Annotated in this window: 96 protein-coding genes, 1 tRNA gene, 1 pseudogene and 1 riboswitch (1 of these 99 only partly in view); of the genes and pseudogenes, 59 read left to right on the forward strand and 39 right to left on the reverse strand. The window is 60.3% G+C overall.

Going from position 1 to position 115343, the window contains the following annotated elements; genetic code table 11:
* Positions 1–521: 521 nt before the first annotated feature.
* Positions 522–830 (reverse strand): hypothetical protein, encoded by a 309-nt coding sequence (locus FH08_RS0140550; RefSeq protein WP_031363829.1) that lies wholly within the window; start codon positions 828–830, stop codon positions 522–524.
* A 292-nt stretch (positions 831–1122) separates the two neighbouring features.
* Between FH08_RS0140550 and FH08_RS0140555 the strand changes: the two genes are divergently transcribed.
* Both FH08_RS0140555 and FH08_RS48995 read left to right on the forward strand, forming a co-directional pair.
* Positions 1123–1620, forward strand: coding sequence for a hypothetical protein (locus tag FH08_RS0140555; RefSeq protein WP_031363830.1), 498 nt, complete (start codon positions 1123–1125; stop codon positions 1618–1620).
* A gap of 178 nt (positions 1621–1798) precedes the next feature.
* Positions 1799–4375, forward strand: a complete 2577-nt coding sequence (locus FH08_RS48995; RefSeq protein ID WP_081889749.1) for a mechanosensitive ion channel family protein — start codon at positions 1799–1801, stop codon at positions 4373–4375.
* A 64-nt stretch (positions 4376–4439) separates the two neighbouring features.
* Here FH08_RS48995 and FH08_RS0140565 read toward each other — a convergent pair whose 3' ends face one another.
* Positions 4440–4982 carry a cysteine dioxygenase family protein gene (locus FH08_RS0140565; protein ID WP_031363832.1) on the reverse strand — a complete coding sequence of 181 codons (543 nt, stop codon included), beginning with the start codon at positions 4980–4982 and terminating at the stop codon, positions 4440–4442.
* A 144-nt stretch (positions 4983–5126) separates the two neighbouring features.
* Between FH08_RS0140565 and FH08_RS0140570 the strand changes: the two genes are divergently transcribed.
* Together FH08_RS0140570 and FH08_RS0140575 are read left to right on the forward strand one after the other, a co-directional pair.
* A complete protein-coding gene (locus FH08_RS0140570; RefSeq protein ID WP_031363833.1) occupies positions 5127–5609 on the forward strand; it encodes an Lrp/AsnC family transcriptional regulator in 483 nt (160 codons plus the stop codon).
* A gap of 135 nt (positions 5610–5744) precedes the next feature.
* Positions 5745–5951, forward strand: a complete 207-nt coding sequence (locus FH08_RS0140575) for a hypothetical protein (RefSeq protein WP_031363834.1) — start codon at positions 5745–5747, stop codon at positions 5949–5951.
* A 60-nt stretch (positions 5952–6011) separates the two neighbouring features.
* Here FH08_RS0140575 and FH08_RS0140580 read toward each other — a convergent pair whose 3' ends face one another.
* Entirely contained in the window at positions 6012–8735 is a 2724-nt protein-coding gene (locus FH08_RS0140580) for an FUSC family protein (RefSeq protein ID WP_031363835.1), read from the reverse strand.
* 266 nt (positions 8736–9001) lie between these two features.
* On the opposite strand from FH08_RS0140580, the gene recC reads away from it, so the two are divergent.
* From recC to arfB, 4 genes are read left to right on the forward strand one after another with little or no spacing between them, the layout of a single operon-like run.
* On the forward strand, positions 9002–12382 hold the full coding sequence (recC, locus tag FH08_RS0140585) for an exodeoxyribonuclease V subunit gamma (RefSeq protein ID WP_031363836.1): 3381 nt from the start codon (positions 9002–9004) through the stop codon (positions 12380–12382).
* Positions 12379–16074: an exodeoxyribonuclease V subunit beta gene (gene recB / locus FH08_RS0140590; RefSeq protein ID WP_031363837.1), complete on the forward strand. Its 3696-nt coding sequence runs from the start codon at positions 12379–12381 to the stop codon at positions 16072–16074. The genes recC and recB overlap by 4 nt, the downstream gene beginning before the upstream one ends.
* Positions 16071–18122 carry an AAA family ATPase gene (locus tag FH08_RS0140595; RefSeq protein WP_031363838.1) on the forward strand — a complete coding sequence of 684 codons (2052 nt, stop codon included), beginning with the start codon at positions 16071–16073 and terminating at the stop codon, positions 18120–18122. The genes recB and FH08_RS0140595 overlap by 4 nt, the downstream gene beginning before the upstream one ends.
* Positions 18119–18532, forward strand: coding sequence for an alternative ribosome rescue aminoacyl-tRNA hydrolase ArfB (arfB, locus tag FH08_RS0140600; RefSeq protein ID WP_235210661.1), 414 nt, complete (start codon positions 18119–18121; stop codon positions 18530–18532). Before FH08_RS0140595 ends, arfB begins: the two co-directional genes overlap by 4 nt.
* Before the next feature lie 296 nt (positions 18533–18828).
* On the opposite strand, the gene FH08_RS0140610 is transcribed toward arfB, so the two are convergent.
* The 4 genes from FH08_RS0140610 to thiC all read right to left on the reverse strand — a co-directional run bounded on the left by FH08_RS0140610 (position 18829) and on the right by thiC (position 24273).
* Entirely contained in the window at positions 18829–20427 is a 1599-nt protein-coding gene (locus FH08_RS0140610; RefSeq protein WP_031363841.1) for an L-lactate permease, read from the reverse strand.
* Between the two features lie 618 nt (positions 20428–21045).
* Complete coding sequence (locus FH08_RS0140620) at positions 21046–21483, reverse strand: hypothetical protein (protein WP_051888917.1); 438 nt, start codon at positions 21481–21483, stop codon at positions 21046–21048.
* Between the two features lie 253 nt (positions 21484–21736).
* Complete coding sequence (locus FH08_RS0140625) at positions 21737–21949, reverse strand: glycine zipper 2TM domain-containing protein (RefSeq protein ID WP_031363843.1); 213 nt, start codon at positions 21947–21949, stop codon at positions 21737–21739.
* A 392-nt stretch (positions 21950–22341) separates the two neighbouring features.
* Positions 22342–24273 (reverse strand): phosphomethylpyrimidine synthase ThiC, encoded by a 1932-nt coding sequence (gene thiC / locus FH08_RS0140630; RefSeq protein ID WP_031363844.1) that lies wholly within the window; start codon positions 24271–24273, stop codon positions 22342–22344.
* Between the two features lie 266 nt (positions 24274–24539).
* Positions 24540–24668: riboswitch (TPP riboswitch) on the reverse strand.
* 386 nt (positions 24669–25054) lie between these two features.
* On the opposite strand from thiC, the gene FH08_RS0140635 reads away from it, so the two are divergent.
* Positions 25055–26173 carry an EamA family transporter gene (locus tag FH08_RS0140635; protein ID WP_081889751.1) on the forward strand — a complete coding sequence of 373 codons (1119 nt, stop codon included), beginning with the start codon at positions 25055–25057 and terminating at the stop codon, positions 26171–26173.
* A gap of 466 nt (positions 26174–26639) precedes the next feature.
* On the forward strand, positions 26640–28253 hold the full coding sequence (locus FH08_RS0140640) for a Fic family protein (protein WP_051888918.1): 1614 nt from the start codon (positions 26640–26642) through the stop codon (positions 28251–28253).
* A gap of 164 nt (positions 28254–28417) precedes the next feature.
* Here the strand turns inward: FH08_RS0140640 and FH08_RS0140645 are convergent, their stop codons facing one another.
* Together FH08_RS0140645 and FH08_RS0140650 are read right to left on the reverse strand one after the other, a co-directional pair.
* Positions 28418–28558 carry an entericidin A/B family lipoprotein gene (locus FH08_RS0140645; RefSeq protein WP_031363847.1) on the reverse strand — a complete coding sequence of 47 codons (141 nt, stop codon included), beginning with the start codon at positions 28556–28558 and terminating at the stop codon, positions 28418–28420.
* Positions 28559–28888: 330 nt separating this feature from the next.
* Positions 28889–30295, reverse strand: coding sequence for a sensor histidine kinase (locus tag FH08_RS0140650; RefSeq protein WP_081889752.1), 1407 nt, complete (start codon positions 30293–30295; stop codon positions 28889–28891).
* Positions 30296–30525: 230 nt separating this feature from the next.
* On the opposite strand from FH08_RS0140650, the gene FH08_RS50960 reads away from it, so the two are divergent.
* The 4 genes from FH08_RS50960 (at position 30526) to FH08_RS0140670 (ending at position 32668) form a co-directional block, all read left to right on the forward strand.
* Entirely contained in the window at positions 30526–30702 is a 177-nt protein-coding gene (locus tag FH08_RS50960) for a DUF1328 domain-containing protein (RefSeq protein ID WP_031363849.1), read from the forward strand.
* A 184-nt stretch (positions 30703–30886) separates the two neighbouring features.
* On the forward strand, positions 30887–31480 hold the full coding sequence (locus FH08_RS0140660) for a ferritin-like domain-containing protein (protein ID WP_031363850.1): 594 nt from the start codon (positions 30887–30889) through the stop codon (positions 31478–31480).
* Positions 31481–31596: 116 nt separating this feature from the next.
* Entirely contained in the window at positions 31597–32229 is a 633-nt protein-coding gene (locus FH08_RS0140665; protein WP_031363851.1) for a response regulator transcription factor, read from the forward strand.
* Positions 32230–32242: 13 nt separating this feature from the next.
* Entirely contained in the window at positions 32243–32668 is a 426-nt protein-coding gene (locus FH08_RS0140670) for a response regulator (RefSeq protein ID WP_235210662.1), read from the forward strand.
* A 26-nt stretch (positions 32669–32694) separates the two neighbouring features.
* On the opposite strand, the gene FH08_RS0140675 is transcribed toward FH08_RS0140670, so the two are convergent.
* The 3 genes from FH08_RS0140675 to FH08_RS0140690 form a co-directional block, all read right to left on the reverse strand.
* A complete protein-coding gene (locus tag FH08_RS0140675; protein WP_031363853.1) occupies positions 32695–33921 on the reverse strand; it encodes an MFS transporter in 1227 nt (408 codons plus the stop codon).
* Between the two features lie 204 nt (positions 33922–34125).
* Complete coding sequence (locus tag FH08_RS0140680; RefSeq protein WP_031363854.1) at positions 34126–34497, reverse strand: hypothetical protein; 372 nt, start codon at positions 34495–34497, stop codon at positions 34126–34128.
* Between the two features lie 288 nt (positions 34498–34785).
* Positions 34786–34870, reverse strand: a tRNA-Leu gene (locus FH08_RS0140690).
* Positions 34871–35163: 293 nt separating this feature from the next.
* Here FH08_RS0140690 and FH08_RS54090 point away from each other — a divergent pair.
* From FH08_RS54090 to FH08_RS0140705, 3 genes are all read left to right on the forward strand, one after another.
* A complete protein-coding gene (locus FH08_RS54090; protein WP_268810843.1) occupies positions 35164–35286 on the forward strand; it encodes a hypothetical protein in 123 nt (40 codons plus the stop codon).
* Positions 35287–35474: 188 nt separating this feature from the next.
* Positions 35475–36056, forward strand: coding sequence for a TMEM175 family protein (locus tag FH08_RS0140700; RefSeq protein WP_031363855.1), 582 nt, complete (start codon positions 35475–35477; stop codon positions 36054–36056).
* A 59-nt stretch (positions 36057–36115) separates the two neighbouring features.
* A complete protein-coding gene (locus FH08_RS0140705; protein WP_031363856.1) occupies positions 36116–36580 on the forward strand; it encodes a metallophosphoesterase family protein in 465 nt (154 codons plus the stop codon).
* Positions 36581–36714: 134 nt separating this feature from the next.
* Here FH08_RS0140705 and proP read toward each other — a convergent pair whose 3' ends face one another.
* Positions 36715–38181 carry a glycine betaine/L-proline transporter ProP gene (proP, locus tag FH08_RS0140710; RefSeq protein WP_031363857.1) on the reverse strand — a complete coding sequence of 489 codons (1467 nt, stop codon included), beginning with the start codon at positions 38179–38181 and terminating at the stop codon, positions 36715–36717.
* On the opposite strand from proP, the gene FH08_RS52780 reads away from it, so the two are divergent.
* Positions 38180–38326: a hypothetical protein gene (locus FH08_RS52780; protein ID WP_160172550.1), complete on the forward strand. Its 147-nt coding sequence runs from the start codon at positions 38180–38182 to the stop codon at positions 38324–38326. The genes proP and FH08_RS52780 overlap by 2 nt on opposite strands.
* A gap of 484 nt (positions 38327–38810) precedes the next feature.
* Here FH08_RS52780 and FH08_RS0140725 read toward each other — a convergent pair whose 3' ends face one another.
* From FH08_RS0140725 to FH08_RS50970, 3 genes are all read right to left on the reverse strand, one after another.
* Positions 38811–39086: an oxidative damage protection protein gene (locus tag FH08_RS0140725; protein WP_031363859.1), complete on the reverse strand. Its 276-nt coding sequence runs from the start codon at positions 39084–39086 to the stop codon at positions 38811–38813.
* Between the two features lie 91 nt (positions 39087–39177).
* A complete protein-coding gene (argA, locus tag FH08_RS0140730; RefSeq protein ID WP_031363860.1) occupies positions 39178–40548 on the reverse strand; it encodes an amino-acid N-acetyltransferase in 1371 nt (456 codons plus the stop codon).
* A gap of 357 nt (positions 40549–40905) precedes the next feature.
* On the reverse strand, positions 40906–41166 hold the full coding sequence (locus FH08_RS50970) for a hypothetical protein (protein WP_152603046.1): 261 nt from the start codon (positions 41164–41166) through the stop codon (positions 40906–40908).
* Between the two features lie 625 nt (positions 41167–41791).
* Here FH08_RS50970 and hrpA point away from each other — a divergent pair.
* The gene (gene hrpA, locus FH08_RS0140735) at positions 41792–45982 is read left to right on the forward strand and encodes an ATP-dependent RNA helicase HrpA (RefSeq protein WP_081889758.1); all 4191 of its coding nucleotides are present in this window, start codon (positions 41792–41794) and stop codon (positions 45980–45982) included.
* Between the two features lie 61 nt (positions 45983–46043).
* Here hrpA and FH08_RS49835 read toward each other — a convergent pair whose 3' ends face one another.
* Both FH08_RS49835 and FH08_RS0140745 read right to left on the reverse strand, forming a co-directional pair.
* Positions 46044–46592: an outer membrane protein assembly factor BamE gene (locus tag FH08_RS49835; RefSeq protein ID WP_160172551.1), complete on the reverse strand. Its 549-nt coding sequence runs from the start codon at positions 46590–46592 to the stop codon at positions 46044–46046.
* Positions 46593–46682: 90 nt separating this feature from the next.
* On the reverse strand, positions 46683–49319 hold the full coding sequence (locus FH08_RS0140745; protein WP_031363863.1) for a YadA-like family protein: 2637 nt from the start codon (positions 49317–49319) through the stop codon (positions 46683–46685).
* 618 nt (positions 49320–49937) lie between these two features.
* Here FH08_RS0140745 and FH08_RS0140755 point away from each other — a divergent pair.
* From FH08_RS0140755 to FH08_RS0140770, 4 genes are all read left to right on the forward strand, one after another.
* The gene (locus FH08_RS0140755; RefSeq protein WP_235210673.1) at positions 49938–50897 is read left to right on the forward strand and encodes a beta-propeller fold lactonase family protein; all 960 of its coding nucleotides are present in this window, start codon (positions 49938–49940) and stop codon (positions 50895–50897) included.
* Between the two features lie 102 nt (positions 50898–50999).
* On the forward strand, positions 51000–52025 hold the full coding sequence (locus tag FH08_RS0140760) for a sterol desaturase family protein (RefSeq protein WP_031363866.1): 1026 nt from the start codon (positions 51000–51002) through the stop codon (positions 52023–52025).
* Between the two features lie 166 nt (positions 52026–52191).
* The gene (locus tag FH08_RS0140765) at positions 52192–53049 is read left to right on the forward strand and encodes an EI24 domain-containing protein (protein WP_031363867.1); all 858 of its coding nucleotides are present in this window, start codon (positions 52192–52194) and stop codon (positions 53047–53049) included.
* A gap of 22 nt (positions 53050–53071) precedes the next feature.
* Positions 53072–53884: a competence/damage-inducible protein A gene (locus FH08_RS0140770; protein ID WP_031363868.1), complete on the forward strand. Its 813-nt coding sequence runs from the start codon at positions 53072–53074 to the stop codon at positions 53882–53884.
* Positions 53885–53907: 23 nt separating this feature from the next.
* Here FH08_RS0140770 and FH08_RS0140775 read toward each other — a convergent pair whose 3' ends face one another.
* On the reverse strand, positions 53908–54372 hold the full coding sequence (locus FH08_RS0140775) for a rhodanese-like domain-containing protein (protein WP_031363869.1): 465 nt from the start codon (positions 54370–54372) through the stop codon (positions 53908–53910).
* A gap of 364 nt (positions 54373–54736) precedes the next feature.
* Here FH08_RS0140775 and glnA point away from each other — a divergent pair, with 364 nt between their 5' ends.
* From glnA to ntrC, 3 genes are all read left to right on the forward strand, one after another.
* Entirely contained in the window at positions 54737–56152 is a 1416-nt protein-coding gene (gene glnA, locus FH08_RS0140780; RefSeq protein WP_031363870.1) for a type I glutamate--ammonia ligase, read from the forward strand.
* A 166-nt stretch (positions 56153–56318) separates the two neighbouring features.
* Positions 56319–57464, forward strand: coding sequence for a nitrogen regulation protein NR(II) (gene glnL, locus FH08_RS0140785; protein ID WP_031363871.1), 1146 nt, complete (start codon positions 56319–56321; stop codon positions 57462–57464).
* Between the two features lie 143 nt (positions 57465–57607).
* Positions 57608–59113, forward strand: a complete 1506-nt coding sequence (gene ntrC / locus FH08_RS0140790; RefSeq protein WP_031363872.1) for a nitrogen regulation protein NR(I) — start codon at positions 57608–57610, stop codon at positions 59111–59113.
* Positions 59114–59288: 175 nt separating this feature from the next.
* Here the strand turns inward: ntrC and xth are convergent, their stop codons facing one another.
* The 3 genes from xth to FH08_RS0140805 all read right to left on the reverse strand — a co-directional run bounded on the left by xth (position 59289) and on the right by FH08_RS0140805 (position 60834).
* Entirely contained in the window at positions 59289–60065 is a 777-nt protein-coding gene (xth, locus tag FH08_RS0140795; RefSeq protein ID WP_031363873.1) for an exodeoxyribonuclease III, read from the reverse strand.
* Positions 60066–60235: 170 nt separating this feature from the next.
* A complete protein-coding gene (locus tag FH08_RS0140800; RefSeq protein WP_031363874.1) occupies positions 60236–60529 on the reverse strand; it encodes an addiction module antidote protein in 294 nt (97 codons plus the stop codon).
* Positions 60526–60834: a type II toxin-antitoxin system RelE/ParE family toxin gene (locus tag FH08_RS0140805; RefSeq protein ID WP_031363875.1), complete on the reverse strand. Its 309-nt coding sequence runs from the start codon at positions 60832–60834 to the stop codon at positions 60526–60528. The genes FH08_RS0140800 and FH08_RS0140805 overlap by 4 nt, the downstream gene beginning before the upstream one ends.
* Positions 60835–61131: 297 nt before the next feature.
* On the opposite strand from FH08_RS0140805, the gene FH08_RS0140810 reads away from it, so the two are divergent.
* On the forward strand, positions 61132–62406 hold the full coding sequence (locus FH08_RS0140810) for an amidohydrolase family protein (RefSeq protein WP_031363876.1): 1275 nt from the start codon (positions 61132–61134) through the stop codon (positions 62404–62406).
* 99 nt (positions 62407–62505) lie between these two features.
* On the opposite strand, the gene FH08_RS0140815 is transcribed toward FH08_RS0140810, so the two are convergent.
* From FH08_RS0140815 to fixL, 4 genes are all read right to left on the reverse strand, one after another.
* Positions 62506–64638, reverse strand: a complete 2133-nt coding sequence (locus FH08_RS0140815; RefSeq protein ID WP_031363877.1) for a M3 family metallopeptidase — start codon at positions 64636–64638, stop codon at positions 62506–62508.
* 243 nt (positions 64639–64881) lie between these two features.
* Entirely contained in the window at positions 64882–65745 is an 864-nt protein-coding gene (gene folD, locus FH08_RS0140825; protein WP_031363878.1) for a bifunctional methylenetetrahydrofolate dehydrogenase/methenyltetrahydrofolate cyclohydrolase FolD, read from the reverse strand.
* Between the two features lie 296 nt (positions 65746–66041).
* A complete protein-coding gene (gene fixJ / locus FH08_RS0140830) occupies positions 66042–66689 on the reverse strand; it encodes an oxygen response regulator transcription factor FixJ (RefSeq protein ID WP_031363879.1) in 648 nt (215 codons plus the stop codon).
* On the reverse strand, positions 66686–69214 hold the full coding sequence (gene fixL, locus FH08_RS0140835; protein ID WP_031363880.1) for an oxygen sensor histidine kinase FixL: 2529 nt from the start codon (positions 69212–69214) through the stop codon (positions 66686–66688). The genes fixJ and fixL overlap by 4 nt, the downstream gene beginning before the upstream one ends.
* A gap of 310 nt (positions 69215–69524) precedes the next feature.
* Between fixL and aceE the strand changes: the two genes are divergently transcribed.
* The 4 genes and pseudogenes from aceE (at position 69525) to lpdA (ending at position 76306) form a co-directional block, all read left to right on the forward strand.
* Positions 69525–72224 (forward strand): pyruvate dehydrogenase (acetyl-transferring), homodimeric type, encoded by a 2700-nt coding sequence (gene aceE, locus FH08_RS0140840; protein ID WP_031363881.1) that lies wholly within the window; start codon positions 69525–69527, stop codon positions 72222–72224.
* 111 nt (positions 72225–72335) lie between these two features.
* Positions 72336–73985, forward strand: a complete 1650-nt coding sequence (gene aceF / locus FH08_RS0140845; protein WP_031363882.1) for a dihydrolipoyllysine-residue acetyltransferase — start codon at positions 72336–72338, stop codon at positions 73983–73985.
* Positions 73986–74209: 224 nt separating this feature from the next.
* Positions 74210–74419: pseudogene (locus tag FH08_RS54240) on the forward strand (biotin/lipoyl-containing protein); the annotation flags it as partial.
* A gap of 144 nt (positions 74420–74563) precedes the next feature.
* Positions 74564–76306 carry a dihydrolipoyl dehydrogenase gene (gene lpdA, locus FH08_RS0140850; RefSeq protein ID WP_031363883.1) on the forward strand — a complete coding sequence of 581 codons (1743 nt, stop codon included), beginning with the start codon at positions 74564–74566 and terminating at the stop codon, positions 76304–76306.
* 221 nt (positions 76307–76527) lie between these two features.
* Here lpdA and FH08_RS0140855 read toward each other — a convergent pair whose 3' ends face one another.
* Positions 76528–77100, reverse strand: a complete 573-nt coding sequence (locus FH08_RS0140855; RefSeq protein WP_031363884.1) for a phasin family protein — start codon at positions 77098–77100, stop codon at positions 76528–76530.
* Positions 77101–77418: 318 nt separating this feature from the next.
* Between FH08_RS0140855 and FH08_RS0140860 the strand changes: the two genes are divergently transcribed.
* Together FH08_RS0140860 and pbpG are read left to right on the forward strand one after the other, a co-directional pair.
* Complete coding sequence (locus FH08_RS0140860) at positions 77419–78378, forward strand: histone deacetylase (protein WP_031363885.1); 960 nt, start codon at positions 77419–77421, stop codon at positions 78376–78378.
* A gap of 454 nt (positions 78379–78832) precedes the next feature.
* Positions 78833–80023: a D-alanyl-D-alanine endopeptidase gene (pbpG, locus tag FH08_RS0140865; protein ID WP_031363886.1), complete on the forward strand. Its 1191-nt coding sequence runs from the start codon at positions 78833–78835 to the stop codon at positions 80021–80023.
* 121 nt (positions 80024–80144) lie between these two features.
* Here the strand turns inward: pbpG and FH08_RS0140870 are convergent, their stop codons facing one another.
* Together FH08_RS0140870 and FH08_RS0140875 are read right to left on the reverse strand one after the other, a co-directional pair.
* Positions 80145–80942, reverse strand: a complete 798-nt coding sequence (locus tag FH08_RS0140870; RefSeq protein ID WP_031363887.1) for an IclR family transcriptional regulator — start codon at positions 80940–80942, stop codon at positions 80145–80147.
* Between the two features lie 181 nt (positions 80943–81123).
* On the reverse strand, positions 81124–81717 hold the full coding sequence (locus FH08_RS0140875; protein WP_051888922.1) for a hypothetical protein: 594 nt from the start codon (positions 81715–81717) through the stop codon (positions 81124–81126).
* Between the two features lie 309 nt (positions 81718–82026).
* On the opposite strand from FH08_RS0140875, the gene FH08_RS0140880 reads away from it, so the two are divergent.
* The 10 genes from FH08_RS0140880 to iscX all read left to right on the forward strand — a co-directional run bounded on the left by FH08_RS0140880 (position 82027) and on the right by iscX (position 89066).
* Positions 82027–82269, forward strand: a complete 243-nt coding sequence (locus tag FH08_RS0140880) for a hypothetical protein (protein ID WP_075583449.1) — start codon at positions 82027–82029, stop codon at positions 82267–82269.
* A gap of 193 nt (positions 82270–82462) precedes the next feature.
* Positions 82463–82945 carry a low molecular weight protein-tyrosine-phosphatase gene (locus FH08_RS0140885; protein ID WP_031363890.1) on the forward strand — a complete coding sequence of 161 codons (483 nt, stop codon included), beginning with the start codon at positions 82463–82465 and terminating at the stop codon, positions 82943–82945.
* A 151-nt stretch (positions 82946–83096) separates the two neighbouring features.
* Positions 83097–83624: a Fe-S cluster assembly transcriptional regulator IscR gene (gene iscR, locus FH08_RS0140890; protein WP_031363891.1), complete on the forward strand. Its 528-nt coding sequence runs from the start codon at positions 83097–83099 to the stop codon at positions 83622–83624.
* Between the two features lie 76 nt (positions 83625–83700).
* Positions 83701–84924: an IscS subfamily cysteine desulfurase gene (locus FH08_RS0140895; RefSeq protein WP_031363892.1), complete on the forward strand. Its 1224-nt coding sequence runs from the start codon at positions 83701–83703 to the stop codon at positions 84922–84924.
* A gap of 80 nt (positions 84925–85004) precedes the next feature.
* Positions 85005–85433, forward strand: coding sequence for a Fe-S cluster assembly scaffold IscU (iscU, locus tag FH08_RS0140900; RefSeq protein WP_031363893.1), 429 nt, complete (start codon positions 85005–85007; stop codon positions 85431–85433).
* A 141-nt stretch (positions 85434–85574) separates the two neighbouring features.
* Positions 85575–85898, forward strand: a complete 324-nt coding sequence (gene iscA / locus FH08_RS0140905) for an iron-sulfur cluster assembly protein IscA (RefSeq protein WP_031363894.1) — start codon at positions 85575–85577, stop codon at positions 85896–85898.
* Between the two features lie 94 nt (positions 85899–85992).
* Complete coding sequence (gene hscB / locus FH08_RS0140910) at positions 85993–86517, forward strand: Fe-S protein assembly co-chaperone HscB (RefSeq protein ID WP_031363895.1); 525 nt, start codon at positions 85993–85995, stop codon at positions 86515–86517.
* 64 nt (positions 86518–86581) lie between these two features.
* Positions 86582–88447, forward strand: coding sequence for a Fe-S protein assembly chaperone HscA (gene hscA / locus FH08_RS0140915; protein ID WP_031363896.1), 1866 nt, complete (start codon positions 86582–86584; stop codon positions 88445–88447).
* A gap of 43 nt (positions 88448–88490) precedes the next feature.
* Entirely contained in the window at positions 88491–88832 is a 342-nt protein-coding gene (fdx, locus tag FH08_RS0140920) for an ISC system 2Fe-2S type ferredoxin (RefSeq protein ID WP_031363897.1), read from the forward strand.
* Positions 88833–88868: 36 nt separating this feature from the next.
* Positions 88869–89066 carry a Fe-S cluster assembly protein IscX gene (gene iscX, locus FH08_RS0140925; protein WP_031363898.1) on the forward strand — a complete coding sequence of 66 codons (198 nt, stop codon included), beginning with the start codon at positions 88869–88871 and terminating at the stop codon, positions 89064–89066.
* 108 nt (positions 89067–89174) lie between these two features.
* Here iscX and FH08_RS0140930 read toward each other — a convergent pair whose 3' ends face one another.
* The 7 genes from FH08_RS0140930 to FH08_RS0140965 form a co-directional block, all read right to left on the reverse strand.
* Complete coding sequence (locus FH08_RS0140930; RefSeq protein WP_031363899.1) at positions 89175–89936, reverse strand: glycine zipper 2TM domain-containing protein; 762 nt, start codon at positions 89934–89936, stop codon at positions 89175–89177.
* A 345-nt stretch (positions 89937–90281) separates the two neighbouring features.
* On the reverse strand, positions 90282–91808 hold the full coding sequence (gene lysS, locus FH08_RS0140935; RefSeq protein ID WP_031363900.1) for a lysine--tRNA ligase: 1527 nt from the start codon (positions 91806–91808) through the stop codon (positions 90282–90284).
* 257 nt (positions 91809–92065) lie between these two features.
* Positions 92066–93170 (reverse strand): peptide chain release factor 2 gene (gene prfB, locus FH08_RS0140945; RefSeq protein WP_152603047.1). Its coding sequence is split into 2 segments (ribosomal slippage): positions 92066–93088 and positions 93090–93170, totalling 1104 coding nucleotides; the frame shifts between segments, so codons are not numbered across the junction.
* Between the two features lie 105 nt (positions 93171–93275).
* Complete coding sequence (gene recJ, locus FH08_RS0140950) at positions 93276–94982, reverse strand: single-stranded-DNA-specific exonuclease RecJ (RefSeq protein ID WP_031363902.1); 1707 nt, start codon at positions 94980–94982, stop codon at positions 93276–93278.
* A gap of 64 nt (positions 94983–95046) precedes the next feature.
* Positions 95047–96156: a hypothetical protein gene (locus FH08_RS0140955; RefSeq protein ID WP_031363903.1), complete on the reverse strand. Its 1110-nt coding sequence runs from the start codon at positions 96154–96156 to the stop codon at positions 95047–95049.
* 303 nt (positions 96157–96459) lie between these two features.
* Positions 96460–96762: a HigA family addiction module antitoxin gene (locus FH08_RS0140960; protein ID WP_031363904.1), complete on the reverse strand. Its 303-nt coding sequence runs from the start codon at positions 96760–96762 to the stop codon at positions 96460–96462.
* A gap of 12 nt (positions 96763–96774) precedes the next feature.
* Positions 96775–97062 carry a type II toxin-antitoxin system RelE/ParE family toxin gene (locus FH08_RS0140965; RefSeq protein WP_035568578.1) on the reverse strand — a complete coding sequence of 96 codons (288 nt, stop codon included), beginning with the start codon at positions 97060–97062 and terminating at the stop codon, positions 96775–96777.
* A 463-nt stretch (positions 97063–97525) separates the two neighbouring features.
* On the opposite strand from FH08_RS0140965, the gene FH08_RS0140975 reads away from it, so the two are divergent.
* The 10 genes from FH08_RS0140975 to ftsB all read left to right on the forward strand — a co-directional run bounded on the left by FH08_RS0140975 (position 97526) and on the right by ftsB (position 108952).
* On the forward strand, positions 97526–98779 hold the full coding sequence (locus FH08_RS0140975; RefSeq protein ID WP_031363906.1) for a lipoprotein-releasing ABC transporter permease subunit: 1254 nt from the start codon (positions 97526–97528) through the stop codon (positions 98777–98779).
* Entirely contained in the window at positions 98772–99479 is a 708-nt protein-coding gene (lolD, locus tag FH08_RS0140980; RefSeq protein ID WP_031363907.1) for a lipoprotein-releasing ABC transporter ATP-binding protein LolD, read from the forward strand. The genes FH08_RS0140975 and lolD overlap by 8 nt, the downstream gene beginning before the upstream one ends.
* A gap of 46 nt (positions 99480–99525) precedes the next feature.
* Complete coding sequence (locus tag FH08_RS0140985; protein ID WP_031363908.1) at positions 99526–100314, forward strand: TatD family hydrolase; 789 nt, start codon at positions 99526–99528, stop codon at positions 100312–100314.
* Between the two features lie 92 nt (positions 100315–100406).
* Positions 100407–102971, forward strand: a complete 2565-nt coding sequence (locus FH08_RS0140990; RefSeq protein ID WP_031363909.1) for a DNA internalization-related competence protein ComEC/Rec2 — start codon at positions 100407–100409, stop codon at positions 102969–102971.
* 67 nt (positions 102972–103038) lie between these two features.
* The gene (locus FH08_RS0140995) at positions 103039–103884 is read left to right on the forward strand and encodes an alpha/beta fold hydrolase (RefSeq protein ID WP_031363910.1); all 846 of its coding nucleotides are present in this window, start codon (positions 103039–103041) and stop codon (positions 103882–103884) included.
* Between the two features lie 174 nt (positions 103885–104058).
* Positions 104059–105783, forward strand: a complete 1725-nt coding sequence (locus FH08_RS0141000) for a CTP synthase (protein WP_035568580.1) — start codon at positions 104059–104061, stop codon at positions 105781–105783.
* Positions 105780–106634, forward strand: a complete 855-nt coding sequence (gene kdsA, locus FH08_RS0141005) for a 3-deoxy-8-phosphooctulonate synthase (protein WP_031363912.1) — start codon at positions 105780–105782, stop codon at positions 106632–106634. Before FH08_RS0141000 ends, kdsA begins: the two co-directional genes overlap by 4 nt.
* A 222-nt stretch (positions 106635–106856) precedes the next feature.
* On the forward strand, positions 106857–107000 hold the full coding sequence (locus FH08_RS54540; protein ID WP_081889760.1) for a DUF1330 domain-containing protein: 144 nt from the start codon (positions 106857–106859) through the stop codon (positions 106998–107000).
* Positions 107001–107081: 81 nt separating this feature from the next.
* Positions 107082–108365, forward strand: a complete 1284-nt coding sequence (gene eno, locus FH08_RS0141010) for a phosphopyruvate hydratase (protein ID WP_031363913.1) — start codon at positions 107082–107084, stop codon at positions 108363–108365.
* 131 nt (positions 108366–108496) lie between these two features.
* Positions 108497–108952, forward strand: coding sequence for a cell division protein FtsB (ftsB, locus tag FH08_RS0141015; RefSeq protein WP_031363914.1), 456 nt, complete (start codon positions 108497–108499; stop codon positions 108950–108952).
* Between the two features lie 107 nt (positions 108953–109059).
* Here the strand turns inward: ftsB and FH08_RS0141020 are convergent, their stop codons facing one another.
* From FH08_RS0141020 to FH08_RS0141030, 3 genes are all read right to left on the reverse strand, one after another.
* The gene (locus tag FH08_RS0141020) at positions 109060–109416 is read right to left on the reverse strand and encodes a hypothetical protein (RefSeq protein WP_031363915.1); all 357 of its coding nucleotides are present in this window, start codon (positions 109414–109416) and stop codon (positions 109060–109062) included.
* Positions 109417–109538: 122 nt separating this feature from the next.
* On the reverse strand, positions 109539–110510 hold the full coding sequence (locus tag FH08_RS0141025; RefSeq protein WP_268810844.1) for an Hsp33 family molecular chaperone HslO: 972 nt from the start codon (positions 110508–110510) through the stop codon (positions 109539–109541).
* A 44-nt stretch (positions 110511–110554) separates the two neighbouring features.
* Complete coding sequence (locus FH08_RS0141030; RefSeq protein WP_031363917.1) at positions 110555–111079, reverse strand: gamma carbonic anhydrase family protein; 525 nt, start codon at positions 111077–111079, stop codon at positions 110555–110557.
* Between the two features lie 94 nt (positions 111080–111173).
* On the opposite strand from FH08_RS0141030, the gene FH08_RS52290 reads away from it, so the two are divergent.
* The 6 genes from FH08_RS52290 to FH08_RS0141055 form a co-directional block, all read left to right on the forward strand.
* Positions 111174–111428: a hypothetical protein gene (locus tag FH08_RS52290; RefSeq protein WP_152603048.1), complete on the forward strand. Its 255-nt coding sequence runs from the start codon at positions 111174–111176 to the stop codon at positions 111426–111428.
* A 35-nt stretch (positions 111429–111463) separates the two neighbouring features.
* A complete protein-coding gene (locus FH08_RS0141035) occupies positions 111464–112327 on the forward strand; it encodes a ferritin-like domain-containing protein (RefSeq protein WP_051888924.1) in 864 nt (287 codons plus the stop codon).
* Positions 112324–113229: an alpha/beta fold hydrolase gene (locus FH08_RS0141040; protein WP_031363919.1), complete on the forward strand. Its 906-nt coding sequence runs from the start codon at positions 112324–112326 to the stop codon at positions 113227–113229. Before FH08_RS0141035 ends, FH08_RS0141040 begins: the two co-directional genes overlap by 4 nt.
* Before the next feature lie 98 nt (positions 113230–113327).
* The gene (locus FH08_RS0141045) at positions 113328–114158 is read left to right on the forward strand and encodes a 3',5'-nucleoside bisphosphate phosphatase (protein WP_031363920.1); all 831 of its coding nucleotides are present in this window, start codon (positions 113328–113330) and stop codon (positions 114156–114158) included.
* A 306-nt stretch (positions 114159–114464) separates the two neighbouring features.
* Entirely contained in the window at positions 114465–115103 is a 639-nt protein-coding gene (locus FH08_RS0141050; protein ID WP_031363921.1) for an L-threonylcarbamoyladenylate synthase, read from the forward strand.
* A 161-nt stretch (positions 115104–115264) separates the two neighbouring features.
* Positions 115265–115343: the 5' end (the start) of a site-2 protease family protein gene (locus FH08_RS0141055; protein WP_031363922.1), read on the forward strand. It continues 587 nt past the right edge of the window; only the first 79 of its 666 coding nucleotides appear in the window; its start codon is at positions 115265–115267; its stop codon lies off the right edge, out of view.

The raw sequence follows: 115343 nt of genomic DNA on the forward strand, positions 1-115343 counted from the left end.
CTTGACTAGGTTTCGCATAACGTAAAAAATGGAACCCGATTTCGAAAGCATTGCGGAAGCGCTAGTTGCGCGCGTCGAATTGCGATCGATAACCAGCTCTCAGGTTCTAGCACGGCCCTCGGAATGGCTAGAACTTTTAAGGCGCTACGGCAACGTAGCGCCTTTTTTTTGCTCGTCAAAGGGACTCCCGCACATCTTCAGGATACCGGCGTGCTGATAGCGTATCTGCTTTCACGCGTGCAAAGGCGTTGTTGCGTCATGCCGACCTTGCCGCGGCGCAAGTAATGATGAACGTTGAGTGTGGTGCGGGCACGACTCAGAGGCTTGCGGAACTCCTTACGCTACCTTATCCCAGGTTTTTCAATTCATCCCTTCATGTTTAGTATTTTCGGGTGAACTAAAAGATTTTAATGCGCTCGCCAATAAGCCGATGCCCTTCCGAAACGAAAAGGCATCGTGAAAAAGCGCTGGGATGCGCCGGGCGGTCAACCCGGCGGAGGGCTACGCCCTTTTCAATACCTCTAGCGGTGTGCAGCAAACATCTTGCCGGGTTTCAGCAAGTGCCGTCCGCGCAGCGCCCAATAGATGCCCGCCAGACCCAACACGGTCGCGCTTCCGAACACGAGCACGGGAGAAACCTGCTGCGGCGCAGGATTGCTGGTAGCGATAATCATAGCGGCGACCAGAGCCACACCCGACTGCACAAAAGCGCGCATGGCCCGGCTGCGATGGTCGGAAAACCGCACTGATCGCGACATGGGCGTGCGCGTGAATGGCTCGAAAAGGATCAGGCCGGCGACGAGGGCAACTAGCAGGTTCATCAGGATCATGACAACACTTCAATATCGAATTCAGGGATGGCCGCACTATAAGAAGCGGCGTCGATGAAATGAATCAGAAGCGTCTTAAAGCGGCTTGAATTTCAACTGTTCGGGGACGGTGCAGAAGGTGTTATTGCGATTTGTCCGGGATACACCTGAAACCCGACCGAACGGCCAGCATCGCAGGGTAGAGAGGAAGAGGGTTGGCGCGGACGGTTATCATGGGCTTCGAGTGAGCCGTTGAAGCGGTAAATGTAACAACCGGGTGGCTGCAACTTGCTCGCCCAACAGGACAATGACGATGCAAAAGAACTCGATGAACCGGCTGGCCAGCGCCGTGGTTGCGCTTGGACTTCTCGCCGCGTGTGAGAAGCATGATGCGGCGGCGGGACAAGTCGCCGGCGCGCTGAACAATGTAGCCAGCCAGGCTGGCCAGAAATACGATCAGGCGGCGAGCTATGTCGACCAGCAGGTCGACTCGGTCAAGCAGTCCGCGCAGCAGAACCTGCAGTCGGCGGGCACCTTGCCGGATATGTCGGCGAGCGGCGTGGCCGCAGCGGCTCGGGCCAACTTGGCCGGCGCGGCGAGCGCGACAAACGCGGCGATCATCAACGCCGCAAGCGATACCGGCGCAGGCCTGCAGGCCGCCGGGCACAAATTGCAGGACTGGTCGGCAAGCTCGACCGTGGGTCAAAGCGGGACGAGCGGAGCATCGGGAACAAGTTCGGGCAGTTCGTCGAGCGGTTCGTCCGGTGCGTCGGCAGACCCTGGAAACGCTCGTTCGGATATGGACAAATAGGTGACGGCCGGCTGGAGGCACGTAGCTTGCCGCGCTGTTCAATGCCGTAAATACGGCATTCGCGGGCTAACAACTCGTTACCTGCGTGGTTACACGCGTAACCCTTTTGTCTAAAGATTATTTCTGCGCAGCGGCTAAACTGGCGGTCTTTTACCTTTTTTGCCTTTTGCGCACCGCCATGAAACCAAGCCGCATCCGGGCGCTCGCTGGCGCGCTGGTAGTCGCCGCGTTGGTCAGCTCGGCGCTCACAGTTTTCGCCCTGAACGCTAACGCCGCTCCCCCGGCGCTCACGTTGCCGTCGTTTCAGGAACTCATCAACAAACCGGCGGCATCCGACCCGGGCTCGGCGTCTGCGGTGGCTTCCGGTACGGCTCCCGGTACGGCGGACGCCACGGCCGGTCCGGCCAGCGACGCGGATCTGACGCGCTCGCTCGACACGGTCATCTCCACGCTGGATAACGACCGGGAACGCACGGCGCTGGTCGCACAGTTGAAAAAGCTTCGCGACGCCAAGCAAGACGCCGCAGCCTCTGCGCAACCGGCGGCCTCATCCGCTGCGTCCGACGGTTCGGGCGCGGCCGTGCTGCCGGAGGTGGCTGCGGCCTCGTCGGCGAGTTCAACGACGGCAGCGTCGTCGGTCGTCGCTGCCATCACGCCCAAAACGGGGCTGCTCGGGGCAATAGCATCGGGGCTGACGAGCATAGAAGCCGACTTCAGCCGAGGCCGCACCCCGTTGAACTATTGGGGCGGTCGACTGAACGCCGCGGGCAATGAGCTCTTCACCATTGTTTCGGGCCAGAGCCGCGAGAGTTTTGGCCACACGGTGCTGAACTTTTGCCTGATGCTGGCTGGCTGGGGCCTTTGCGCTTTTCTGCTGGTCTATTTCCAGCGGTATTTGCACGCGCGTTACAACGTTCATTTCGGGTTGCGCGCCAACCCGACCACCAGCCAACTTTTGATCTTCGCGCTGCGGCGGGTCGGGCCATACCTGTTCGCGTTTATCGCGGCGCTGACTTTTGCGCGGTTGATGCCGGTGTCGCTCGGCCGAACGCTCGCGATGGTGACGGCGTACGCGATCGTCGCGGGCGCCGTGTTTTCATCGATTTGCCTGATCATGTTCTCGCTGTTCGGCTCGGCGCATAGACGGGTGGCGGTGCATCTGCTGATTCTGCATGCCCGTCGCTTGTTGTTCCTGATCGGCACGCTCGGCGCACTGGGCGACGCCGCGTCGAACTACGACGTGGCGCAGCAGCTCGGCACGAACCTGTCCGGGCTTCTCTCGACGGTCGCGAACATGGGTGCGGCGATTCTGACGGGTTATTTCACGCTGGCGTTCCAGCGGCCCGTGTCTCATCTGATCCGCAGCCGTTCGTATGAGCAGCGCAGCCAGCACAAGGCCGCGACCGAAACCTTCGAGGTAGTCGGCTCGCTCTGGCAGGTGCCAATGCTGCTGCTTGCATCTGCTTCGGTGATCGCGACGCTTGCGGGTATCGGCACCTCCGAGAACGTCCTGCAAATGGCAATCGCCACCGCCGGCTTGCTGGTGGTCGGACTGTTTCTCAGCGCTGTTGCGTTGCGGGTCACGCGATTGCCGCAACGCAAGACGCGCCGGCAATCGGCGTATGTGCGACGGCTTTTCAGGTTCTTCGGCCGCATGGTCGTGCTGATGATCTGGCTGGCCTTCCTCGAACTTGCCTCGCGTTTCTGGGGTTTTTCGCTCACCAAACTGGCGGAAGAAAGTGTGGCCGCGCGTGGTATCACGCATGCGGTGAGCGCGATCCTGCTGACTATTCTTATCGCGTGGCTGGTGTGGATCCTGATCGATACGGGAATTCAGGAGGCACTCAACCCGAACACGCCGCGCGGCAAAGGGCGTGGTCCGAGCATGCGCGCGCGCACCATGCTGCCGCTCATTCGCAACGTGGTGTTCGTGGGACTGCTGTGCGTCGCCGGGATCATTACCGCGGCCAATCTCGGGCTGAACGTGACGCCCTTGCTTGCCGGCGCCGGCGTGATCGGGCTGGCGGTGGGTTTTGGTGCGCAGTCGCTGGTGGCCGATTTGATCACGGGACTTTTCATCATCATCGAGGACACCATCTCGGTCGGTGATTCGATCGAGGTCGATGGCGGCCATGCTGGCGTGGTGGAAACGCTGACCATCCGTACGGTGCGGCTGCGTGACGGGCAGGGCGCGATTCACGCCATTCCGTTTTCGCAGATCAAGGTGGTGAAGAACCTGTCGCGCGATTTTGCGTATGCGGTGTTCGAAGTGCGGGTGCCGTTTTCCGCCGATGTCGACCAGATCACGCAGATGATTCGTGAAGTCGGTGCGGAATTGATGGCCGATTTTCGATATCGTCGCGAGATGCTTGGGCCCATCGAAGTGTGGGGGCTGGACCGTTTCGATCCAAACTGGATGGTCGTGAAAGGGCAGATCAAAACCCTGCCGCTGAAGCAATGGAGCGTCGCACGGGCATTTAACGTCAGGGTCAAGCGCAAGATGGACGAAATCGGCATGGACGTTCCGGTGCCGCAAATGCAACTGCGGGTGTCAAGAGAATCCGGGGGCATGGACACGGACTTGAACGATCCGGATGAGTTGATGGAAGCGGCGCCGTTGTCGCCTGTGGAGCGCAGTGCGGCAGCCATGGCCCGCGATGTCTCGCACAAGTCGCAGGCGGCACCCCCGCCGACCGATCAATCCGTGCAAATACCGCCGCAGATTCCAACGGCGAGTGAGCCGGGGAAAGCGTAGGGCAGTTCCGCGCGGCTGTTTCTGTTTGACCCGGCCGACCTGCGCTGACCCGCGCCGAAGCGTTCTAAGAGGCAACCTTGACGAGATCGTTGACGTGCGTCGAGATGCGCGCACCGGGCACGCCATAGACATGGAGCGAGACCGCGGTGCGTCCCGTGGCTGATGCGTTGCCCAACTGGTGAATTGCCCCACGTCCCGCGCCGACAAACGACACCGCACCGCGCGTCCGCTCGTGGCGGCGCGTTTGAACCGCTCGATTCGTGCCGGCATCCCATGCGAACAGCGTTTCGGACAGCGTTCCTTCGAGCACCGTATATGCGCACCACGTGTGATGGCCATGTACCGGGCTCGCCTGGCCGGCTTGCCAGACGAGCGCGGCGACGGCATAGCGGCCAAGCGGATCGGCGACCAGCAGATGCCGCCTGTAACAATCCTGCCCGCTTTCGTGCTGGGCATCGGTCAAAAGGCCGGCTGCCCGGGACAAGCCATTGAGAGCCGTCCGTACGCGAAGCGCGAATCCCGCCGACGATGAATCGAGACAACAGGCTTGATCGAGTGCATCGGACAACCGCGCGAGCGGCGACTTTGTAGCGAGGGCAGAGGTCATGGCGAGGCTCGTCAGACAGGCGGAATCAGGCAGAAAGGAGCGGAAAGTCGAGCTTCTTTTATACCGGTTTGCATGTGGAAAAAGTTTCCATATAATTTCGCCAACACACGGAAAAGTAGAATAATTTCCTATAAGGGGCGGGCTGTGGGCATGGACCTTATCGATCGCAAGTTGCTGGAGCTGCTGCAGGAAGACGTGACAATGCCGATTGCCGAGCTGGCGACGCGCGTCAATCTCTCGCAGACTCCATGCTGGAAACGCGTGCAACGGCTCAAGGAAACCGGCGTGATCCGCGCTCAGGTCGCACTGTGCGATCCGCGCAAGCTGGGGGTCGGGACAACGGTCTTCGTCGCGGTGAAGACCAATCAGCACACGCAGACATGGGCAGAGGACTTCACGCGCGCGGTGCGCGACATTCCCGAAGTCGTCGAGGTGTATCGAATGAGCGGGGAAACGGACTATCTGATGCGCGTGGTGGTGTCGGATATCGACGATTACGACCGTGTATACAAGACGCTGATTCGCGCGGTCCCGCTGTACGACGTGAGTTCGAGTTTCGCGATGGAACAGATCAAATATTCCACTGCCCTGCCAGTGCGCGCGCCGCTTGGGATCACGGGGAACTGAGGTTTTGCGGCGGACGTGGAACGCGTTCTGCTGAGTCGTTCTGATGATGGGAAGGGAAGGTTGCCGAAACCCTTCTGAAATCCATGTCGGGTAAGATCGTGCGCTTCGTCCAATCCCACTCAGAGCTTCGATTTCATGACCGATGACCGCCGCAAAAAGGCCCCGACGCGGAAGAACCCCACCTTCGCGATCAGTATTCTTATCGTGGTCGTGGTGCTGCTTGTGATCGGCACATTGTTCTTCAACGCGATCCGTGACAAGCGCGAGTACGAACGAGAGAATCCGCCGGAAGCAGCGAGCGCGACCGTTCCCGCTGCGGCTGCGACGGGTGCTTCCCAGTAACGTTCTTTCGACCTGCCGCTTCTGCGTGCTTTTACGCGTAACGGGTCAATGCCCCGTCCGTCACTCCGGCAGGTTGATGAGGCTCGCGTCCTTGCGAATCAGAAGCGACGCCGTCAGCATCTGCTTGCACTGGTGCGCAAGCAGCTTCAGATCCTGGACGGCATCGGCGGGGATATTTTCGGCGCGCTCCGCACCCACCACCATTGAATCCAGTTCGCGCGTGAGCAGCTTCGACTGCTCGGCTTGATCTTCCGGGGCGGTCACACCGTCCTGAGCCTGCGTTAGATTGTCGCGGATAACGCTCAGCGCGCGCTGCACGGGTTGCGCTGCGTGACCCGCAGCGGACTTCCCCACCGATTGCAACAACGGCCCCGCCGCTGTGATCTGCGAAGCGAGCACGTGGCTGCGGATCAGCAGATCGTTGAGTTCAGGCACGAACTTTTGTTGCGCTTTCGGTTCGAGCATCATGCGCTGAAACGCTTGGGCAAGATTTGCAAACGCGATATGCACGTTCTTGCGCGCGAGGCGATAGCGGAAGTCGCTATCGAGCGCCTCCGCTGCAATGGCCGCCGCCGCGGAGGCGCCAGAAATGGCGGTGGCGGCCGCGCTTTCTCCGCTGACGGGTTTTTTCTTCGATGTCGCGGCCGGCCGATTGTTGCTCGTCTCAGCAATGGCCGGTTGATCCGATGCCATGGTTGTCGCGTCCGCGTGTGTCTGGGCCGGACTGTCAGCTTGCTTCATGGGTGTACGAGAATGCGCTTCGCCGGATGGACTCATGGCTGACGCGGTGACCGCTTGTTTGTCGAGGTTTGCCACTATCTCGTCGCTCGTAAGGCCTGCGGCGTTGCTTCCGTTCGATTCCACCGTCGCCGACAAAGCGGTAGCCCGGAAAGGCCCGTCGCCGTCTCCACTTGCCGAGTTGGCGGAAGCATTCCCCACTGTCGCGAGTTCCGTTTCACCGGCTGCCACCTGCGCAAGCGCGGCTGTTGCTGCTTGCGCTGTTCCCGCGTTGGCATCGGCGAAAAGATTGGCGTCCGCCGTGCTCTTCGCTTCAGCATGAGCGGCAGGTTTGCCAGTCCACCACCAGCTAGCCTCGAGATAATTTCTCATTGCACCGATCATGTCGTGCACTTGCTTGCCCATCAGCCGGTATTCCCAGTAGGGAAACAGATGGCTGGCGGCAATGGCGATCGCGCATCCGACGGCGGTGTCAATGGCGCGTTCGCCGATCAGCCGCATGCCGCCCGGCGCAAGCAGGTGCAACATCAGCAACACATAAGCCGACGTGAACACCACGCTCGCCGTGTAGTTGAAGAGCAGCAGGCTGTAGCTCATGACCATGCAGGCGAACATGGCGACCAGCAATACGTGCGGGTCCTTCACCGCGAGGATCAGCCCGACGCACGCCGTGCAGCCGATAGCGGTGCCGATGATCCGCTGCACGTTACGCTGTTTGGTGAGCGAATATCCAGGCTTGAGAATGATGACGGTTGTCATCACGATCCAGTACGCGTTGGTGAGCGGGAGCAGCCGTCCGAGCCAAAACCCTACACCCACTGCAATGGTCACACGCAGCGCGTGCCGGAAGCTCGGCGAGGCCATCGTCAGGTTCGAAAAAATCTGCATGAACGGCACGCGTCGGCTTGACACAAAACGCGACAAGGTCGGATCGACGCGAATCACCGTTTCGGTAATGCTCGGATCGTGCCGTGTCTGGCGACGCATTTTGTCGATCAACCGTGTCGCACTCCAAAGCCTCCTGAACGCGGCGGACACTGCGGAATAGGCTTCCGGATTTTTCTGAGGGATGTCGTGCCGCCGCATCTGGTCGAGTTCGTATTCGATCGCGCGCAACTCGGCCTTCACGTTGATTCGTGCACGCGCCGGCCGGTTTTGCAGCACGGCCAGGCCGATATCCTCGAGATCGAGCGCGGTCTTTCTCATCAGGTCCCGATAGAAGATCAGGATGTCCTGGCCGCCGAAGGAGTTGCGCACGAGCGGATAATCGGTGTGCGCCCCCACGAACATCTCGTGCAGGTCGACCACATTGATGAAGAGGTTGAAGAGCATGACGCGGCGCGCATCGAGCTTGCCGCTTCTCAGTTTCGGCAGGTTGCGCAGGACGATGTCGCGCGCCGCATCCTGGCGCTCGACCGCGGCAATCTGATTTTCGATCAGTTTTCGGTAACACTCGTCGAGATTGGCGTCGAGATCATAGAAAGCCGAGCGCGCGAGCAGATACTCGGCGCACCTGAACACGCTCTCGGCCAGCGCCTGGCGCTCGATACGATAGACGAGCGAGCGGCTGACAAGCGTCGCCCAGTACGTGTACCAAAGGCCGCCGAGCAGGATCCATGAAGCGTTGACGAGCGCCTGCATAGGCGTGAAATGCTCTTCCAGCGTCACGATCATCATGAAGAGCGTGGCGAAGCTGATCTGCGGCCAGCGGTTGCCGTACACCACGACCAGCGACAGCACGAAGGTGAGCGGCACGACTGTCAGCCACAGCGTCACCGCGTTCGCGCTCGCGATGCCGGTTGCAAGCGCCGACAAGAAGCCGATCACCGTACACGCCAGCATCTCGTTGTGCTTGTACTTCAACGGCCCCGGCATGTCGACGACGCTTGCGCCCAGCGCGCCGGTCGCAATGGTAAAGCCGAGTTCACGATTGTGAAATACAGTCAGCATCAGGATGGCCGGCAGCGACACGCCGAGCGCGATCCGCAAGCCACCGAAGAAGTACTGGCTATAAATGAATTTTCTGATTTCTAGCGAGTAACGCATCGACTTCCTAATTTGCTGCCCGGGTATTTTCGGGGTGTCTCCGGGGTGTCTCTATTTCCGCCATGGTCTCGGCATGCCATACCGGCACACCCGGACCTGACTTAATGTGGCATCGAGTCTAACCCAACTCGACGGCATTCAAACCTAGGCCGTTCGGACGAATGCCGGTTAAGAACGGCCTTTGCTATCCTGTTGTTTCACCTCGCGACACGTCCGGCAATTTGACCGTTCGAGCCGTTGCCTTTCATGCCCAACTAGCAGGATCCATGCTCGAACTTTTCTATTCGAATCGCCATGAAACGCTGTCGCAGGCGCTGCTCGACGACGTCGCCGCGTTCGCGCTGAATGGCGGCGATCCGTTCGCAAGCCAGACGATCATCGTGCCGAGCGCAGCGGTGCGCCGCCGGCTCGAGTTGGACATGGCCGCCCGCTTTGGCATTTGTGCAAACGTGGACCTGTGTTATCTGGCGCAGTGGTTGTGGGCCCGCATTGGGGACGTTTTGCCCGTACCCGAGCATTCGCCTTTTGCGCCCGACCGGCTGGTGTGGCGCTGTTTCCGGCTGCTCGGGGCAATGACGGAGACTGCGCCAGAGAGCTCGTCGCGACTGCGGGCCTACCTCGACGCCGCTGACGACGCCATGCGTTACGAACTTGCGCGCCGTATCGCAACCGTGTTCGATCATTATCTGACGTATCGGCCGGAATGGCTGCTGCACTGGCAGGCCGGCGGGTCGATCCTGGCGTCGGCCGGTGGGGCAATCGATGCAAACGGTCCGCGCCTGCCGAACGCCACGGCCATTCAGCGCGAAGACGAACGCTGGCAGGCAGCGCTATGGCGCGCGCTGCTCGCTGATCTCGCACAGAACGCCGGTGCTCACGATCCAACGCCGCCCGCGTACCGGTTCCTGACTGAATCGCCGAAACTCGATCTCGACGCCGTGATGAAGGCCGAGTGGCCGGAGCGCGTGAGCGTGTTCGCGTTGCCGACCATGCCGCCGTTGCATATTGCGTTGCTACGCGAGTTGTCGCGATGGATCGACGTCCGGATCTATGCCATCGATCCGTGCCGCGAGTTCTGGTTCGACATCGTGAGTGAGGCGCGGGTGGAGCAGCTTGAACTGGCGGGGAAGCTGGACTTCCAGGAGGTGGGCCATCCGCTGCTCGCCGAATGGGGTCGCCAGACACAGGCGCAGTTGCATATGCTGCGCGAACTGACGGAAAGCGCGGCGTCGCGGGAAGCCAGCCATTTCGAGGAGAATCCCTCGCCCACATGGCTTGCCCATGTGCAGAACGCGATCCTCAATTTGAGCGAGGTTGGAGCACCGGACGAAGCGCTTGAACCCGGCATCGAAATTCATGTCTGCCATAGCTTGTCGCGGCAGCTTGAAGTGTTGCACGACCGTTTGCTCGGCTGGTTCGACGAGATAGATGGGTTGCAGCCGTCCGATGTGCTCGTGGCGTTTCCTGATCTCGCGGCGGCGGGGCCACTCATCGACGGGGTGTTTGGCACCGCGCCCGCTGGCGTGACCAGTGAGCGCCGGCGAATTCCTTATCGGATCACGGGTCTGCCGCCGTCGCAGGCAAATCCGGTTGCGCGCGTGCTGCTCGACTGGCTAGCGTTGCCTGAACGTAGCGTGGGCGCGCCCGAGTTGATCGAATGGTTGCGGGTCGACGCGGTCGCGGCACGTTATGGCATAGACGCTGTCGCGCTGGAAACCGCGCAGACATGGCTTGCGGCGGCCGGTGCCCGGCGCGGGCTTACGCCCTCGGCCGTCACTGCCGCCGACGTGCCCGCGGCCCGTCACACGTTCTCCGACGCTCTCACGCGGTTGTTCCTCGGCTATGCGCTGCCCGACGGTGGCGCGCCTGTCGACGAATGGTTGCCGGTTGGCGGCGCGCAAGGCTCGGATGCGGACTTGCTCGGCCGGCTGACGCAGTTTATCGACGACATCGACGCGTTCGGCGAGCGTATAGCCACACCGCGTACGCCGCAGGCCTGGACGCAATTGCTGCTCGACGCGCTAACGCAATTCTTCGATGCCGGTCTGCCATTCGCGGACTCAATCGCCGACGTCCGTTCAACGCTCGATGCACTGATGCTTTCCATGAGCGAAGGCGCTGTCGATACTGAAATTGCCGCCGACGTTCTGCGAACGGCGCTCACCGACGCACTCGACGACGCCGCGCGCGGCGGCGTTCCATGGGGCGGCGTGACGTTTTCGTCGCTGACGAGCTTGCGCGGATTGCCGTATCGCGTGGTCTGCCTGCTCGGCATGGACGACGGCATGTTGCCGAGCCTCACGCGCGCCGACGAATTCGACCTGATGGCGAGTTTCGGCAAGCTCGGTGACCGGCAACGCCGTGACGACGAACGCAACTTGTTCCTCGACTTGCTGTTGTCAGCGCGGGACCGTTTGATGATCGCGTACACGGGCCGTAGCATTCGCGACAACGCCGCGTTGCCGCCGGCCGCGTTGATCGATGAATTGCTCGATTATCTGCAGGAAACGGTGGCGGGAGAGGGGGCGTCGCCGAAAGAGCTTGAGGACGCGCGTAGCCGCTTCGTGTTCGTGCATCCGTTGCAGCCGTTCGCGCCCGAGTACTTCAGCGCGCCGTTGTTCACCTACGAGCCGGAGCGGGCGGAGCTGGCGCAGACGCTCGCGCTTGGCAAGATCGAACCGCCAGTGAAATTCTTCCGTGAACCGTTGCCGGCGGAAGAGGTGGAACCCATCGCATTCGATGACTTCGAGCGTTTCTGGCGTCATCCGGCGCGCGCTATCTTGCGTGATCGGCTCGGCATCTCGCTCTTCGACGCTGAGACCGAACTCGGCGATACCGAGCCGTTCGCGCTCGAATATCCCGGCCGTGCTGCGTTGGCCGAGCGGGTGTTGCCCGCGTTGCTCGAGCTCACCGCCGACAATGAATCGCGCGGACTCGATCGTGCGCGCCGGGTCGCGGGTGCGAGTCCCGAAATGCCAGGCGGTGCGACGGGCGGCGTGTGGCAATCGCGGGAAATTGGCGCGTTGCATTCGCTTGCCAACCGGGTGCGGGTCGCGACAGCGGAAGGCGCGGCCCGCTTGCCATTCACGCTGGATATCAAGCCGCGTTGGCCAGATGCCGAGCTATTCGGCCGCGCCGACGCCACGTTGCAAGCCGACGCGTTGCAGCCTTTGCAGCTTCACGGCACCTTGAATTTGCTCACTAACGAAGGCCAGATCATTTACCGATACGATGTGCCGCGCGCCCGCGACTATCTCTCTGCATGGCTTGCACATCTCGCTTATTGCGCCGCGTTGCCCGATGGCCCGCGACGCACTGTGTGGCACGGGCGCGGCGCGCAATCGAGCGGCTTTGAACTGACGCCCGTCGAGGATCCTCACGCGCACCTCGCGACGCTCGCCGCGTTGTATCGCGCCGGGCGGCGTTTGCCGCTGCGGTTCTTTCCCAAGAGCGCATGGACGTGGGTCAAGGAGAGCGAGTCCAAGGCACAGGGCGTGTGGGTATCGGACAGGACGCGCGGAGAATCCGACGATCCCGCGTTGCGTATTGCGTTTCGCGGCGCTGAACTGAGACTCGATGAAACCTTCGCCACGCTGGCCAGGATCGTCTTCGAGCCATTGATCCAGCACATGCGGAGCGACGCATGATACATACCGAATCAACCACAACGACAGCAGACGTGGCCGGCGAACTCGACGTCTTCGAATGTTCGCTCGATGGCGTGAACCAGATCGAAGCATCGGCGGGAACGGGGAAGACGTGGAACATCTGCGCGCTGTACGTTCGGCTTCTGCTGGAAAAGAAGCTCGCTGCCGATGCGATCCTCGTCGTCACGTTCACGAAAGCAGCCACGGCGGAACTGCATGAGCGCATCCGTTCGCGGCTCGTCCAGATCGCGCACGCAATGGAAACCGGCGACACCGCGGGCGACGCGTTCCTCGAGCGGCTGTTCGAGACTACGCTCGAACGCGTTGATCCTGACGAAGCGCTCAAGCGCATCAGGATCGCGCTGCATACCTTCGATCAGGCCGCCATCCACACGATCCACGCGTTCTGCCAGCGCGCCCTGCAAGAGGCGCCGTTTGCTGCAACCATGCCGTTCGCGTTCGAACTGGAAGCCGACGACAGCGCGTTGCGCTTCGAGATGGCAGCGGACTTCTGGCGTGAACGAGTCGAGCCGGCCGCCGCGAGGGATGCATCGTTCGCGGCGTGGCTCGTGAGCAAGGGCGCGGGACCGGCATCGCTCGACGCGCAGCTTTCGCGCCGGCTTAAAAAACCGCTCGCCACGTTGCGTTGGGGTGAGTCGGAGCTCGCCCACCGTGAGGACGCGCAAGCGTTGTTCGATACGGCGTGCGCGGTGTGGCACGCCGAGCGCGACACCATCGTGCAATTGCTGATCGACGCCGAAGCGAAGCTCAGCAAGACCACGCACAAACGCACGCTGATCGATGCGGCAATTGCTGCGTGGTCTGACTATTTCGCCGACAACGACTGTCACGCCGCGCCGCCGAAAGAAGCGCTGAAGCTCACGGCGAGCGCGTTGAAGAAAGGCACGAAGGTAAAGAACGAGCCGCCGTCGCATGCTTTCTTCGATCACGCCGAGACGCTTGCCGCCGCTGCTGCCGCCGCGGAAGCGGCGCAGCGCGCGGCATGGCTTGGTATCGTGCGCGAGTGGCTTGACTACGCGCCGCTGGAATTGGCGCTGCGCAAGCGAACGAGGCGCGTGGTGTCGTTCGATGACTTGCTGTCCAACCTGTATCAGGCGCTGGTCGCTAATCCGTGGCTTGCCGATGCACTTCGGGCACGTTATCCGGCTGCGTTGATCGATGAATTCCAGGATACGGATCCGCTGCAGTTTGCCATCTTCAACAGCATCTTCGCGCCGCAAGGGCCGTTGTTTCTGGTCGGCGATCCGAAGCAGGCCATCTACAGTTTTCGTGCCGCCGACCTGCATACGTATTTGAGGGCGCGCAAGCAGGCATCGGCGAGATATACGCTTGCGGTCAACCAGCGCTCGACTGCACCGATCATCGATGCCTGCAACCGCATTTTCGGCACGAATCCGGCGGCGTTCATCCTCGATGGACTGACATACCAGCCGGTGCGTGCAGGCACGCGCGAGCGCAAGCCGTTCAACGACAACACAGCGTCAGCCGCCTATTCCGATACCGCCGATTTCTGCGTGTGGATGTTGCCGCAAGGCGATTCGGCGCTGTCGAAAACGAACGCCAACCGTCAGGCGGCGGAGGCCTGCGCGGCAGAGATCGTGCGGTTGTTGCGCGGCGCTCAAAACGGCGAAGTAACGATAGGCGACAAACCCCTGTCGCCCGGCCAGATTGCTGTGCTTGTGCAGACGCATCGGCAGGGCAGTCTCGTCAAGCGAGTGCTCGCGAGCTGGGGCGTGGGCAGCGTGGAACTGGCGCAGGCATCGGTATTCGGTACGTTCGATGCGGAGCAGATCGAGCGATTGCTAGCTGCCATCGACACCCCCGGTGACTTGCGTCGCTTGCGCGCGGCGCTTGCAACGGACTGGCTCGGGCTGGATGCCGCCGCGCTGTGGAACATGGAGCATAGCGAAGCAGTAGAAGGTTCTGCCGCAACCGATGCCATGAGCTGGGTCGAACGTTTCTCGCGTTACCGGATGCTATGGCACGAACGCGGTTTTGCGGTGATGTGGCGCACGCTCGCGCGTGAGCTGCTGATCGCGCAGCGCCTTGTTGTCGGTCCGGACGGCGAGCGCCGCCTGACCAACGTCAATCATCTGGCCGAGTTGATCCAGGCACGCGGCGCGGTTCAACCGGGCATTGCGCCCACGCTGCGCTGGCTGGCGGCGCAGCGTGCAGAGCAGGGCGGCGGAGAAGATGCGCAGTTGCGGCTCGAATCCGATCGCAATCTCGTGCAGATTGTCACGGTGCACAAATCGAAGGGCCTGGAATACGCAGTCGTGTTCTGTCCGTTCCTGAACGACGGCGCGTTGCGCGACCCGCCGTCCTCAGGACTGCCCGATGCCCGCGAGTATCACGACAACGGTGCGGCTATCTTGCATTACGGCTACACCGACGAAGAGGGTGAGCGCGCGTCCGAACTCGCCACCCGCGAGCAGGCCGCCGAACGCGCGCGGCTCGTGTATGTGGCGCTCACGCGTGCTGTGTACCGGTGTTACGTGGTTGGAGGCGTGTATCTGATCGGCAAATCAGCGAAGGAATCGCGGCGCAGCGTGCTGAACTGGCTGGTCGCCGGCGCGGGCCATGCGTTCGGTGACTGGCTCGCCGAGCCACCCGAAGAAGACGATGTGATCGGACATTGGCAAGCGCTTGCAGCGGGCTCGATCTCCGTTGAACCCTTGCCCGTGATCGACGTGCGAGAACCGCTCGTTGTGACCCGCGACGCGGGTTTCACGCCGCAGCCGCGAACGAGTCGTCGCGTGTTGCGCGACAGTTGGCGCACGGCCAGCTTCAGTTCCATGATCGCGGCCGGCGCACGTGAGGAATCGAATCAGGCGCAGCCCACGACCGAGCGTCCCGACCACGACGGGCGCATCGACGCACTCACGCCGATTGAGACTCCATTGCCCGCAGCCCCGATCCAACTCGATGCCGACGATATCCTCTTGTTCCCGCGCGGCCCGTCGGCGGGCGAGTGCCTGCACCGGATGTACGAACTCGCGGATTTCACGAACTCTGAAAAGTGGCCCGACGCGATCGAGAGCGCGTTACATGAACATCCCATTCCCGTTTCAGCGTCCGACGCTTTGTCTGCCAACCTGTCCGCGATGATGGCGCGTCTTCTCGCCGATACAGTCGCAACCGAACTCGTACCCGGCATGCGCCTCGACACCATTTCCACCAAGCGGCGCATGAATGAACTCGAGTTCCTGTTCCCGGCCGAATCGCTGGATTTCCCATCCTTGCGACGCGTGCTCGTCGCGCATGGATTCCCCGACGTCGCTCTGGAAGCCGGAACGTTGCGCGGCTTCGTCAAGGGGTTCATCGACTTGATCGTCGAGCATGAAGGGCGTTTCTGGATTGTCGACTGGAAGTCGAATCATCTTGGAGTGACACCCGCCGATTACGACGAGAAAGCGCTCGACGCCGCAATGGCCTCGCATGCGTATCACCTGCAGGCGCTCTTTTATACGGTCGCGCTGCATCGCTATCTGCGCTTGCGGCTGCGTGACTATGCGTTTGAGCGGCACATCGGCGGTTATTTGTATTTGTTCGTGCGCGGCGTGCGACCCGATTGGCGCGATGGTGAGAGGCCGGCGGGGGTGCATGTGGGCAAGCCATCGCTGGAACTGATCGAGGCGATCGATCGACTGATGCAAGGAGTTGCCGCATGAACGCGCCTGACCTCACTCTTGTTTCCGACGACAGCATTGCGCTCGCTGACGGATTCGCGCGCCGGATAGGCGCGTTATCGAAGCGCCTTCAGGGCGACGCCGGCAATGTGCGTTGGGCTCAGCGCGCGGCGTTCGCAGTGAGCCGGGCGACGACGCAAGGGCACGTGTGTATCGCGCTCGACGCGCTCGCGCAACGCTATGGTGAAACCACCGGCACGGTACATGCCGCGCTGCTGGCAAGCGGCGTGGTGTGTGACGGCCGGGAAGCTGCCGCGGACCTGCTGCCTCTCGTTATAGATTCCAACCGGCGTATCTATCTCGCCCGGTATTTCGACTACGAACGGCGGCTCGCGCGGGCGCTGGTCGAACGTGCCCAGGTGTCTGCTGATGCGCCCGATCCGGCTGAATTGAAAGCGCGCGTAGGGCGCTATTTCGAGGCGTCAAACAACGACGATGACAACATCGACTGGCAACGCGTGGCCGCGCTCGTCGCGTTGTCAGGGCGTCTTACCATCGTGAGCGGCGGTCCGGGAACGGGCAAGACAACCACGGTTGTTGGCGTGCTCGCTTGCCTCCTCGACGAGAACCCCGCTTTGCGCATCGCGCTCGCGGCGCCCACGGGCAAGGCGGCGCAGCGCATGCAAGAGGCACTGGTCGAACGCGCCAATGTATTGCCGCCGGAGCTGGCCGCGCGTTTGCCGCGCACCTCGTTCACGCTGCAGCGTCTGCTTGGCACGCAGGCGAACGGGCGCTTCCGGCATCATCGCGACAATCCGCTGCCGTTTGACGTGATCGTGATCGACGAGGCATCGATGATTGACGTCGCGCTGGCCGCGCATCTGCTCGAAGCGGTCGCTCCCGGTGCGCGGCTCGTGATGCTTGGCGACAAGGATCAACTTGCCGCCGTGGAAGCGGGCGCTGTGTTCGCTGAGCTGAGCGCTCGGCCGGTTTTCAGCGAAACAGGTGCGGCGCGGATTGCTGCAGCGCTGTCGATGCCGGCCGAGCAGTTCATCGCCGCGTTGCCGAACGATCTTGGCGGCGACGCTGAAGCTGATGATCAATTCGCGCTGCTTGAAACCGAACCTATGTGGATCGACGAACCCGGCTATCTGATCCCGGACGACGGTAACAATGCTTACGACATGCTCGGCAGCTTGCCGGAAGTCGACTGGCATCCGGCGGCGCCTGTTGCACTCGATCAAACCGCGGCAAGTCCGTTGACCGACTGCGTCGTGTGGTTGCAGCGTAATTATCGGTTCGGCCTGGAATCTGATATTGGCAGGTTGTCGGTTGCTATCCGTCGCGGTTCCGTTGACGACGCGCTTGCCGCCTTGACGCCCGGTAGTGAGAACAACCCAGCGAAAGCGGCGCTGCTTATCGACGATTCGGGACCTCATCTCTCCGAGCGCACGCTGGCGCGCCTGAACGCCGGCTTCGAACCGTACGCACGAACGCTCGCCAAAACGCTTGCAGGAACGCTCGAAGCGGGAACCGGGGCAGCACCGCTTTTCGATGCACTCAACCGCTTTCGTATCCTCGCCGCGACACGCCATGGGCCGCGTGGTGTCGATGAAATCAACGCGCGTGTATCGGCGTGGGTTCGGGTGGCTGCATCGGTCACGCTTGGTGCGGGCGCTCAATGGTTCGCGGGACGGCCGGTGATCGTGACGCGCAACGACTATGCGCTGGGCGTGTTCAACGGCGATATCGGCATCGCGCTGCCGGCGGCTAGCGGCGCCATGCAGGTCTGCTTCCGGATGGCCGACGGAACGCTGCGAATGCTCTCTCCCGCCGCACTGCCGCCCCACGACACGGCGTTTGCGCTGACAGTCCACAAATCGCAGGGCTCGGAATTCGATCATGCCGCGCTGGTATTGCCGAGCGCGTTTGGCCGCATGTTGTCGCGGGAACTGGTTTATACGGCGATCACGCGGGCGCGAAGCCGCATAGACGTGATCGGCTCGACGGACGTCTTTGCGCAGGCCGTCCGTACACCTACGCGGCGTGACTCGGGTCTGGCCGCGCGCATTGCGGAGGCGGCATTGTGAACCATACGATCGAGTATGTGATCCAGCCGAACGAGGTCGAACTGAGCGCCGTGCGGGCACAGGGGGCGGGCGGTCAGAACGTCAACAAGGTGTCGAGCGCGATTCACCTGCGCTTCGATATCCAGGCGTCATCGCTGCCGGACACGATCAAGATGCGCCTGCTCGCGTTACGCGACAGCCGCATCACGCGCGACGGGGTGATCATCATCAAGTCGCAGGAACACCGCACGCAGGACATGAATCGTGCGGCGGCGCTTGCTCGGCTCGACGAGATGATCCAGCGCGTGAGCGTGACACGCCGTACGCGGGTCGCGACAAAACCTACGCGGGCGTCACAGTTGCGAAGGGTCGATGGGAAAGTGCGGCGAGGCGCGGTGAAGGCGACACGGGGACGGGTCGTGGGGGAGTGAGGCGCATTCAATCCATCTCGTAAGACGATTCGCTTCGGGCCTGGTCAACAACGAATGGCGACGCGCTTCGCCCGGCATAGTCGCCGATCCGGGCGACGAGACTCATACCGGCTCGCAACGCCTCTGCGCTGCCGAGTGGATACGGGTTCCTGCCACACGCATTTACGCGTGTCGAGGAATTCAACGCCTCTGCGCCGCCCAACGGAAGCCAAGCCCTGCCGCCCGCATTCACGCGCGGCAGGAACATCGGCGGTCAAAAAACCCTGCAAAAAACCAGAAGCCCGCCCGCATTCTCTTCAATGCGGGATCATCCACGTCAGCACATTCTGCTGCAGCCAGACCAGCACGCCGAGCAGTATCGTCAACAAAATGGAGTGCTTGAAAGTCTTCGCGAATACCACGCCTTCCTTGCCTTTCAGTTCTGTAGTGGCGACGCCCGTCGAGATGTTTTGCGGCGATATCATCTTCCCCATCACCCCGCCGGATGAATTCGTCGCTGCCATCAGGATGGGATTGAGATTGAGCTGGCGTGCCGCGACCACTTGCAGATTGCCGAACAGCGCATTACCCGATGTGTCGCTGCCGGACAGGAACACTGCCACCCAGCCGAGGAACGCCGATACCAGCGGGAAGAACGCCCCCACCGACGCCACGCCGAGTCCCAGCGTGTAGTTCATTCCGGAGTAGTTCATCAGGTACGCGAGCCCGACAATAGTCGCGACCGTCAGGATGGCGATGCGCGTTTGCACCCACGTATCCACGATCGCCGCGCCGAATTCGCTCACCGGCAGCCGCACGATCAGGGCGGTGATGATCGATGCCACCAGGATCGCGGTGCCGGTCGCGAGCGGCTGGAAATCCCAAATCGCGCCATACGGCTGGTTATATAGCGTGATGAAGACGGCTTTGTCGAGACCTGGCCACGGTACCTTGACATCACCGATCAGGAAGATCTTCGCGACCGTCCACACGATCACCACTACCGATACCACGATCCAGGGCACCCATCCGTGGCCGCCTGACAGCTTGCCGCGGACCTGCGCTGCGCGATCCACGTTGACGGCGAAGCGTTCGTCGTGGGCAGGTTTCCAGACGCGCAGGAATGCAATCGTGAGGATCAGCGAAACCATCGACGCCAGCACATCCGTGAGCGAGTAGCTGATGTAGTTCGACGTGACGAATTGCGTGAGCGAGAAGGTCCCGCCGGCCACCAGCAGCACCGGCCAGATCTTGAGCATGTTGCGAAAGCCCGCGTACACGCCGATCACATAGAACGGCAGCAGCAGCGCGAAGAAAGGCAACTGGCGGCCAACCATCTTGGCGAGCAGGTCAGGGGAGAGATGGGTCACGGCGCCGAGCACGGTGATCGGCACGCCGAGCGCGCCGAACGCGACCGGTGCAGTGTTGAAGATCAGCGTGAAGGTCAGCGCTTCGAGCGTCGGAAAGCCGAGAAGAATCAGCAGCGAACTTGTAATGGCGATCGGCGTGCCGAACCCGGAGATGCCTTCCAGCAACGCGCCGAAGGAGAAGCCGATCACGACCAGCACGATGCGACGGTCGTTCGGGAGGTTGTCGATCATCCATACCCGGAACGCTTCGAAGCGGCCCGAACGCTGCGAGATGTTATAGAGCAGGATCGCGGTGAAGACAATCCACATGACCGGCCAAACGGCGAACACGGCCCCTGCCGCGACCGAATCAACCGCCAATCCCACGGGGAAATGCCACACGGCGATGGCTATCACCACGCCGACAATTAGTCCGGCGAGCGACGCTTGCCAGGCAGGCCTGCGCGCCCAACCGAGCAGGACCAGCACGACTGCAATAGGTAGCACAGCGACGAGAAAGGACAAGCCGAGTGAGCCGCCGACAGGCGTAAGAATCTGATGAAACATAGGGTCTCCTGGTCTTATTTTGATAATCATTTTGCTGAACGCGTGGCGTTCTCCGGTCATGGCGACCGGTTTTCACTGCCCCGTGAGCTTCGTTCGCGTTGCAAAAAGCGCGCCGCAGCCCGACGCACCGTTGCAAGCACCTTTGCAACTAAGCGTTTGCCTAATGCGTCTGGACTAAGGATAGAGCGAGGATGGCGGGCGTCAAAGAAGGATTAACCATACCTTTGGCGTTATATCGAAGCCTTTAAAGCGTGGTGGGCTCATGCGTATTAGAAGCATCGGTCTCGGGCGAGTCCGGTGAAACCCGCCGCAATACCCAGACGGAGATCACGCCAAGACAGGCGGCAAGCCAGAGTAGGACGAGCGCGAAGACCAGCATGGTGAGGATTCCTGTGGCGGCAGCGCCCGGGGCGGCGAAGCGAACAGGTATTTCAGCGAAAAGCGTGCCATATCAGACCGGCGGCCACGGAATCGCCCGTGACGCGCTACTGACGTGATCGGACACCGGGGACACCAAGCGTTCAGACAAGCAAACCGCGCTATTGCAGCGCAGTTCATCTGAAAGCATTACATCGAACGGGTAAGCTCGCCCAAGCCGAAAAGCAGAAAGCGACCCGCTCAATGACGATAATAATGTCCGCGCCCGCCGCCGTACCAGCCGAAGCCGACCGACAGCGAAGGACCGTAACCGTACGCGGGATAACCGTAGCCACCGTAATAGGCCGGATAGGGAGCGTAGACCGGATAGCTCGGGTAATAAGCGGGATACGGCGCATAGACGACAACAGGCGGCGCGGCGACGTATTGCGGTGTTGTTGACGCATACGCGGACGCGGGGGTGTTGTCGATGCCTTGATAGCTTTGCGTATAGCCGGAGGCGGACGCCCCCGCGGGCGCGACAGGGATCTCTTGCTGCGTTTGGGCTGTGCCGACTACCGGAGCGCCCGCGTAGGGCGGATACGCTGGGTAATAGCCATACGAACCGTACGGCACGTAGTAACAAGCGCTCAAGCTCAAAGCGCCCACAAGGGCGGATAGTGCGAGCTTCGGGCTCATGATGCGACTCCTCATTGCGTCGAAACGCAGCCGTTCGAATGAACGGAATGTCAGGAGCCTAGCGCATCGCCGAAACGCGGGAAAGTACGGGGACGCTACCCAATGTTTCGATCTGTTTCACAGGACCGGATTGTGGGCGCGCCTGTGAGTCACCTAAGCAACGAGCTCGGTTGCAGCCGATCGCCGTGTTATTGAAGGGCGATCGGGCAAGGCGAGGCGGATAAATAATCATCCGGCTCGCCAGCTTATCAACCTACTTGCCGACCTGATTACCGATCAGGCCGCCTGCGGCCGCACCACCCACCGTCGACAGCGCACTGCCGCCAAGCGCTGCGCCGGCCACGCCGCCAACGCCCGCGCCAACGGCTGTATCGCGTTGGCGGGTGCTCATTTGATCACATGCAGACAGGCCACCGAGAAGTGCGGCGATGAGAGCAGCAGCGCCAATCTGTTTGATCTTGTCCATTTCAACTCTCCAAAAACGATGAATCACGAAGCTCTGACGGGTTGCTGTAAAACCGGCGAGGCTCCAGGTGGCACATGCAGCACATGCAGCACATGATTTGCGCTGAACGGATGAGGCTGACTGTCCATGTCCAACCTGGTGGCGAAAAGACAGTCCCTGCCGATCCTTTCAATGTAGAAGCAGAAACAGTGCCCGACCGTCGTATTCAGCAGATGAATATGGAATTACGCGGCCTCCAAAACGCTTCAAACGCGTCAAACGCTCCGCATGCTCCAAAACGCAAAAGCGGCCTGTCGCATATGACATGCGACAGGCCGCTTCATGTGTCACCGGATCGCCGCGCCTTTGCGGGCGCGCGGCGCGGTCATTGCTCGCGCGTGGCTTGCTCCTTCTTACGTACGCTGGTAGATCTCAGCGCCCTTTTTCACGAACTCGATCGCCTTCGTTTCCATGCCTTGCTTCAGCGCCTCGATGTCCGATACCCCTTGCTTCGCCGCATATTCACGAACGTCCTGGGTGATCTTCATCGAACAGAAGTGCGGGCCGCACATCGAGCAGAAATGCGCGACTTTGGCTGAGTCCTTCGGCAGGGTTTCGTCGTGGAATTCACGCGCCTTGTCCGGATCGAGACCGAGGTTGAACTGGTCGTCCCAGCGGAATTCGAAACGCGCCTTGGAGAGTGCGTTGTCCCGCACCTGAGCACCCGGATGACCCTTCGCCAGATCGGCCGCGTGCGCCGCGAGCTTGTACGTGATGATGCCGGTCTTCACGTCGTCCTTGTTCGGCAGCCCCAAGTGTTCCTTCGGCGTGACGTAGCAGAGCATGGCCGTGCCGAACCAGCCGATCATCGCGGCGCCAATGCCCGACGTGATGTGGTCATAACCCGGCGCAATGTCCGTGGTGAGCGGCCCAAGCGTGTAGAACGGCGCTTCGTCGCACCAGTCCAGTTGCAAGTCCATGTTCTCTTTGATGAGCTGCATGGGCACATGGCCCGGACCTTCGATCATCACCTGCACGTCATGCTTCCACGCGATCTGCGTCAGCTCACCGAGCGTCTTCAGTTCGCCAAGCTGGGCTTCGTCGTTGGCATCGTAGATCGAGCCGGGACGCAGGCCGTCGCCGAGCGAGAAGCTCACGTCGTAGGCCTTCATGATTTCGCAGATGTCTTCGAAGTGCTCGTACAGGAAGCTTTCCTTGTGATGAGCCAGACACCATTTCGCCATGATCGAACCGCCGCGCGACACAATGCCCGTCATGCGGTTCGCGGTCATCGGCACGTAGCGCAGCAGCACGCCGGCGTGGATCGTGAAGTAATCGACGCCTTGCTCCGCTTGTTCAATCAGCGTGTCGCGGAAGATTTCCCAGGTGAGGTCTTCGGCCTTGCCGTTGACCTTTTCGAGCGCCTGATAAATCGGCACCGTGCCGATCGGCACCGGGCTATTGCGGATGATCCACTCGCGCGTTTCGTGAATATGCTTGCCGGTCGAGAGATCCATGACCGTGTCGCCGCCCCAGCGGATGGCCCAGGTCATCTTGTCGACTTCTTCGCCGATCGAGGAGGTCACCGCCGAGTTGCCGATGTTCGCGTTGATCTTCACCAGGAAATTGCGGCCGATGATCATCGGCTCGCTTTCCGGGTGGTTGATGTTCGCCGGGATGATGGCGCGGCCACGGGCGACTTCCTCGCGCACGAACTCGGGTGTGATTTCCTTGGGCGCGTTTGCACCGAAAGCCTGGGCGCCGAACGCCTGGCCCGGATGCTGGCGACCCATCATCGCGGCGAGCTTTTCGCCGTTCGGACCGCTCGTACGCAGCGATTCCAGATATTCAGCACGGCGCTGGTTCTCGCGGATCGCGATGTATTCCATTTCCGGCGTGATGATGCCCTGGCGCGCGTAGTGCATCTGCGAGACGTTCTTGCCCGGCACTGCACGGCGCGGCGTGCGATGCAAGCCCTTGAAACGCAGGTCGGCGGTAGCCGGATCGGCGGCGCGCTCACGGCCGAAGTTGCTCGAAAGGCCACCGAGCGATTCCGTATCGCCGCGTTCTTCAATCCACCCCTGGCGTACGGCCGGCAGACCCGAGCGGATATCGATTTTTGCTTCAGGGTCCGAATACGGGCCGGAGCAATCGTAGACATACACCGGCGGATTTTTTTCGCTGCCGAAGCTTTCGTTGGTGTCGGATTGCGTGATTTCGCGCATCGGCACCCGGATGTCGGGCCGTGAGCCCGCCACGTAGATCTTGCGTGAGTTGGGCAGCGGCGCGATGGCGGCAGCGTCGACGACAGCGTCGTCGGACAGGAATTTCGGATTGGCGTTCATGCGGCTCTCCTTTGTCGACCGGTGTTGGCGTGTCGACCAGAGTCTTACTCTGGTCCCATAGCGCTTACTCCGGTCCCATGCAGATGGTTGCTGTGGGGACGGGTGTTTCCCAGCCGGCCGGCGATACAACGCCAAGCGCACGAAATTGCGCCAAACGGCACGAGATCGGCTGAGTCAAACGCTAGCTGCGGGAGACCGAAGAAAAGCAGAGAAGGAGGCGGGCGGACTTGGCGAGGATGCGCGAGAAAGAAAGAAGACCCCTAGCGCTGCGAAATCCGAACGCTTCCCTGCGCTGGCATTATCCAGATCAGGTTCAAAGGGTATTTCTCACCCGCGACACACGGACAATCCGGTGAAAGATTGCGATGTGCAGCGCAGGACCCCCGCGTTAGCAGCCGCCACAATACACCTCGCCGTAGCGTGTTGGCAACCATCTGTAACACTCACGCGTGCGTATGCATGGCTTACTGCATAATGGCGACCACCGTGTTTTCCCGGATGCGGTCCGACATTATTCACCAATCGATCCGGCAAACTCGCGGCGGCTCCTGCCGGCTTTTCAAGCCGTTATCGAGCTTCGGCACGTTGTTGCCCGACCCCTTTTTCTGCTTCCGACATGTTGTCCTGCCTTGCCCGTTTTGCCGCGACGCTCAAGCGGCATGCGCGCCGTTCTTCGCTCCCCCTGGTTTCGGGTGAAGCGAAACCGGCGGTTGTAAGCCTCCCCGTCAGCCTGCCCGTTTGGCCGGCTGACGCTGTAATCATCTTCGTCGCGGAGTAACGGATGTCTACTTCGTTGCCGCCGCGATTGCCGGATTCTGATTCGCCACCGCCGCAGTTCGTGCCACCGCAATCGAAGCCTTCGGCCGATGTGCTGGCGTTTCCGCAGGCAGCAGCCGACGCGCCATCGGAATCCCCATCGCCATCGGCGGATGGTTTGCCGGGCGTGACGAGCCCGCAACCCTTGCTCGATACCCGTGGTCGTCGCCCGTTCAACCTTCCCGGCCATTTCCCGTTCCGGCTTCCGGCGACGCACAGCGGCCGCGTGGCGCTTGCCCTTTGCGTGGTGTACCTCGTATGGGGCTCCACCTACATGGCGGTGCATCTGTCGCTGGAATCGTTCCCGCCACTGATGCTGTCCGGTTTGCGCAACCTGTTCGCCGGCATTGGTTTATTCATCTTTGCGGCGCGGCGGGACCCGGTTTGGCCGACTTTCGCCGAAGTGCGAAACGCCGCGGCGGTCGGAACGTTGCTGGTGGGTTTGTCGAGCGGGATGCTCGCGTTTGGCATGCGCACGGTCGAGACCGGTACGGCTGCCGTCATGGTGGCGACCGTGCCGTTGTTCGCCACGGTCATCGCCGCCATTGCAGGCCGCAAAGTGGCGAAGGGTGAGTGGGTCGCGGTCGGCCTTGGGCTGGTCGGGATTGCGTTGCTGAACCACGGTGACCCGTCGTCGGGTTCGACCGCCGGCAGTCTTGCGATTCTTTGCGGCGCGGTTTTCTGGGCGGGCGGCTCGTTTCTCGCGGGGCGTCTGAAGCTGCCGTCCGACCTGCTGGTATCGACGGCTCTGCAGATCAGTCTTGGCGGCGCGATGGCGACAATCGTTGCGTGGGTGTCGGGCGAACGTATCGTGAGCATGGGGTTCACGCCGTTTCTGGCTTACCTCTACCTGATGCTGGTTGGCTCGATGGCCGCGTATGTCGCGTATGCGTACCTGATTCGCCATACGAGTCCGATCATTGCGAGCAGCTGCATGTACGTGAATCCCGTGGTAGCCGTGGTGATAGGCGCGCTGTTTCTCGGCGAAGTGATCACGAAGTGGACCGTGATGGCGACCCTCATCATCCTGGCGAGCGTGGGTTTGTCGTTCTGGTTCGATTACAAGAGGCGCGGGCTGGTTTGACGTCGGCGTGGCGACCGGCAGTACAAAGACGGCGGATCGTTTCGGAAAATTCCGGAGAAACGGCCTGCCGTTTTTTTGATTTGAGCGGATGGCCGGAGAAGACAAACTTCAGACTTGGCTGTCGTTCGACCTGGATCGAAAACCCGCGTATTCGCACCGCCGAACAGGCGGACAGCACGTCCGCCACGACCCTAAACGGTGTGCGGCCGCGTGATTTCGTGATCAATCAAGCGCAAAAAAACCTGAATCGTGACGTCGATTTACCTGTGAGGACCTCAACGCGCTGTCAGCGGAGAGCCTTTGTAGGACAGGCCTCTGCCAGTTTTTCCTCAGCTTCATCCTGAAAAACAGCACAAAACTCTAATTATAGTAAAGCACAAAACTCGAGTTATAGTACGACACAAAACTCTGGATATAATACGACACAAAACTCTAATTATGGTCTGAAGTCTCCGGAGCGAACCGCGTGGCTGCGCCCAACGAAAAACTGGCTTCTTCCCTGTCGATCCTCAAAGCGCTGCAAGACAGGGGCTTTTCTGTATTTCAGGTAAGTGCGCATCCCGAGCTCACTCGCACGCACCGTGAGCGACTCCAGAATGCTGGTTTCCTCAAGCTGGTCATTCAAGGCTGGTATCAGTCGAACAATCCGGAAGACGGTGAGGGCGATTCCACGCACTGGTACGCGAACATGGAAACCTTCGTGGCTGCGTACGCCCACTCCAGGTTCGCGGACCAGTGGCAGGTCAGCCCCGAGCTTTCGCTCCTGAAGCACAGCGGCCACACAAGCATCGAAAAACAGATCCTGCTGTACTCGCCGCTGGCGACCAACCAGCCGCAAGCATTGCCTCACGGCTGTTCGATGTTCCTCTATCGAACCAAGCCCGACATGCTGGTGGACGGCCGCGCGCCGAACGTGAGCGGACTCATGCTGCTTCCTGTGCCCGAAGCGCTGATTCGGGCGAGTCCGAGTTTTTTTCACACGCACGAGCTTGCCGCGCAGATCGTGACCCGTCAGGTCGACATCAGTACGCTGACCGCCCGATTGCTCGAGGGCGGTCACAGTGTTGTTGCCGGCCGCATGGCGGGAGCGTTGCGGGCCGTAGGCCGCGATCAGGATGCCGACCAGCTCCTCGATACCATGAAAGCGGCTGCCTACGTCGTCATCGAAGGTAACCCGTTTGAACGGCCGCTGGCTCATATCGGCGGCCGTATGAACGAGTCGCCGTACGTGCAGCGCATCCAGGCCATGTGGTCGGGCATGCGGGATATCGTGATCGACCGTTTCCGCGATATTCCTCGCTTGCCGAACCCCGACAGCGAAGCGCTTCTCCACGACATAGAGGCAAGGTACGTGGCGGACGCGTATCACTCGCTGTCTATCGAAGGGTATCGGGTCAGCACGGACCTGATCGCGAAGGTTCGCAATGGCGACTGGAGCCCCTTGACCAACAAGGAAGACCGCTTAACGAGGGATGCCATGGCGGCTAAAGGTTATGCAGAGACCCACGCCCGGGTCCGCTCCCTGATCGGCCGGGTAGTGGCTCAAGCCGACGATCCTTCTGCCACCCTCAAGCGAGATTTTTCACAGTGGTACGTGACGCTGTTTTCGCCAAGCGTGACCGCGGGTATCTTGAAGGCAAGCGATCTCGCCGGATATCGCAACAACAACGTGTTTATCCGGAATGCGTTGCATGTGCCGCTTGCGCCCGAAGCAGTTCGGGATTGCATGCCGGCGCTCTTCGACCTGCTGCAGGCGGAGGAGCACCCGGGCGTGCGTGCGGTATTGGGTCATTTCATCTTCGTGTTCGTCCACCCGTACATGGACGGCAATGGCCGCCTCAGCCGCTTTCTCATGAACTACCTGCTGACAACGGGCGGCTATCTTTGGACCATCGTGACCGTTCAGTCCCGTACCGCGTATCTGGCGGCGCTCGAGCAAGCCAGCACATACCGGAACATCAAGCCTTTCGCCGATTTGATTGGCAGCCTTATCGAATCGCAGGCTGCCGAGCCAATCGAGCGCATCACGCAACGTCCCGAGGCGGGAAGCTGGACCGCTTTACCCCCTGCTTCTAACTGATGCGCGTTCACGAGTTTTAGCCTGGGCACAAAAAAAAGAACCTCCGCCAGGGAGGTTCTTCTTGATCGAGTTTCATGTCTGCGTTCCGTTGCCGGCACGGAGGCACAAAGCCCAGGAGCCGATGAAGACAGCCGTCAGCAAATATCCAACGCTGACTTCCTCACTTACTCCGCGTTGTGCTTGTCGGCCGAATTCGTGATTGCGTTGCCACCCTTCGAAAGATCCTGGCCGGCGCCGGCCACCGTGTTGCAAGCTGCGAGTGCGGCAGTTCCGGCGATCAACAGCAAAGCGATAAGTCGAGTCATGAGCAATTCCCCTTGAGTTTGATGCGGGTACGCTGGCCGTTCGGCCATGAAAACGTGCCCGATATTCGAATCCCGGCCACCCTGGCGTCCAGTAGCGGCCTTGGCTACGACCGATCGTTGAAACGGTTTTGCCGGGTTCGAGCCATCAACAAAACCCATGGCGACTACCGCTTCGATCGACCACACCGGTCTGATAAATCATAAAAAACTGCGCGTTCGCAAGCTGTAGGCGTCGATGTTTTATCGCGTAGGCACAGTCTGTAACTTGTGTCGGCGTCGTCCTACAAGTGCTGCCCGAGCGCCAATAAAGAGCCGGCAAGCGGTAGACCCTTAAGCGTCGAAGTTACGCACGCGGGGCATGGTGACGCGGATATCGGTGCCATGCGGTTCACGTCGTTTGATCTCGATACGACCACCGCGCGCGCTGACCCGCTGGCGCATGCCCAGCAGTCCGTGCGTGTGCGTGCGCTGCAGATCCTGTGGGCGAATACCGACGCCGTCATCGGCGATATGCATCGATACCCGCTCGTCATCCAGCGCCAATGCAATCGACACGCTCGACGCGCGCGCATATTTGGCCGCGTTCGTCAGCGACTCCTGCGCGACCCGGAACAACGCGATTTCGACTTCTTCGCCGAGCTTGATATCGTCGGCGGGGAGCGCGAGTTCGAGCGTCCAGCCGGTGCGTTGGGCGGTTTCATCGGCGAAGGTGCGCAACGCCGTGACCAGCCCGAAATTGGCCAGAACGGTCGGCCGCATGTCCTCGATAATCCGCCGCTTCAGCGCAATCCCCTGATCAAGATTCGCCAGCGCACGGCCGAGTTTCTCGGCCATCGCGGGCTCGGCGGCCTTGAGCTTGTTGTTGACCCACGCCACATCCATCTTGCTGGCCGTCAGGATCGCACCGAGTTCATCGTGCAGTTCGCGGGCAAGCTGGGTCTTCTCGTTTTCACTCACCGACTGCAAATGCCACGCGAGCGCCTCAAGTTGCCGCGTGCGCTCGAACACGAGCTGGTCGAGCTCCTCTTGCTGCGTAATCAGTTTTTGCTGCACACGGTCTTGCTTGTCCAGCTGGATACCAAGATTGCGAAACAACAGCAGGAACAACACGATATTCAGCGCGCACAACGCGCCCACGCAGAACGTTGAAATGCGCTGGTCGGCACGGCTTGCGTCGAGCGCGGACTGCGCCCGGCGCTCTTCATTCAGACGCAGCAGGGCGAGCGCACTGTCGAGAATATCGGTACTCGATGCGGTGTCTGAACCGGAGCGAGCAGCGAGTCCCGCATTGATCCGCGCATCGAGGATCGTGCTGACCTGCTTGAAACTGGCGAGCGCGGTGCCGTCCGCCTTGCGCCGATAGTACGCATCCAGCGATGCAACCGTTTGTTTGATCCTCGCCGCTGCTGCGTTGTAGTGGGCGGTGTAGGTGTCGTCGGGCGCCAGGCGGAACGCACGTTCATCGGCAGATAGCGACGCGATATCCGCCGCCAGCGCGGTCAACTGCGTGGTGGCGCCTTTCGCGTCGAGCGCGGTCTCGTATTCCGCGGCAATCCGCATGCGGCCGGATTCGAGTATCACGAGGCCGCCAACGGTAATCACGATGGCGACGGTCATCGCGACGGCCCAGCTCCAACGGCGCATCCAGTCGTTCAGACGCGTGCTGAACCGGGTTGCGCGCCGCGTGATACGCGCTTCCGGATTCGCCGCGCCGCCTTCGTGCAAAGAGGAAGTCATAGGGAAGCTGCCGGGTTTTCTGTCCGGCCAGTGTAACTTTTCGCGCCGTGCCGGGCTGATGGAATTACGTCGATTGGCGCCGGATTGGCGACAGGATGGACTAAGCCTGAAGTGAATTGAAAGCGTTTGTCGGTGATGTCCTACACGAAAAACGGCGTGCACCCAGATGCCGGTTCATCACTGCCTCGCTAACATCCAGTTACCAGTCCAATCATTTTGGGGAACCGATCATGTTGAAGTGGGCATTGTTTTTCGCCATTGTCGCCATCGTCGCGGGCTTGCTCGGCTTCACAGGCGTGGCAGCGGGCGCGGCCAGCATCGCGAAGTTCTTGTTCGTGCTGTTCCTGATCTTGTGCGTGGTCTTCCTCGTGCTCGGTTTTATCGTGACGAAGAAGATAGTCGATTAGCGGTCTTAACCACCGCTACTCACCGCTACTTAAACCTCGCACGCTTCCGCGAGCAGGCACGCCGTATGCGGGCGATGAAAAGAGTGACTGAGGACGGCGGTCCGGGCCTATATCCGGCGAGGCTGCCGTCACGAACCTGTCCAACCGCCGAACAAAAGATCCATTCTCTCTCTGGAGCACATCAATGTCGAAATCCTCTGCTGTAAAAGCTACACCGGCACAATCGAAGGAAGCTGGAGGCAAGTCCGATCCGTTTGTACTGGACATGGAAAAAATTCGCGCCAACGCGCGTCAGCACATGGACGATGGTTCGGTCACGTCGACCTATGGTGCCGACAAGGAAGTCGTCCTGAAGCTGCTGAACGATTCGCTCGCAACGGAGATCGTCTGCACGCTGCGCTATAAACGCCACTATTTCATGGCGAAGGGCATCCATTCGGAAGCCGTTGCGTCGGAATTCGCGCAGCACGCGACCGAAGAGCAGGAGCATGCCGACACCATCGCCGAGCGCATTGTCCAGTTGGGCGGCGAGCCGAATTTCGCTCCCGACAGTCTCGCGTCACGCTCGCATTCCGAGTACAAGGAAGGCGCCAATCTGATCGACATGATTCGCGAGAATCTGATCGCGGAACGTATTGCGATCGACACGTATGCTGAAATCATTCGCTACCTTGGCGAAAAGGATGTCACCACGCGCCGGATTTTCGAATCGATCCTGGCAGTCGAGGAAGAGCACGCCGACGACATGGCCGACCTGCTGGATGGCCTCGACGGCTGACTCGCGTCTTAGCGGTGCAAGATTACTGAAACTCCAGGACGACGCGCGTCGGGATGATTCCTGCCGCGCGTCGTCGGTACAACGATTCACCATAAAATTGGCCGCGGGCAGCGCAGATGATTCGAGTGTTGATAGCGGACGATCACGCCATTGTGCGAAGCGGATTCCGGCAATTCGTCGTCGATGAACCCGACATGGAAGTCGCCGCCGAAGCGTCCACCGGTGACGAAACCATTGCGCTTGTGCGTGGAAGCGCGTTCGACGTCGTGTTGCTGGACATCGCGATGCCGGATAAGAACGGTATCGACACCTTGCGGGTGATCAAGCAGATCCGTCCGGAGCAGGGCGTACTCATGCTGTCGGGGTATCCGGAAAGCCAGTACGCGATCAATCTGCTGCGCGCCGGTGCGAACGGGTATCTGAACAAGGACGCGGCGCCGGACGAAATCGTGCGGGCGATTCGGACGGTGGCGCGGGGCCACCGGTACTTGTCGGAATTTATAGCCGACGCGCTTGCCAACAAGCTCGAAAAGCCGGCGACCGAGCGACCGCACGAAGCCTTGTCGGAGCGGGAGTTCCAGATTTTTTGCAAGCTCGCGGGCGGCCAGATCCCGACGGAGATAGCGGATGAGCTGCATTTATCGGTGAAGACGATCAGCACGTATCGCGCGCGGGTTCTCGAAAAAATGCGGCTCGCGAACAATGCCGATCTCACGTATTACGCGATCAAGAACGGTTTGATCGAGTAGGAGGGCGCCCGCCGTGGGCCAACAAACGATCGTCGATAAACCCGGTCTCGCGCACAAGCGGCCGCTGAGCGTGCTGTTGATCGAGGACTCGCCGTTGATCCGGCGCAGCCTGGTGGAAGCGATCGACGCGTCCGGCGAGCTGCAGGTCACCGCGTGGGCGGATACGCCCGAGACGGCGATCGGGCTGCTGGAAGCGGAAAGATTTGACGCAGTGATTGTCGACCTGCAACTCAAGCATGGTTCCGGCGTCGAGGTGCTGGCGTATTTGCAACGCACCGGTATGACCGATTCGGCCTTTGCCGCCGTGCTGACGAACCATGCGCTGCCGGCTTACCGCGAGCGCTGCCTGCAATACGGCGTGCGCCATTTCTTCGATAAATCCCTGGAATTCGATCGCGTTCTAGACGCGTTGCATCATTACGCCCGCGCGCGGGATTAAGCGCGCGCAGCGCCTTTTAGCTTGATTCAAGCGCCTGATTCAAGCGTTTTAAATCGGCTTCGCGAATGGCTCAAGCCGGCAAGCCCGGTGGCCGCCAGTCCGGCGATACACACGCCGACCCATCCGAACGCATGCCACGCCAGCGACGCGACCGCCGATCCCACTGCGCCGCCAATGAAATACACCACCATGTACACGGTATTCACGCGGCTGCGCGCCTCCGGCTTGAGCGCGTAGATTCGCGATTGATTCGATATCTGCGCGGCTTGCACGCCGATATCGAGCACGATCACGCCGATCACCAGGCCCACGAGACTGCGTCCCGACAGCGCGAACACCACGAACGAGACGGCGACCAGCACGATGCACAGTGAAACCACCGCTCGCGGCCCGCGCTTGTCCGCCGACTTGCCGGCAAGCGGCGCGGCCAGCGCGCCCGCTGCACCGACAATGCCGAACAGACCGGCCGCCTGAGGGCCGAGATGGAACGGCTCGCCCGCAAGCAGCAACGTGAGCACCGACCAGAAGATGCTGAACGCCGCGAACAGGGCGCCGCCGGTCATCGATGCCTCGCGCAGCGCCGGCGACTCGACCACAAGATGCCACATCGATACAAGCAGGCGGCCGTAGGGCAGCGTGGAAGTCGGCTTGCTGCGCGGCAGGCGCATGACCACGAGAACAGCGAGCGCGATGGTTGCGGCCACGGAGGCGCCGTACACGGCTCGCCACCCGAAATACTCCGCGACGAAACCCGAGACCGTGCGTGCAAGCAGAATGCCGATCAGCAAGCCGCTCATCACCGTGCCGACCGCGTGACCGCGTTGCGCTGGCGGCGCGAGTTCAGCGGCGAAGGGCACGGCTTGCTGCGCGATGGTCGCCACGATACCGAGGGCCAGGCTCGCGGCGATCAGCACGCCGAGCGTGGGTGCGGCCGTTGCCGCGACAAGCGCGATGCCGAGCGCGGCCAGTTGCAGAAGGATGATCAGGCGGCGGTCGAAGCGATCGCCGAGCGGCGCGAGCAATAACATGCCGATCGCGTAGCCGAGTTGCGTGACGGCGGGTACTGCGCCGATCAGCCCCGCGCTTTCCGGGAACGAGGCACGAAACGCCGCGAGGAGCGGCTGATTCGTATAGATATTAGCGACCGATACGCCTGCGATCGTCGCCAGGACAAGCAGCGTTGCCCGGGAGTAGTGCTGGTGGTGCGGCTGATGCGGGGTGTGTGAATTTGAATCGGGGGCGGCAGCGGACATGGGTGAGGGCTCGAGGATTCAACGCGTGAAGCGAGCCGCTGATGATACTAAAGACGACGGGGGTTCGCTGGCCGCGGCGTCCCTGCCCGATGCGGGTAGCCGGCATTTGCGGCACTCGTCATTGGTTGGGCGCCAAGTCTGCGAAGTCCGAGCTTTTGTTGGCGCAACGACCTGACAATGTCTCCCGAACCGGCCGGACGGCGATTACTCCGTGTCGGTGGTGTCCGGCTTCAACGGGTACTTTGCTGCCAGATCCGCGGGGGTCAGCCACTGGAATGTCTTGAGCGTGTCGCCTTCGAACGTGCATTCGACGGCTGCTTGTACCTGCGCTGTTGTCGTCTTGATGGGGGTCACGCCCGCCGGCGGAATCTTCTTGATGTAGCTGCCTTCGACCACGACACGCGTACCCTGGTATGCAACTCGGGGTATCTCGTACGTCAGCTTGGGCTGCGTGGCCGGGTAGGTCTCGACCATCTTGGCCTTGCACTCCTGGCCGTTGCGGTAAGGGGTCGAGCAGCCTGCGGTGCAGGTAAGAACGGCAGCAGCGGCCACCGCATAAAAGGTTCGATGTTTCATGATGGCTCGCGCTAGGTAGGACGCGCAGTCTACTTCAGTCGGTTAAGCGAAGACAGGATGACTGGCGGTTTCGGCATCGATAAAACGGGTTTGCCATGGGCGATCGGCGCTTCTCTCGTTTCTTTCTCGCTTCTTTCTCAATTCCTTCAGCCGGGCCGAATGAAATCCAAGGACGGTGCGCAACGGCGTTGATATGTTTCTGTATGAATATACAGGGACCATCGCTTTGATCTTCGCGCGGCAGCAAAACATCCCGTTCTTTCAGGGACGCTGAATCAATTCTGACGCTGGTAGCGGGGACCGGACTTGAACCGGCAAGCCGTTAGGCGGCGGATTTTAAGTCCGCTATGTTTACCAATTTCATCACCCCGCCAAGCGGACGGGATTCTACCATCGGACGGCCGGCGGGCCAATCCAGACAGCCGCCAGCGTCTAGCCTCCGCCCGCTTGTCCGGGATCGAGGGGCAGGTTTTCATCGGTCGCATAAATCTTCCCGGCACCTTTCGCCGTGTTCCGCTGGGCGGCAGTCGCGAAAAATATTCTCCTGAGCTGCATCCATTCGAACCCGGGCTCGCGTATTCAGGTACATGAAAATCCACTCTCGCTGAGTGGTGGAAGCAACGAGTCGGGGTCAACGAGTCCAGGCATCGATGTCAGGAGGCGAGTATGAAAAACGTTTCGATCGGCGCGTGGCGTGAGCGCACGCGTCTGGGACTTGGGCTGGCGATTCTCGCAGCCGGAGCGGGATTACAACTGCTGCAATGGCTTCATGCCTCCGTGCCAGGATAATGCCCGACGCTTCCTGATGGTTCGATGCATTGCCTTTCATCGATAAACCACGACGTCCTTTCTCTCGTTCACGCTAAATCGACAACGCCAGGCTGCTCGCGCATAATTTGCTGCGCACGGCCAGGGCGAGGCCGTATCAGGGGCATCCAGCCCCGGCGCTAAAACAAGAAAGCACGAGAAAGGACGAAATGGGCACGAATCGGATCGAGGCGTTCAGCGACGGCGTGATCGCCATCATCATCACGATCATGGTGCTGGAACTCAAGGTGCCGCACGGTGCGGATCTGGCGTCACTCAGCGCACTCGGCCCGGTGTTTTGCGCCTACGTGCTGAGCTTCGTGTACGTCGGCATCTACTGGAACAACCACCATCACCTGATGCACGCAGCCCAGCGTGTCAACGGCAGCGTGCTGTGGGCGAACCTCCACGTACTGTTCTGGCTGTCACTGCTCCCGTTCACCACCAACTGGATGGGCGAGAACCACCTGGCGTCATGGCCCACCGCGCTCTACGGCTTTGATCTCTTCATGACAGCGGTCGCGTGGTTCATCCTCACGCGCGCGTTGGTCAGCCTGCACGGCCCCAACTCGATGCTGGAGCGCGCACTCGGCTCGGACCGCAAGGGCAAGCTTTCGGTAGTGCTGTATCTCGTTGCCATCGTCGCATCGTTTTGGCAGCCGTGGGTTGCCGCCGCTTTGTACGCGATCGTTGCGGTCTTGTGGCTCGTCCCCGACCGGCGCATGGAGAAGGTCCTGTTGACGGAAGAGTAACGACCCGCGCCGCGGGGACGGTGCTACGCTCGGACCACAGAGTCCTCCGAGCGAAGCTCATGTCACCTGTCATCCGCATTGGCATCATCTCCGATACCCACAACCTCGTGCGTCCGGAAGCTCTCCATGCGTTGCGCGGCTGCGAGCACATCATTCACGCCGGCGACATCTGCAATCCTGGCGTCCTCGATACCCTCAACGAACTCGCGCCCGTCACGGCGGTCCGCGGCAATAACGACTCAGGCGCACGGATCGACGACCTGCCGGAAGCGCTGACGTTTCATATCGGCGGGACGGCGATTCATCTGGTCCACGACATCGCCGACGTTCCGAAGCAACTCGATGGTATCGACGTGGTCGTCACCGGTCATTCGCACAAGCCTTTGATCGAACGCCGGGGCGCGACGCTGTTCGTTAATCCGGGAAGTGCCGGCCCGCGCAGATTCAAGTTGCCGGTGACGCTCGGCATCATGCTGATCGACAAGGGCGAGTTGCAGGTGGAGATCGTGCAACTGATCGAGTGAATGGCGGGCCAGCGGCTGGCTCCGCTTTGAGCGACCACGCAAATAGCAAAGAGGCCATCCAGCGTTAGCTGGATGGCCTCTTTGTTTAACAATCGAACGATTGGGCAACAACGCCAATCAATCAGCTTGATGACTTATGCGCGTGCGGTCGCTTCCGGGATCCGGTCGTCCATTTCGGCTGCTTGCCGAACACCGCGCAGCACGGCATGCGCTTCCGAGCGCGAACCCACGCACGGCGGCGAACCCTTCAGCGGCTGCCTGGCCGTTTCATGGAGCGCGAGCACAGAAACAATACCGATGACCGATGCTCCCATCAGGTAATACGCCGGCATCATCAGGTTTCCCGTCGATGAAACCAGCCACGCGGTGACCAGCGGTGTCGTCCCGCCGAACAGCGAAACCGATACGTTGAAGCCGATCGCAAGCGCGCCGTAGCGAATCTTGGTGGGGAAGAGCGCGGGCAATGCCGACGGCATCGCGCCGGTGAAACATGAAAGCAACACGCCGAGAATCAGCATGCCGCTGAAAATCGGCAGCACGGTGCCCATGCGGATCAGCGTCAGCGCGGGCATCGACAACAACAGCAACCCGACGCATCCAAACAGCATCACCGGCTTGCGCCCGACCTTGTCCGACAGATGGCCGGCGGCGAGCGTCATCGGCATCATCAGCACCATCACGATCAGGACGATGAAAAGCCCATGCGTTTCGTTGAATTTCAACGTGGCGGACAGGTAACTCGGCAGATAAGACAGCGCCATGTAATCGGTCACGTTGAAGATCAGCACCAGCCCGACGCATTGCAGCATCGGGCGCCACTGCTTGACCAACATATCGCGGAATTGCTCTTTGGGCGTGCTGTGCGCTTCGGTTTCACGCTTGTCGGCTTCGCGCTGGAAGGCAGGGGTTTCTTCGAGCTTCAGCCGGATATACAAGCCGATCAAGCCCATCGGTCCTGCGATCAGGAACGGAATGCGCCATCCCCAGGAGAGCAGCGACTGCTCGGACATCGTCGCGGTCAACACGGCAACACATCCCGCGCCCAACACGTACCCGACGAGCGTACCGAACTCGAGAAAACTGCCCATGAAACCGCGCTTCTTGTCCGTCGCGAATTCCGCGATGAACGTCGCCGCGCCGCCGTACTCGCCGCCGGTAGAAAAGCCCTGGATCAAACGTGCGACGAGCAGCAGGATCGGCGCAAAGATGCCGATGCTTCCATACGTTGGAATCAAGCCGATACAAAACGTGCCGACGGCCATCATGATCATGGTCATTGCCAGCACGCGCTTGCGGCCGATGCGGTCCCCCAGCGGCCCGAACACCATGCCGCCGAGCGGACGCACTAGAAATGCCGCCGCGAACGTCCCGAACGTGGCGATCAATTGCGCGCCCGGATTGGCCGACGGAAAGAACACTTTGCCGAGCGTCACCGCAATGTAGCTGTAGACGCCGAAATCGAACCATTCCATCGCGTTGCCGATCGCCATTGCGCCGACTGCGCGCTTGAGCAGCGATTTATCGACGATGGTGATGTCGTCCAGCGTCAGGTTTTCTTCAGATAGGGGTTGGCGCCAGAGGCCGTCGTTCGGTATTGCCATGAAGAAAAGCTCCAGGTGTGTTGCCGAGCCGCCCATGGGACAGTTCGGCGTGCGCCAGGCGCACATTGCCGGGAAAGTGCAGTTTCGCGACGAGGCGAGTTCGGTGTGTGAACCGAAAGCGGTGGCCCGCACGCTGAACGCATAAAAGATGCGCTGACGGTGCGATGGACAATGCCGAGCCCTCGGGGCGAGGTCGCGAAATGGCACTTCGTGGGTACTACATGGATAACTACTCGGGTACTACGGGAATAGATGGCTGGACGCAGCTAAATTGGGCAACGGAGGCGGGAGAATTTCGCTAAAAGCGCGGCAGTCCGGTTGCGTGCTGTGTCGCGGATTGAGAAGGCTTGAGAACAACGTGTCCACGGGCAAATCCAGACCCGGGGAAGCCTTCACAACCACTCGCCGATATCTTTGAATTGGCGCTTGAATAAATGCTTCATGCGCGTCATTGCTAAGAAATTGACTTTGAATTGCAGTTGGAAAGAAGGAGATGTTAGCACGATGCAAGACGATGCGCAAACCGGGGCGTGGAGGATGGCGCTCTCGCCCGTTCGGAACGGCTTCGCAAAAAGAAAAAGCCGGCCTTGGAAGGCCGGCTTTTCATCGCCGGAAAACAACTCGGCTGATCAGCTCGGAGTCGGCGGCACGTAGCCTTGCGCGGTGTCGGCGCCTTCACCGAAAAAGTACTTCTCGGTCTGCTTCAGCAGGTATTGGCGTGCGCGCGGATCAGCCATGTTCAGGCGATTTTCGTTGATCAGCATGGTTTGCTGCTTGAGCCAGCCTTGCCACGCTTCCTTCGATATCGTTTCATAAATCCGCTTGCCGAGTTCGCCCGGCAGGGGCGGAAAGTCGAGTCCTTCGGCTTCCTTGCCGAGTTTCGCGCATTGAATCGTTCGGGCCATCTGTCATTCTCCTGTAGCGGGGTAGCTGGACGCCTCGCGTCGGGCCGCGCATCAGTGCGCATGCAGCCGGACGAACGCGCCTCGAAATAAGTTAGAGCTGTTTCATCAGCACAAGCGATTTACGTTGCCAGTTGTACAGCCGACGGCGGTCTTCGGGCAAGTCGTCAACGGTTACCTTGACGAACCCGCGTTTGAGAAACCAGTGCTCGGTGCGCGTGGTCAGCACGAAGATATGCGTGAGGCCACGCGCCCGCGCGCGTTGCTCGACGCGTTTCAACAAGCGTTCGCCGTCGCCGGAACCTTGCGCTTCAGGCGAAACCGTCAGGCAGGCCATTTCACCTATACGTTCCTGCGTGTACGGATACAGCGCCACGCAGCCGAACAGCACGCCATCGTGCTCGATCACCGAGAAATGGTCGATATCCCGTTCAATCTGGTGCCGGCCGCGCCGCACGAGCGTGCCGTCCATTTCCAGCGGTTCTATCAGGGTCAGGATCCCGCCGACGTCGTCCGGCGTCGCTTCACGCAGGCTTTCGAGGTTCTCGTACGAGATCATCGTGCCGACGCCATCGTGCAGGAACAATTCGAGCAGGATGCTGCCGTCGAGCGCGTAAGGAATGATGTGCGCCCGCGCCACGCCGCCGCGGCACGCACGAATGGTGTGCTTAAGATAAAACGCGGCGTCGCCCTGCAGTTCGCCGCTTTCATGCAGCCGGTACGCGTCGTCCAGCGACATTTCGCGCACCAGTTCGCCGTTTTCATCGACGAGACCGGGGGTTTCGGTCAGGAAAATGATCTTGTCGGCGCGTAGTGCAATGGCCGCCGCGGACGCTACATCTTCCATCGACAAATTGAATGCTTCACCCGTCGGCGAAAAACCGAGCGGCGAGAGCAGGACGAGTTTGCTGCTGGTAAGCGAATGGCGAATGGAATCGCCGTCGATCTTGCGCACCACGCCGGTGTGCTGGAAATCGACGCCATCCAGAATGCCGACCGGCCGCGCTGTCACAAAATTGCCCGATACCACGCTGATGTGCGCGTGCGCCATGGGCGTGTTCGGCAAGCCCTGGCTAATCGCTGCCTCGATGTCGAGGCGCACTTCGCCGGCCGCTTCCTTCGCGGATTCGAGCGCGCGGGCGTCGGTAATTCGCAAGCCATGCGAAAACTCTGATTCCACACCGTGCAGGTTCAGCTGTTCTTCCACCTGGGGTCGCGAACCGTGCACGAGCACGACGTGGATACCCATGGCATGGAGCAGTCCGACGTCCTGAACGAGCGCGTTCAGGCGTCCTTCCTGCACCAGTTCGCCGCCGAACGCGACCACGAAGGTCTTGTTTCGGAACGCGTGAATATAGGGTGCGACGGAGCGCATCCATTCCACGAACTGGCCGTGTTCATCAGGCGCTTCAGGCTCGGTCGTAACCGGCGGAGGCGCGGCGGGGAGGTCGGTTTGAGAATTCATGCCGGGATTATAATGCCGTGCTATGCCGAATGTTTCCAAACGTCCCGCCGATGCGGACAAGCTTGACCCCCAGGAGCAGTTGAAAAAGCTGCGTGAAGCGCTGCTGCGCGATGCAGCAGCGCGCGAAAGCGATGGCGAAGATGACGCCGGAGGCGGCGCTGAAAGCGCTGCCAATCGCAAGAAGGAGGCCGCTGCGCGGCGGTTCGCGGGGGCGTCGGGGGCGGGTACGGCTCCGGGTTCCGGATCCAGTTCCAGTTCCAGTTCCAGTTCCAGTTCCAGTTCCAGTTCCAGTTCCAGTTCCAGTTCCAGTTCCGCTGCGGGTCCGGCGGCTGGTCAGCACGCATCGAAAAAAATTGTTCAGAAGGGGACCGCGGTTTCTCCTTCTTCTTCCCGCACCGGGCCGAAAGGGTCGCCCAGTCCGTCTTCCCCAGTTTCGACTTCGTCCGCGCGGCCAGGTCCGGCGCGAAAAGACGAGCGCGGCGGTGCGGTGACATTGTCGTCGCTGTCAGCGCTAGCTTCGTTGTCTTTGGCGTCCGGCAAGGTGAGCGTCACCAGTTCCCAGGCTCCCAGCACCGTGTCCGAGCGGCGCGGTGAAAGCACGACGGTACGCGTCGGCACTCAGGAGACCGGATCGACGGTGAAACGGGCCGAAGCGGTGAAGACACCTGTGACACCCATGACACCGACGACGGCGCGGGACGAACGTGTGTCCGCCGGTAGTTCGAAAAATCCGGGCGTTGGGAAAAGTGACGCTAACGTACCGCGCAGTGACCGCGTGTCCCGAGTGGGGTCGGGGCAGCGGAAACCTGAAACGAAGGCGCCAACCGTGGCGACTCCCAGTGGTCCGGCAAAAAAAGCGGCCGAACGGTCGGCTTCAGATATCAATACCCGGCCGCAAAGCGATCAGCGCAAGTCGCGCGTTCACCAGTCCGCTAACGGTCCTGCACAACAAGGCAGCGAAAGCGAGCGTCCTGCGCAGGACGCAAATGTTCGACGTACACAGGACTCCCGCGCACGTGAACGCACCGATATCGTGCAACCGGCGATTGGACGGCACGTAAACGCGACGAACCATCAAAGTGGGCGAAAACCGCACAGCTCGGACGACACTGAGCACGGCAATGCGGAACGGTCATCGATAGCATCTGTTACGGAGCCAGAGGCAACCGGGCAAGATCAAGTTCTGCCAGTGGCATCGGTCGAACTGCCGGTTGAAAAACAGCAGGCGCATCGGGCCGGGCGCATGGCGATAGACGGCACGCCGCAACGCGCGGCCAAGCAACCCGGTCGATCCCACGCAGAAACGCGGGACCGCGCAGAGCCGGCCGTGCACAACGATCGCCAGCAAAAAGACGGACGCCCACCGGAAAATGCGCAACAGCGCAGCCGGCCAGAACGCGAGCCCAAGCGAATTGCCGCGCCTGTCCGACCCGACGCTCGTCCGCAATCCGGCGGCGCTGGACGAACCGAACACACGCAACCCGGTCCGGTACGCCCCGACGCGGGCCCCAAACAGCGCGACACCCCGCGCCCCCGCCGCGTAGTCGAACCGAACCCTATCCCGCCGATCCGGTTCCCCGAAATGCTGCCGGTCTCCGCCCGACGCGACGAAATTGCTGCCGCGATCCAGGCGAACCAGGTGGTGATCGTCAGTGGCGAAACGGGTTCCGGCAAAACGACGCAACTACCCAAGATCTGTCTCGCTCTCGGGCGCGGCCTCGGTGCGGGCGGTACAGGGCTGATCGGCCATACGCAACCGCGTCGGATCGCGGCATCGGCGACGGGACGGCGGATCGCGGAGGAACTCGGTACGCCGTTCGGCGAGGTGGTGGGCTACAAGGTCCGCTTCACCGACAACCTGTCGCCTGGCGCATCGGTGAAACTGATGACCGATGGCATCTTGCTCGCCGAAACGCAGACCGATCCGCTGCTCGCCGCCTACGACACGATCATCATCGACGAAGCGCACGAGCGCAGCCTGAACATCGACTTCCTGCTGGGTTATTTGCGCGAAATCCTGCCGCGGCGGCCGGATTTGAAGGTGATCGTGACATCGGCGACTATCGATGCCGACCGTTTCGCGCGCCATTTCGGCAGCGATGAAAAGCCCGCGCCCGTCATCGAAGTAAGCGGGCGGCTGTATCCCGTTGAGGTGCGGTATCGGCCGGTGGAGGAAGAGAGCGCGGCAGTGAAGTCGGCACAAGGTCCGGCGCCGGGCCAGCAGCAAAAAGATCGGCTGGAACGTCCAAAGACTCAAAGGGAAAACGATCGCGACCTGATGGAAGCGATTGTCGACGCCGTCGATGAACTGTGCCGCGAAGGCCCCGGCGACGTCCTCGTGTTCCTCCCGGGTGAGCGCGAAATCCGCGACGCAGCCGAGGCGCTGCGCAAGCACCATCCGCCGCATACCGAAATCCTGCCGTTGTTCGCGCGTCTTTCCGCGGCCGAGCAGGAGCGTGTGTTCAAGACGTCGAACGCGCGGCGGATCGTACTGGCCACGAACGTCGCGGAAACGTCGCTGACGGTGCCGGGGATTCGCTATGTTGTCGATACCGGCTTGGCTCGCGTCAAACGTTATTCGTATCGCAACAAGGTTGAGCAGTTGCAGATCGAGCCGATTTCGCAAAGCTCGGCGAATCAGCGCGCGGGGCGTTGCGGTCGCGTGGCCGACGGCGTGTGCATTCGTCTCTACGAAGAAGACGACTACAACCTGCGAACGCGTTTCACCGATCCGGAAATTCTGCGGTCGTCGCTGGCTTCTGTGATCTTGCGGATGAAGTCGCTGCACCTGACGGCTATCGAGACGTTTCCGTTCCTTGAACCACCGCCGGGTCGCGCCATCGCCGACGGTTATCAGTTGCTGAACGAACTCGGCGCCGTCGATGACGACAACGCCCTCACGCCACTCGGTCGCGAGCTGGCGCGCCTGCCGCTCGATCCGCGCGTCGGCCGAATGATTCTTGCCGCGCGCGATCATCAGTCGTTGCGCGAAGTGTTGATCATCGCGAGCGCGTTGTCGGTTCAGGACCCGCGCGACCGGCCGATCGAGGCGCAGGAGCAGGCCGACCAGGCGCACAAGAAATTCGCCGATGAGCGCTCCGAGTTCCTTCAATGGACGCGGATGTGGGCGTGGTTTGAGGACGCGATCGCGCACAAGAAGTCGAACAAGCAGCTCACCGATGCTTGCCGTGCAAATTTCCTGAACCACGTGCGTTTGCGTGAATGGCGCGATGTGCATTCGCAATTGCTGACGGTCGTGCGTGAACATGGCTGGCGGCTGAACGAATCCGAAGCCACGTTCGAGCAGATTCATCTCGCGTTGCTGACGGGCTTGCTCGGCAACGTGGGTCTCAAGGCCGACGACGAACCGTATTACCTCGGCGCGCGCGGCATCAAGTTTTATCTGTGGCCGGGTTCGGCGTTGTTGAAGAAGGCCGGGCGCTGGGTGATGGCGGGCGAACTTGTGGAAACGAGCCGGCTGTATGCGCGATGTATCGCAAAGATCGAACCGGAGTGGCTTGAGCAGGTTGGTCCACATTTGCTGCGTAAATCGATTTCCGAACCACATTGGGAAAAGAAAGCAGCCCAGGTCGCGGCGTTTGAACGTGCGACGCTGCATGGCCTGACGGTCTACGCGCGACGTCGTGTGAGTTTCGGCAAACAGGACCCGGTGCGTGCACGCGAGCTGTTTATTCGTGGCGCGCTGGTCGATGGCGAATTCGAAACCAAGCTGCCGTTTTTTGCGCATAACCGCAAGCTGCTGGCGGATATTGAGCAACTGGAACACAAGTCGCGTCGCCAGGATGTGCTCGTCGACGATGAACTGATTTTCGGTTTCTACGATTCGCTTGTGCCGAAGGGCATCTACTCCGGCGCGGCGTTCGAGCGCTGGTATCGCGATGAAGAGAAGAAGGGCGAATCGTCGGCGAGGTTGCTGTTCCTTTCCCGCGACGACCTGATGCGTCACGAAGCCGCCGGCGTCACGACCGATCTGTTTCCGAAACGGATGACGATGGCCGGCATCGAAATGACGCTGACTTATCACTTCGAGCCCGGTTCTCCACGCGATGGGGTGACGTTGACGGTGCCTCTATTCGGCCTGAATCAAGTCGATGCACGCCGATCCGAATGGCTCGTTCGCGGCATGTTGAAGGAAAAAATTCAGTTGTTGCTGAAATCGCTGCCTCAGAAACTACGGCGGCATCTTGTGCCGTTGCCCGAGTTCTCGGCTGGCGTGGTCGAGCGGCACAGCGGCAAGACGTTCGGCGCGGGTGGTTTGCTCGAAGCGTTGATTGCGGATATCCGCGAGCAAACGCAAATCGCGATGAAACCATCGGACTTCAAGCTCGAAACGTTGCCGGCGCATTTGTTCATGAACTTCAAGGTCATCGACGAACACGGCCGGCAGCTCGCGATGGGCCGCAATTTGGCGCAGTTGCGGGCTGAACTCGGGGGCCAGGCACAGCAGCATTTTCAAAAGCTGGCAGCAGGCGCGACTTTGGATGGCAGCAACGACGCGGCAGCACCGGTTACGCGGAGCGCTTCGGCGTCCGATTCTTCCGGTTCCAGTTCCAGCACCGCGCTGTACGAAAATCTGACCACATGGGACTTCGGCAAGTTGCCCGAGCTGCTGGAAATTCGGCGACGCGGTCAGACGCTGTTCGGCTATCCGGCACTTGTTGATCGCGTCACGCATTGCGACGTCGAGGTCTTCGATTCTCCGGAAGAAGCTGCACGGATCCACCGGGCGGGTTTGCGTCGATTATTTGCGTTGCAGTTACGCGAGCCGATTCGTTATCTCGAACGTAATCTCGGCGGGTTGCGCGAGATGTCGTTGCAATACATGGCGCTCGGTACGCAGGAGGAGCTGCGCGATCAGATCATTGAAACGGCATTGGATCGCGCGTGCCTGCAAGATCCGCTTCCCGATAACGACGTGGATTTCCACGTGCGGCGTGACCAGGGTAAGAGCAGGCTCACACTTCTCGCGCAGGAAATTGCGCGTCTGGCGGGGCTGATCCTGGTGGAATACGCGGCGGTAGCGAAAAAATTGGCGCAGGCGAAGTCGTTTGGCGCACCGTACACGGACATGATCGCGCAGTTGAATGCGTTGATCGGCAAGCGTTTTGTCATCGATACACCGTACACGCAGTTATCGCACTTTCCGCGTTATCTGAATGCGATGGCGTTACGCATAGAAAAGCTGAAAGCCGATGCGAGCAGAGACGCGCGCTTGTCGGCGGAGATTGCGCCGCTGCTGCAAAATTATCAGCGGGCGATTGCGCAACGGGGCGGAGTGGCCGACGCGCGATTGAGCGAGTACCGATGGCTGCTGGAGGAATTGCGCGTCTCGCTCTTTGCGCAAGAACTTCGTACGCCGATGCCGATATCGGTCAAGCGGTTGTACAAGGTGTGGGAATCGATGCAGCGGTAGGGCAAAAGGAAAGCGCGAGACTTGGCTGATACCAAGCTCGCGCTTTTCGTCTTCTACAAGGTTACTTTGCCGTGTCGCTCGAAGGCTGGACTTCGAGACTCAAAGGTTGGCCCGACAGGACGACGGGTTCGGCGTTGACCTCGCCGCTTGCCTGCGTGCTGACCGGTGTCACCAGATATTTCTGCCATTTGCCGCCGACGAGCGTTTCCACGCTGTCGCCGCATTTACGATAGAAATTGCGCGCTTCGTCAACCGACGTGAACACGGCCTTCAACTGACACACCATTTGCGGAGTGCCGGCGTCGTTCGTCACGTTCAATACGTAGTCCCATTCGCGGACGCCGAAGAAACCTTCCTGAAACTGCGGGCGGCCGAGAAGAGCGGCGATCTGGTTCTTGTTCATGCCGGGTTTGAGCTTGCGCAGAGCTTCAGTCAACGGATAGCTGCCGCCGGGATTTGACGCCGATTCGATCGCCGGAAAGACCAACTGGTCTTGGCTGCCGTCGCTGGAGAGACGGCTACCTGTGCCGCAGCCCGACAACAGAACGGCAACGGCGAGCGTTGCGGCGAGGGGCAATGCGCGCGATGCTTTGCGGAGTGTGAAGTTCATCTCTTGATCTGATTCCGTTGTTTTCATTGATTCGGTGCCGCCAGGCTCATACAGCTCGCCCGCGACACCACCTCTGGATGACGCGCTGGCTTACCAGTGCATGCCGGCGCCGACCGACACGCCAAATTGACCGCGCGTGCTTGTCGTGCCGCTGACCTTGTAGGCCCAGATGCCGTTTTCGGACAGCTGCGACACGCCGATTGCGACCGCCGATTGACCGCCGTAAGTACCGCCGCCCAAGGCGACCATGCCCCGGCCTGGCAATACCGCTTGCGGCAAGCCTGCAACAGCGAGCGCCGACGCCGTGCCGGCGTAGGCATCGCGTCGCGTGCCTTCTGTTTTCGAGTCGGTGTAGTCGTTGGCTTGCTTCAACGTGCTGCCGGCGCTTTGGTTCAGCTGGTTCACGTTGACCGCGTCGGTGCCTTGCGTGCCTGCCGCAACGTTCGTGATCTGACGTTCGCCACCTGCTGTACCGACCGAGACTGTGTTCGCGCGATCTGCGACCGAGTTCTGACCGAGCGCGACGGCGTTGTCGGCGGTAGCTTGAGCGCCGTTGCCCATGGCAGCGGATCCGGCGCCGCTCGCCAGTGCATTCTGGCCGAGCGCTGTCGTGTTGGCAGCGGTAGCTTGAGCGCCGTTGCCCACGGCAACCGAACCGGTACCGCTCGCCAAAGCGTTCTGGCCGAGTGCGGTCGCGTTGTCAGCAGTCGCTTGAGCGCCGTTGCCCATCGCAACCGAACCAGCGCCCGTTGCCGATGCTTTGGCGCCTACCGCCACGGAGAGTGCGCCGGACGCGGTTGCTGCGTCTACGTCGCGGGCGCCGTCGGCGCTGAACAAGGGGTCGTTGGCGTCGATAACAGCGTTATGCACGGCATCGGTCACGGCGGTATTCACCGCGTTGGTGACTGCATCGCCGACAGACGCGTTGACCTGATTGATAGCGTCGTTCAACTGGCCGACGTTCACAGCATCGGTCGGGTCTACGCCGGCAGCGACGTTGTGAATGGCTGTGCCGCTGTCGCCTTCGAGTGTCACGTTGCCATGATCGACCGAGCCGTCGGCGTTACGGTCATATTTGACGTTGCCTTCAGTGCTTGCTGCAACGGCAGCCTGCGCTTGATCGCTCACGGCTTGCAACTGGGAGACGTTGACAGCGTCGTCGCTAGCCGCGCCGGCAGCTACGCCGCCGATCGTGCGACCGCCAACATTGACCTGACCCGTCGATGATTGCGGCGCGGACAAACCGAACGCGTTATAGCCGGACTGCGGTCCTTGCGTGGTGGCTGAACCGGCTCCAAGCGCGACGCCATTATCATTGTTCGACATAGCGTTGTTGCCGATCGCGATGGAATTCGCGTACGCCGCATTGGCAGAGGTGCCGATCGCGATTGCGCTTTCGCCCGCGGCGTTAGCCTTATAACCGGCCGCAAACGAGCTTGCGCCTTGTGCCTGAGACGACGTGCCGATGGCGGTTGCGTCGGCCGCGGATGCCTGAGCGGATCTGCCAACGGCAACTGACTCCGATCCTGCTGCCACTGCGTTGCCGCCAACGGCGACTGCATTCTCAACCGCCGCCGAGTTTCCGCCTACAGCCACAGCGTTATCCTGCGCGGCATTGGCGTACGATCCGACCGCAACGCTATCAAGTCCACCGGCGCTAGCTTGGGTACCCAAGGCGCTGGATTGCACGCCCGACGCTGCCGCGTTCATACCGAGGGCGGTAGAGCTGATGCCGCTTGCGGTAGAAGCAGGTCCGACGGCGACCGCATTGGCTGCCTGTGCAATTGCGTCGCGACCGACGGCGATTGATTGTGCCGCCGTTGCCACTGCGTTGCTGCCAACGGCGACGGCATTCTCAACCGCCGCCGAATTTCCGCCGACAGCCACAGCATTATCTTGCGAGGCGTTGGCGAACGATCCGACTGCAACGCTATCAAGTCCACCGGCGTTAGCCTGGGTGCCCAAGGCGCTGGATTGCACGCCGGACGCGGTGGAGTTCAGGCCCAGCGCGGCGGAGCTTACGCCACTTGCGGAGGAGCTTGACCCGAGCGCGATGGAATTGTCCGATGCCGCCGCCGCATAGTTGCCGACAGCGACGCTGGCCCCTCCTTGTGCATGAGACGACGAGCCGACCGCGGTCGCACCGTCACCGGTCGCGCGGGCGAACGCTCCCATGGCCGTTGTACCTCCGCCTGTCGCCGCGCTCGCATGTCCGAATGCGATTGAAGCCGCGCCCGACGCTGTAGACGAATCTCCGACGGCGGTGGAATAGGCCTCAGATGCCGTTGAATTGTTGCCGATCGCTGTCGACTGTTGCACGTTGGCCTGTGCATTCGAGCCGACCGCCGTTGCATGCGCGGCCGCAAACGAGTCCGATCCGACGGCGACTGAGTTGCTGCTATTGCCGGTGGCGTTGAATCCGACAGCAACCGAGTGATCCCCCGCCCTTGCAAGGGATCCTGCTGCGGTGGCGGCGGTCCCCATCGTCGATGCTGTCGCGCCCGCCGCAACGGAGTCGGCGCTAGAGGTGCCCCCCGCAGCGACCCACTGGTCGGCTTCTTGCGCATGAACTCCCGACCCGGCCACCAGACCGCCAATCAGTGCAGCGTGCACCATAACCAGCTTGCCTGCCGACGATGACCGCTTGGTCTTCGATTTCGACGTTTCGGAAGCCGCGACCCATATGCCGGAAGACTCATTCCAAACTGCTTTGAAAATTCTATTCATGAAAGAAGGATGTCTAACAATTTGACAAATACATGTCGGGTTGATCGATGGAACGCATCACGCCCGTGCTTGCCTGAAGTGACAGGAACGCAGTGGGGCGCAGTGGCTCCTTGGAACGAGGAACTCCCGCCTCGTAAATTCTGGCCCGCTCGGGCGTCGGACAGCCTTCCTGCATTGATACGCTTCGGACTCAGAAGCTCGGGATGATCGCGGTTATTGAGTTTGCGAAACACGCGATCTTTCCTAAAAACGATCAAAGATCGAGATTTATTATTCGGATTGCAAACTAATTGAAAATTGGATGGAATTTTGTCGTGTCATTGGCGCGAGGTGATTTGGCCGGGAGCGTCGTCGCGGCGTGTTCGGGCGTGTTCTCAACCCGTTGGTCGACCGCTTCCATTTCACTGCTGATCGGAACGTCCCCGCTTGCGATACCGGTGCTTCAGGAAGGCGGCCGTCGCATTTGCGCCGCAGATGCCAAAAAACGCGCAAAACCCCTTCTGGATCAATCTTCGGGCGGTACAAACGTTCTACAATGGCCGCTGTTTTCCGACTTGAGCTTTCATGCGTAACTCTTTCTCTATTCGTCTCGTTCGCGCGTCCGCCGCCGGCGCTGCAATGATCGTCGTCGCCTTGTCCTTGTCCGCGCCTGCGCGCGCCAACAACGTCATCGTGCTGAATTCCGGCGAGGCTACGCTTAGCCTCATTGACCAGACCACTCATCAGGTCGTGTCCACCATCCCGACGGGCAAGGAACCGCATCACCTGATGGCGACGCCTGACAACGCGTCGCTGATCGTGGCGAACTCGGTGTCGAACAACCTGATGTTCGTCGACCCGAAGACGGGCAAGCCGCAGCGCTGGGTGGAGAACATCGAGGATCCGTATCAGATGGGTTTCTCGCCGGACAAGAAATGGTTTGTCTCAACCGGCTTGCGGCTCGACCGCGTGGATATTTACCGCTACGACGGCACGAATATTTCCATCGTGAAGCGCTTGCCGCTGGCGGTCATGCCCAGCCATATCGCGTTCACGAATGACAGCAAGACGGCATTTATTTCGCTGCAGGTTTCAGGTGAGGTCGCGGCGATCGACCTGGCGACCCAGACGATCAAGTGGAAAATGAAGGTCGGAAAGGTGCCTGCCGGCCTCTGGATGACACCCGGCGACAAATATTTGCTGGTCGGCATGACCGGCGCCGATTACGTGGCTGTTGTTGACTGGCAGATGCAGAAGATCGTCAAGACCATCAAGACGGGCAACGGCGCGCACAATTTCCGCTCGCTTGCGGACGGCAAGCATGTGGTTGTGTCGAACCGTGTGGCGAGCACGATCAGCATCATTGATGAAGATGCGCTGACCAACGTGGGCGATATCACCGGTCTGCTGCCGGGACCCGACGACATGGAACTTTCCGCCGACAAACGCTATCTTTGGGTAACGTTCCGGTTCGCGAAGCATATCGGTATCATTGATATGACCAATCGAAAACTCATTCAAACGATCGCTGTGGGCCGGTCGCCGCACGGCATTTACTTTTTCGATCGCGCGCCGGTTACCGGGCCGAATGGCGGGTAGTTACGCGTCAATAGGCACGCGTGAAGGGCCGGGGAGAGGAGAATCTTTCCCTGCGCATGAATTACGGAATGACCAGTAAGTGGCACCCAGTAACGGAGCACCATGTTTCATTCGATCTTCTCTCTTTTCGACAGCCTTGTCTCGACCCTGCAGACGTGGCTTTACATCGACCTGGTGCAGCCGTTCATGTTTAAAGTCGGCTTGATGGGTTACGACGAGGACACCTATGACGCGCTGTACTGGGTAATCGTAGGCGTGCTGGAAGTGCTTGCCATGTATGCGATCCTGCGGCCGCTGGAAGCGTTGCGGCCCGCTGAGAAGTGGCCGGATCGCAAAGGCGTCCGCGTGGATGCGCTCTATACATGGATCGTCAAGCTCGGGATCCTGAACCTGTTCTTTTTCTTCACCTTCCAGCCGTTCTTCGACGGCTTTCAAAGCTGGCTGCGGCTGCACAATATCGCCGACATCGATCTCGACAATCTTTGGCCGGGCGTGACTTCGCAGCCGCTCGTCGCGTTCGTGATCTATCTGATCGTGCTCGATTTCGCAGGCTATTGGTATCACCGGATGGAACACCGGATCGGCATTTGGTGGGAGTTGCACGCTGTTCATCACAGCCAGCAGAAAATGTCGCTTTGGACGGACGATCGCAATCATTTGCTCGACGACATTCTGCAAGCCGGGTTCTTCGCGACCGTGGCGCTTGTGATCGGGGTGCAGCCGTCACAATTCGTCGTGCTTGTCGCAATCACCAACCTGATGCAAAGCGTCCAGCACGCCAATATCCGGGTGCATTTCGGCTGGCTTGGCGAGCGCCTGCTCGTGAGCCCGACGTTCCATCGGCGGCACCACGCGATCGGCTATGGTCACGAAGGCACCACGTACGGATGTAATTTCGGCGTGCTGCTGCCGTGGTGGGACATGCTTTTCAGGAGCGTGTCGTGGAATCGCGAACTCGAGCCGACCGGCATTCGCGATCAACTGGCCGTTGCAGATAAGCCGGGCCGCAATTACGGCGATGGTTTCATCGAGCAGCACTGGCTCGCATTCAAACGCATTGCGGAGCGCATCGTGTCGCATAGGGCCACTCGCGCGCCCGGTTCAGATTCGGATGCCGCGGCGGTCTAAGCCCACTGGCGTTCTCGTTCGATCTGAACTGTCGTGCCTGAACCCCTTGTCGCCGGCCTCGAGCCGGCGGAGTCGTTTTTGCTTCCAGCGTTAGCCATCCGGACGAGCAGCGCACGCAGTGCTCTGTGGTTTATCCTGTCTTCTTTACTCTTCGGACCACTTTTGCATGAATGACTTGTTGCGTTCGTTCGTGCGCGCGCTAGCGAACGCTTTTCATCCGAGAATGTTGTGGCTGACATTCATGCCGTTCGCCGTGGCGACCGTTGCATGGGGCGCTGTCCTGTGGTTTTTCTGGCAAACGCTGACGGGCGCTGCGCGTGACTGGCTCGACGGCTGGGCGTTCACGTCCGCCATGTACCGGCTCTTCGATTCCATCGGTTTCTCGTCGCTACACGCGGTGATCGCACCGTTTTTCATTGTGATCATGGCGATTCCGTTGATCGTGGTGACCATTTTGTTGCTTATCGCGACGCTTTCGATGCCTTCGGTGATCAAGCTGCTGACACGGCGGCAGTACGCATCGCTCGAAATGCGGCGTGGCGGTTCCTGGTACGGCAGTCTCGGACATTCAGTCATCACGACGGTCGTTTGTTTGGTGCTGTTGGTCGTGACGTTGCCGCTGTGGCTGATCCCGCCGTTTTTCGCGATCATTCCGCCCGTGTTATGGGGCTGGCTGACTTATCGCGTGATGACGTATGACGCGCTCGCGTTGCACGCGAGCGCTCAGGAGCGGCGGGCTATCGTACGGCGTGCGCGCTGGCCGTTGTTCGGCATCGGCGTGATCAGTGGCCTTTTGGGGTCTCTGCCGACCATGCTGTGGGCGTGGTCGGTCTGGCTACTGCCGTTATTTCCGGTCGTCGCTGCGGCGACCATCTGGATCTATGCGTTTATTCTTGTTTTTTCGGCACTCTGGTTTGCGCACTATTGTCTGCACGCGCTAGAGCGCCTTCGGACGGAAACCAACGCTGCGCCGCCTCCGTTGAGCGGCCCCGAAGCGTCGGCCGAGTTGCGAATTTCCGGCTAATTTTCAAGATCAGGGAGCATTCATGGGCTTTGGCGTGATTATCATTGGCGACGAGATATTGTCCGGTCGAAGGACCGACAAGCATCTGCCAAAACTTATCGAATTATTGTCGGCGAGGGGATTGTCGCTGGATTGGGCGGATTATATTGGCGATGACCGGGACCGCATCACGGCCACGCTGAAGCGGGCGTTTGCATCGGGCGATATTGTGTTTTCGACTGGGGGAATCGGCGCCACGCCTGATGACCACACGCGCCAGTGCGCAGCCGCGGCGGTTGGCGTGCCGCTCGAGCTACATCCGGAAGCGGCTGAACTGATTCGCGCGCGAATCAGGGAAACGGCCGGCGACAAGCCGGTCGATCTCGACCTCCCGGAAAACCTGCATCGCCTGAACATGGGGACGTTCCCGAAAGGCGCGACCATCATTCCGAACAGCTACAACCGGATTCCCGGCTTTTCGCTCGGGAATGTCCATTTCGTGCCCGGTTTTCCGGTCATGGCATGGCCCATGATCGAATGGGTGCTGGATACCAAATACGCCGGCCTTCATCACGCTACGCCTTACGTCGAGCGGTCAGTGCTGGTCTTTGGGTTGCCAGAGTCCCGGATCACGCCGCTAATGGAAGCAATCGAGCGTGACTTCGCCGGCGTGCGCGTATTCAGCTTGCCAAGCGTTGGCGACTCGGCGCGCGGAAAGGTGTTTGAGCGTGCGCACATCGACTTGGGCGTGAAGGGCGAGCCCGAGGCGGCGAACGCTGCGTTTGCCAGATTGCGCGAAGGTGTGAGCGCGCTCGGCGGCGAGATAGTGGAAATCGAGCCGGGCGCGGCGGTTTAAAACAAGGTGCTGGTGATTTCTCTTCAGGCGCCAATCCACGGCAGGCCACGAAAGCACCATCCCGACACAGTTTTGCGGTGGCCTTGTGAGTCTTTATCGCCCTCGAAACCTTCAAGCAGGTCGAAGGCCTTGGTAAAGCCTTCCTTTTGAGCGACGACCGCCGCTAGTTTCGAGCGAGCGGCGCTGCGGCAAAGAAACAGGATTGGAGTATCGGGCGTGGCAATCTCACGTAGCTGCTGGAGAAACGCGGTGTTTGGCACGGAGCCCGGATATTGAATCCACTCGACATGCGAGTATTGCGCGGTGTCAATGGCAGGACGGCCGATCCAGTCGAGCTCGGCGCGCGTGCGAACGTCAACCAGACGCACGGATGGATCGAGCTGCAAAAGCTCGAAGGCTTCGGCGGGAAGAACGGCGCCAGCATAGGGCAACTGGTCCTGTTCAGCGCGACCGGTGGCCTTTGCGTACAGCTGTTCAAGCGTGCTCATGGGCGAGGTCTCCAATCGGACATTTTAATCAGGCATTCTAGCGCGCTGATGACGTGTGTCACCGTGGGAGACCGCTGGGTTCGCGACGCATCAGGATGGTGCGAGGCGTTCAAATCGCCCCGAATCAGTGCTAACGTTACGGGCTGCATCTGCTTATGCACCGAATATGTGCATTGTGATGCTGCCTGGATCAAGTAAGCCCCTTGAAGGGTGATGGTACTTCCCCGAAAAAGCGCGCAGCTTCAATCGCTTAGCGCAACAATGGTGCACTTGGCATGGAAGCTGCTTTTGACTCTGCCGATGGTTTCGAATCGGTTAGGCGGCGAATGAATGTTCGTCGATTTTGTTAATCAGGAGATAGGTAATGAGCAAATCCGTGGCCGACGTCATGCAACTCGTCAAGGACGAGGACGTTAAGTTTGTCGATTTCCGTTTCACCGACACGCGCGGTAAAGAGCAACACGTTTCGGTGCCGGTCTCGGCATTCGACGAAGACAAATTTGAAAGCGGCCACGCTTTCGACGGTTCGTCTATCGCCGGATGGAAGGGCATCGAAGCATCGGACATGCTGCTGATCCCGGACGCTGACACCGCGTTCATCGACCCGTTCTATGAAGAGTCGACGCTCGTGATGTCGTGCGATGTCGTGGAACCGTCGGATGGCAAGGGCTACGAGCGCGATCCGCGTTCGCTGGCAAAGCGCGCCGAAGCCTACCTGAAGAGCTCGGGTCTGGGTGACGCCGCTTTCTTCGGCCCGGAGCCGGAATTCTTCATTTTCGACTCGGTGCGGTGGAGCGCGGATCAGTCGGGCTGCTTCGTCAAAGTTGGTTCGGAAGAAGCGCCGTGGTCGTCGTCGATGGAATTCGAAGGCGGCAATACAGGTCACCGTCCGGGCACGAAGGGTGGCTACTTCCCGGTCTCTCCGGTCGACACGTTCCAGGACATCCGTTCGGAAATGTGCCTGTTGCTCGAGCAGATCGGCATTCCGGTCGAAGTTCACCACCACGAAGTGGCGGGCCAGGGCCAGAACGAGATCGGCACCAAGTTCTCGACGCTGGTTCAGCGCGCTGACTGGACGCAGCAACTGAAATACATCGTCCAGAACGTGGCGCACACGTATGGCAAGACGGCGACGTTTATGCCGAAGCCTATCGTTGGCGACAACGGTTCGGGCATGCACGTGCACCAGTCGATCTGGAAGGACGGCAAGAACCTGTTCGCCGGTGACGGTTATGCAGGCCTGTCGGAATTCGCGCTGTTCTACATCGGCGGCATCATCAAGCATGCTCGTGCGCTGAACGCGATCACGAACCCGTCGACGAACTCGTACAAGCGCCTCGTGCCGCACTTCGAAGCACCGGTTAAGCTCGCTTACTCGGCGAAGAATCGCTCGGCTTCGATCCGCATTCCGCACGTGTCGAACCCGAAGGGCCGCCGCATCGAAACGCGTTTCCCGGATCCGATGGCGAACCCGTACCTGTGCTTCTCGGCGCTGATGATGGCCGGTCTGGATGGCGTGCAGAACAAGATCCATCCGGGCGAAGCAGCGGACAAGAACCTTTACGATCTGCCGCCGGAAGAAGATGCAAAGATCCCGACCGTGTGTTCGGGGCTTGATCAGGCGCTCGACGCGCTCGACGCTGACCGCGAGTTCCTGACGGTCGGTGGCGTTTTCACGGATTCGATGCTCGACGCGTATATCGAACTGAAGACGGCCGAATTGCAGCGCTATCGCCAGGCTGTACATCCGATCGAGTTCGAAATGTACTACTCGCTGTAAGCGCATTACATGGCGTGCGCGCTTCTCTGGTTGCCGTATCCTGGAGAAGCGCGTCGCGTGATGCGAAGCAGAAGGGTCGAATGAACGAAAAAGGGACGGCGTGCCGTCCCTTTTTTAATCGCCGGCACTTCTCCTGATAAGTTTCAAGACGGGGTCTCACTGCACGATGGTTCTCAAGAATCTCATCAAGGCGAGAAAGAGTCCTCCCGACAATTCGTTGTCCGACGATGCCGCGCTCGTCGCTACTCATCTGTTGCCGGGCATGGAAGCGCTGCCCACGGTCGTGCTTGTGCTCGACAAGTTGAGCCTGAAGATCGCTTTCGCGAATCCGTCGGCTGAAGCCATGCTTGAGCGCTCGCGCAAGCAACTGGCTCAAACTTCTTGGCCCGAACTGTTCGCCAATGCGGACGAACTGGTGACGACCATTACGTCGATTGCCGATCACCGTTTCAACGCAACGCATCTCGACGCCGTGCTGGAGCGTCCCGGCCGCGAGCCGCTGCACGTTCACGCGATTGTCGCGTATCTGGAAGTCGCACCGAATTATGTGCTGCTCGAGCTATTCGAGAACGAGCGGCATTTGAAGACCGACCGCGAAGAGCGCATTCACGATCTGACCGCGGTCAACAAGCAACTGATTCGCAATCTCGCGCATGAAATCAAGAATCCGCTCGGCGGCATTCGAGGCGCAGCGCAACTGCTCGAGTTCGAACTGGGTGCGCGTGAACGCGACGAATTGCGCGAATACACGCAGGTGATCATCAAGGAATCGGATCGGCTGCAAACACTGGTTGACCGCTTGCTTGAGCCGCATCGGCATCCGCATATTGTTGGCGACGTGAATATCCACGAAGTCTGCGAACGCGTGCGCGCTGTGATTCTTGCAGAGTTTCCGCGTGGCCTTACGCTTGATCGCGATTACGACGTAAGCGTGCCCGACTTGCGCGGCGACAAGGAGCAGCTTATCCAGGCTTTGCTCAACATCGTGCGCAACGCGGCGGAAGCGCTGCGTGAACGTATTTCACAAGGTGACGCAAGGATCGAGTTGCGTACGCGTATTGCGCGCAAAGTGACGATCGGCAAGCGCCTGCACAAACTGGCACTGGACTTGCATATCACTGACAACGGTCCCGGCATCCCGGAAGACATACGGGACCGGATCTTCTATCCGCTTGTGTCCGGGCGGGAAGATGGGAGCGGCCTGGGCCTTACGCTCGCGCAAACTTTCGTGCAACAGCATGACGGATTGATCGAGGTGGAAAGCAAACCAGGCTGCACTGAGTTCACCATCTTGTTGCCGTTCGAAGGCTGACCTGACGCCGATGAAGGATCGACGCACGAAAGCATGGAGTTAAGGATGGATCACGAGGGTTCATCGACATCTATAAAAGCGCTAGTGCGCCTGACCGTTTCGACGGGCTTATACCGAACCACAAAGACATCTCGCCGAACTATATGAAGCCGATCTGGATAGTAGACGACGACCAATCCATCCGCTGGGTGCTTGAAAAAGCGCTCGCAAGAGAGAACTTCGCCACGCGCAGTTTTTCCGGCGTCCGGGATGCGCTGACCGCGCTCGAACAGGAAAGTCCGCAAGTGCTTGTTTCCGACATTCGCATGCCGGGCGGTTCGGGACTCGACTTGCTTCAAACAGTGCGTGACAAGCTGCCGGGTTTGCCAGTCATCATCATGACGGCGTTCTCCGATCTCGACAGCGCCGTGGCTGCATTCCAGGGCGGCGCGTTCGAGTACCTGGCGAAGCCGTTTGATGTCGACAAGGCCGTTGAACTGATCCGCCGCGCGGTTGACGAAAGCATGCGCGGCGAAGCGGCCTACGACAACAGCGTCACTGAAACGCCCGAGATGCTCGGCCAGGCGCCGGCGATGCAGGACATGTTTCGCGCGATCGGCCGTCTGTCACATTCCGCCGCCACCGTGCTCATCACGGGCGAATCAGGCACCGGAAAGGAGCTTGTCGCGCGAGCGCTGCACCGACATAGCCCGCGCGCGAACGGGCCGTTCATTGCGTTGAACACCGCCGCAATCCCAAAGGATCTGCTTGAGTCCGAGCTGTTCGGCCACGAGCGCGGTGCATTTACGGGTGCGCAGGCGATGCGCCAGGGACGGTTCGAGCAAGCTGAAAACGGAACCCTGTTCCTCGATGAAATCGGCGATATGCCGTTCGATCTGCAGACGCGTCTGTTGCGTGTGTTATCCGATGGGCAGTTTTATCGCGTGGGCGGACACAACCCGTTGAAGGCGAACGTCCGCGTGATCGCGGCGACTCATCAGAATCTTGAATCACGTGTGCGGCAAGGGTTGTTTCGCGAGGACTTGTATCATCGGCTGAACGTGATTCGCTTGCGCTTGCCCGCGTTGCGCGAGCGTAGCGAAGACATTCCGTTGCTCACGCGGCATTTCCTGCAAAAAAGCGCACGCGATCTGGGTGTCGAGCCGAAGCGCGTGTCGGAAGATGCGCTTGGATTTTTGGCATCGCTGCCGTTTCCTGGCAATGTTCGGCAACTCGAAAACCTGTGTAACTGGCTAACCGTGATGGCGCCGGCGCAGACGATCGAGCAAAAGGATTTGCCGCCGGACCTCACGCCGACTCAGGAATACGCCGGTGAGAGCATTGCGTTGACAGCCTCGGCGGCGGAAATGGGGAGTGGATCGAATGCGGCCCTGTCTGGTGGCGTCGGCACTTTGCCGGCTTCGCTTGGTACGGCGCCTGCCGGCGTTCCCGCGAGTGTGTGGGAAAACGGCTTGAGGACTGAGGTCGCGCGATTACTGCGCGAGAATACCGCCGATGTCATGGACGAACTCGCGCGCCGCTTTGAGGCCGCAGTGATTCGCGAGGCGCTCGACTTCACGCGCGGCCGGAAAGTGGAAGCGGCCGAACGGCTGGGGATCGGCCGCAATACGATCACACGCAAGATTCAGGAGCTGCACCTCGACGCTTGAGGTGGATAGTGGAGGGCGTCTCTGGCGACGCCCTCGTCGTAGTCCTTCTTGACAGCGGCCTCGAGCACTCGCGCATCGAGCTGAAAGCTCCAGGATCCAGGCGAAACATGACGCAGTCGCCAGCGCGGTTGGCACAACTTTCGCCTTAACGCTCCGCTCCTGGACCACTCCCCACTCAGCTAATCGTCGCGATCACCGGCGCGTGGTCCGACGGCTGTTCCCACTTTCTCGGCACTTTGTCCACTTCGCACGCTGTGCATCGTGCGGCGAGTTCTGCCGTGACCAGAATGTGATCGATGCGCATCCCCGCGTTACGACGGAACCCGAGCATCCGATAATCCCACCATGTGTAAAGCTTCTCGGGCTGCTCGAACATGCGGAAGGTGTCGGTGAGCCCCAGTTCGATCAACTGCACGAAATGCGCACGTTCTTCGGGCGAGACGAGGTTCTGGCCTTCCCACGCTTTCGGATCGTGGACGTCGCGATCATCCGGCGCGATGTTGTAGTCCCCGAGCAGGGCGAGTTGCGGATACGTCTTCATCTCGCCTTCGATCCAGTCCCGCAGCGCTTCGAGCCAGCGCATCTTGTAGGCGAACTTTTCCGTACCTGGCGCCTGACCGTTGGGGAAATACGCCGAGATGATCCGCACCCCTTCGATGGTCGCGGCAATCACGCGTTGCTGCGGGTCCTCGAACGCGGGAATGTTGCGTACGATGGTGGTCTCATTGACCGTCAGCGTGTCGCGTACCAGAATGCCGACGCCGTTATAGGTCTTCTGGCCGGCGAACCAGCTTTTGTAGCCGACGGCCGCGAGTTCGGCGACGGGGAATTTGTCGTCAGTGAGCTTGAGTTCCTGCAAGCACAGCACGTCGACGCCGCTCGTTGCCAGCCAGTCGATTACATGCTGTTGGCGGACCTTGAGGGAGTTGACGTTCCAGGTGGCAATTTTCATTTGTTTAGTGCGGAGATTGACTCTCGTCAGTGATGAGCTGTAGGCGCGAATCTGTAGGCATGGGTACTAAGCTGTCTATCGGTCTTTCGACGTTATGGGCCCGATTGATTGAAGCATGGGTGCAGCTACCTGAGCCACAGGCCATAAGCCGTCGCCATTAAGAAGGGGCGTCAGTGATGTACCGGCACGGCGACCAGTTTTACTCCTAACGCAGCAGCCACTTTCTGGATGGTTTCAAAGCGGGGTTTTGCACCTTCGGCCAGCGATTTGTAAAGGCTTTCGCGTTGCACGCCTGCCTCGGAGGCAACTTTTGACATGCCGCGTGCTTTCACGATATCGGCAAGAGCCGAGAGGAGAATATCGGAATCGCCGGAGGCAAGCGCCTCGTTCAGATATGCCGCGATAGCCTCTTCGCTATCGAGATAGTCGGATGCTTCGAAAGCCGAAATGTGAGTTGAGTTCATTTTCGTTCCTGTCTGATTTGCTGCCACATGGTCTTCGCTCGGGCGATATCGGATACCTGCCTTTGCTTGGTTCCCCCGGCCAACAGCAGATAAACGCTCGAGCCGTCGCGCACGTAATACACACGATAGCCCGCGCCGGTGTGAATCCGCATTTCCCACACGCTGCCACCGACGTCATGACAATCGCCGAAATTTCCCAACGCGGCGCGTTTGATCCGGATCAAGATGGCGGCTCTTGCCAACACATCAGTCACGCCCAACAGCCAGACCGAGAAGTCGCGCGTTTGATTGATTGTGTTCGTCATGCGTGTGGATCCCAGATAACGTTAAGTGGGATGCCTTGATGAACTGTATCCCATTGGATACGAAAATTCAAGGCATCATTCGAATGTGATTGTTTGATCTTGTTCACACGGCAAATCAGCAACGGAGCGACTCGAACGAAGTGCCGCTGGCTATCCATCGTGCGAGTGGAGTTGTTACTGTGACCGGTAGACCGAACTTGCTGCAGTCGACCGAATGGCTAACGTGGGCAGCGCTCTGAAAATCGTGCTTCCGGTCCCGCTACAATCATCGAAACACTTGGGCAAAAGGACAACTCCATGGACCTGATCATTCGACGCGCGGCGCTTGCGGATTCCCGCGATCTGGTGGACATCGGCATTGAAGGCGGGCGTTTCACCGCGATCGAACCGCAGCTCGCCGCCACCGCGCAGGAGGAAATCGATGCCGCCGGTTCTCTTGTCTCCGCGCCGTTCGTCGATGCGCATTTCCACATGGATGCCACGCTGTCCTACGGTTTGCCGCGGGTGAACGCGTCGGGGACGCTGCTGGAGGGGATCGCGTTATGGGGTGAGTTGAAGCCCGATTTGACGCAAGAAGCGTTGGTCGATCGGGCTATGCAGTATTGCGATTGGGCCGTCGCACGCGGCCTGCTCGCGATTCGCTCGCACGTGGATGTCTGCGATCCGCGTCTGCTCGCGGTGGAGGCGCTGTTGGAAGTGAAGCGTCGTGTGAAGCCGTATCTGGACTTGCAACTCGTTGCGTTCCCGCAGGACGGCGTTTTGCGCAGCCAGGGCGCCTTCGAGAACCTGAAGCGCGCGATATCAATGGGCGTCGATGTGGTCGGTGGAATTCCGCATTTCGAACGCACAATGGCCGATGGCGCTGAGTCAGTTCGTCTTCTATGCGAGTTCGCCGCGCAGAAGGGGTTGCGCGTGGACATGCATTGCGACGAGTCGGACGATCCAATGTCACGTCATATCGAAACCTTGGCGGCGCAGACCCATCGGTTGGGAATGCAGGGACGTGTTACGGGTTCGCATCTCACCTCGATGCATTCCATGGACAACTATTACGTGAGCAAGCTGATTCCGTTGATACGCGATTCCGGCGTGGCCGCGATCGCGAATCCGCTGATCAACATCACGCTCCAGGGTCGCTCCGACACCTATCCCAAGCGCCGAGGCATGACGCGCGTGCCGGAGTTAATCGCTGCAGGCGTAGACGTAGCGTTCGGCCACGACTGCGTGATGGACCCGTGGTACAGCCTGGGCTCTGGCGACATGCTGGAAGTGGCGCACATGGGTTTGCACGTCGCGCAGATGACGGGCACTGACGCCATGCGCGCGGCCTTCGATGCAGTGACGACGACGCCGGCGAAGATCCTGGGTATTGAAGGGTACGGAATTGCCGTGGGCAATAACGCGGATTGCGTGGTGCTGGACGCGCGCGATCCGGTTGAAGCCATCCGATTGCGTGCAGCGCGTACGGCTGTCCTTCGTCGTGGCAAGGTGGTCAGCCGGGCGCCGGCCATGCGGGCGAAACTCAGCCTGGAAGGGCGGCCCGGGGAAGTGAGTTTCCGGTTGAATCGATAAGACACGAAACCGCAAGAAAGCCGCATAAAAAAAGCCGTTCCAACTTGCGCTGGAACGGCCTCCTGCGGTCATACAAGCGGCATTGATGCCGTCACGATCTCAATGCGCCGCCTCCGGCGACATCCCGTTATGCCGCAGCAGCGCATCGATATTCGGTTCCCGTCCGCGGAATGCCTTGAACGAGTCCATCGCCGGCCGGCTGCCGCCCACTTCAAGAATTTCGCGACGGTACCGAATGCCCGTTGTCGCATCCAGCACGGACCCGCCGGCAAGCGTCGCGGCTTCCTCGAACGCGGCATACGCATCCGCCGACAACACTTCCGCCCACTTGTAGCTGTAGTACCCGGCGGCATACCCACCCGAGAAAATGTGGGTGAACGTATTGGTCCATCGGGAAAACGGCGCTTGCGGCACGACGTGGAAACGCTCGTTGATCTCACGGGCGAAATCGTTGACGTTCGTCGCGCCGGCCGGACTGTAGTCGCTGTGAAGCTGGATATCGAACATGGAGAGCACGATCTGACGTAACGTGCCCAGACCGCTCTGGAAGTTCTTCGCGGCCAGCATCTTGTCGAAGAGTTCGCGCGGCAGCGTGGCGCCCGTATCTACGTGACCGGACATGTCGGTGAGTACGTCCCACTCCCAGCAGAAGTTCTCCATGAACTGCGACGGCAATTCGACCGCGTCCCATTCCACGCCGTTGATACCCGATACCCCGAGTTCATCGACACGCGTCAGCATGTGATGCAGGCCGTGCCCGAATTCGTGGAACAAGGTGATGACTTCGTCGTGCGTAAAACACGCGGGCTTCCCGCCCACGGGCGCGGAGAAATTGCAGGTCAGATACGCGACGGGCGTCTGCACGCCGCCTTCACGGCGTTTGTGCCGCGAGCGGGCATCGTCCATCCAGGCGCCGCCGCGTTTGCCTTCGCGTGCATACAGGTCCAGATAGAACTGCGCGACAAGCGAACCGTCCTTGTTTTCGACGCGGAAAAAGCGCACTTCCGGATTCCAGACGGCGGCTTCATCGCGACGGATGCTCACGCCGAACAGCGTTTCCGTGACCTTGAACAAACCCTTCAGCACAGCCTCTTGCGGGAAATACTGCTTCACTTCGTTTTCCGAGAACGAATAACGCTGCTGACGCAGGCGTTCGGCAGCGAAGGTCGAGTCCCACGGCTGCAATTCCGGCATCCCGAGTTCGGTCGCGGCGAAGGCACGCAGTTCCATCCAGTCCTTCTCTCCGTGCGAGCGTGCGCGCACGGCCAGGTCCTCGAGGAATGCGACCACCTGTGCCGGCGATTCCGCCATCTTCGGCGCAAGCGACACCTCAGCGAAGTTCTGATAGCCGAGCGCGTGAGCTTCTTCGGCACGCAGCTTCAACTGTTCGACCACGTTCGCTGTGTTGTCCCACTCAGCCTTGCCGTTGCCGTAGTTCGGACCCAATTCAGACGCGCGCGTTACATAGGCGCGATACATCGCTTCACGCAACGGCCGATGTTCGGCGTACTGCATGACCGGGAAATACGAGGGGAAATGCAGCGTGAACTTCCAGCCGTCGCGGCTTTCTTTCTGCGCGGCTTCGCGCGCCGCTTCGATTACATCTTCCGGCAAGCCCGAAAGTTCGCTTTCCTTGGTCACGACATACGAAAACGCGTTGGTGGCATCGAGGACGTGATCGGAGAAGGCCTTCGATAACGCCGCTTGTTCTTCCTGAACGCGTGCAAAACGGGGTTTTTTATCTTCGGGTAACTCGGCGCCCGACAAACGGAAACCGCGCAACTCGTTGCTGAGCATTTTCTTCTGCTCAACAGAAAGCGATGCGTGTTCTTCGCTCGCCGCAATCGCCTTGTATTTCTCGTAGAGCGCCAGATTTTGCCCGACGCTCGCCGAGAACTCCGTCACGCGCGGCAAATTCTCGGCGTGGGCGGCACGTAATTCAGGGGTATCGGCGACGGCATTCAGGTGGCCGATCACGCCCCACGCACGCGAGAGCCGCTCGCTGGCGCGTTCCACGCTTTCCACGATGTCTTGCCAGGTAGCCGGCGTCTCAGGTGCGCTGGCGTGATCGACGGCGGCTTTTGCATCGGCGAGCAGGACGTCGAGCGCCGGCGTCACGTGTTCCGGTTTGATATCGCCGAAACGGGGCAGGTCGGAGAAGTCGAGCAGGGGGTTGCCTGGGGCCTGGATCTGAGCTTGATTCGCGGTATTCGATGATGTCGAATTGGACATGACTCTCCCGGTCTCGGATAAAAATGGATGCAATGACGAATGTGACGCCGCGCCTGACACAGCGCGCGATGTCGACGGTTGGGCTATTCACTATAGTGGGGACGCCTCTGCCGATTCTCAAATCGATTCTGGCTAAGGCCGTGATTTACCCGATCGGCATGCCGACTGAGTCTTAGCGGAACAATCCGGCAGCCGGTGCGCCCATCATGCATGTAAGCGTTGAAGGGCTTTGGCCCCAATGCTTTAATCCCGGTCCTGCTGCATCGCGCGTTCGGCCGCTTCGATGGTATTCACCAGCAGCATGGTGATGGTCATCGGCCCGACGCCGCCCGGCACCGGTGTGATGAAACCGGCCACGTCCTTCACGCCCGCAAAATCCACATCGCCACAGAGTTTGCCATTTTCGTCGCGATTCATGCCGACATCGATCACCGTTGCGCCCGGTTTGACCATGTCGGCGGTCAAGATATTGCGCCGACCGGTTGCCGCGACGACCACATCCGCGTTGCGCGTCAGCGCGGCGAGATCACGCGTTTTGCTGTGCGTGATGGTGACTGTCGCGCCGGCCTGGAGCAGCAGCATGGCCATAGGCTTGCCGACGATGTTCGAGCGTCCGATCACGACTGCGTTCGCGCCTTCCAGCGGGATGTTATGCGCTTCGAACATCTTCATGACGCCGTAGGGCGTGCACGGGCGAAACAGCGGTTTGCCGGTCATCAGCGCGCCGGCGTTTTCGACGTTGAAACCATCGACGTCCTTCGCCGGAGCAATGGCTTCGATAACCTTGTGACTATCGATATGTTTCGGCAACGGGAGTTGCACCAAAATGCCGTGCACGTTCGGATCGTTGTTCAGGTCGTCGAGCCGGGTCAGCAATTCGCTTTCGGTGAGCGTGGAAGGAAAACGGTCGAACACGGAATGCAAGCCATTGTCCTGGCAGGCTTTTACCTTGTTGCGGACGTAAACTTCGCTGGCCGGATTTTCGCCGACGAGAATGACTGCCAGGCCGGGTTGCTGGCCACGGGCGGTCAGGGCGGCGGCGCGTACGGCGACATCGGCGCGAAGGGTCTTGGAGAGGGCGTTGCCGTCGATGATTTGGGCAGTCATAGGAGGTCATGGCGGAGGGCAAATCCGCTGCTTTTCTGAAGGGCGCAGGGTCGCAAGGAGCCTGTTGCGCCAGTGCGGCGCGGCGTTGCGGTCGGTCTTTGATTATACCGGACGGGGGTTTGTGCTGACGCCCGAGAGCGGCGCGACGGCCGGTTCGGGTTGGCTGCGGGTTAGCTGTATTAGTTGACGCTTTTTCGTCGTTGACCGGGACGGGCGGTTTAGCGCCGGCCGAGCAAGAACTGCTTCCGCCGAGGAGAAAGAATGCCCCTCGGCGTACCAGACAGAACAGCTAATTCCTATTGAGCTTGCTGCACTTGCGGCTTGTTGGAAAGCGCCAGCCTGAGCAAATCCGCAACCGTATTCACGGAAAGCTTTTCCATGATGTTCGCGCGATGCGCTTCAACCGTCTTGATGCTGATGCCAAGGTCATCGGCAATCTGCTTGTTCAAACGCCCGGCAATGATCCGCTCCAGCACCTGATGCTCCCGCGCCGTCAGCTTGCCCAGCCGCTCGGCCGCGGCGCGCTGCTGCTGCACGCTCGAACTCTCGGTGCGCGCCTTATCCAGCATGCGTTCAACAAGCTTCCGCAGCTCGGCTTCATCGAACGGCTTTTCGATGAAATCCATCGCGCCCTTCTTCATGGTCGAAACAGCCATCGGCACGTCGCCGTGACCCGTCACGAAAATAATCGGCAGCAGCGAATTTTCCGCGATCAGCCGTTCCTGCAATTCGAGGCCGCTCATGCCTGACATCCGTACGTCCAGGATCAGGCACGAGATCGCGCCTGAATGGGCGATCGGGAGGTAGGCATCGAGGTACGCTTCAGCGCTCGCAAAGCACGAGACGCGGTAGCCATTGGCTTCAAGCAGCCAGCGCAAGGAATCACGAACGGCCTCGTCGTCATCGACGACAAACACCGTTTCCTGAGTGGTGACTGTGCTCATAGCTCTCCCGTAACAGTTTGTTGTGTGGGTTGGTGGCTGAGAGCTTCCGGTCCGCTACTGCCTGGACCATCGGCTTCTCCGATTGGCAAACTGCAATGGAACGTGGCGCCCGTCACCGTGCCGGAGGCATCGATATTGTTCACCACCCAAAGACGTCCACGATGCGATTCAATGATCGATCGGCAAATGTTCAAGCCCATGCCCATACCGTCGGACTTGGTGCTGTAGAAGGGTTCGAACAGGCGCTCGGCCGTGGCTTCATCCACACCGGGCCCTTGGTCCACTACGCTCACGCAGACAAACCCGCCGTCCACCCGCTGCACGACTACGCGGATCACAGGATCGACGGCGTTCGGCTTGGCATCGTGCATGGCTTCGGCCGCGTTCTTCAGCAAGTTCACCAGCACTTGCTCGATCAGCACCGGGTCCACATGGATCACGGGCATGCGCGAGCGGATCTCGGTGAGAATGCGAATCTTGCGCTTGCGCGCTTCGATTTCCGCGAGGCCGACGGCGTCCGCGACAATATCCGCTACGCGCGTAGGCTGGCGTTTCGGTTCGCTGCGCTTCACGAATTCCCGGATGCGCTTGATGATCATGCCCGCGCGCACCGCTTGCTGCGCGGTCTTTTCGAGTACGGGCAACAGCGCCTCCTGCGACATGCGGCCCGATTTGACCAGCGCGACGCAACCCGAACAATAATTATTGATCGCGGCCAAAGGCTGGTTCAACTCGTGCGCGAGCGACGACGCCATTTCTCCCATTGTCATCAAACGGCTGGTGAACTGCAGCTTTTCTTCCTGCTGATCAGCGAGTTCCTGCGCCTGCTTGCGCGTGGTGATATCGGTCGCAATTTGCATTTGCGCAAGATGGCCGTCCACCCATTGAATGTACTGGCGACGCACTTCGAACCACTTCTGGATGCCCTCCACATACACTTCCTGCGCGTCCGAGGTGCTTTCAGTCAGGGCGGTGGCGGGCAGGCCGGCGTAGGTATCGACCATATCGATGGAGTCAGACGACGCTTGCGCTGTATCGAAACCTGCACCCGCCAGTTCGAGATGACCGTCCGGGCGAATGCCGAACAGATGCCGGTAATAGCGATTCGCAAAGAGCAGTTCGGCTTCGTCGGCGGCGAGAACGGACACGGCCGCATCGAGGCTTTCCAGCACGGTCGTGAAGCGTTCATGCGCGGCGGCGAGATCTTCGCGAGCGCGGCGTGGCTCGGTAATGTCGGTCATGGACGACATCCAGCCGGTCTGCCGGCCCGAACTATCGATCAGCGGCGACACATAAAGCCGCGCGTGGAAGAACGATCCGTCTTTACGTCGCACGCGCAATTCGAAGCCGGACGAGGGCGCCTTGCCGCGCAGGGTCATGTCCAGTTGCCGCTGCATTTCCGGATACGCGTCTTTCGGCCAGTACGGAAAGGGCGCCACTTTGGACACCAGATCGCTTTCGTCCCAGCCCGTCATCCGGCAAAACGCGGGATTCACGTGCGTGATCCGGCCGTGCATGTCGAGCACGCGCATACCGATCAGCACCGAATTTTCCATCGCGCGGCGGAAGAACGCCTCGGCGTAGAGCGCTTGTTGCGCTTCAAAGCGTTGCCGCGTGTGTTTCCAGAGGCTCCACAAGCTCCACAACACGAAACAGGACAAGCCGGCGACCAGCCAGACCAGTGTGTTGTTGGTGAAATTCGTGAGTTGCGGATACGAATAAACGCGTACCGATACCCCCTGCCCGGGCGGATCGAGCGGCAGGTCGTAGAACATGTCGCGCGGCAGGCGCGGCCGGCTGGACGTGGTCGCGAGCTCGCGATTGTTCAGGTCGGTGATCGAAATCTTGTACTTCGCGGAGAGTTCGCTGGGGATGTCGTGCTTGAGAATCCCCTCGATGGAAAACACCGCGGCAATGGACCCAAGAAAATCGCGGTCGCGATACACCGGCGTCTGCAGCGTGATGTAGCCGTTGCCCAGATCGTCGTATAGAAGAGGGGAGTAGACCTGGCGGCGGCTGGTGCGGGCTTCGTCGAACGCGGACTGGACGGCGTCGTCCATCTGGGCGTCGGTGGGCTTGGCGAGCCTTGAACCGAGTATGGGAAGCGGGGTATTGGGCCAGCGCGGCTTGTGTTGCGCCGTGTACCAGTTCATGTAGAGGATCTCGGGATGCCCCTGCATGATGTCGCCGGTGGAACTCTGGAACGACTGTGGGTCTCCATGGCCGGTTGCGATGTCACGCGCCAACGCCTGGATCTGCTCCTGCGCGCCAGTCATGGAAAGCCTTATTTGCTGCTGAGCCCAAGCCACGTTACGGTAGAGCGTGTCTTCCTGTTGTTGCTGTTCGCGCCGGTTGAGACTCCACAAAATCAGGCTCATCACGACGAGGAAAACCAGGATCGAGATGAGCGGAGTCAGCAAATACGAGTTCGACCACCACGGTCCGTGGTGCCAGCGGGTCGGCGCCGAGTCGTTGGGTTTGCCCCGCGACCGCGCCGAGCGTGCGAAAAGCCGTTCGGTCAACATGCGCGCAATTGTAACGCAGCGACACAACGTTAAATGGCGTAAAAGGACTGGAAAAGGTACGCAATTGATCGCAAGGACACCAACGCGTCTAACAAAAAGTCCTTGTCCCACGGTGCGTTGCAGCATTTTTCCGCATTATGAGATTGAGTCTCATGATTCGAAAAATTGCTTGCACTACCGTTCTGAGCCTCTTTAGAATTGCCGCACGCGCGCTTGTCCCTCATTGTTTTCCGCAATTGTGTCTTGCGGATAGCTTCATGGAGGCTCGCGTCGTCTGTTCACAGAGCGTTCCTCAAATCAGGAGACGAGCATGTCAGCTGTACCCGATGAAGTGATGAAATATGTCGCCAACGCCAAGGACGACGAAGATCCCCAGGAAACGGGCGAATGGCTAGAAGCCCTCGACGGCGTGATATCGGCAGTAGGCCCGGGTCGCGCGCATTTCCTGATCGAAAAGCAGATCGAATTTGCGCGCGTGCACGGCGAGCATCTGCCGTTCTCCGCTAACACCCCGTACATCAACACCATTCCGGTCGCCGCTCAGGCGAAGATTCCCGGCGACCAGGACATCGAACACAAGATCCGCTCGTACACGCGCTGGAACGCCATCGCCATGGTGCTGCGCGCCGGCAAGGATACGAACGTGGGCGGACACATTGCTTCGTTCGCGTCGGCGGCCACGCTGTATGACGTCGGTTTCAACCATTTCTGGCACGCGCCGTCCCCCGAACATGGCGGCGATCTCGTGTTCGTGCAGGGCCATTCGTCGCCGGGTGTGTACTCGCGCGCGTTCTTGCTGGGCCGGCTAAAAGAGAGCCAGCTCGATAACTTCCGCCAGGAAGTGGGTGGCCAAGGCATTTCGTCGTATCCGCATCCGTGGCTGATGCCGGACTTCTGGCAGTTCCCGACCGTGTCCATGGGCCTCGGCCCGATCATGGCGATCTACCAGGCGCGTTTCATGAAGTACCTGGACGCGCGCGGCATCATCAAGGCAGGCAGCCGCAAGGTCTGGGCATTCCTCGGCGACGGCGAAACGGACGAGCCGGAATCGCTTGGCGCGATCGGCATGGCCGGCCGCGAACGGCTCGACAACCTCGTCTTCGTGATCAACTGCAACCTGCAGCGTCTCGACGGCCCGGTGCGCGGCAACGGCAAGATCATCCAGGAACTGGAAAGCGAATTCCGCGGCGCCGGCTGGAATGTGATCAAGGTGGTGTGGGGCAGCCGCTGGGACTCGCTCTTCGCCCGCGATAAAACCGGTGCGCTGATGCGCCGGATGATGGAAGTGGTCGACGGCGAATACCAGACCTACAAGTCTGAGTCGGGCGCCTATGTGCGCGAGCATTTCTTCAACACGCCGGAACTCCGGGCGATGGTGGCGGAATGGTCCGACGAAGACATCTGGAACCTGAATCGCGGCGGCCATGATCCGCACAAGATCTACGCGGCGTACACGGAAGCATCGAAGACGAAAAGTCAGCCGACCGTCATCCTCGCCAAGACCATCAAGGGTTATGGCATGGGCGAAGCCGGTCAGGCAATGAACATCACCCATCAGCAGAAGAAGTTGCACACCGATCAGCTGATGAAATTCCGCGATCAGTTCAAGCTGCCGATTCCCGACGACAAGATCGCCGACGTGCCGTACCTGACGTTCGAAGAAGGCTCGAAGGAACTCGAGTACATGCGCGCACGCCGCCAGGAACTCGGTGGTTATCTGCCGGCGCGCCGTCAGAAAGCCGAATCGTTGCCGGTGCCGGATCTGTCGGCATTCGAGCCGGTGTTGAAGGGCACGGGTCCGGGCCGCGAGATATCCACGACCATGGCGTTCGTGCGGATCCTGAACATCCTGCTGAAAGACAAGGCGCTCGGCAAACGCATCGTGCCGATCGTGCCGGATGAATCACGTACCTTCGGTATGGAAGGTTTGTTCCGCCAGATCGGTATCTGGAATCAGGACGGCCAGAAGTACGTGCCGGAAGATTCCGACCAGCTGATGTTCTATCGCGAATCGGAAACCGGCCAGATCCTGCAGGAAGGGATTAACGAAGCCGGCGGGATGTGTGACTGGATCGCGGCCGCGACGTCGTATTCGACGCACGGCGAGATCATGATCCCGTTCTATATCTTCTATTCCATGTTCGGCTTCCAGCGCATCGGCGACCTGGCGTGGGCCGCGGGCGACATGCGTTCGCGCGGCTTCCTGCTGGGCGGCACGGCTGGACGGACGACGCTCAACGGCGAAGGCCTGCAGCACGAAGACGGCCATTCGTTGATGTGGGCGGCGTCGGTGCCGAACTGCGTGAGCTATGACCCGACCTTCGGTTACGAACTCGCGGTGATCATGCAGGACGGTTTGCGTCGCATGGTGGCGGATCAGGAAGACGTGTACTACTACGTCACGGTGATGAACGAGAACTACGAACACCCGGCGATTCCGCAGGGCGATGGCGTAGCTTCCGACATCATCAAGGGCATGTATTCGTTCCGCAAATCGGATGCCGACGCAAAAACGCCGCGCGTTCAACTGATGGGCGCGGGCACCATCTTCAACGAAGTGATCGCCGCTGCTGATTTGTTGAAGAACGACTGGAACGTCGCCGCTGATCTCTGGAGCGTTCCGAGCTTCACGGAACTGGCACGCGAAGGCGCGCAAGTGGAACGCTGGAACCTGCTGCATCCGACCGAAGAACGCCAGGTCTCGCACGTGACGAAGCTGCTGAAGGACGCAAAGGGTCCGGTGGTGGCATCGACGGATTATGTGCGTGCGCTGGTGGACCAGATTCGCGGGTATGTGCCGAACAAGTTTGTTGTGCTCGGCACCGACGGTTACGGCCGTTCGGACACGCGCGAAAGACTGCGTCATTTCTTCGAAGTCGATCGCTACTGGGTCACCGTCGCGGCGCTCAATGCATTGGCCGACGAAGGCACGATCGACCGCAAGCTCGTCGCCGACGCGATCAAGAAGTACGCGCTCGACCCCGCCAAACCCAACCCGATGACGGTTTAACGCATCGGCCCCGAGTGTTGTTGCGTGAAGTCGCCTTGCCCTTGGCTTTAGCCCCGTGTTTAGCCTTGCAGCAGGGCGATTTTTGCGTCACGACCCAGGAGACAATAAACAATGAGTCAAGCGATCGAAGTCAAAGTACCGGATATCGGCGATTACACGGACATTCCGGTGATCGAAGTGCTGGTGAAAGTTGGGGACACCGTCGAGAAGGAGCAATCGCTCGTCACGCTCGAATCCGATAAAGCGACCATGGACGTGCCAAGTTCGGCAGCCGGCGTCGTGAAGGAAGTGAAGGTCAAGGTCGGCGACAACGTCTCGGAAGGTGCGTTGATCGTCGTGCTGGAAGCGGCTGATTCCGGCGCGGCTGCAGCACCGAAGGCCGCTGAGAAGGCTGCTGAAGCACCGGCTCAGGGGAAGGCTTCTGCGGCGGCTGCGCCCGCTGCATCGTCGGGCGGTGGATCGGTTGAAGTGAAGGTGCCGGATATTGGCGACTTCAAGGACATTCCGGTCATCGAAGTGAATGTGAAGGTCGGCGACAAGGTGGAGAAGGAGCAGTCGCTCGTTACGCTCGAATCCGACAAAGCCACCATGGACGTGCCGTCGCCCGCAGCGGGCACGGTCAAGGAACTCAAGGTCAAGGTCGGCGACAACGTGTCGGAAGGCACGTTGATTCTCGTGCTGGAAGGTGGTGAAGGAGCGGCCCCGGCAGCCGCGCCTGCTGCAGCTCCGAAGCAGGAAGCGGCTCCGGATACTGCGCCTAAATCTGCGCCGGCTCAGAAAGAAGCGCCGTCCGCGCTTGCGCTAGCGCCGGCGATGCCCGCCGGCGACGGCACGCGTACGTCGAGCCATGCATCGCCGTCCGTGCGCAAATTTGCACGCGAGTTGGGCGTAGATGTCGCGACTGTCAAGGGCACGGGCCCCAAGAACCGCATCACGCAAGCTGACGTGACCGCGTTCGTGAAGGGTGTGATGAGCGGACAGGGTAAAGCGCCGGCGCAAGCCGCCGCAGCGCCGGCCGGTGGCGGCGAGTTGAATTTGCTGCCGTGGCCAAAGGTCGATTTCACGAAGTTCGGTCCGGTCGATCCGAAGCCGCTGTCGCGCATCAAGAAGATTTCGGGTGCGAACCTGCATCGCAACTGGGTCATGATTCCGCACGTCACGAACAACGACGAAGCCGATATCACCGACCTCGAAGCGCTGCGCGTGACGCTGAACAAGGAAAACGAAAAGGCCGGCGTGAAGTTCACCATGCTCGCGTTCGTGATCAAGGCGGTGGTTGCCGCGTTGAAGAAATTCCCGACGTTCAACGCGAGCCTCGACGGTGACAACCTCGTCTTCAAGCAGTATTACAACGTCGGTTTTGCCGCCGATACCCCGAACGGTTTGATGGTTCCGGTGATTCGCGACGCGGACAAGAAGGGCCTCGTCGATGTCGCCAAGGAGATGGCCGATCTGTCGAAGGCGGCGCGCGAAGGCAAGCTCAAGCCGGACCAGATGCAAGGCGGATGTTTCTCGATTTCGTCGCTTGGTGGCATCGGCGGAACGCATTTCACGCCGATCATCAATGCGCCTGAAGTGGCAATTTTGGGGCTGTCGCGGGGCGCGATGAAGCCGGTGTGGGACGGCAAGGCGTTTGTGCCGCGCCTGATTCTGCCCTTGTCGCTGTCTTACGATCATCGGGTTATCGACGGCGCCGAGGCCGCGCGGTTCAATGCCTACCTTTCTGCTGTGCTGGCGGATTTCCGTCGCGTGAGTCTTTGAGGTTTTTGCTTGGCGGGCCGTTCTTTTGTGGTTCGCCAGTTATCTCATTGAACTTGCATTGCACTGCATCTTGCTAGTCGCCCCTGTGCGGGGCGGCACTTACTTTCTTTGAATTGCCAAAGAAAGATAAGCAAAGAAAGGCAAGTCTGCCGACGGCAGAACCAAGGGCTACGCGTTGCGTTCTTGTTTCCTGGTTTCTGCCCGCTTCCTTCTTAGGGGACAACATGAGTCTCACCGAACTTAAAGTACCCGATATCGGCGATTTCAAAGACGTCGATGTCGTCGAAGTGAATATCAAAGCCGGCGACGCCATCGAAAAAGAACAAGGCGTCCTCACCCTCGAATCCGATAAGGCCTCCATCGAAGTCCCCAGCGACGTCGTCGGCACAGTCAAGGAAGTCAAGATCAAAGCCGGCGATAAAGTCTCGCAAGGCACCGTGATCGCATTGGTGGAAACAGCCGACGCCGGTAGCGAAAAGCCTGCCGCGCCCGCTGAAAAGCCCGCTGCTGCAAAGGCCGATGCGCCCGCGCCGAAGGAAGCCGCCGCGCCCAAATCCGCAGGTGGCGGATCGCAAGACGTGAAGGTGCCGGACATCGGCGATTTCACCGACATTCCGGTTATCGAAATTCATGTGAAGGCTGGAGACACGGTCGAGAAAGAACAATCGCTCGTCACGCTCGAATCCGATAAAGCCACTATGGACGTGCCATCGCCCGCAGCGGGCACGGTCAAGGAAGTCAAGGTCAAGATCGGCGATAACGTCTCCGAAGGCTCAGTGATTCTCACGCTCGAAGCCCAGGGCGGCGGTGTCAGTCAGGTCGAGGAAAAGCCAAAGACCGCGGCGCCGCAACCGGCCGAAAAGGCCACCGCCGTACCCGCACCGAAGGCTGCGTCGTTTGCCGGTTCCGCCGATATAGAATGCGACATGCTCGTGCTCGGCGCCGGCCCCGGCGGTTATTCGGCCGCGTTCCGCGCAGCCGACCTGGGCATGAAAACGGTTATCGTCGAGCGCTATGAAACGCTTGGCGGCGTGTGCCTGAACGTCGGCTGCATTCCGTCGAAAGCCTTGCTTCACGCGGCTGCAATCACCGACGCCGCGAAGGAACTCGCGCACCACGGCATTTCCTTCGGTGAACCGACGATCGATCTCGACAAACTCCGCGACTTCAAGTCGGGCGTCGTCAAGAAGCTGACCGGCGGACTGGCCGGCATGGCGAAGGCGCGCAAGGTCCAGGTGGTCACGGGTGTCGGCACGTTCGTCGGCCCGAATCACATGGAGATCGTTGGCGAGGGCGGCAAGAAGGTCGTGAAGTTCAAGAACTCGATCATCGCGGCGGGTTCGCAAGCCGTGAAGCTGCCGTTCATGCCGGAAGATCCGCGCGTGGTCGATTCAACCGGCGCGCTCGAACTGCGTCAGATCCCGAAGCGCATGCTCGTGATCGGCGGCGGCATTATCGGGCTGGAAATGGCGACGGTGTATGCGTCGCTGGGCGCGCAAATCGATGTGGTCGAAATGCTCGATATCCTCATGGCCGGCGCGGATCGCGACCTCGTGAAGGTGTGGGAGAAATTCAACGCCAAGCGCTTCGCGAACGTCATGCTCAAGACGAAAACGACCAAGGCGGAAGCCAAGGACGACGGCATCTACGTGAGCTTCGAAGGTGAAAAAGCGCCCGCTGAAGCACAACGTTATGACCTCGTGCTCGTGGCTGTCGGCCGCAGCCCGAATGGTGGCAAGATCGGCGCGGACAAGGCCGGCGTGGCGGTGACCGATCGCGGTTTCATCAACGTCGATAAACAGTTGCGCACGAACGTCGAGCATATTTTTGCTATCGGCGATCTGGTCGGTCAGCCGATGCTCGCGCACAAGGCCGTGCACGAAGGCCACGTCGCGGCGGAAGCTGCGCATGGCGAAAAGTCCTACTTCGACGCATTGCAGATTCCGTCCGTCGCCTATACCGACCCCGAAGTGGCGTGGGCCGGCAAGACCGAAGACCAGTGCAAGGCCGAAGGCATCAAGTACGGCAAGGCCACGTTCCCGTGGGCTGCATCGGGCCGGGCGATTGCAAACGGTCGCGACGAAGGTTTCACCAAGCTCATCTTCGACGAAGAAACGCACCGGATCATCGGCGGCGGCATCGTGGGATTGAATGCAGGTGACCTGATCAGCGAAGTGTGTCTGGCAATCGAAATGGGCGCGGACGCGGAGGACATTGGCAAGACGATCCATCCGCACCCGACGCTCGGCGAGTCGATCGGCATGGCCGCCGAGTTGTATGAAGGCGTGTGTACGGACCTGCCGCCGCAGCGCAAGAAGTAGGGTGCTTTTGGCTAGGTAAAAGAGCGGCGCGTTCTCTTCGGAACGCGCCGCTTTGTTTTTTGCAGGTGCATGCACCTGACTTTGGCCCCCGTGGATGCGCGAGCACGAAAAAAAACCGTCCCAACTTTCGTTGGAACGGTTTCCATGCAGCCTGAGCGTCTCGCAGCTACACCTACATTTCCGGTGCCACTGCGTGCGAATCGAATCGCTTAAAACCGCGCTTAGACAGTCTTCTTGGCGGCGCGCGAAGCTTGAGCCGTAGCTTGCGATGCAGCCTTCGTGGCGGCCGTAGCGGCTGCGTTGAAGTTGCTTTCCGCGATCTCAACAGCTTGCTTGCTTGCCTTGTGGATCGTTTCGTACGTGGTGTTGGCGGCAGTGATGGCCGACTTCATCACGGCGACAGCCGTTTCCGAACCTGCCGGTGCGTTCTTCGCGACGTTTTCGACGAGCGTTTGCACCTTGCGGTTCTGGTCTTCGTACTGTTCTTCAGCGACACGGGCAAATTCAGCTTGCGTCGACGATGCGATTTCATACAGGTGACGGCCATACGACAGCGCCTTTTCCGCGACCGGCTGAGCCAAGCTGGCTTGCAGTGCGAGCAGTTCTTGCGCGTCCTTCACCGACAACACGCGTTGCGCGTTTTCCTGGCTTTCAGCCAGCGTCGACTTTACAACTTGCAGGTTCAGTTCAAGCAGCTTTTCCAGACCTTCAAAAGCCTTGTTCGTCAGGCCGAAGAGGGTGTCGAATTGAGCTTTGTTTGCAGCGGCGATTTGTTCGGGGGTCAAAAGGGTCATGTCACGCTCCTGAAAGATTCGACCCATCATCAGCGCGGGTCGTGGGTTTGGGCGGCAACCGGAAATCCGGCAACCGTATGAGGCGATTAGCTGTTGGTGCGTCGCAACATGGAACCTATTCTAGGCATATTCCTAAAGATGTCAAGCATCTTTTTGTGCAATGCAACATCGTACGAATGCTTATTAAACAATGGCTTATGAAGACGCTTCTTTGTAGTGGAACTACATTTCGAGATGCGGCGCACCAGCATGGGGCGGAAGGCGCAAACGCTGTCGGTGCTAGGATCTCAGTTCCAAAAAAGTGAAATTTCATTTCGAATGAAAGCGTTTTATAGCGATCGGTTCGTGTTGCCGCTGCCGAATGGCCATCGGTTTCCCATGCAAAAATATTACCTTTTGCGTGAGCGCGTGCAGGCTGAACTGCCCGATGTCGAGTTGGGCGAAGCGCCGGTCGCGACAGATTCCGAACTGGCGCGCGTTCATGCGGCCGACTACATCGAGCGGGTGGCGACCGGGGCGCTGGATGCTCGCGAGCAACGCGAGATTGGCTTCCCGTGGTCGCCTGAGATGGTGGAGCGTTCGCGGCGCTCCGTGGGGGCGACGATCGCAGCGTGTCATGCCGCCCGTCACGGTGGTTTCGCTGTGAACCTGGCGGGTGGCACGCATCATTCCCATGCGTCGCACGGCGCGGGATTCTGCGTATTCAACGACGCAGCCGTCGCCGCACGGGCGCTGCAGGCTGAGGCGCTGCAGCGCGGTGAGCAAAAGCCGCCTGTGGCAATCATTGATCTCGACGTGCATCAGGGCAACGGCACCGCGGCCATCTTCCAGGACGATCCCAGCGTTTTCACGCTGTCGCTGCACGGCGAATCGAACTACCCGTTCAGCAAGGAAACCGGCGATCTCGACGTCGCGCTGCCCGACGGCCGCGGCGACGACGCCTATACGGAAGCGCTTTCGGGGGCTTTATCGACGATGTTCGAACGCTTTGAACCCGTCATGCTCATCTATCTGGCAGGTGCCGATCCGCACATCGACGATCGCCTGGGACGGCTCGCGCTGAGCGTCGAGGGCCTCGCCAGGCGAGACTCCCTCGTTTTCAGCGCCGCGGCCGGACGCGATTTACCCGTGGCAATAACAATGGCCGGTGGTTACGGACGCGATATCAATGTCACAGTGGATATTCATCTCCAGACCATTCAGCTTGCTGCCGTCGCGTTCGGTGCCCGGCGCGATTCGTGCGCAACCGATACACTGCCGTCGATAAATTTCATTTGAAACGGTTTGAAACGCAGTAAACCAAATGTGTTAACCCGACGTTAACATTTGAGGTCGGCCTTCATCGTCAAAGTTTGTTGAACAAAAACTTTCGATGCCAGTCGAAATGCCGGTTAAGAATCGGCATGTCCTGCCGAAAAGCTTTGTTTCCTGTCGCTGTCCATTCCATTAGTGAAATTTTTGCCTTGAGGGCAGGGATCAAAAATCTTCCTCAAGTCTTACAAACTATTGCCGATAAGACGCTGATAGGTAGGGCCGGCAATGGCGTGTGGCGGTGAAAACGATTGCACCGTCGGCGATGATTTTTTACGATCGGTACTCAGAATTTGTTCGCTTGAATAAATCGCGTCTTACAAACCGGTTTAAGTAGTGCGGATAAGTGCTTAATATTGCTAATTTTTCGAAGCTTTACTACACTGGCGACACTCTCCCGCCGGTCCAGAACAGAACACTAATGAAAACCGAAATGTTTTCGTCGCTCAGGGTGATCCACGGCGTTGCAGTCCGCACTGCGCTGTCGGTTGCCGTGTCGGTGGCGCTCGCGACGTCTTTCGCGGCCGCACCAGTCGACGCTTTTGCCAAGACCACAACCTCGAAATCCACCAAGAAACTAGCCAAAGGCGCAGTTGCTGCGCCGCAAGCTAAAACCGTCAAGTCGTCGAAGGTGGCTGCACGCGCCGCAAAGAATGCTCAAGTCGCTGCGGTGCAAGAAGACGATGTGCCGCGCGCCACGCGCCGGCATCGCGTCAGTTACCGAATGGATGCGCGCGGCCGTCGTGCTGCCGTGCGTTCAGTGGCGTTCCAGCCGCGTCCACCGACCGTTGGCCAGGCGTTCGGGCTGCACGAAACGCCAGACAGCCTTGCGCTGCGCTCAAGCGTTGCGTACGTGGTGGACCAGAACACAGCGGAAACGCTCTTCGATAAAAACTCCCGCGCCGTGGTGCCCATCGCTTCAATCACGAAGCTGATGACCGCCATGGTCGTGCTCGACTCCAAGGCGCCGCTGACCGAAGAAATCTCGGTGACCGACGAAGATCGCGACTACGAGAAATTCACGGGTTCGCGTCTTTCCGTCGGCTCTGAGCTCAACCGCGAAGACATGCTGCATATCGCGCTGATGGCGTCGGAAAATCGCGCGGCCGCGGCGTTGTCGCGTTATTACCCGAATGGGCGTCCTGGTTTTATCGCTGCAATGAACGCCAAAGCGAAGATGCTCGGCATGACCGATACGCACTTCGAAAATTCGACCGGGTTGACGAGCCTGAATGTATCGAGCGCCCGCGATCTCGTGAAGATGGTGAACGCGGCGTATCAGTACCCGTTGATTCGCAAGTTCTCCACCGATCGCAGCTACGATGTCTTTACCGGCAAGCGCAATATTGCCTACAACAGCACGAATGCGCTGATCCGGAATCCGAGCTGGGACATCGGCTTGCAGAAGACCGGTTTCATTAACGAAGCAGGCGAATGCATGGTGATGCAGACGACCATTCATGGCCGTCCGGTCGTGATGGTGTTGCTGGATTCGTCAGGCAAGTATTCGCGTTTCGCCGATGCTGGCCGTTTGCGCGGTTTCCTTGAGACGGAGACGGGTGGCGAGGAGCCGCACATCACCAGCGCCGACGCAGGTGGCGGCGGTACCTGAATCGTTTGAGACTCAATGTTAAAAAACCGGCCTTATCGAATGAACGATAAGGCCGGTTTTTTTATCGCTCATTTTTATCGCTTACGAATGCTGCCAATCCCGCGTATTCACACGGAAAATGTCAGCGCTGCTGCGAATCCGCGCTAGCTTCCGGGCGATAGCCGAGCGAGCGCGAAATCTCCAGCGCGGTGCCGCTCAGTTGATTCAGCCATGAGTCTTGCAGCCGGTCCGCGGGCGCCGAAAGCGACAGGCCGGCGACGAGCCGCCCCGTGTCGTCGTAGATCCCGGCGGCAATGCAGCGAACCCCCAGTTCGAGTTCCTCGTTATCGCGGGCGCATGCCTGGCTTCGCACAAATGACAATTCGCGTTCGAGCTTGCCGATATCCGTAATGCTGTTCTGCGTGTGGCCGGAGAGGCCGGTTCGCGTGGCGTACGCGCGCACCCGGGCGGATTCGTCGGCGGCGAGAAAGAGTTTTCCCACCGACGTCAAATGCAGCGGCGCGCGGCCGCCAATTGCTCGCACGACCTGCATACCCGAGCGTTCAGAATAAGCCCGCTCTATATAGACAATCTCATCGCCCTGGCGCACGGAGAGATTGACCGTCTGGCCCGTTTGTCGATGCAGTTCGCGCATGGGGGGCATGGCCGCTTCGCGCACCGAAAGCCGCGCCTTGACCAGATTGCCGAGCTCGAGCAGGCGCATGCCAAGCCGATACGTGCCGGGGTCCGATCGATCGACCAGACGGCACGTCACCATGTCGTTCAGGATGCGATGCGCGGTGGACGGATGCAGCGACGTGCTGTGCGAGAGTTCTTTCAGGCTGACGGGGTCGGTGTGCGCGGCGAGCGCGTCGAGCAGGCGCATCATGCGCTCGATCACCTGTATGGACGTTCGGGATTCCGGGTTCGTATCGCTCATGGAGAAAATCAGTTGATACGTCAAACAGCGGAATGGTGATTGTATCTCGTATTGTGAAAAGTGCGAAAGACTCAGCGGAATGATCGCCGCCGCAGGCTAGATTTTCTGCGGACAATAAAAACCGCCCGAAACCTGGAAGGAGTTCGGGCGGTTTTGCCTGCAAGCGAGGCGGGCAGAGGCCTTAGTGGTTGTGTTCGGGTTGTTGCGCCGGTTCCTTGCCCCAGAGCGATTTGCCGACATATGGCACAGACCCCCGTGACTGCTGCGCCTGAGGCGCGGGTGCCGGCCTGCCAGGATTTCCCGCCTGTGGCTGCGGCGGCCTGCCGCCTTGAGGGCCGCCCGCTTGCTGCCCGCCATGACCGCCCCGATCTCCGCCTCCATTGCCTCCCTGGTTGCCGTGGTTTCCTCCACGATCGCCCCAGCCGCCCGGAGGCGGCGGGCGGTGATAACCCTGGTTGTCATTCGAATAGCGAGGCCCTGGGCCGCCGACGTAATATCCACCGCCTCCACCGATGATCACGCCCGACTGAACAACCGGTCCGCCATAGCCATAACCCGCTTCATAGCCCGGAGGGGGAGCTGCGTAGCCTGGCGGAGGGCCGGCTTCGTAACCTGGGGGAGGGCCGGCTTCGTAACCTCCGGGGTAGCCTGGGGCCGGATAGGCGGAGTAACCGCCGCCGGTCGCGTAAGCGGGCGTGCCGTCCGGATAGACGGCGCAGCCGGCCACCAAGGCGGACGAAGCGAGGATCAGGCTTGTAAGTGTGAGTTTCATCATGTGCGGGAAAGCATTCCTTGAACTAATTACCGTATCTGACAGTTTCGCGGAGCGTATGTCGCAAGAAGTTTGTAAAGTTTTATCTCCGCGGTTACACAGTGAAAGCGGCAGGAATTGCTCAGCGGAAACCGCTTCGCAGAAACAGCTGATCGGCCAGCTAACACAACGCTGACGTGGCGTACGTTGTTGACAGGACTGCAACAATGCTTTGTTCAGCGGCACCTTTATGAGATAAGGACAAACCCTTAAAATTTGAACTGTCCGGAAGTGGGCCCGTCAGCCCACAGGACCTGAGAAAGGGGTTTGAAAATGAAAAAGACAATATCGACCTACTGGCCCGTTGCAATGCTCGTGCCGCTCGCACTCGCCGGCTACTGCCACGCGATCCACCCGATCGCCGGGAGCGCAGCACTCCATCCGCAAAGCGCCGCCAGTGTCAGCGCAGAATTCGCGCGTGCGATTTCGCTGGGACTTGTCGAGCCCGATAACGCTGGTAATGGGTATCGTCCGGCTAATGGGACGTCGACTACGGTTGTTTCGCAGACGTTCTAAGCGAAGGGCACGCGGCAGGGCGGCGGGCGTGGCTCCGGCGCACAATCGGCGTCCTTTGTATAATTCCGCACTGCTCGCGCGGAGTCGTCTGGTCAAGTCGGCGCAGCCGAGCTGCGAAGCGGACTCAAATTCGCAAGCAAGTTCGCACTCAAGCACTCAAGTCGCGCTCTAGCCAAAGGCTGTCTGGAATCTGATGAACACTATCGCCGTCTGTTTCGTGTGCCTGGGCAATATCTGTCGTTCGCCTAGCGCCGAAGCGGTGATGTTGCATCGGGTGGGCCAGGCCAGGCTATCTGAGAAGATCGTGGTGGATTCCGCCGGTACCGGCGATTGGCATATTGGCCAGCCGCCCGACGAACGCGCTCAGCGTGTGGCCAGGAAACGTGGATACGATTTGTCGCCGTTGCGCGGCCGGCAGGTCAGCCGCGAAGATTTCGCAAGGTTCGATCTGCTTATCGCGATGGACGATGCCAACGCCGCCGCGCTGACTAAAGCGTGTCCGCCGGAGTATCGCGACAAGATCCGGTTGCTGATGGAGTTCGCGACCCGTGACGACAGCCGCGTGGTGGTCGACCCATATTTTGGGGGCGACGAAGGCTTTGAACGCGTGCTCGACCAGTGTGAAGATGCTTGCGAAGGCTTGCTGAGAGTGCTTCGCACGCAACTGGTGGCCTGATGCGCGGTTACCGGAAACGCGCTTCATTCGGCGCAATAATCTCAGCAAATTCCTAAGAAAATGCCCGCAGATACTTGACTAAATCCGTAGGCTATTTATACTTGACCAAAATCATCCAGTATTAGCCGTAGCCCCCGGTATCTTACAAATTATGAGACTCACCACGAAAGGCCGTTTCGCCGTCACGGCGATGATCGACCTGGCTTTGCGCCAGGAGCAGGGCCCGGTGACGCTGGCAGGAATCAGCCAGCGCCAGCATATCTCGCTGTCCTATCTCGAGCAGTTGTTCGGCAAGTTGCGCCGGCACGAGATTGTCGAATCGGTGCGCGGTCCGGGCGGTGGCTACAATCTTGCGCGCCGTGTTGAGAACGTGACGGTCGCGGACATCATTATTGCGGTGGACGAGCCTATCGACGCTACGCAATGTGGTGGCAAAGGCGCCTGCGAAGGCACCAAGCAGCACGACGGTCACTGCATGACCCACGAACTCTGGTCCACGCTCAATCAGAAGATGGTCGAATATCTCGACTCGGTCTCGCTGAAAGATCTCGTCGACCAGCAGCGTGCACGCGAAGGATCGCCAGCGGTATTGCGCGACCGGCGTGCCGAATCGGCGGGCGTGGAGCCAGTGCGCGTGGCGCCGAAAGGACCGAATTCCGTTTTCAACCTGGCCGGCTGACGGCTGCCGCGTTTATTCAATGACGCGGCCGTCTCGCCTTGAACGAGCCAATTGAGTTAAATCCCCGGAGCAACTGATGAACAACGACATTCCCCACCTGCCCATTTACATGGACTACAGCGCAACGACCCCGGTCGATCCGCGCGTGGTGGACAAGATGATTCCGTATCTGCGCGAGCAATTCGGTAATCCGGCATCGCGTAGCCATCAATATGGCTGGGATGCGGAGCGGGCGGTCGAGGAAGCGCGCGAGAATGTCGCGAAGCTGGTCAATTGCGACCCGCGCGAAATCATCTGGACGTCGGGCGCCACCGAATCGGACAACCTCGCCATCAAGGGCGCGGCGCATTTCTACAAGAGCAAGGGCAAGCACATCATCACGGTGAAAACCGAGCACAAGGCCGTGCTCGATACCTGCCGTGAACTCGAACGCGAAGGTTTCGAAGTCACGTACCTGGATGTGAAGGACGACGGCTTGGTCGACCTGGACAAGCTTCAGGCAGCCATCCGGCCGGACACCATCCTCGTTTCCGTGATGAGCGTGAACAACGAGATTGGCGTGATCCAGGACGTAGCTGCAATCGGCGAGATCACGCGTGCGAAGGGCATCATATTCCACGTCGATGCGGCGCAAGCCACAGGCAAGATCGAGATCGATCTGCAAAAGCAGAAGGTCGACCTGATGTCGTTTTCGGCGCACAAGACGTACGGCCCGAAGGGTATCGGTGCGCTGTTCGTGCGTCGCAAGCCGCGGATTCGTATCGAAGCGCAAATGCACGGCGGCGGTCACGAGCGCGGCATGCGTTCGGGCACGCTGGCCACGCATCAGATCGTCGGCATGGGCGAAGCTTTCCGGATCGCGCGTGAAGAAATGGCCGTTGAAAACGAGCGCGTGCGCATGTTGCGTGACCGCTTGCTGAAGGGCTTGCAGGATATGGAAGAGGTTTATGTGAACGGCGACATGGAACTCCGTGTGCCGCACAACCTCAACATCAGCTTCAACTTTGTGGAAGGCGAATCGCTGATCATGGCGGTCAAGGACGTGGCGGTGTCGTCGGGGTCGGCTTGCACGTCGGCTTCGCTGGAACCTTCTTACGTGCTGCGTGCGCTTGGCCGAAACGACGAACTCGCGCACAGCTCGATCCGTTTTACGGTCGGCCGCTTCACGACTGAGCAGGACGTCGATTACGTGATTAACTTGCTCAAGAGCAAGATTCAGAAATTGCGCGATCTGTCGCCGCTTTGGGAAATGCATAAGGACGGTATCGACATTTCGTCGATCCAGTGGGCTGCGCACTAAGCGCCTGGCTGGCCGCTTTGACGGCGGCTCATTTGCGCTCATGTTAGAACGCACACGCATACGAATTCAAGGAGTTGATCATGGCTTATAGCGACAAGGTTCTGGACCACTACGAAAACCCGCGCAATGTTGGCTCGTTCGGCAAGGACGACGATACCGTCGGTACCGGCATGGTCGGCGCGCCGGCATGCGGCGACGTGATGAAGCTGCAGATCCGCGTGGGCGCGGACGGCGTGATCGAAGATGCGAAGTTCAAGACGTACGGCTGCGGTTCGGCTATTGCCTCCAGCTCGCTCGTGACCGAGTGGGTGAAGGGCAAGACGCTGGATCAGGCGCTGACGATCAAGAACACGCACATCGCTGAAGAACTGGCGCTGCCGCCGGTGAAGATTCACTGTTCGATCCTGGCTGAAGACGCAATCAAGGCCGCCGTTGCCGACTACAAGCAACGTCATGGCGCGAGCACGGCCGAAGCTGCACCGGCTGAGGCCAAGCAACACGCGGCTTAAGCGGTAATTAGCAATCAGGTTCGGGAAGGGCGTTTTGGCAGGCTATGTATCCGGCGCTCTGGTTTTCGATTCAAAGCAAGGCTGCAGCGTGGCGGCCGGAGAAGCGATTGACTCCGGACGAGCGGCTGCTGATGAGAGACTATGGCAATCACGTTGACGGACAAGGCAGCACAGCACGTGCAGAAGTATCTGGTTAAACGCGGCAAAGGCGTTGGCCTGCGCGTCGGCGTGCGCACGACCGGCTGCTCGGGCCTCGCTTACAAGCTCGAGTATGTGGACGAACTCGCGCCGGAAGACAAGGTGTTCGAGTCGTCGGGCGTGAAGATCATTGTCGATCCGAAAAGCCTTGCTTATATCGACGGCACCGAGCTGGATTTCGCGCGCGAAGGGCTGAACGAAGGGTTCAAGTTTAATAACCCGAACGTGAAAGACGAGTGTGGTTGCGGCGAATCGTTTCGCGTATAGCGCGGCGCAAGAACAGCAAAGAGGCGGCGCGTGCCGCCTTTTTCTTTAGTGCCGGCGTTTTTCAACGTTTCTTGTTTCTCTTCATTCTTTCATCATGGCAACGCTCAACGACAGTCACTTCGAACTGTTCGACCTCCCGCCGACCTACGCCATCGATGCAAAAAAGCTCGATGACGCGTATCGCACGGTACAGGCACAGGTTCATCCCGATCGTTTTGCGGCCGCAGGCGACGCGCAAAAACGTGTCGCGATGCAGTGGGCCACACGGGCGAACGAGGCGTATCAGACGCTGCGCGATCCGCTGAAGCGGGCAACTTATATGTTGTCGCTGCGCGGCGTGCATGCCGACGCGGAGAACAACACCGCGATGGAACCGGCCTTCCTGATGCAGCAGATGGAATGGCGCGAAAACATAGAGGACGCAGCGGACGCCAGGAATCTTGGCGCGCTCGAAGCCCTGCTTCAGGAACTGCGCGATCAGGAGCGCATCCGCTTCGAGAAACTGGCGGCGCTAGTCGACAGTCACTCGGACCAGGCAGCGAGCGAAGCCGTCCGCCAGTTGATGTTCATTGAACGCGTGGCGAGCGAGATCGGCATGCAGATCGAGAAGCTCGATTGAGCCTGACGCCGTATATAAAACCAGACGACACCTACGGGCGTCACCAACCCCCAATAGAGCAACGATGGCTTTACTGCAAATTTCAGAACCCGGCATGGCTCCGGCGCCGCATCAGCGGCGGGTAGCTGTGGGCATCGATCTCGGTACGACCAATTCGCTGGTTGCCGCCGTGCGCAACAGTGTGGCCGAAGTGCTGCCCGACGAAGACGGCCACTACCTGTTGCCGTCGGTGGTCCGGTATCTGGAGAAGGGCGGCCGGCGTATCGGCCGCGTCGCGAAGGAAGAAGCGGCGCTCGATCCGCGAAACACGATTGTGTCGGTGAAGCGCTTCATGGGCCGTGGCAAAAGCGAAGTGGAAGGGGCGGAAAACGCGCCGTACGATTTCGTCGACGCACCGGGCATGGTGCAGATTCGCACTGTGGATGGCGTGAAAAGCCCGGTGGAAGTATCGGCGGAAATCTTGGCTACGCTGCGATATCGCGCGGAAGACACGCTTGCCGACGAGTTGGTCGGCGCGGTGATCACGGTACCTGCGTACTTCGATGAAGCCCAACGGCAAGCCACGAAAGACGCTGCGAAACTCGCCGGTTTGAACGTACTGCGCCTGTTGAATGAACCGACCGCTGCGGCGATTGCGTACGGGCTGGACAACGCATCGGAAGGGTTGTACGCCGTGTATGACCTGGGCGGCGGGACTTTCGATCTATCGATTCTGAAGCTCACCAAAGGCGTGTTCGAAGTGCTCGCAGCGGGCGGCGATTCAGCGCTCGGCGGCGACGATTTCGATGCGGCGCTGTATCGGCACGTCCTGGTGAAATCCAAAGTAACGCCTGCTACGCCGGAAGACGTGCGTATGTTGCTGGACCGTGTGCGAACGGCTAAGGAGGCGCTGTCCGATGCGCCTGAGGCTACAGTTCAGGCCACGTTGTCCGATGATCAGCAACTCGACTTCACGATTACCGAAAGCGACTTCGGCACGCTGACTGAAGCGCTGGTCGCCCGCACCTTGGCCCCCACGCGCAAGGCCTTGCGCGACGCCAAGGTGGCACCGGCCGAAATCAAGGGCGTGGTGCTCGTCGGCGGCGCCACGCGCATGCCGGTGATCCGCCGCGCGGTGCAAACGTACTTCGGCCAGCCGCCGTTGACCAATCTCGACCCGGATCAGGTCGTGGCGCTTGGTGCTGCGATCCAGGCAGATTTGCTGGCGGGAAATCGCCGCGGTGAAGGCGATGACTGGCTGCTGCTCGACGTCATTCCGCTGTCGCTCGGCGTTGAGACCATGGGCGGATTGACCGAGAAGATCATCCCGCGCAACTCGACCATTCCGGTTGCCCGCGCGCAGGATTTCACCACCTTCAAAGACGGCCAGACGGCGATGGCTATCCACGTCGTGCAAGGCGAGCGCGAGCTGGTCTCGGACTGCCGTTCGCTCGCGCGTTTCGAATTAAGGGGCATTCCCGCCATGGCCGCCGGTGCTGCACGCATTCGCGTGACGTATCAGGTGGACGCGGACGGGTTGTTGTCCGTGTTCGCGCGTGAGCAGTTGTCGGGAGTAGAGGCGTCGGTGGTGGTGAAGCCCTCCTACGGTCTTGCCGATGACGACGTCGCGCGCATGCTGGAAGAAAGCTTCACGACAGCCGAAGTCGACATGCGCGCCCGCGCGTTGCGCGAGGCGCAGGTCGACGCGCAACGCCTGGTGGAAGCATCGCAGGCCGCGCTCGCGGTTGACGGTGAATTGCTGGACGAAGCGGAGCGTGCCAACATTGAAGCGCTGATCGTCAAGCTCGCGGCGGTCACGGGCGGCGACAGCGTCGATGCCATCGAAACGGCGACGAAGGAGCTTGCCGCCGCCACCGATGAATTCGCTGCCCGCCGTATGAACAAAAGCATTCGCCGCGCACTGGCCGGCCGAAGGCTCGACGAAGTCTGATAAATCACCGAGCCTCTCACGCACAAAGAACGGAAAGAAATTCATGCCTCAGATCGTAGTGTTACCCCATGTGGAATTGTGTCCTGATGGCGCGGTGATCGACGCGGATACGTCGAAGAGCATTTGCGACAACCTGTTGGACAACGGTATCGAGATTGAACATGCGTGCGAAAAATCGTGCGCGTGCACGACGTGTCACGTGATCATCCGCGAGGGTTTCAACGCGCTTGTGCCATCGGAAGAAGACGAGGACGATTTGCTCGATAAGGCCTGGGGACTTGAGCCGACGTCGCGGTTATCATGTCAGGCGATGGTGCCCGCAGACGAGGATCTGGTTGTCGAGCTCCCGCGCTACACCATCAATCACGCCAAAGAGAATCACTGAACTTAAATCAGCGACCACGAGACAGGAGCGCTCGCCATGAAGTGGACAGACACGCAGGATATCGCGATGGCACTGACCGACGCGCATCAGAACGTCGATCCGCAATTCGTGCGATTTACGGATTTGCATCGCTGGGTGACCGAGCTGCCGGGGTTCGACGACGACCCTGAGCGCTCCAACGAGAAGATTCTCGAAGCGATCCAGGCGGCGTGGATTGAAGACGCGGATTATTAAATCTGGCGCAGGCGTCGAGCAAATCAATGCAGACAAAGCAAAACGGCGATTCCATCAGGAATCGCCGTTTTGCTTTCGTGCGCGGGCCTCTCGAAAGCGAGTGATAGTTCAGCCCGCAACCAGCGTACCGTTTTCGATACGCACGCGCTGACCCTGGTTAAACGGTGGCGCCTGGTGATACGTGAAGTAACGCGTCTTGCCGCTTTCCAGATGCACGCGCACCGAATAATCGGTGGTGCTGCGCAGGTGTTTTTCGACCGCATTGCCGCCCAGGCCACCACCCAGGGCGCCAAGGATCGTCATGCCGGTACGACCGCCCCCACGTCCAAACTGATTACCGATAAGACCACCCGCCACCGCGCCACCCACCGCACCGATGCCGGTTCCCTGGCCTTCATGCCGGACAGCCGAGATCGCTTCTACGACTCCGCAGCTTGAGCAATAGGCGGGTTGGGCAGGTTGCTGTTGCGCGTAGTTGGGCTGCTGCTGGACAGGAACGGGCTGCTGCGCCACCTGAGGCGCGGGCTGTTGCTGTTGCTGCTGGGCCGCTTGGGCCGCCGCGCGCTGCTGGGCTTGCTGCTGAGCAAGCTCTTCCTGTTGCGCCTGCTGTGCTTGTTGTTGTTGAGCAGCAGTGGGCTCTGCGGGCTGCGTTGTCGGTTGAGTTGCGACTTGCGCGGCTTGGGTCTGATCGTTGATCGGCGAGGTGCTAGACGCTTTCGGGAACAGTCCGGTGACTGCTGCTGTGGCAGCAAGACTTGCAACGATCACCGCGCCGGCGGCGGTTGCCACCAGCGGATGAATTCTGCGATTGCGCGGCGCACCCGGGTTCGGTGAATTCGATGTGGTCATGTTGTTATTGCTGTTATCCATTTTTGGACCTCCGTCTCAAGGCAGAGTGTGACGATATTGGGTCTGACGTTTCTTACGTGTTTCGCACGTTTCCGATCACGTTCCCGACAAGAGCAGTGTCGAACAATCTGAAGCGTAAGGTTTTTCAATTTGTAACGTTTTCAGGCATCCATCAGATGCAAGAAACGCACCGGATTGAACATGTGCCGGGTCGCTCTGTTTTATAAGGGTTTTCCAGATCAGTCGCGCGTCAATCGGAAAACCCGGTCGGCGGCTTTTACCGAAAGTTACAAACTCGGGCCACCATCAGAACGGAAAAAAGGCGCTTTCGCGCCTTTTTTACAAACTCGCCGTCACCGCGGGCGCTCAGTCTTCGCGACGCAAATGCGGGAACAGGATCACGTCGCGGATGCTCGGGCTGTCGGTCAGCAACATGACCAGCCGGTCGATCCCAATCCCGCACCCGCCCGTTGGCGGCATGCCGTGCTCCAGCGCGCGAATGTAGTCCGCGTCGTAGAACATGGCTTCCTCGTCGCCGGCATCTTTCTGGTCGACTTGCTTTTGGAACCGCGCTGCCTGATCTTCCGGATCGTTCAGCTCCGAGAAACCGTTCGCGATTTCGCGGCCCACAATGAACAACTCGAAGCGTTCTGTGATGCCCGGAGCCGTATCCGATGCCCGCGCCAACGGCGAGACTTCCAGCGGATAGTCAACAATAAATGTCGGCTCCCACAATTGCGATTCAGCCGTTTCCTCGAACAACGCGAGTTGCAACGAACCGACGCCCGCGTTCAAAAACTGCGGCTGCGATGCATCGATGCCGAACTTCTTCAACTCGGTGCGCAGGAACGCGATATCGGCGAGTTGTTCGTTCGTGTATTGCGGCGCGTATTTCTGGATCGCTTCGCAAATCGTCAACCGATGGAACGGCTTCGACAAATCCAGTTCACGCCCTTGATACACGATGTTCGCGTTGCCACGCGCATCGACGGCCGCCTGACGGATCAACGCCTCGGTGAAGTCCATCATCCACGTGTAATCCGTGTACGCGGCGTAGAACTCCATCATCGTGAACTCGGGGTTGTGTCGCGGGGACACCCCTTCGTTGCGGAAATTGCGGTTGATTTCGAACACGCGTTCGAAGCCGCCGACCACCAGCCGCTTCAAATACAGTTCCGGCGCGATACGCAGGAACATCTGCATGTCGAGCGCGTTGTGATGCGTGACAAAAGGCTTCGCGGTGGCGCCGCCGGGAATCGGATGCAGCATCGGCGTTTCCACTTCCATGAAATCCGCCTTCGCCATGAAACTGCGGATCGACGCGAACGCCTTCGTGCGCGCAATGAACGTCTGACGCGTTTCCGGCGTGACGATCAGGTCCACATAACGCTGGCGATAGCGCATTTCCTGATCAGCGAGGCCGTGGAATTTATCGGGAAGAGGGCGCAGCGCCTTGGTCAGCAGGCGCAGTTCCGTGCACCGCACCGACAATTCGCCCTTGTTTGTGCGGAACAAGACACCCTTCGTCGCGACGATATCGCCCAGGTCCCACTTTTTGAACGCGTCGTAGACTTCCTGACCGACGTCTGCGGGCGTGATGAAGAACTGGATCTGGCCGCTGCCGTCTTGCACCGTCGCAAAGCTTGCCTTGCCCATCACACGCTTCAGCATCATCCGGCCCGCGACCGCGACTTGCAGCGGCTCGGCTTCGAGCGCGTCCTTGTCTTTACCGGCGTAATCGGATTGCAGCGCGGCGGCTTGGTGCGTCGGCCGGAAATCGTTCGGAAACGCGATTCCCTGCTCGCGCAGCGCCCGGAGTTTGTCGCGACGCTCGGCGAGGATCTGGTTTTCTTCGGGTTCGGGAACTGCGGCCGGCTGAGTCGGTTCGGTCATGATGTGTTTGGCTTTGAATGCGATGGATGCGGCTTGGGTCTTGGGCCTGATGCTGCAACCAGGTTGTTTGAGTTTCGCTGCGTGAACCTGAGTGTTGAAACCCAGCGTAGAAACACAGGCCACACAGAAGGTCGCAATGGTAGCGAAGCAATGCTGCGATGGATTGCCGTGAACGAAGCAACGTCGAAACGATGCGGTTGGCGCGGCGGCGTGTTACTGAAGCCGCGCCGTTTGCTCGAATTTCGCTCGAGTTTTCCTTAAACGCCCTGTTTGAGACTTGCGCCGATGAAGTCGTCCAGGTCGCCGTCCAGCACCGCTTTCGTGTTGCTGATTTCCACGTTCGTGCGCAGGTCCTTGATACGGCTGTTGTCGAGCACGTACGAACGGATTTGGTGACCCCAGCCCACGTCGGTCTTGCTGTTTTCCAGGTTGTCTTTCTCGACTTGGCGCTTACGCATTTCGAACTCGTACAGCTTCGCTTTCAGCATCTGCATGGCTTCGGCGCGGTTGCGGTGTTGCGAGCGGTCGTTCTGGCACTGCACGACAATCCCGGTGGGCGCGTGAGTCAGGCGCACGGCCGAATCGGTCTTGTTGATGTGCTGTCCGCCCGCACCGGATGCGCGATACGTGTCGGTGCGAATGTCGGCCGGATTGATATCGATTTCGATGGAATCGTCGACTTCCGGATACACGAAGATCGATGAAAACGACGTATGGCGTCCGCCCGATGAATCGAAGGGCGACTTGCGCACGAGCCGGTGAACGCCCGTTTCCGTGCGCAGGAAACCGTAGGCGTATTCGCCTTCCACCTTGATCGTCGCGCTCTTGATACCGGCCACGTCGCCGTCGGATTCTTCGAGGACTTCGGTCTTGAAACCCTTGCGTTCGCAGTAGCGAATGTACTGGCGCATCAACATTGCCGCCCAGTCGCACGCTTCCGTGCCGCCGGCGCCGGCCTGGATATCGATGAAACAGTTGTTCGGATCGGCCGGGTTCGAGAACATCCGGCGGAATTCCATGTCTTCAACGCGTTTTTCGAGTCCTGCCGCGTCCGCTTCGCATGAGACGAGCGTCTCTTCGTCGTTTTCTTCGCGGGCCATGTCGAAGAGATCTTGCGTGTCGCGCAGATCGTTATCGAGGTCCGTGATGGTCGTGACGACGGTGTCCAGGAGCTTTTTCTCGCGGCCCAGGGCCTGGGCGTTTTTCGAGTCGTTCCAGACGTTCGGGTCTTCTAGTACCCGGTTGACTTCGTCAAGACGCAGGGCCTTGGCGTCATAGTCAAAGATACCCCCGGAGCTCGCCAGCGCGACGGCGCAGGTCGGCGAGGAGGTTCTCGATTGCGTTTAGACGTTCCGCTTCCATTTGATCGTTTTCAGGTTTTTTGGCTAGGAGGGAAATTATAGCTTAGCGAGAGGGGTGCATTGGCGGGCGGTCGCGACCGGGCGCCTTGGACACCTTCCTGTACTTTCACCCAACCGCATGCTCAACAATCATCTGCACCCGAGCGACCCCGTTCCATGTGTCGGAAACCAGCCGGTACGCCACGACGGTGCGCGTCGGCAGCGTTTCCGTGTGATTAAACCAGATCGCGTTGAACCGTTGCTGCCCGCGCCGCAATTGCAGCTTCAAATGCTTGTCCTTGACGAGCGCCTGGGACGCCACTTCAAACTCCCCGGAAAATACTGGCGCAGGAAAGCCTTGGCCCCAGACCGCGCCATCGATCAATTCGACAAACTGTGGCGTGAAATAAGCGTCTTCGAGCTCGCCGTCGGTTTCCACCACGCGCGACAAGGCGTCCGACGTCAACCACTCGCGGCCGACGGCTTCAAACGCCGCGGTGAACCGCGGAATGTCAGCGGTGAAAATCGTCATCCCTGCCGCCATCGCATGGCCGCCGAATTTTACGATCATCCCGGGCTCGCGTTTGGAAATCAGATCGACGGCATCGCGCAGATGAAACCCCGGAATCGAGCGCCCCGATCCCTTCGATAAAACCCCGCTCTCATCGGCATGAGCAAACGTGAACGACGGCCGGTGAAACTTCTCCTTCAGCCGTCCCGCGACAATCCCGATCACGCCTTGATGCCACGTCGGATTAAAGAGCGTCAGGGTCGCGGAATCCGCCGGATCGATACTCGCCAGTTCTTCCAGCGCCTGTTCCTGCATGCCGGCTTCAATTTCACGCCGCTCTCGATTGATCGAATCGAGTTGCTGTGCCAGTTCCCATGCGCGGCCGATGTCATCGGTGATCAGGCATTCAATCCCAAGCGACATATCCGATAACCGTCCCGCCGCGTTCAGCCGCGGCCCCAGCGCAAAACCGAGATCGAATCCCGACGCGGCGCGTGCATCGCGCGCGGCCGCGCGAAACAGCGCCGCAATGCCGGGTTGCATCCGACCCGCGCGAATTCGCTTCAGGCCCTGCGCGACCAGGATCCGGTTGTTCGGATCGAGCTTCACGACGTCGGCGACCGTGCCGAGCGCAACCAGATCGAGCAGGCCGTCCAGACGCGGTTCAGGCGCGTCGGTGGTGAAAGCATTGCGACGACGCAACTCCGCCCGCAATGCGAGCAGCACGTAGAAGATCACCCCCACGCCTGCGATGCACTTGCTCTCGAACATACAGCCCGGCTGGTTCGGATTGACGATCGCGCGTGCGGGCGGGAGATCATCGCCGGGTAGATGGTGATCGGTCACCAGCACGTCGATACCCAACGCATTCGCGGTCTCGACGCCATCGACGCTCGCAATGCCATTGTCCACGGTGATCAGCAGATCCGGCTTCCCGCCCGCCCGGCTCGCGGCCAGCGCGACGATTTCAGGCGTCAGGCCGTAGCCGTATTCGAACCGGTTCGGCACCAGATAGTCGATCTGCGCGCCGAACATTCGCAAGCCGCGCACGGCAACGGCGCACGCGGTGGCGCCATCGCAATCGTAATCGGCGACGACCAGCATGCGGCGTTTCGCTGCGAGCGCGTCGGCGAGAACGACGGCGGCTTCATCGCAGCCTTTCAGCCCGACGGGCGCGTGCAATTTCTTGAGTTCGGTCTCGATCTCCTCCGGCGAACACACACCACGCGACGCGTACAGACGCGCAATGACAGGATGAACGCCATGCCGTACGAGGATAGCGGCATCGGCGGGAGAGGGTGCACGGGTGACGATTCGGGTCATGCGGACAGGCCTGTGTTCATTCGTTTCATTCGCTTTGTTTACTCGGTTCGTTCATTCGCTTCGTTCATTCGATAAGCAATGCCGCAATCGGACGCCGTCGCCAGAATTTGCGCAACGCGCCGCGCGTGACGGTCAGCGACACAGAGCCGGTGTCGCTGCACAGCGTGAGGCGCAATGTGCCGAGCGTGCCATTTTCGAGCGCGGCGAGGGCGGGCGCGAACCAGTCGTGCTCCAGCGTGCCGAGCGCGTCGTTCCAGCGCGCCCAATCCTGTTCGATGAACGGTGCGGAAAACGGATCGAGTTCGACAAGCGCACGGCCATTGCTGGCCGTTGTTGAAGCCATAAAAGCGGCGAAAGAGACCGGTGGCGCTTGAGGCACGATATTGGCGGCAAGTGCAAGGCCGCGTGTGGCCGGCGCGTTCGACATCACCTGCGCGAACGGGCTCGTCACGCCGCGTAGCGCGCCTTGCGCGTGCAGCCAGATCGAATTGATCGAGGGCAAGCCACGCGCTTCACGCGCTTCGTTAAGCGGATGTTCGAACCACGCCATCTGCACTTCGTTCTGCAGCTTCATCCACGCGCGTGAGCGCTCGCCGGTGCCGGCTTCATGCGGCAACCAGATCTCGATGTTGCGCCCGCTCGCCCGCAACGGCGACGCGCCTGCCAGCGTGCCGAGATTCGGTCCGGCGACGTACCAGCGTGCCGGTTGCGGCGCCTGAATTATCAGTCCGAGGTCTTCTATCAGCGGCTTGACAACATCGAATAACGTCCGGGCTTCGTGATTGTCCATACCCAGAGTTGCCGGATCGATCAGGACCAGATGGTCACGGGCGATCCGCACATGCACCGGTTCGACGCATGCCCAGATGGTCTCACCGGGCGTTCCGCCGTCGGCGAGCAACATATAGGGCGCGAGCGGCGCTTCGTCGGTGGCTTGCCCGGGCGCCTCGTTGACCACGCCGAACTGCTGCGCGATCCAGCGTTCATGCGGCAGCGTGCGCTGGAAATCCTCGCCGATCACGCGCTCATTGAGCGTCGCCCGGGCGAGCAGCCGGTCGAGCGCGGGGCGGTCCAGTTCGTGCAGCGCAGTGGCGGCGTCCGCAGCCGATGGCAGCGCGAACGGCAGGAGAAGGTGAAGGTCTGGGAGCTTGGGTGTGGGCATGATGCTGCGCATTGTATGGCAAAGGACCCGCCATTTTCCGGGGGCCTCCCCCTTTGTCTCGTTTGCTTTACCTGACAGATCCGCCGCAAGCAATGAGTCATGCGAGGACAGCTGCCGGACACGGAAAGTGGGTCCTGGACCGCGTCAAAGCCTAGGCCGGGCTGGCGTGGTGCAGGCCGGCGCGGGTTCCATCGCTCGCGGGTAAGTTCGCTGCCCCCGTTCGCTGCCCCAACTCAGAAAGCCTTGCCCCAAGGTATGCAACGACACCCGGAGCCCGCGCGCAGCTCCTTTTCCCTTATTGCCCGGCTTGACCCATCACACGCGCGACAACTCACGCGGTTCAACCTTGCGATCGATTTCACTGCGCGTTGGCAATGTTTTCAGGTCATACATGGCTTGGAGATTCAGCCAGAATTCGGGCGTTGAGTCGAAGTAGCGTGCTAGGCGATAAGCGGTGTCGGCCGTGACGCCGCGCCGTTCCTTCACGATTTCATGCAGACGCGTAGCCGGCACGTTCAACGCCAGTGCCAAGGCGTTCACGCTCATTTCGAGCGGAACCAGATAATCTTCCCGCAAGATCTCGCCCGGATGAACCGGACGCATGCCGTTTTTGGACATGTGCTTCCCCATTCAGTGATAGTCGATGATTTCGACGTCGACAGGACCCTTCGTCGTCCATTTGAAACAAACGCGCCATTGGCCGTTAATCCGGATGCTGAGCTGCCCGCGCCGGTCACCGGAAAGAGATTCGAGCCGGTTGCCTGGCGGTGACTTCAGATCTCGTATTTCCACGGCAGAGTCCAGTGCCGAGAGCCTTCTGATCGCGACATCAGCGATTGCCCGAAATCGTTTTGGTGTTTCGCCTTCGTACAGTCCTTGAGTGTCCTTGCATCGGAACGTTTGTATCATTATCTTCATCGTATTACGTTTTGCGTAATACGTCAATGGTTATAGCGATGAACCGTCGCAGCGGCTGAGGCTGAGTTTTTGAGGGGATATTGCCGTGTGGGTGAGTCAAGCGAGTATGAACTGAGGCACGGGCGTGGGAAGTCGTCCGAATGGCCAGCATGGTGGCTTGCGCCATCGTTTTTCGCTCCGCCGCGTCACGCGGGCTAAAGGAGCGGCTAAGAATTGTGTGGCAAACTTCGCGCTTGATCGCAGACGGATCGGTGCGTCCCGCTCGCGCCAGATCGATGCGGTAAGGATTGAGAAGGTGTTGTGATTGCCACCCGGGCAGACTGGCTCGAGTTAGACAATGGCGCAAGTCATCGGTCGCGCTCTTCGCGGGCGCGTGGATTGCAAAAAACAGCCGTGCGCCGGATGCGCGATGTAACGATTGAAGAACGCATCGAAGAACGTTAGAACGCTGAAAAGGAATCGCTTGAAACTTCCCTACGAATGGCAGATCGGCTGGCGCTATACCCGCGCCGGCAAACGCACCACCGGCAACGGTTTCATCTCGTTTATCGCGCTGGTATCGATGGCTGGTATCGCCCTTGGCGTTGCTGCGCTGATCGTGGTGCTCTCGGTAATGAACGGGTTCCAGAAAGAGGTCCGCGACCGCATGTTGTCCGTGCTCGCGCACGTCGAAATATTCTCGCCGACCGGGTCCATGCCCAACTGGCAACTGACCGCGCAGGAAGCGCGCAAGAATCCGGAAGTGATCGGCGCGGCGCCTTACGTGGACGCCCAAGCGCTATTGACGCGACAAGGCGCGGTCAGCGGCGTGGCATTGCGAGGCGTGGAGCCGTCGCTGGAACCGCAGGTGTCAGATATCGGCAAGGAGATGCGGGGCGGCAAGCTCACCGATCTCGTGCCGGGCGGCTTCGGCATTGTGCTGGGCGCGGATCTGGCGACCAATCTGGGTGTGACGACGGGCGACAAGATCACGCTGGTCGCCCCGGAAGGCACGATCACGCCTGCGGGCATGTTGCCGCGGCTCAAGCAGTTCACCGTGGTCGGCGTGTTCGAGTCGGGGCACTACGAATACGACTCCACGCTGGCGCTGATTTCCATCGCCGACGCACAGGCGCTATTCCGGCTGCCGGCGCCCACGGGCGTGCGCCTGAAATTGAAGGACATGCAGCGTGCGCCGGAAGTCGCGCGGCAACTGTCGCGAACGCTCACCGGCGACCTCTATATCCGCGATTGGACGCAGCAGAACAAGACCTGGTTTTCGGCCGTGCAGATCGAGAAACGCATGATGTTTATTATCCTGACGCTGATTATTGCGGTGGCGGCGTTCAACCTGGTGTCGTCGCTGGTGATGACCGTGACCGACAAACAAGCGGACATCGCCATTTTGCGGACGCTTGGCGCGCAACCCGGTTCGATCATGAAGATCTTCGTGATCCAGGGCGTGACGATTGGCTTTATCGGCACGGCGATCGGGGTTTCGCTGGGGTGTCTTATCGCGTGGAGCATTCCGTGGCTCGTGCCGATGATCGAGCATTTGCTTGGCGTGCAGTTCCTGCCGCCATCCGTGTATTTCATCAGCGAATTGCCGTCCGAACTCGTCCCCGCCGACGTCGCGCGGATCGGCCTGATCGCATTCGGATTGTCATCGCTCGCGACGCTCTATCCGAGCTGGCGCGGCGCGAAGGTTCGCCCGGCGGAGGCGTTGCGCTATGAGTGATAACAACGGCAACATCGTGCTCGAGGCATCGGCGATTTCGAAGACGTTCGTGCAGGGCGGCTTCAACGTGCAAGTGCTGGACAACGCGGAATTGCAGGTCCGCCGCGGCGAGAAACTGGCGATCGTCGGCGCGTCGGGGTCGGGTAAAAGCACGCTGCTGCACGTGCTCGGCGGCCTCGATGAACCCAGTGCCGGCAAGGTTTCGCTGCTAGGCAAGCCGTTCACCGCATTGCGTGAACGCGAACGCAACGAATTGCGTAATCGTGCGCTTGGTTTCGTGTACCAGTTTCACCATTTGCTGGCGGAATTCAGCGCGCTCGATAACGTAGCGATGCCGCTGCGCATTCGCCGCATGAGCGAAGCTGACGCACGCAAGGAGGCCATGGCCGTGCTCGATCGCGTGGGCATTGGCCATCGGGCTAAACATCGGCCGGGCGAATTGTCTGGCGGCGAGCGTCAGCGTGTGGCGATTGCCCGCGCCCTGGTCACACGCCCGGCATGCGTGCTCGCCGATGAGCCGACCGGCAACCTCGACGGCGCCACCGCGGACACGGTGTTCAATTTGATGCTGGAGTTGTCGCAGACGTTCGAAACGAGCTTCGTGATTGTCACGCACGATCCCGATCTCGCCGCGCGCTGCGACCGCATCATGCGCTTGCGTGACGGCGTATTGTTCGAGGAGCCGGTCGTACCTGTCTAGTCGCTCGATAACCGCTGGACGATCGCTGGAATGCTGGAGGCCTTGCATGTGGATCGACACGCACTGTCATCTCGATGCATCCGAATTCGATGCCGACCGCGATGACGTTGCGGCTTCGGCGTTGAAAGAGGGTGTCTCGCGGATCGTGATTCCGGGTGTGGAACGCCAGAATTTCGAGCGGGTGCGTGCGCTTGCGCATCGCATTGAAGGCGGTGCTTACGCGCTCGGCATTCACCCGTTGTTCACGCCGCGTGCGCGGGATGACGATTTGCGCGTGCTGCGCGAGCAGATTGCCGCGAGTATGGGCGATCCGCGGTTCGTAGGTATCGGCGAGATCGGGCTGGACTATTTCGTGCCCGGCCTCGACGATGCGCGCCAAACTTTCTTCTATAACGAACAGCTCAAGCTCGCACGCGAGTTCGATTTGCCGGTGATTTGCCATGTGCGTAAATCCCAAGACAAAGTGCTCAAGGGCCTGCGTGTGTTCTCCGTCAAACTCGGTATTGCGCACGCGTTCAACGGCAGTTTCCAGCAGGCGGAAGCGTTTATCGCGCACGGCATGCGGCTGGGTTTTGGCGGCAATTTGACTTTCGAACGCGCTCGCCAGATTCGACGTCTCGCCGCAGAGTTGCCGCTGGACGCGATTGTGCTCGAAACCGACGCGCCCGATATTGCGCCGTCATGGCTTTACAAGCATCGAAATGCGCCGGATCAGGTGCCAGGCATCGCGCGAGTGCTTGCAGAATTGCGCGGCATTGACGAAGAGACGCTTTCTGTAGGCACAACGGCCAACGCGCACGCCGCGCTGCCCCGGCTCGGTCTTATCTCCGCATAATCAGTTCCTCGTATTGGTTCGATTGCAGGCATTGAAGGGCAGCTCTTTCCTTCGATGCGTCTGCGCTCGCGTCGAGTTTTTGAGGAGCGTGCGTGCGAGCTATCTTGATCGGCTTTGCGTTGGGAATCGTGTGTTTGCAACAGCAGGCTGTATTGCCCAGCGCCCTTGTTTTGTGGGCGCTTTTGCTCCTGCTCGGACTTGCCTGCGCGCTCGCGGTTTGTTTTCCGCAGCTTCGCTTGGTATCGCTGATTGCTGCTTCGTTGATTATCGGTTTTGGTTACGCCGCCTGGCGTGCTGACACGCGATTGCAACGCGTATTGCCCGTTGCATTCGAGAACCGCAACATCGAGTTGACCGGATTCGTGCGTGGATTGCCAATGCAAGGCGCGGACGGCACACGGTTCCTGTTTGAAGTCGAATCGAACGATGCCGCGTTGACGAACTTCCCGCGTGTCGTGCAACTATCGTGGATGGCGATGGGTGCCTCAAAACGCGGTCCTGCGGCCACACCGCCGCCTGCTCTTTGGGCCGGTCAACGATGGACGCTGGTCACGCGATTAAAACGTCCGCATGGCAATGCGAATTTTCGCGGCCGCGATACCGAAGTGGGGCTGCTCGCCCGCAACATTCGAGCGACCGGTTACGTTTCCGCGCCGGGCGCGGCTCGGCGTTTGCCCATCGACGCACACGGCTTCGCGCTGACGATCGATCGTTGGCGTGCGCGGTTGCGCGAGCGGGTTTTAACTGCACTTGATGGCGCTGCGCATCGAGGAATCGTAGTGGCGTTGGCAACAGGCGCTCAAGACGTGGTCAGCGACGCTGACTGGAGTTTGCTGCGTGCGACCGGGACGAGTCATCTGGTCGCGATTTCCGGACTGCATATTGGCTTTGTCGCGGGGCTCGCGGCGCTCTTGAGCGGCGGGTTATGGCGGCGCTTGCGCTGGCGCGGGGCGCCTGCGCCGCTGATCGTATCGGCGCAAAAAGCGGCAGCGGCCGGTGCGGCGGTATTCGCGGCCTTCTACGCGGCGCTCGCTGGATTCAACGTCCCCGCGCAACGATCAATGTGGATGCTGTGCTTCGTCGCGCTCGCTGTGCTGAGTGGCCGCCGGCCGGCGTCTTCGCTGGTGCTCGCGTGGGCGCTGGCGTTGGTGCTGATTGCCGATCCGTGGGCGGTGACGGCAGCGGGATTCTGGTTGTCGTTTTGTGCCGTGGCGGCCATCCTGTTTGCGATCGCGTCGCGTGGGCGGCAGGCCTCTGTCGGCTTCGCGGAGGAGTTCGCGGCGCCTCAGGCAGACGAAGATCCTACCGCAAGCGAACCGGGCGATGAGCCCGGAGTTCAACCACGCCGCCACATCCGCGACCGGCTTGGCGACGTGATCGGGCGAGACCGGGTTCGCTCTCTAGCGTGGCTCAGACCGACGGCACGGCGCTTTGGGCGCGGGATCGCATCCAGTGCGCGCGTGCAGTACGCAATCACACTCGGACTCGCGCCGCTCACCGCGTACTGGTTTTTCCAGATTCCACTGCTGGGGCCGCTGGCCAACGCGTTCGCCATTCCCTGGATCAGCTTTCTCGTTACGCCGACCGTGCTCGCGGCCGTCTTGCTGCCGGCACCACTTGACGTATTTGCCTACCGCGCGGCCCATAGCATGCTGACCCCGATGTTCGACGCGCTCGCCCACCTGTCTGGACCCGCATGGACGCTCTGGCGTTTGCCGCAGCCGGACGGTTTTGCGCTGACGGCAGCGGCGTTCGGCGTGATATGGGCGCTCGCTCCGCGCGGCTGGCCGCTGCGGTTCGCCGCCCCGCTTACCTGGTTGCCGCTGGCGCTACCCATCTCTCAAGCGCCTCCGAACGGCGCGTTTCGCGTGACGGCGCTCGACATTGGCCAGGGATCTTCTATCGTCATCGAAACCACGCATCACACCTTGCTCTTCGATGCGGGTCCGGGCCCCGAATCCACGCACGCGGGAGAACGGCTTGTCGTGCCGTATCTCTTCGCCCATGGCCTCTTCACGCTCGATACGCTGATGATCAGCCACTCGGATTCCGATCACTCGGGCGGTGCACCCGCGGTGCTCGAGAGCATTCAGGTTCGGCAATTCGTGGCGTCGCTGCAGCCGCGCGAGCGGTTGTGGATGACGGCACGGGAGCACGGCAGCGCTTTGCTGCGCTGCGTCGCGGGGCAGCGCTGGCAGTGGGACGGCGTGATGTTCGACGTGCTGTGGCCACAGGCCGGGCCGCTCGCTGCCAAACCTAACGCGACGTCATGCGTGCTGAAAGTGACGAGCGCGGCGGGGCGTTCGGCGCTTTTGGCCGCCGACATTGAAGCCGACGTCGAGCGCCAGTTGCTTCAACTCGGGCAAGGTGAACCTGCCTCGCTCCAGGCCGACGTACTGATCGTGCCGCATCACGGCAGCAAGACGTCGTCTACCGAGCCTTTCCTCGACGCCGTGAGTCCGCGCGTCGCGGTATTTCAGGTAGGCTACCGCAACCGTTTTAACCATCCGAACCCGACGGTTTTCGAGCGGTATCGCTTACGACATATCGAGTTATCGCGCAGCGACGAAGACGGTGCGGCGCGCATGGAGGTGTCGGCGGAGGTGTCCATCGATCGTTTCAGGCAGACTCACGCGCGTTACTGGATGGGACGGTGAGTCGAACACTAAGAACGTTAAAAATGAGACGCTGGAAAGAGCGTTGCAAATAAAGAGGGCACGCCGCTTGAAAGACATCCTGCATTTTTCGCACGCGAACGGATTTCCGGCATCGACATACAGGACGATCTTCGCCGAACTCGCCGACGACTATGAGATTCGAGCCGTCGAACGGTTTGGTCACGATCCGCGTTTCCCCGTTACGCGCGACTGGCCGCATCTGGTGGATCAATTGCTCGAAGACATTGACGCCAGGCGCCCGGCCGACGTGAAAGTGTGGCTGGTCGGGCATTCGCTGGGCGGATATCTCTCGCTGATGGCGGCGCTCAAGCGGCCGCATTGGGTGAAAGGCGTGGTGATGCTGGATTCGCCGGTGATCGCCGGCTGGCGCAGCAATTTGCTGCGTTTATCGCAATGGACGGGGCTCGATACCCGGCTTTCGCCTGCCGCCGCCACTAAAAATCGGCGCACGCACTGGCCGAGCAGGGAAGACGCATGGCGTCACTTTCACGCGAAAACCGCGTTCGCCCGCTGGGACGAGCGGATGCTGTCGGATTACATCGATTTCGCGATTCCGGCGGAAGCGGGTAATGGAGATGGGATCGGCGGTATTAACGAAGCTGCCGGCATCAACCGCCAGCGCAAGCTCGCTTTCGATCGAGAGGTGGAATTCCGCATCTACAAGACCTTGCCGCGCACGCTGGGTGCGCGCGTCGCGCACGGCGTGCCGGTGCCAGTCGGGTTTATTGCGGGAACGCATTCGAAGGAAGTCCGCCACGTCGGGCTGGAGATGACGCGGTGTATTGTGGGCGGCCATTTCGAATGGATCGAGGGCAGTCATCTGTTCCCCATGGAGCACCCGGTGGAAACAGCGCGCGCATTGCAGCGCACGCTTAACGGGCTACGGGCGTAACAAATCTCAAGGCAAATCACGGCAAGACACCATTCAAAGCCCATTCAGGCCGCCAATAAACACGTGATCGAAACCCGCTGCTCACGATAAATCGGCTCCCAACGCGCGTCCCTCCCGCTCTGGGTTATGGGGCGTCTTTCGGGTATAATCCGTTTTTCCCGCGAGCACCTAGCGATGACCAAATATGTATTCGTCACCGGCGGCGTAGTGTCTTCCCTCGGCAAGGGTATTGCCGCCGCTTCCCTCGCAGCGATCCTCGAATCGCGCGGTCTGAAAGTCACCCTCTTAAAGCTCGATCCCTACATCAACGTCGACCCCGGCACGATGAGCCCGTTTCAGCACGGGGAAGTATTCGTGACGGAAGACGGTGCGGAAACGGACCTCGACTTAGGCCATTACGAGCGCTTCATCAGCACGAAGATGCGCAAGGCCAATAACTTCACGACCGGTCAGATCTACGAGTCGGTGATCCGCAAGGAACGCCGGGGCGAATATCTCGGCAAGACGGTTCAGGTCATTCCGCATATCACCAACGAAATCCAGGCGTTCCTGCAACGTGGCGCGGCTGCGGCCACATGCGGCGAGCCTGACGTGGCTATCGTGGAAATTGGCGGGACGGTGGGTGACATCGAATCGCTGCCGTTTCTCGAAGCCGCGCGCCAGATGAGCCTGCGCCTCGGCCGCAATAGCGCGTGTTTCGTGCACCTGACGCTTGTGCCGTACATCGCAACGGCCGGCGAGCTCAAGACGAAACCCACGCAGCATAGCGTGCAGAAGCTGCGCGAAATTGGCATTTCGCCGCACGTGCTGCTGTGCCGCGCGGACCGTCCGATTCCGGGCGACGAACGCGCGAAGATCTCGTTGTTCTCCAATGTTCCGGAAGACGCAGTCATTTCGGTGTGGGACGTGGACAGCATTTACAAGATTCCGCAGATGCTGCACGACCAGGGTCTGGACAACATCATTTGCGAAGAGCTCAAGCTCACCGCGAAACCCGCCGACCTCAGCATGTGGGCCGGTCTCGTCCAGAAACTCGAGAACCCGAAGAACGAAGTTACCATCGGCATGGTCGGCAAGTATGTGGAACTGACCGAGTCGTACAAGTCGCTGATCGAGGCGCTCAAGCACGCGTCCATTCATACGTCGACGAAGGTCAACATCGAGTACATCGATTCCGAACAGATTGACACGGACGGCGTAGCCGGCCTGAAACATCTCGACGCCGTGCTCGTGCCGGGCGGTTTCGGCGCGCGTGGAACTGAAGGCAAGATCAAGGCGATCAAATACGCACGCGAATCGAAGACGCCGTACCTGGGCATTTGCCTCGGCATGCAACTGGCCGTGATCGAATTTGCTCGCGACGTTGCCGGACTGGCCGATGCGAACAGCACGGAATTCGATTCATCGACGACGAATCCGGTTGTTGCGCTCATTACCGAATGGTATGACCGCGCAGGCCGCGTAGAAAAGCGCACGGAAGAATCGGATCTGGGCGGCACAATGCGCCTGGGTTCACAAAAATGTCCGATCAAGCCGGGCACCATGGCTGCGCGTATCTACGGTACGGATGTGAACGAGCGCCATCGGCACCGGTATGAAGTGAACAACCGCTTCGTGCCGCAACTCGAGGCGGGCGGGCTGGTCATCAGCGCGCGCACGCCGAGCGAAGATCTGCCGGAAATGATGGAACTGCCGGAAGCCATGCATCCGTGGTTCGTCGGCGTGCAGTTCCACCCGGAATTCACGTCGTCACCGCGCGATGGCCATCCGCTGTTCAAGGAATTCGTTGAAGCGGCACGCGCGCATCATCTGGCGCTGAAGGCGAACGGCGTGGCGAGCATTGCTGCTGAACACGCGCCCGCGCCGGCCGTGGCGGTTTCTGTCGGAGCGCAAGCATGAAGTTGTGTGATTTCGAAGTCGGTCTCGACCAGCCGTTTTTCCTGATCGCGGGCACGTGCGTAGTCGAGTCGGAGCAAATGACCATCGACGTCGCCGGCCGTCTCAAGGAAATCTGCGCGAAAGTGGGCGTCCCGTTCATCTATAAATCGTCGTACGACAAGGCCAATCGCAGTTCCGGCAAGTCGTTCCGCGGTCTTGGCATGGATGAAGGCCTGCGCATTCTCGGCGAAGTGAAGAAGCAACTTGGCTTGCCAGTTCTCACCGACGTTCATTCGGAGCATGAGATCGAAGCGGTTGCGTCGGTCGTGGACGTGCTGCAAACGCCCGCGTTCCTGTGCCGCCAGACTGATTTCATCCACGCGTGCGCGCGTTCGGGGAAACCGGTCAACATCAAGAAGGGCCAGTTTCTCGCGCCGCACGACATGAAGAACGTCATCGACAAAGCCCGCGACGCCGCCCGCGAAGCCGGTTTGTCCGACGATCGGTTCATGGCGTGCGAGCGTGGCGTGTCGTTTGGTTATAACAATCTGGTTTCCGACATGCGCTCGCTCGCGATCATGCGGGAAACCAATGCACCCGTCGTCTTCGATGCCACGCATTCCGTCCAGTTGCCGGGCGGGCAGGGCACGAGTTCCGGCGGCCAGCGCGAATTCGTGCCGGTGCTGGCGCGTGCAGCCATTGCAACAGGCGTTGCGGGCGTGTTTATGGAAACGCATCCGGACCCGGCGAACGCGAAGTCCGACGGTCCCAACGCCGTACCGCTGCACAGAATGGAAGCACTGCTGGAGACACTCGTCGCGTTGGATCGGGCCGTGAAGCGCGGACCGTTTCTCGAGAACGATTTCAGTTAAGGACGCTGCGGGCGCCGCGTGTATTTCAGCGCGGGTGCCCGCTTAAGCATCCACATCAGCCAAGCACCGGTGGGGGTGTCATGAAGAAGGTTACGTCTTCATGAACGCGAACGTTACTGACCCCGATAAAATTCGCCACGTTTGAACCGTTGTCATTGCAGGCGATGAAGCATACGGTGGTAAGTTTCTGGTGCGCGGAGGAAGGAGCGAAGCGTTGGGAGGATCAACGCGCCCGACCCGGCCGTACTCGGATTCGTTGACGACGAGCCGGCCACAAAATGGAATCACTCCGCTCAATACGAAGCGGCGCGCCACGTGCGAGCGGGCGCAGCAGAATTGAACATGATGGTCGTAGAAGGCCTCTGAAGCCAGGCGTGCGCGTACTGGCGAGATGTTAAACACCGACCTGCTGTCTGACCTGATTCACCGTCATTTCTTGAGGAAACCATGAGTGCTATCGTAGATATCATCGGTCGCGAGATTCTCGACTCGCGAGGCAATCCCACCGTCGAATGTGACGTCCTGCTGGAGTCCGGCACGATGGGCCGCGCTGCGGTGCCGTCGGGCGCATCCACTGGATCGCGCGAAGCGATCGAATTGCGTGACGGCGAAGCCGGCCGCTACGGCGGCAAGGGCGTGTTGAAGGCAGTTGAGCACATCAATACCGAAATCTCCGAAGCCATCATGGGCCTCGATGCATCGGAACAAGCCTTCCTCGACAAAACCCTGCTCGAACTCGACGGCACCGACAACAAGTCACGCCTCGGCGCAAACGCCATGCTGGCTGTTTCCATGGCCGTGGCGAAGGCTGCAGCCGAAGAAGCCGGCTTGCCGCTGTACCGTTACTTCGGCGGCTCGGGCGCCATGCAATTGCCCGTTCCCATGATGAACATCGTGAATGGCGGCGCGCACGCGAACAACAGCCTGGACATTCAGGAGTTCATGATTGTTCCGGTCAGCCAGCCGACCTTCCGCGAAGCACTGCGTTGCGGCGCTGAAGTGTTCCATGCGCTGAAGAAGATCCTGAGCGATCGTGGCATGAGCACAGCCGTGGGTGACGAAGGCGGTTTCGCGCCGAACTTCGGCAGCAACGACGAGTGCCTGTCGACCATCGTCCAGGCGATCGAGAAGGCCGGCTACCGTGCGGGCGAAGACGTTTTGCTTGCCCTGGACTGCGCTGCAAGCGAGTTCTACCACGACGGCAAATATCAGCTCGCGGGCGAGGGTTTGCAGTTGTCGTCGGCGGAATTCACGGATTACCTCGCCACACTCGCCGATAAATTCCCGATCGTTTCGATCGAAGACGGCATGCACGAAAGCGACTGGGACGGCTGGAAGATTCTCACCGATAAACTCGGCAAGAAGATCCAGCTCGTGGGCGACGATCTGTTCGTGACGAACACGCGCATCCTGAAAGAAGGCATCGACAAGGGCATCGCCAACTCGATCCTGATCAAGATCAACCAGATCGGCACGCTGACGGAAACTTTTGCGGCAATCGAAATGGCGAAGCGCGCGGGTTACACTGCGGTCATCTCGCATCGTTCGGGCGAAACGGAAGATTCGACAATTGCAGATATCGCGGTCGGCCTGAACGCCGGTCAGATCAAGACAGGTTCGTTGTCGCGTAGCGACCGGGTCTCGAAGTACAACCAGTTGCTGCGCATTGAAGAAGATCTCGGCGATATCGCTAGCTATCCGGGTAAGTCGGCGTTTTACAATCTGCGCTAAAGCTTCGGGCGGATTGGACGTTAGTTAGTCCGGACGGCCCGTTGATTTATCCAGTCCGCTGCCTCGAGTTCTCCTGAATCCGAGGCAGCGCCAAATTTTGTTGAAGTGTTAGCGTTTTCCTCGCCTCTTAAATGCGGATTGTCACCTTTGTTCTGATCCTGCTGCTGGCGATGATCCAGTATCCACTGTGGTGGGGACACGGCGGCTGGTTACGTGTCCACGAACTGCAGCAGCAACTAGTCAACCAGACAAAGAAAAACGCTGACCTGAAACTGCGCAACGAACGCGTGCAGGGAGAAGTGGCGGACTTGCAGAACGGTACATCGGCCGTTGAAGAACGGGCGCGTTACGAAATGGGCATGATGAAGGACAGCGAGGTGTTCGTGCAGTTCGTCTCGCCGAATTCACCGGCGCCTGCCAACTCGGTGAATGCGCAATCGAGTGCTTCCACGCGCGGGCAAGTGTCCGCCGCGCCGTTGCGGGTCGTGCCTAATCCGGTGTCGCGCTCGAAGGAAGAGCGCCGGGCGTTCGAACGGCAAGCGACCAAGGACAAGATGGACGCGGCCAAGAAGAAGCCGGGCGGTTAGCGCGCAGCGTGTCAATCCGGGCAAAAGATAAAAAGCTGTTTCAACTCATGTTGAAACAGCTTTTTTTACTACCGCCGCGTTGCAGCTAACCACGAGCGTCCGAGGCGTTACCAATATCCCGGGTATCCGTAGCCGAAACCTGTTCCCCATCGGTTACCCCAGCCGCCGCTCGAATATCCGCCGTACACCGTGACTGGCGCGCGATAGTACTGCGAATAAGCCTGGGCCGCTGCTTCAGCGGCCATTGCCTGCTGCTGCTCAGCCAGCACTTGCCGGTCGATCTGGTTATAGCGCTGCTGCTCGGCCTGCGAAAGCGGCTGCTGCGCCTGGTTCTGCGCGGCCGGCAAGCGACTGTAAATGGGCGAGGGCCCCGGCGGATCCATCATGCATCCGCCAAGCGCGAGCAGCGTCGCGCCGGACAGCGCCACAATCAGTTTTTTCGATACATATCCCAAGGAATTCATTTCGACCTCCAGCGGGCCGGACACTTAGCGGAAGCGAATCATGACATGCCGCAGCACGGCAAACATCGATCCTGCGACGTCTTGTTACAGTGACAGAAAGACGGCGCGAGCTCAGTCCCAACTCAATGCCGTTGATCGGGAGCCGGGCTTACACCTTGGGAGATTTCTCCGGCCACAAAAAGTTGCGCCACGTCCACCGGATCGAATTCGTAGCGCTGGTTGCAGAACTCGCAGTGCACTTCCACGCTGCCGCGTTCTTCAACCACGCTGTCCACTTCGCCACGTCCCAGCATCTTGAGCATCCCGCCCACCTTCTCGCGCGAACACGTGCATTCGAAACGCGCTTGCGCCGGTTCAAAATGCTGTACGTTTTCTTGCCAGAAGAGCCGCTTGAATACCACCTCCGGCTCTTCCTTCAGCAACTCTTCGTTCGACAGCGTGCCGCCGAGATGGCACACGCGTTGCCATGTATCGGCGTCGTGTTCGCCCGGATGCGGAACGATACCGCCATCGCCGGGAAGCTTTTGCAACAGCATGCCCACGGCGCGCTCGGTGTTTGCGGCGAGCCACATGCGCGTGTCGAGCTGCTCCGAGTGATGCATGTAGTGTTCAAGCACTTCCGCCATCGACGCCAGCGGCCCATGCTCGCCGCTCAACGGAACGATGCCCTGATAAGCCTGCTGTCCAGGCTTCTTGTCGCGCGGATCGAGCGTGATCACGCAGCGGCCCTGGCCGTTGCGGTTGAGCAGGTCGGGGAGCGTCATGTCATCGGTGATTGGCACTGGTGCTTCGCTCGCGCCTTCAATGGACTCAGCCAGCTTGGCGGTTGCCCGCAGCGACAAATCCGAATTGCATTGCACGACAAGCATGGTCACCGGCCCGTCGCCGTAAATTTGCATGATGAGCGTGCCGTCGAACTTGAGATTGGCCGACAGCAGGGCGCACGCAGCCATCATTTCGCCGAGCACGTTGCGCACGGGCGTGGGGTACGAGCGGCGCGTGAGCACCTCCTGCCAGGTATCGCGCAGCGAGACGATCTCGCCACGCACCGGCGCCGCGTTGAACATGAATTTTTGAAGCTGGTCGTTAACCACGCTTGGGTCCTTTGATCGATGGCGTAATGCGTGTCGACCGGCGTTCAGCCGATCCGCACGAGTTGCGCCTTGTAAAATTCACGACGGTCCGCGTAACCACGCGTCCCCGCCTGCATCTGGGCAATATCGGCTTCCGTGAGCTCGCGCACGGCTTTCGCGGGTGCGCCGAGGATCAGGGTGTTATCGGGGAAGGTTTTACCTTCAGTGACCACGGCGCCCGCGCCAACCAGGCAATTGCGGCCGATTACCGCACCATTCAAGACCACGGCCTGAATTCCGATCAACGCACCCTCCTTGATCGTGCAGCCGTGCAGCATGGCTTGATGGCCGATCGTCACGTTGGCTTCAATTGTCAGCGGAAAGCCCGGGTCGCTATGCAGCACGGCGCCTTCCTGGATATTGCTGCCGCGGCCGAGCACGATGGGCTCGTTGTCGCCGCGCAGCGCGGCGCCGAACCAGACGCTCGAGTTTTCTTCCAGCGTCACACGGCCGATGATGGTCGCCGTATCAGCGACAAAGACGCTTTCGTGGATGGTCGGGGCTGCGTCGCCGAGCTTATAGATTGCCACTTTGTCTCCTGTGAGGCTTGATGTGAGCGATGAGCGCGGATTGACCGACTGGCCTGGGGCGCCGGCGTGACCGGCACAAATCGGATGAAATCCGATGAAATTTAAATCTCAAGCGATTTCAGGCGGATTGAAACGATGCTATAGACTGCGGCCGGGGCGCGCCTCAAGCCAAAAATCTTCCGTGGAAAGTGCTATTTTAGCCGGTTGCGCAAAAGCGACGCGCGGGCCGCCTTTTTACGAGCCTGATCGACAGGTTCTCAACCGGGAATTCAAAACTGGCGTTTCTGACTCGGCCTGCCCGGGCGGCGGCGCGCCGGCGGTGCTGCCGATCAATCGTTACCGTTCATAAGCACCGCAAAAGTCACCCAAAGCACCTCTGGAATCATGTCCGAACAGCTCGATTACTCCGCGTCCACCAGCGTGCGTCCGACCGCGCTGGCGTTGCTCCGAGAGCGCGATCCCGTCACCAAGGCGAGCGCTGCCCAGCAGTTCTACGAGCGTTTGCTTTTCGGGGACACCACCCTCGACACCACTGCCCACATTTCCGATCCACTCGATCTGCCCGGCCGCCCGACGACGCCGGAACTGGTTGCGCCGTCATCGCTGAAACGCCGCAGCATGCAGTCGGACGCGGGGCGGGCGGTGTTGCTGCACGCGCTCGCGCATATCGAATTCAACGCGATCAACCTGGCGCTCGATGCCGTCTGGCGCTTCTCTTCAATGCCTGACGCGTTTTATCGCGACTGGTTCAAGGTCGCCGCCGAGGAGTCGCGCCACTTTTCGTTGCTGAGCGCGCGTCTGGCGGAATTCGGCCATCAGTACGGCGATTTTCCCGCGCACGACGGCCTTTGGGAGATGGCGGAGCGCACGCGTGGCGACGTGCTTGCCCGCATGGCGCTCGTGCCGCGCACGCTGGAGGCGCGCGGCCTGGACGCTTCTCCGCCGATTCGCCGCCGCCTCGCTCAAGCGGGCGACCACACATCGGCGGCCATTCTCGATGTAATTCTCAACGATGAAATCGGCCACGTGCTGATCGGCAATCACTGGTTCCGGCACCTGTGCAGCGAGTCCGGTGCCGATCCGCACGCCACTTACGCGCAACTTGCCGATCAATATCACGCCCCCAAACTTCGCGGTCCGTTCAACTTCGAAGCACGTCGCGACGCCGGTTTCGATGAAGCCGAGTTACGCGCGCTGGCGGGTCTGGATGACATCGATTCCACTCAAACGGCCCCGATTTCGCGATGACCTCTCTCAAAACGCCCGTTTCCGAATTCATCACCACGCGCGGCACGCGACTGCACGTGCGCCGATGGGGATCGCCCGACGCACCCACACTGTTCATGCTGCATGGCTGGATGGATATTTCGGCGTCGTTTCAATTCGTCGTCGATGCGCTGGCCGCTGACTGGCAGGTGATCGCGCCCGATGCACGCGGTTTCGGGCTGTCGGACTGGCCGGTCGCGCAAGGCAAGAGCGGCCATTACTGGTTCCAGGACTATCTGGCGGATCTGGATGCGCTGCTCGACCATTACGCGCCGGCGTCGCTGCGAGGGGAGCCGGTGAACCTGGTCGGCCATAGCATGGGCGCGAACGTTGTCTGCCTGTACGCAGGCGTGCGGCCGGAGCGGGTGCGGCGCGTGGTCGATCTCGAGGGATTCGGCATGCCAGCCACCAAGGCAGAGCGTTCGCCCGCACGGCTTGCGCAATGGCTGGACGATTTGCACGCGCCGCCAACGCTCAACACCTACGCCACGCTCGATGACGTCGCCCAGCGGCTGATCCGTACGAATTCGCGTCTGCCACTGGCGAAAGCGCGGTTTCTGGCGCAGCACTGGGCCAATTCCGACGATACCGGCCGTTTCCATCTGCTCGCCGATCCGGCGCACAAAATGCGTGGGCCATTGCTGTACCGGCTGGACGAGGTGATGGCCGTCTGGTCGAAGGTTCAGGCAAAGGTCCTGCACGTCGAGGCGCTCGCTTCGCCGACCCTCGCGATGATCGCCGGCGATGTTCCAATCGACGAATTCAAGCAGCGTTTCAAGGCGTTTAGCGATTGGCGCGAGGAGGTCGTCGATCACGCCGGCCATATGCTTCATCACGATCAGCCGGAGCGGGTGGCAGCGCTGATCGAGTCGTTTTGCGCTTGAACCCCGCGGCGCTGAATTTTGTGATCGAACGATCGGTCAGCGCCAGAACCCGTTTGACGCGTTGCAGTAGAATGAGCGGTAACCCTAGAGCTTCCAAAATGAACGCCGATCTGCATTGCCATTCCACCGTTTCTGACGGCCAACTCGCTCCAGCCGAGGTTGCCGCGCGCGCTCATGCGGGCGGTGTGACGCTGTGGGCGCTCACTGACCACGATCAGCTTGGCGGCCAGCGCGAGGCGCGAGAAGCGGCGCAAGCGCTTGGCATGGGGTATCTCGGTGGCGTGGAGATTTCGGTGACGTGGGCGGGGCGTACGGTGCATATCGTCGGCCTGAACGTGGATGCCGAAAACCAGGCGCTGATCGACGGCTTGGCAGCCACACGCAGCGGCCGCCAGGCGCGTGGTGAAGCCATTGGAGAGGCGCTGGCCGGCATCGGCATCCCGAACGCCTACGAGGGCGCGCTGCACTACGTGAACGATCCCGCCATGATCTCGCGCACGCACTTCGCGCGCTTCCTGGTTGAAAAGGGCTACGCGGAATCGACTTCGGACGTGTTCTCGAAATATCTCGGCGACGGCAAGCCGGGCTATGTCGGCCATCGCTGGTCCAAACTCGCGGACGCCATGAAATGGATCAAGGCAGCGGGCGGCGAGGCGGTGATCGCGCATCCCGGGCGTTACGATTTCTCGCCGGTCGAATTCGCCGCGTTTTTCGATGAATTCATCCAGCTCGGCGGCCGCGCGATTGAAGTGGTGACTGGCAGCCATACGCCGGACCAGTATCGCGAATATGCTGAAGTCGCCCGGCGGTATGGCTTTCTCGCCTCGCGCGGCTCGGATTTTCATGCGGCAGGCGAGGGGCGTATCGACCTCGGCCAGTTGCCGCCGCTTCCCGCCGATCTGAAGCCGGTGTGGGAGTGCCTGATTTAAAGCTGGACCGTGCCGGTTCATAGTCGGGCCGCGCGTTGATGCGTTTGGTTGAATCTACTAAACGCCGCGCACGATCCTTGCATCCACCCGCTTCTGTCTGTCGCGCAACTGCGTGCATTTGCGGGTATTCTCGCGTGTTCGCATGGGAGCCGCCCGGCGCTTTATAGCTGATATCCAACGTGAATTCAGTTTGAAGCCGCGGGCGATATGCCCGGTGCGCAAAACATAAAAAACGCAACGCGTGCGCCAAACGTGCCGGCGCCGGTTTGCAGGCAACTCCGGACAACCCACTTACGTCATCTTGTCATGTCTCAATTCTTTCGAATTCATCCTGACAATCCGCAGCCGCGCCTGATCAACCAAGCGGTGCAAATCATCAATGATGGCGGCATTGTCGCGTTGCCGACCGATTCCAGCTACGCGCTCGCGTGTCATCTCGACGATAAAAACGCGGTCGAACGCATCCGCCGGATTCGCGGGCTCGACGACAAGCAACTGCTTTCGCTGCTAGTGCGCGATTTGTCGGAATTGTCGAATTTCGCGATCGTCGATAACCGTAACTATCGTCTGATTAAATCGGTTACGCCCGGTCCTTACGTGTTCGTGCTTCAGGCGACGAAGGAAGTCCCCCGGCGCCTGTCGCACCCATCGCGAAAGACGATCGGCCTGCGTGTGCCGAATCACGCAATCACGCTCGCGTTGCTTGAAGCGCTGGGCCAGCCGCTGCTCGGCTCGACCCTGATCCTTCCACCCGACCCCCATCCGCTCAACGACGCCGAAGAGATTCGCCAGCGACTGGAAAAACAGATCGACCTGGTCATCGACGCCGGTGCATGCGCGATGGAACCTTCCACGGTGATCGACCTGACCGGCGACGAACCGGTGCTGGTGCGCCCCGGCCGAGGCAGTCTGGAACCATTTGGCCTTACCGCCGAAAGCGCCTGAAAACCCCCGCACGATGACACAATAGGCAGTGACGCTACGTTCGGGTGAATAGCCCCGGGCGCAAACTCACTGTCTCGACGCTCGCGCCCCATTGCCCCTGGGCGAACGCCAAACCGTCCGCCAACGAGTGGCGCCACAACTGCTTGATACAATAGCGAGCTATGGATTCCTCCCTGATACAAACTATCGCGGTCTACGCGCTCCCGGTGATCTTCGCGATCACGCTGCATGAGGCCGCTC

Origin of the sequence: Caballeronia sordidicola, assembly GCF_000729995.1 — a bacterium.
Taxonomy (GTDB): Bacteria; Pseudomonadota; Gammaproteobacteria; order Burkholderiales; family Burkholderiaceae; genus Caballeronia; species Caballeronia sordidicola_A.

Coding starts and splice junctions, on each gene's coding strand:
- argA (WP_031363860.1), bottom strand. CDS start 40,548: ATGAATTCTCAAACCGACCTCCCCGCCGCGCCTCCGCCGGTTACGACC.
- FH08_RS0140775 (WP_031363869.1), bottom strand. CDS start 54,372: ATGAGCACGCTTGAACAGCTGTACGCAAAGGCCACCGGTCGCGCTGAA.
- folD (WP_031363878.1), bottom strand. CDS start 65,745: ATGACTGCCCAAATCATCGACGGCAACGCCCTCTCCAAGACCCTTCGC.
- FH08_RS0140860 (WP_031363885.1), top strand. CDS start 77,419: ATGAAAGCGTTTTATAGCGATCGGTTCGTGTTGCCGCTGCCGAATGGC.
- FH08_RS0141045 (WP_031363920.1), top strand. CDS start 113,328: ATGAACGCCGATCTGCATTGCCATTCCACCGTTTCTGACGGCCAACTC.
- proP (WP_031363857.1), bottom strand. CDS start 38,181: ATGGCAATACCGAACGACGGCCTCTGGCGCCAACCCCTATCTGAAGAA.
- FH08_RS0141050 (WP_031363921.1), top strand. CDS start 114,465: ATGTCTCAATTCTTTCGAATTCATCCTGACAATCCGCAGCCGCGCCTG.
- aceE (WP_031363881.1), top strand. CDS start 69,525: ATGTCAGCTGTACCCGATGAAGTGATGAAATATGTCGCCAACGCCAAG.
- glnL (WP_031363871.1), top strand. CDS start 56,319: ATGGTTCTCAAGAATCTCATCAAGGCGAGAAAGAGTCCTCCCGACAAT.
- FH08_RS0140800 (WP_031363874.1), bottom strand. CDS start 60,529: ATGAACTCAACTCACATTTCGGCTTTCGAAGCATCCGACTATCTCGAT.
- FH08_RS0140855 (WP_031363884.1), bottom strand. CDS start 77,100: ATGACCCTTTTGACCCCCGAACAAATCGCCGCTGCAAACAAAGCTCAA.
- iscR (WP_031363891.1), top strand. CDS start 83,097: ATGAGACTCACCACGAAAGGCCGTTTCGCCGTCACGGCGATGATCGAC.
- iscA (WP_031363894.1), top strand. CDS start 85,575: ATGGCAATCACGTTGACGGACAAGGCAGCACAGCACGTGCAGAAGTAT.
- FH08_RS0140555 (WP_031363830.1), top strand. CDS start 1,123: ATGCAAAAGAACTCGATGAACCGGCTGGCCAGCGCCGTGGTTGCGCTT.
- hscA (WP_031363896.1), top strand. CDS start 86,582: ATGGCTTTACTGCAAATTTCAGAACCCGGCATGGCTCCGGCGCCGCAT.
- eno (WP_031363913.1), top strand. CDS start 107,082: ATGAGTGCTATCGTAGATATCATCGGTCGCGAGATTCTCGACTCGCGA.
- aceF (WP_031363882.1), top strand. CDS start 72,336: ATGAGTCAAGCGATCGAAGTCAAAGTACCGGATATCGGCGATTACACG.
- FH08_RS0140875 (WP_051888922.1), bottom strand. CDS start 81,717: ATGATGAAACTCACACTTACAAGCCTGATCCTCGCTTCGTCCGCCTTG.
- FH08_RS0140960 (WP_031363904.1), bottom strand. CDS start 96,762: ATGTCCAAAAACGGCATGCGTCCGGTTCATCCGGGCGAGATCTTGCGG.
- FH08_RS0140760 (WP_031363866.1), top strand. CDS start 51,000: ATGTTTCATTCGATCTTCTCTCTTTTCGACAGCCTTGTCTCGACCCTG.
- kdsA (WP_031363912.1), top strand. CDS start 105,780: ATGAAGTTGTGTGATTTCGAAGTCGGTCTCGACCAGCCGTTTTTCCTG.
- FH08_RS0140650 (WP_081889752.1), bottom strand. CDS start 30,295: ATGACTTCCTCTTTGCACGAAGGCGGCGCGGCGAATCCGGAAGCGCGT.
- FH08_RS0140810 (WP_031363876.1), top strand. CDS start 61,132: ATGGACCTGATCATTCGACGCGCGGCGCTTGCGGATTCCCGCGATCTG.
- iscX (WP_031363898.1), top strand. CDS start 88,869: ATGAAGTGGACAGACACGCAGGATATCGCGATGGCACTGACCGACGCG.
- FH08_RS0141035 (WP_051888924.1), top strand. CDS start 111,464: ATGTCCGAACAGCTCGATTACTCCGCGTCCACCAGCGTGCGTCCGACC.
- FH08_RS0140625 (WP_031363843.1), bottom strand. CDS start 21,949: ATGGACAAGATCAAACAGATTGGCGCTGCTGCTCTCATCGCCGCACTT.
- FH08_RS0141040 (WP_031363919.1), top strand. CDS start 112,324: ATGACCTCTCTCAAAACGCCCGTTTCCGAATTCATCACCACGCGCGGC.
- lolD (WP_031363907.1), top strand. CDS start 98,772: ATGAGTGATAACAACGGCAACATCGTGCTCGAGGCATCGGCGATTTCG.
- FH08_RS0140880 (WP_075583449.1), top strand. CDS start 82,027: ATGAAAAAGACAATATCGACCTACTGGCCCGTTGCAATGCTCGTGCCG.
- FH08_RS0140620 (WP_051888917.1), bottom strand. CDS start 21,483: ATGAGCCCGAAGCTCGCACTATCCGCCCTTGTGGGCGCTTTGAGCTTG.
- FH08_RS52290 (WP_152603048.1), top strand. CDS start 111,174: ATGAAATTTAAATCTCAAGCGATTTCAGGCGGATTGAAACGATGCTAT.
- thiC (WP_031363844.1), bottom strand. CDS start 24,273: ATGAACGCCAATCCGAAATTCCTGTCCGACGACGCTGTCGTCGACGCT.
- recC (WP_031363836.1), top strand. CDS start 9,002: ATGCTCGAACTTTTCTATTCGAATCGCCATGAAACGCTGTCGCAGGCG.
- pbpG (WP_031363886.1), top strand. CDS start 78,833: ATGAAAACCGAAATGTTTTCGTCGCTCAGGGTGATCCACGGCGTTGCA.
- FH08_RS0140930 (WP_031363899.1), bottom strand. CDS start 89,936: ATGGATAACAGCAATAACAACATGACCACATCGAATTCACCGAACCCG.
- FH08_RS0141020 (WP_031363915.1), bottom strand. CDS start 109,416: ATGAATTCCTTGGGATATGTATCGAAAAAACTGATTGTGGCGCTGTCC.
- FH08_RS0140870 (WP_031363887.1), bottom strand. CDS start 80,942: ATGAGCGATACGAACCCGGAATCCCGAACGTCCATACAGGTGATCGAG.
- FH08_RS0140635 (WP_081889751.1), top strand. CDS start 25,055: ATGTCTACTTCGTTGCCGCCGCGATTGCCGGATTCTGATTCGCCACCG.
- FH08_RS0140885 (WP_031363890.1), top strand. CDS start 82,463: ATGAACACTATCGCCGTCTGTTTCGTGTGCCTGGGCAATATCTGTCGT.
- lysS (WP_031363900.1), bottom strand. CDS start 91,808: ATGACCGAACCGACTCAGCCGGCCGCAGTTCCCGAACCCGAAGAAAAC.
- glnA (WP_031363870.1), top strand. CDS start 54,737: ATGAGCAAATCCGTGGCCGACGTCATGCAACTCGTCAAGGACGAGGAC.
- FH08_RS0140815 (WP_031363877.1), bottom strand. CDS start 64,638: ATGTCCAATTCGACATCATCGAATACCGCGAATCAAGCTCAGATCCAG.
- FH08_RS54090 (WP_268810843.1), top strand. CDS start 35,164: ATGAAAAACGTTTCGATCGGCGCGTGGCGTGAGCGCACGCGTCTGGGA.
- FH08_RS0140965 (WP_035568578.1), bottom strand. CDS start 97,062: ATGAAGATAATGATACAAACGTTCCGATGCAAGGACACTCAAGGACTG.
- FH08_RS0140700 (WP_031363855.1), top strand. CDS start 35,475: ATGGGCACGAATCGGATCGAGGCGTTCAGCGACGGCGTGATCGCCATC.
- FH08_RS0140675 (WP_031363853.1), bottom strand. CDS start 33,921: ATGTCCGCTGCCGCCCCCGATTCAAATTCACACACCCCGCATCAGCCG.
- FH08_RS0140770 (WP_031363868.1), top strand. CDS start 53,072: ATGGGCTTTGGCGTGATTATCATTGGCGACGAGATATTGTCCGGTCGA.
- FH08_RS0140660 (WP_031363850.1), top strand. CDS start 30,887: ATGTCGAAATCCTCTGCTGTAAAAGCTACACCGGCACAATCGAAGGAA.
- FH08_RS0140955 (WP_031363903.1), bottom strand. CDS start 96,156: ATGCGCAGCATCATGCCCACACCCAAGCTCCCAGACCTTCACCTTCTC.
- recB (WP_031363837.1), top strand. CDS start 12,379: ATGATACATACCGAATCAACCACAACGACAGCAGACGTGGCCGGCGAA.
- recJ (WP_031363902.1), bottom strand. CDS start 94,982: ATGACCCGAATCGTCACCCGTGCACCCTCTCCCGCCGATGCCGCTATC.
- FH08_RS50960 (WP_031363849.1), top strand. CDS start 30,526: ATGTTGAAGTGGGCATTGTTTTTCGCCATTGTCGCCATCGTCGCGGGC.
- FH08_RS0140805 (WP_031363875.1), bottom strand. CDS start 60,834: ATGACGAACACAATCAATCAAACGCGCGACTTCTCGGTCTGGCTGTTG.
- FH08_RS0140565 (WP_031363832.1), bottom strand. CDS start 4,982: ATGACCTCTGCCCTCGCTACAAAGTCGCCGCTCGCGCGGTTGTCCGAT.
- fixJ (WP_031363879.1), bottom strand. CDS start 66,689: ATGAGCACAGTCACCACTCAGGAAACGGTGTTTGTCGTCGATGACGAC.
- iscU (WP_031363893.1), top strand. CDS start 85,005: ATGGCTTATAGCGACAAGGTTCTGGACCACTACGAAAACCCGCGCAAT.
- FH08_RS49835 (WP_160172551.1), bottom strand. CDS start 46,592: ATGAACTTCACACTCCGCAAAGCATCGCGCGCATTGCCCCTCGCCGCA.
- FH08_RS0140610 (WP_031363841.1), bottom strand. CDS start 20,427: ATGTTTCATCAGATTCTTACGCCTGTCGGCGGCTCACTCGGCTTGTCC.
- FH08_RS48995 (WP_081889749.1), top strand. CDS start 1,799: ATGAAACCAAGCCGCATCCGGGCGCTCGCTGGCGCGCTGGTAGTCGCC.
- FH08_RS0140665 (WP_031363851.1), top strand. CDS start 31,597: ATGATTCGAGTGTTGATAGCGGACGATCACGCCATTGTGCGAAGCGGA.
- FH08_RS0140755 (WP_235210673.1), top strand. CDS start 49,938: ATGATCGTCGTCGCCTTGTCCTTGTCCGCGCCTGCGCGCGCCAACAAC.
- FH08_RS0140705 (WP_031363856.1), top strand. CDS start 36,116: ATGTCACCTGTCATCCGCATTGGCATCATCTCCGATACCCACAACCTC.
- hscB (WP_031363895.1), top strand. CDS start 85,993: ATGGCAACGCTCAACGACAGTCACTTCGAACTGTTCGACCTCCCGCCG.
- FH08_RS0140645 (WP_031363847.1), bottom strand. CDS start 28,558: ATGACTCGACTTATCGCTTTGCTGTTGATCGCCGGAACTGCCGCACTC.
- FH08_RS0140680 (WP_031363854.1), bottom strand. CDS start 34,497: ATGAAACATCGAACCTTTTATGCGGTGGCCGCTGCTGCCGTTCTTACC.
- FH08_RS0140765 (WP_031363867.1), top strand. CDS start 52,192: ATGAATGACTTGTTGCGTTCGTTCGTGCGCGCGCTAGCGAACGCTTTT.
- FH08_RS0141000 (WP_035568580.1), top strand. CDS start 104,059: ATGACCAAATATGTATTCGTCACCGGCGGCGTAGTGTCTTCCCTCGGC.
- ntrC (WP_031363872.1), top strand. CDS start 57,608: ATGAAGCCGATCTGGATAGTAGACGACGACCAATCCATCCGCTGGGTG.
- FH08_RS0140580 (WP_031363835.1), bottom strand. CDS start 8,735: ATGCGTTACTCGCTAGAAATCAGAAAATTCATTTATAGCCAGTACTTC.
- ftsB (WP_031363914.1), top strand. CDS start 108,497: ATGCGGATTGTCACCTTTGTTCTGATCCTGCTGCTGGCGATGATCCAG.
- FH08_RS0140745 (WP_031363863.1), bottom strand. CDS start 49,319: ATGAATAGAATTTTCAAAGCAGTTTGGAATGAGTCTTCCGGCATATGG.
- fdx (WP_031363897.1), top strand. CDS start 88,491: ATGCCTCAGATCGTAGTGTTACCCCATGTGGAATTGTGTCCTGATGGC.
- xth (WP_031363873.1), bottom strand. CDS start 60,065: ATGAAAATTGCCACCTGGAACGTCAACTCCCTCAAGGTCCGCCAACAG.
- FH08_RS0140575 (WP_031363834.1), top strand. CDS start 5,745: ATGACCGATGACCGCCGCAAAAAGGCCCCGACGCGGAAGAACCCCACC.
- FH08_RS0140895 (WP_031363892.1), top strand. CDS start 83,701: ATGAACAACGACATTCCCCACCTGCCCATTTACATGGACTACAGCGCA.
- FH08_RS0140725 (WP_031363859.1), bottom strand. CDS start 39,086: ATGGCCCGAACGATTCAATGCGCGAAACTCGGCAAGGAAGCCGAAGGA.
- FH08_RS52780 (WP_160172550.1), top strand. CDS start 38,180: ATGAAGAAAAGCTCCAGGTGTGTTGCCGAGCCGCCCATGGGACAGTTC.
- FH08_RS0140985 (WP_031363908.1), top strand. CDS start 99,526: ATGTGGATCGACACGCACTGTCATCTCGATGCATCCGAATTCGATGCC.
- FH08_RS0140550 (WP_031363829.1), bottom strand. CDS start 830: ATGATCCTGATGAACCTGCTAGTTGCCCTCGTCGCCGGCCTGATCCTT.
- hrpA (WP_081889758.1), top strand. CDS start 41,792: ATGGCGATAGACGGCACGCCGCAACGCGCGGCCAAGCAACCCGGTCGA.
- fixL (WP_031363880.1), bottom strand. CDS start 69,214: ATGTTGACCGAACGGCTTTTCGCACGCTCGGCGCGGTCGCGGGGCAAA.
- FH08_RS0140595 (WP_031363838.1), top strand. CDS start 16,071: ATGAACGCGCCTGACCTCACTCTTGTTTCCGACGACAGCATTGCGCTC.